This is a genomic window from Lentilactobacillus fungorum (assembly GCF_016860605.1).
Classification (GTDB): Bacteria; Bacillota; Bacilli; order Lactobacillales; family Lactobacillaceae; genus Lentilactobacillus; species Lentilactobacillus fungorum.
Window position 1 is genome coordinate 57,672 of record NZ_BNJR01000007.1, and the last position, 114,702, is coordinate 172,373.

The following is a 114,702-nucleotide window of genomic DNA, read 5'->3' on the forward strand; positions in this document are numbered from 1 at the left end:
CTAACCTGGTTTGCACCATTACTACTGTTGGTATTTATGATTTTAATCAGTGATTATCCATCTAACCGCTTATTGGCCATGATGACCTACGATTCTCCGGACGCCATTATGATCATTTTGGTGATCGTCGGTTCTACCATGTTTTCGATGGAATTTCAGAATAATGCGATTTTGACGTTGCTCTACAAGTCGCCTAGGACGTTGTCCGTCTATTTGGACAAATTCATTACAATTTTTATCTATAACTTGATCTTGCATGGCTTGGCAATTATCTTCACCTTTGCCTTAGCCGCAACGATCAATCCAGTTTCGTGGTTTGCGGCTTATCAGTATCATCAGCCGCTAATCGTGAACATGTTTTTGGCAACAGGTGTGGATATTCTAACAACAACGTTGATTATTAGCGTGGTATTTCTGATTTCCACTTTGATCAATTCAAACGCCGTGGTGGTAACTGTTGGCTTGGCAGTCATGTTCTTTGGTGAGGCAATCTCAAGTGATTTAACGCGGGGCTCTTCGGCGTTAACATCATTGGCTAAGTGGAACCCGTTTAATATGACGATGCTCACTCACCAATACGTTAATTATGCGGGGTATTACGATACGACATTATTATCAAATGCTCAATTGGCAACCGGTGCGTTGGCTTATATCCTGGTGTTCTTTGCCTGTGGGTACCTAATATTTAGGAAGAAGCGATTTTAGAAGTTGAAACGGAAACCGAATCGATAGTTTTTGATTAATCACAAACTAAAAACCGGGATTAGCGAATAATTACAAATTCAAGAATCTACAAAAGGGTTCAGCCAATTGCTGGGCTCTTTTTTGATCCTGCTAAACTACGGTATGATGAGTAAGAGAGCACTCATCAAATAAATTGTTAGCGATTCTCCCAAAATGGTGGTTAACTAAAATTGCAGCAGGACAAAGGAGCTGATGGCAATGGCAGCAACGATTGGTCAACGAATTAAACAAAAACGTGAAGCACTTGGATTGACCCAGAGCGAGGTGGCCGAGAAATTGTTTGTGACCCAGCAAACAGTTGCTCGCTGGGAAGGTGATAAGCACCTACCACCAATTACCGCACTGGAAGATCTTGCCAAGCTCTTCGACGTTGAACCAGCCTACTTCTTTGGAGGTGACAAGGTCGTGATGCATAAGTTTAACTTCTTTGCCTTCTTTGGCAGCATGGTATTTAACTTACTATTCTTCTGGATGGTTGCGATTTCTATTGTGACCTTCTTATTGACGAATTGGGGGATGATCTTCGGTGGCCTCATTGCGCCGGTTGCGATTATTTACCAAGCCGTTGAAGGCATCCGCCAATTTGAATGGTCGCGATTTGGGGTTGCCTGCTTGTTTACCGTCATTGCCATCGTGGTCCTGCCGATTTGGTGGAAGTTTAACACCTACATTTGGCGCACGCTGAAAGCCTACTATCGCTATAACGTTAATTCGTTTTTCTATGAAGTAACGCCAGCCGATAAGCACGCGAAAAAGTGATGCGTGATGGAAAAGAGTGAGGAACGTGAAGAAACAAGTAATTGATGTTAATCAGATAACAAAACAAGTGGCGGCCAATGGCAAGCACGCACCAGTAGAAATCTTGCACGGCATTTCGCTACAGGCAAACGCTGGTGAATTTCTAAGCATCGTTGGACCGTCTGGAGCGGGGAAATCTACCCTGCTGAATGCTATGTCGGGTTTGTCTAAGCCAACCAGCGGAGAAGTTCATTTGTTAGGGCAAGACCCTTACCGCCTGCGTGCTAGTCAAGCCGCCGAATTTCGGCGCAAACAAATTGGTTTTATTTTTCAGAACTATAATTTAATTCCGGCCCTGCCAGCTTTTGATAACATTGTTTTGCCCTTGCGGTTGGCCCACAAAAACGTGGACCGTCAAAAGGTTGCTGCACTGCTTAAGCAAATCAACTTTGCCGCCGACCCAAGTAATTTTGTCTCAAACCTCTCCGGTGGTGAGCAGCAGAAAGTCGCCATCGCCCGGGTCTTGGTGGCCAATAGCCGGATTATCTTTGCCGATGAACCAACCGGGGCGTTAGATAGCATTTCTCGCCAGATTATTTTCGGCCTGTTGCGTCATTTAACAAAGCAGGGGATTTGCATCGTCATGGTCACCCATGATATTGAAATGGCGGCCGCGACCGATAAGGCAATCACATTAAGAGATGGCCGATTAGAAAAAGTGATTAATCAGCCAACTGCCGAGGCGCTTTTTCAAGCCCTTAATGAAGAAGGAAGATGACTAGAATGCTACGAATCATTTGGCTGCAATTTAGACATTCCCTAAAGACGTGGCTACTAACGCTACTACTCTTCATTGTGACGGGTTTCCTAATTGGCACCTGTCTGAATGCAATTTTTACCATTCGCGACCATTTTCCCAACGTCCCCAAACCACTTAACCCGACTGACGTGTTTGCCTACCCCCTGATTTTTGGCTTGCTGACCGTTGCCATTGTGTCTAGTGGCGTCGTTAAACTAGTCATTGATGGAGCGAAAAAGGAATACACTTTGTGGACAATTTTAGGGGCAAACCCACGCCAATTGTCCGGATTGATTGGTGGCCAACTGGCTTTAATTGGTGCCCTTGGAAGCTTCGTTGGGTTCGTGTTGGCAGTGCCGTTGATGGTGCCGCTAGATACGTGGCTGATCGTTTCGTTTGGCCTTAAGGCATTCTTTCGAACCGGCTCGGTGTTTCCATTTGAATTTTCATTTTCGGCCTGCTTATTGACGGTGGGCTTTATGGCAATTGTTTCTGGAATAGCCGGTTATTTACACGCACATAAACGATTTGTCCATGGTCAAAATGAGATTTTAACAACGGAAAAGCCGCGCTCGCTGCTTCAACAGCTGACTTACTGGTCGGTGGTGGCTGTCAGTACCCTTGGGTTAGTCTTGGCGTATGGAGACTCCCTGATTATCACGCCTCAAGCCCAGCGTTATCTTCGGGTTGATAATTTTCACGAAGCTGGGAAGGCCTATATTCCTAATTTGTTGTTAATCATATTATGTTCAATCGTTTTATTTACGGCAGTTGCTCAATTGATATTGCCCTGGCTGATTAAGCTGTGGACCTTGATTTTACCGAAAAAGTCGTCTCTGGAAGTCAATACGGCCTTTTGGCACACGTTAGTTGATAAACCTTACTTAGCATCGTTGATTTCACCACTCGTTGCTGGTTCGTTTATGCTGACGGGCATTACCTACATCGCTTCAGATATTACGAACTTCGGGACTAATCAGGAAGCGGCAGCTAATACCGAGGCATCGATTATTGGCTTTGTGGGCACGCCATTACTCATTATTTTGGCCAACGTGTTGACGATTACCATTATGACCAGCGCTAGTAAACGGGCAACCTTAACGCAACTGGCAGTGTTGGGATTTGCGCCTCGCAATTTGATTGATGAAAAGATTCAAGAAGCGTTCATTTATTCGACAACGTTCTTGATTTCTGCGGTCATTATGAACATCCCGTTTCACCTAATTGTCACGCATTTGGTAATCGCGACGCATAATGCGGTCACGCTACCATGGACAGCCATTTTTATTTGGCCAGTTTGGCTGTGGTTGATGATGGTGATTTTTATTATCGCTGTGAACGCCTGGCAGGTCTGGCGATTTACCAAAAAGAATCAGCTAATGGTTGCCTAGCGGTTAGGAACTTTGTAAGATAGGAATATACAGAGAATCAAATTTGTGGCTTTCGAGGTGGCGTTGATGGGTAAAGAGATTGTAGTCTATCCGGTCATTTTGGCTAAAGTAGATGAACATTACTGTGTCACCATTCCAGGGATTGCCAGTGGCTTTACACATGGCAAGCAACGGCTGGATGCGATTAAGTTTGCAATGAATCTTATCGGCCGACTACTGAGCATCGAGACCAATTACCCTAGGCCGCCGGAGCAAAATCGAATTCAGCTTAAGGACAACGAACAATTGATCTACGTAGCGGTTAATCTGAACGATTATCGCCAAATGATTGACGTTGCGGTTGAGATTCCGGAAGCGTTGGACCACTTAGCCTCTGAGAAGGGGCTCGATTTGTCGGCAGTAATGGTGGCCGCTTTGAAAACGAAATTGAATCATTAATAAAAAGGTCTTTGAGCAGTGTCGCAATACTCAAAGACTTTTTGTTGGTGAATTGGATTGTTTGTGGTGTGAAAGAAATTTGCGGCAAGGTTGGTTATTGCCTGTTTAGATGGAAGGGTGACTGTTCCCACTCTGATCTTAAAATACCGTATTTAACTGAGTCATAGTACCGATGATGCCAAAATCTGACCTGGCGAATTTGGCCTTCGAGCTTCATACCAATTTTTTCACCAAGGGCCATCATGCGTTTGTTACCAGACCAGGTTGTAAAGCCGATGTGCGGTAACTGGGTAACGTCGGTGAATAGGTGGTCTAACCATTGTTGTAACGCGATTTGGCCGATGTGTTGGCCCCAGAGATCTGGTTGGTAGATCACAATTCCGACTTCTAGCCAATGCTTGAGGTGACCATCTTCAAAATAAGCCGAAACTGAGCCGACAAGTTCGTTATTTAATGTAATCACCCAGCGATCATCATTTTCAAGCCATTTTTGTGGCCCAACTTTAGTCATAAAAATGGCTTTTGAAGGAAGGACATCACGAAAATAAGGCCCATTCCATTTTGTCCATTCTGCGTTGGGATCGCTAAAGGCAATTTGCCAAAAGGGGCTTAAATCGTTTTGATGGAGCGGTCGAATATTAATTTGTGAGGTTACCATATGATTACACCAGCCTTTTCTACCAAAAATAGCATATGATTAAACAAACGGTAAAGTGGTAACCGGAAACCATGAAGTTTCTTGTACGCCAACCAATCCTGGTTTCATGCAGTGCAGAGAATCTTTGCTAGGCAGAAGCTTAATTTGGTTCTAAAGTAAACTCATCAGCAAGAAAAGAGGACATTCAAATGAGATTTGGCGCGCGATTAAAGCAAGCACGGATAAAACGACAACTAACGCAGCAAATCGTTGCGGACCATCTAAACGTTTCTCGGCAGACAATCTCCAGCTGGGAAACCGAAAATAGCTACCCTGATATTGATAGTTTAATCAAGCTCAGTAATTTTTACCAGCTCTCTTTGGATGTCCTTTTAAAGGAGGATGTTGGCATGAAAGAATATTTGAAGAAGCAAGAAGTATTAGACTGGATCCGGCCCATCAAGGGGTTTACGGTGGCCATCGACATCATTTTTGTCGGCAGCTTGGTCTTTATTAAGCACCAGGGACTAGCGGAGGCATTGTTACTTCTCATTGGACTGGGTAACTTATTGGTGATGATGCGAGTTGGGAGCCTAACTGAAGAATTGACTGGCAAGTCGAGAATTTCAAGACTGCCGGCTGAGCGGAAGTTTATTTGGCCGTTGGTGGTACTCGTTACGTTGATTGTTGGGATTGAATGGTACTTAAAGCTTCAGCCTTCTAGTGATGCCGTTTCGATTACCATTGGGCTTTGGCTGGGTGGATTGGTATGCGAAGCCATTTATCATTATCGAAAAAATAAGGGAACGTTGTAAGAGTATGATTGTTTAAGGTTAGGCAGCGCCAAAGTGACATCAATTGATGGCTTTGGCGCTGTTGTCTGTCAGTGGCCCTAAGGTTGCTCCTTACGGCTAAAAATTGATCCTTGACATAATGGCTGAACGTGGCATAATTATAAAACGTAACGATTACTATTTAAAATTAAACTAGCAAATAACGGAAGGAGTGGTTGATATGAGAAAAAATATTGTTTTGGAATGTGTTGAAACTGGCGAACGAATTTATTTGACCAGTAAGAATCTAACGAATAATCCAGACCGACTGGAACTCAAGAAGTATTCGCCAAAGCTCCGACGCAAGGCGATTTTTAGGGAAGTGAAATAATAGAACAGCACCGCAAAGCAGGAATCTGGAGGTAAGCACCGCCAGCAAAATGCGAAGTCCGTGGCTTTCCACTGGCAAAGACCCACGGCAACTGCTAACCGCTTTGCCTCGCTCACTAGGAGGAATAAACTGTGGCAAAAAAATCTAAAATTGCAAAAGCTGAAAAACAAAAGAAATTAATTGCGAAGTATGCTGTGTTACGACGGGAATTAAAAGCAAAGGGCGACTATGAAGCGCTGCGAAAGCTGCCGAAAGATTCCAATCCCAATCGGCTTCGAAACCGCGATCACTTGGATGGCCGGCCACGCGGTTATATGAGAAAGTTTGATATGTCGCGGCTGAATTTCCGCAAATATGCCCACCTTGGCCAAATTCCTGGGGTTCATAAGGCCAGCTGGTAAAATTCAATAGGAGGCTTCTCATGGAAAAACAAGATCTTGCAACTGCCTATCGACGATTAAAGAGTCCTAATATTAAGACTCGCAAGCGCGCCCTCAAGATTATTAAAGAGATGAAAACACAAAAGCGGCGTTCGAACTTGGGTTAGTCACGTGATAATTAAAGTTAAGGCCGGACCTCATCAATTACACTCGTTTAGTTGATGAGAGCCGGCCTTTTTATTTTAGATTAAGCTAAGCCATTCATAAATACCTTTGAAACAATTAATAATTCATTTGTTTGACTTTAGATAACAAAACTTATAGACTAACAGCAACTTATACTTATCGCAAACCTAGTTTCCGATTAACCTGAGGGGCGGTTAGTCAATGTAAACCACTGCGTTCTTGGCAAGCAGTCATTTTATGCTAGGGTAGATGTAAAGTGCGATATTCTTGATTGGGTTATCTTATCAGTTAATAACATTAATTACTTATCGCCAAGCATCCGGGGGAAAGGTGAGTACCATGAGTTTAAAGCGAATTTTGTTTTCAATTATATTTGGGGTTATCAATTTAATGGGCATTATTTTCTTACTAAATCCAATTATGGCGATTGTCAACCGTCAATTCCAAGAAAGTGACCTCCTGCAAATTATCTTAATTGTCGCGATCACCCTTGTATTAGACGTTGGCACTTTCCAAGAAATTCAAGACTAAGATTGTGCAAATAGCTAGAATGCGGTATCTTTAAGAATAATGAATTGAGATAGGAGGTGGCCGTGACGAATAAACTAATGATAGTGGCTACCACGTGCTTATTAACGATGTGTATCAGTATCCGGACTCACGCCGCTACTTATCGGGTTTCCCACGTCTCCGCGTTATCTTGGGAAGCCAAGTATGACGTGACAACTCACGGCAATACAATTACCAATGTTTCTCACGTTTCCGCTCACGGGCTGGTGGGTTCAATTGTTAAAAAATATGTTTCTCAACCGGCTTATAATAAAGTGACATTACATATGACGCGGAAAGTCGGCAGTGTTATTTATCGAACATCTTTAAAAACGCGGGTTGCTGACCATAAAATCCATGTAACCGCTAATTAATCCGATAAACCTTGGTGCCTGATGGATGCAGCCAGTTATCACTGACGATCACGTAAAGGCTTATCAAACTAATGAAGATGACAACAGCCGAGACCACGATAATTGTTTTGTGGAGGCTGTTGTATTTATTATTGCGCCAAAGAACGTAAATCGGCAAAAATACGCCGACAATGGGGACAAGGGCAGACACCAGGGATAGGATCAATAGAATAATGCCCTCGTCGTTATTTTGGTAAAGCGCCATGGTGACTTTCTGAGGCGAAACGTCGCCCATTGGGATGGTTTGGCGGTCCTTGGCTTCTTGAGCCAGTTGGTCATGGTGCTGCAACAATTGATCGGTCGAAATGCCATAAAGCTGGCTTAATGAAATTAAATTATCAATATCTGGATAACTACGACCGTTTTCCCACTTTGAAATTGATTGGCGGGAAATATGTAGGATCGTAGCGACTTCATTTTGAGAAAGCCCCTTATTAAGCCGGGCTTTTTTGAGTTGCTGGGATAAGTCGGCCATAGTACACCACCTTTCTATCGTTGTTCTATGTCCAATATAACATCTAAAAGTTGGTTTTCGAAGCAAAAATTAATTGCAAACGTAAACCGGGTGCAACCAGTGAGTTCTTTGTCAGGGTTTGCGGAGGTGATAAAGTCGACTTATTAATAATAACGAAATTGAGGCTTTCAAATGGTTTGGTTATATGGATTAGTTGCGGTTGGTTCAGCTTTATTAGTTACACTGATTAAAATACGGTTTGATTTGAAACGGTTTTCGATTAAAGGCTACTTTCCGTTCTTGATTGTGAGTTCGGCAATTTGTCTAACGGCTTACGTGATTGAGGAATTGCAACAAATGATGGGATGAAAAAGAGGTGTGGATGTTGATAAAAGTGAAATTAAGTCTGGTAATCTTGGCAATCGTCCAGTCAGCAGCGTTTGGCCTGATGCTTTACTTTCTCTCGCGGACGGCCAGTGTAATAATTGATCATAATAAATATCACAAAAGCAATTACTACTTAGTCCGCTGGGGTCAATCAATTAGCGGCGCCGTTCAGCAATTTTGGCAGCCATTGGTTGTTTGGACAGCAATTTGGTGGGTAATGGATGCCGTCATTCAGGTTAAGTAGGTCGACTAAAGTAACGACCAATGTAAGAAATTAATACCAATTAAAAGCGATAGGGCAGCCCCGATAATGGCCCCTAGCAAAGCGGCCAAAAGAATCATGACCAGCTGGTGTCGCCGGCTTCTGGGCTTAGCGTGGGAGATCTCGCCGGTCTTTAAATAAGTCAAAATTTGCCGATAAGTATAGAGTTTAAGCGAGTTGGTTCGATTGATCAGAATAACACTTAAAACAACACCTAACGTTGCAAACGAGGCGACTAGCATCATGGAAATACCAGCAGGTAGCCAGCGCATACTGGCTAAAGCGCCATAGGTGAATAAACCACACAGTAAAACGCCCACAATTAACCAGCGGATCTTTTTCTGCAGTAAGTTTCCCCGCATTGTTTGAAGATCACCGCTAATGAGGTCGTTGACGTCAACGTCATAAAGTTCGGCAAGCAGTAATAGGCTTTGGATGTCTGGATAGGTCCGGCCATTTTCCCAGTGTGACACTGTTTGACGTGAAACGTGGATTTTCTTTGCTAATTCGTTTTGGGTGAGCCCCTGTGATTTTCGTAATTGAATTAATTGACTGGTAACGTACACGCAAACAGCATCCCCTTAGTTTCTAGTTTGGTTTCCGTTGCGAACGGATAAAAATGTTGACATTTGAGAATTCAGCATGATTAACACTACTACAACCTATCTTACCATGCTAATCTGAGCGTGAATCAAGAAGATAGGAGTGGGATTATGCAACAAGATGAAGATTTCTTAACCCGACAAATTCGGTCAATTGGCCAAGGCCTAGGTGTCATGATTAGCGGTAAGAATGGCGGCCCAACGCAAATTGTATTTCCAAAAAAACAGGCTCAAAAGTTACCACACCAAGTGGACTTACAACGTTTAATCGATGAAGGCAAGTATGGCCAAGCCGCTGAACACTTAGTTCAACTTGAATTTGCGATTTCTCATCAGGACTATTTTGAGTTAAGTCTTTGGCTCTACAAGACACTCAATCAATTAAGTGATGAAACCCTTAGAAGTGGTCAATATTCAAAGACCCGGATTTTAGATCAGCTGCAGCGATTGAAAAATAAGCAGTAAAGGGGACTGACACAAGCTAAATTGGCTTGCTGCCAGCCCCCTTTTTGACCCAAACGTTTTCAAACTTTTCCTCGGTTTTAAATGCTTCGATTAGCTCGGTGGCCATTGTTTCAGCGGCTTCTTGCGGTAATTCTGGTTGAATACTCATTAACTCTTGGGATAACTCAAAGGACTCCACGGTTGATTCCAAGGAGTCTTTTAACGTTAGGTATTGGTACAAATCTCGAATTTGCTCGTTAGTAAACTGATAGTTTAGGAAGATTAAAGAACTGTCACGAATATTTAAGCGTTCGCAAATTTCATTTAAGACGTTAAGTAATAATGATTTTTGGTTATAGCTTGTCATGAATTGATCCTCCGTTAGTCATGAGTGCGATCAGCCGGCGGTCTCGAGAACGATGAACGCCAGCATACTTAATAAGACGCTGATGACCCCCAGCCGTGGCCAATTAGTTAGCGTTAGTGCAATTAGCAAAACCTAACAATGCCAAAAAATGATCAGGATAATCGATTTGGTTAAAAGAATCAAGGTAAGGATGGTCCCAATAATCAGCAAATGCCAGTAAAGGGTTACCAGCTTAAAGCAAAGACGGCCAATTTGACTGGTTTGCTGAGCAGCGATGGCGAGACGATATTGTTTTGATTGGGATTAAAAGGGATCGAAAAGTTTTCGAACCGCCTTCATGGTTTGCGGCTGGTTTCTGATTTTGCAGGCTGCTTCGCCCGATAATGAGTACGAAACTTCCGGGCGAGTGATTGGAAAATGCGCTTGCCAACGTAACCAGCACAGTTACCTTCAATCAGCGCTGAGCCGATAAAAAGTAGCCAGTTATGCTGCCAATATCGTCGACCATAATCACAAAAGAAGGCAATGAGCAGTAATGATATCAAGAATAATCCTGACCACAGTCGTTGGTGGCTGGCGATTAGTTTGGTGAACGAATTACTTTGAGTTTTGATTTTGCTGCGACCTCCAAAATTCGAAAATAATAAATAGCCAAAATACAACTGGCAGGCAAATGATGATCCAGCTAATAACTTTATTCGATGAAATAATCCAATTGAAGCCAGCAATGGCTGCGATTAAGAAAATAGTACTAATCGGATGGTTCTTGATATCGTTAAGGAACTGAATGATTTTCGTCATCATTAACCTCATTTGTGGAAATAGTCTCGTTTAGCGAGAGCTTGATTCAGCCAGACAAAGAAAAAGATGATTAAAAAGAGAATGAGCCAGCCGGCAGCCAACAATAGTACCATCAGACCCAATCCTGCTAGGCCGTAGTCTTGGATGACCTGGCCGGTGGCTTGAATCAAATCGACTAGGTTGTTTCGGCGGTGGAGTAGTAACTCAATTGGCAAAAAAATAATGTTGACCAAGATGGTAATGACAAACCACTGGTTAGTGATTTGAGTTGTCACTTTGGCAACGTGTTTCATCATCTGCTTATGACCTCCTGCGAGTATTCGATAGTGGCTTAAACAATCCCCCCGGTACTTGATCAATTGTTTTCCAATGTGTCAGTAATTTTGATTGCGATAAGTGAAAAGATAATAATGGTCGTTGCTGTCATCAACGACGCAACCTGTGGAAATAGTTGGATCCAAATTTGACTGAGCCCCCAGCTCATCATTGCAAATACTAGTGAAATTGCAACTATGATGCCAAATAGGTGCTTCTTCAAGATTAGATGCTCCTTTATTATAAAACGGACGTGTCAATTATAAGACTCCTGATAAATGATCATGAGCCTGTTTGCACCATATCATACATGGTGGTGGCCAACAAGAAACCATTAGTTTACATATTAAAAAATCGAAAACTCAATTAATTGGTTTCCGATTATAGTCTTTTAACATTTTCATCTTGAATGAGAAGCCCTTCATCATTGTTAAGTCGGATGACTGATTGATGATGGGTGTTCTCCCAATGGTTTATTTGATCTATAAGTCCCGGGTTTGTAATTGCGTGTTGGTCAAAATGGGGGTAGATTCTGGTGGTTGTTAGTTTTAGCCCGTTCAAGTCCTTATCTTGTAGCAGATTATCTTCCGGATATAGGTATTGGTAGAGCTGCAAATCAGGCCCAAGCACGATTGCCCCCGCACTAATGCCATAAATTGGACGATTATTTTGAGCTAAATCATTAATGACTTGATCAGCATTTGAGCTTTTTAGCGCATGGAGTAGATAAAATTCATACCCGCCATTCAATATAAGGGCATCAGATTGCTTAAGAATGTCAAGATTATCTTGGAAAACATCGAATAAGGTGACGTTCCGAAAACCCAACGCGTGAAGTTGAGTTTGTAATGCAATCATTTTGGGGTGAAGGCGGCCTTCTTTTACTGAGTTGACAATGATTGAAATTTCCGAATATTGATGATGATCAGGTAACATGTTGATAAAGGCTTGAGTAATGGCTGGCGTTTTAAAAGCCCGCGAAGATAACAGTAAAGTTGACAATTGAACCATCTCCACTTGAAAATTTGTAGAATCGTTTAGATAACGGAGCTTAAGCTAATTCGGACAAGAAGCGCCTAAAATGAAAAGCAACTGCTTTGGGTTGATCAAACGGTAAGTTATGCCCGGCGTGATTCAGTAAAATAAGCTCACCTTGAGGAGATTGGGTGGCGACTTGGAGTTGTTCTTGGTAACCAACCACCGAATCATGGTGGCCAACCAGCATTGTTAGGGGCATTTGGTAATGGGCGTTTTTGAGACTGTTTTCAAATGCCAATTGATAGTTTTGAAAATGGTTGCCGGTTAGTTGATCTAAAAATGGTTTATTGGCTGCTTGAATTGCGGGGATAACTTGCTGCTGATACGCGTGCCAGCTTTCTTGATTGATATTTACAGTCATGTTGAGATAGTCATCATAGAATTCTGAATGGGTCGTAGGACTAACCTTTTCTTGAATAATGTTTAACGGGCTGGCGGTCAATCGTTTTTGGGCATTGGCCGTAATAACCGGGCAGGTCAAAAAGAGCCCTTGGACAAGGTTTGACAATTGATTGGCAAGGCCAAGTGCTAAGTAGCCCCCATATGAATGGCCACAGAGAATGAAAGATTGGTTGCCAATAAGGTGTTGAATCGCTTGAATTAATGTCGTGAGCATGGCATCGCTGGTTGCAGTCGCTAAGCCCGAGCTGGCACCCATTCCAGGAAGGTCAAAGCCTTTTATAAGGCCGGCTAGCGAGGATGGGCTCATACGGTATTTGCATCGAATGATGATCCATCCCCATGCCATGGAGAAAAATAATTGGCTGGCCTTCGCCAAAAAGTTGATAGGCAATATTTGCGTGTTGTAAGTTAAGTTGCATGTGATAGCCCCTTTAGTAATCGTTAATTAATCACTAGCATACACGATTTCAGGGGTTTTGCAATTTGAAATCAGCCATTAGGGTATAATCAAGGTATGAACATGATTGGAGGCATCATGACCCAACTCACCCTTAAACAATTTAACGCCCACTACTATTACAAAACCGACCTCATTAAATTATGTCGCAGATACAATTTGCCAACATACGGCACCAAGGCCGAATTAACCCGTTATTTGCGAGCTTACTTATCGGGAATTCCTAAACAACAAATTTTGCCGGTTAGGCAACCCAAGCTGCCTCGTACGCGCCTAAGCCATAACGACATCTCGTTAAGTACCCCATTAGTTGATTCGGGATTTTCCTTTAATCGAGAGGCCCGGCAGTTCTTTGCCGATTATTTTGGTGTTCCTCAGTTTTCATTCAAAAAGAAAATGGCGGTTATCAAACGTAAGGCGGAAGCTGACCACGATTTGACCATGACGGTTGGCGATTTAATCCGGGCGTATCAGCAGCCAGATAATCTCGTTAAGCAGTCTCAAGAAGAAGCGACGTATCAGTGGAACCATTTTGTGAAAGCCTTTTGCGCCGATCCCGATAGTTCACGGTTTAATCAAAAAATAAAGGTAGCCGCGATTCTTTGGCATCACGTGAAGCGCTCATCAAAGTCGAAAAATTATCAGCATCGATTGCTGAAAAAATATGCAGTAGAGATCCAAACCTTTATTAAGTGAAGCGTGGTTTTCCTTGAGGTGGCTAACCGCGGATTTCAAGGGAATAGTGAGCAAACTAAAAATTCTTTAGTAACAACCGGTGGGGTTGTCGCTAAAGAATTTTTGAAAAGCATCGATGAATAATAAATCCAGCGCTAAGCGGGATCCTACAAAGCTAAGTCTGCTTGTTGCCAATATCGATAGTAATGCCACAAAAGGCCAATGCTAGGAACGGCCATCAGTAATAATGCCAAACTATTGACGATGAGTGGCGAATAAGTGTTCACCAAGAAGAAGTAAGCCACAATGAGGGCGATGCCAATCATGAGGGCGCCAAAGGTCACTAAACCGATTACCAAATTGCCGCCGCCACGGTTAAATAACTGGGTGACATTGGTCCACGTGAGGTCTAATAGGCGCCAATCACGGGTGTAATTGTAGGCACTGGCGACTAAGTTTCCCAAAAGAATCCCAATGCAAAGCGTCACCAGGTCGAACCACATCAGCTTAGCCAGGATGCCTAATATGACGGCGAGTACGATTAATGCCAGACTTTGGATTGCTAACACTAATTTGAATTTAAACCAGAGGTACTGTTTAAACCCAATTGGTAATGATTTGATGAACGCTAAGTTTTGGCGGTCCAGCGAAATAAATACGCCGGCAAGCGACCCTTGATTAATCGCCATCATTGCAATGGCTAACCCAGCTAGAAACGTCACCCCCGCATCGTTTGCGGTTAGGGTAGCGAGTGATAGGTTGTTTTGAAAGACCATGATGATTGTAAAAATGCAAACCGGAAATAAGGTTAGCGAAAATGATTGCATTAACAAGGTGGGATTCCATAGCAGCCCCAAGTTATAGCGAAGCAACTGGCGCGTAATGCCACCACCGCGATGCTTGTGAGGGGCTTTGGAAATCTGTTGAATGTTGAGGCCACCCAGCACCTTTGGCAGTAAGACCTTTTGCATAATAACGCCTAGGCTGGCAATCACGACTAGCATGATTGAGACGGTTACCAGACTTCCCATACTGAGTGGTTCGGCAACCACCTGGTGTAAAGCAGAAAAGCCTGGAATAATTGGTGCCCCCGCTGCGGCGGCTTCATCGCCGATATTCATAATAAAAATCGCCACAAACATGGCAATCATTGATAGGCCAGTCATCAAAAACGTCATGCCTTTTTGATGCTTTTGATAGATGGCCGTTTGCGCAAAGCTAAAAATGGCAACCGAACAAATTAGAAACAAGCAGGTGTAAAAAAGCACAAACATAATGGTTCCAACGACAAAGCTAATACCAATGAACCGGCCTGGATGAAGGCCTGCCAAGACAAAGACCACCCAAGCGGGGATTTCCATCGGTAGAATCGTTAGTACGACAACTGAAAACTTAGCGGTAAAAACCGCCCATTGATTGAGAGGTAGGGGGAGGTAGTCTTTGAGATCTTTGCTTTCAAAAAAGATGTTATCAATGGCGGCGACGGTTTGTGCCAAGCCGATAACGGTAAAGAGCGCAATTAGATTGGTGAAGATCCCAACATGTTGATTTAAGTTCGCAAGCGTCATCATGCCACCAAAAGCAACCCCAAAAATGATGCCAATAATGACATATTGACTGATGAGTGAGCGATAAAGAGCCGCGCCTGACTTACCCTTTTCGCGCTGACGGCGAGTGAGCTGAGGATTGGCGTAAAGGAGGTTGATCTTCATGAGTTGCAGAAATTGGCGATTAATCATTTCGGCTACTCCCCTCAAGCTCGTTGACGGTTTGTTGATCGGCGGCTCGGCCGGCCATCTTCAAGTAGATGGTTTCTAATGTCGCGTTGGGCATCGTATTAAGAAGCTGGTCAACCGACCCGTTATAAATTAAATTGCCGTGGCGTAAAATCGCCAAGTCGTCACACAACTCTTGGGCCGTTGCGAGAACGTGGGTCGAAAAAATGACCGTTTTGCCTTTGGCAGCGTGTTTTTTCATAAGCTGTTTCAGGTCGTAAATTGCTTGGGGATCCAGACCAGTCATCGGTTCATCCAACACCCAAATGTCAGGATCTGGAAGCAAAGCGCCAATCACAATTGCCTTTTGTCGCATCCCATGAGAAAAGTCGCCGATCGGTGAATCAGCGTGGGCAGCCATATCAAATAACTCGCTGAGCTCGGCCTGGCGCTTCTTTCGCAAATCGGCGGGGATTTGATAAGCCGAGGCAATCAAGTCCCAATAATCATTGGCGGTTAGTTCAAGAAAAATATCTGGTGAATCAGGGACGTAGCCAATTCGCTTTTTAATTGCCAATCGATGGTCGACTAAATTGTCACCATCCACGGTAATGGTTCCCGAAGTGGGTTCAATGACGCTGACTAAACTTTTGAGGGTGGTCGATTTGCCGGCGCCGTTATGGCCGAGAAAGCCGAAAATTTTACCGTTAGGGATGGTTAACGACAAGTCGCGTAAAGCAACCGTCGAATCGTAAACTTTTTGCAGGTGGTTAAATTCAATCATATAGACAAGCTCCTTATCCAAAAACTATTGAACTGCAGTGCAGAATGAACTCCCCGAAATAAAATTCATGTACCCTCGAAAATTGATGGTCATATAAGATGCCGAATAGTTGGTATCCATATGAGTAATTATCAATAAAGATACACCTATCATAAGTTGAAAACAATGTTTGGTTAGAGCTCACTTCTCAAAATAAGGGATAACACAAAATATGGAAGGATACTTCCATTTAGAGCAGATTATTCCGCATATGGAAGTATGTTGCCATTTTGCCAATATTTGTGCTTATTTGGAGAGGTAAGCACCGTATCAAATGACCGTGAACTATCTTCATGGTTATTTCTGTACATAAGGCCCATTCATATTTTTAGAAATTGATGGTCAACTTGCAGTGACTATCAATTTAGCGTATAAAATATTTAGAATGATCTTATTAGTGCCGGTTGGTTTCCGGTTTCCGCTTTTTATTCAAATACATAATGATCATGTTTTACGATAATTAATTGCTGAATCGTCGCAATTGCTAGAGAGAATAGCTTGCTGGCAGGCCCAGTTGTCAGTACATTGAGGAGGATCATGATGGTCGAAAATCAGTTTGGGAAACGACTCAAATTAAAAAGGAGTGAGGCTTCTTTCACACAACAGGAATTAGCCAATCAATTACATGTTTCACGGAAAACAATTTCAAGTTGGGAAACCGGGCGAAATCGACCGGATATTGACTCATTAACGCAATTAGCAGCCATTTATCAGATTTCACTTGATGAACTGACGGGTAATCTGAATGAATCGTCTCCAATTACTTTGGATAAGTCGGTTCCCTCGAAGCATCCTGCAACCATCATTAATATTATGATTGTGGTCATACTCGTAGAACGGATTACGCAACTTTCTACCTCAAGCGGGTTACTGTGGATAGACTTTCTTTTGGCAGGGGCGATTGGATTACGATTACTGGTATCTCGCTATGGTCGGCGGGTAATTAATTCTCCAGTCCCTTTTCTAAGTGGCGAGGTTATATTCGGTGGGGCAGCATTTGTTAGCGGCTGGTTTCGTTTATTCTATATGGGGGCTGGCCTCAACATTACGTGCTATGTCATTGGCCTGGTTGTGGTGGTTGATGCAGCGGTTCAGTTTAGGCGGCTGGTAAAAGCTCACCGTTAGTGTCGTCCTAGTCGATTAAGGTCTCCATGAGGGACTTATTTAATCTCGCGGGCTTTATTAAAAATCAGTTAGGATCCCAAGGGTTGCTGATTCAGCAATCTGGCTCATATTTTTGAAAGTCGTTCAAAAATGTTATTATAAGTGATTGTCGATTAGAACCAGCTATTATTTTGAAAGAAGGAATAATGACGTTGTTTTCCAAATTCAAACAAATTTCAACTACTCAATTGCAAAAGCAGCTGTCGATGAAGCCGACCATTGTGGATGTTCGCGAAGAAAATGAATTTCGTGATGGGCATATTCCAAGCGCTAAAAATTGGCCGTTGTCTCAAATAACCCACGGGATTAATGAGCCAGATTACCCCCAGCCGTGGTACCTGATTTGTCGATCTGGTCGGCGAAGTGAAATGGCCGCCAACATCTTGAGCGATGCTGGTCATAAGGTGATTGCGGTCAAAGGTGGCATGAATGCTTGGCAGGGACAGGTTACCACGGGAAAATAACGTGAAGCAATTTAAAAATGTCGTTGTTAGCACAAGATAACTTTGGTTGTCCCCGTAATTAAATCAGGAAAAGCGATTAGCAGCAGGACCCCTTCCATCTTCACGAATTGGTAAGCTGAAGGAGACTAAATTTGTGATGGTGATTAATGAATCGATAGAAGAGCTGGCCTTTAAAGTTTGGCTCAACCAACATGAGGTTCTACCACGTGATCAATTATAATTCGAAAGAACCGAGGGAATGCGCTTGAAAAAGGAATTGCTAGTTCTGGTCTTTAAGGTGGAGTGTCTGTTAATTGCCTTGATTGTGAGTACAATCTACTTACTAAAAATGAATTTTTTGATCATTCACGGCGGCATCCTCATTCCAATTGGGATTGATTTGTTAGCTGGTCTTTTGGTAACAACTAATCAGCGTAGCCGTCAGTTATTGACAATGGTGAATGGTTTTTTGAAACTGATCTTAGTTGGCCTATTTCCGTTTTCCCTGGGGTTGGCGTTATGCTTGCTTGGCGCGCCGTTGGTTGTCAAATTAGCCATTCCAAACTGGTTTGTGATGGCCATTGTCCTGATCTTGTTTAGTGTCATGCTGATCCCCTTTTTGAAGCTAGTGCTACTGCCACTTCAGGGGATTGGTTGGCAAGTTAGCGGTAGTGCGCTTTTGATGATGACCCTCTACTTGACTTCAATTAATTCGCAATTTTTGAACTTCTCGATCAGCCAATCAAATCCAATTTTATGGTTATCCTATCTGGGATCATTTGCCATCGTCATTTACGCGATGGACCAATGGGGTTACCAGCTGCCCAGGATTAAAATCAATTCAAGTGTTAATTATTGGTGGCTAATCCTAGCAATTGTGACGGGATTGTTGAACTTAGGGATGTCGGCTGGGAGTTGGACACGATTATTAACGAAATTTCAGCTTGAGTTAGGGACACATTCACTAGTAATGATTGCGACGACAATTGTTTGGGTCGGCATCAAAGAAGAGTTCATCTTTAGGTATTTATTTTTATGGCCGCTATTGACAGTGAAAGCTCAATCAGCTCAAAAGAAAATTGTCTGGGCAATGCTGATTAGTTCTAGTGTGTTTGGCTTGTCCCACGCTGATAATTTAGTTTCGGGGCAAGGATTCTTGCCAACCTTTCTGCAAATCTTTGCCGCATTTGGCGTTGGCATGTTATTCAGTGTGATCACTTTGTACACTGGGACGATTTGGATTGCCATCACCTTGCATGTCATGATTGATTTGATTGGCTATCCAATGGCTAGTGCCGGTGTGTTTGCCAACGGTATGTCAGCCTACATGGTTGAATTCATTATCTTGACGCGAATCATTGAACTGATTGTTGTCTTTCTTATTCTAAGGAGTCAAAAGGCTCAAGCGGCGTTTGCCCAAACGCTACGACGAATTCAAAAGTGATTAGATAAAATGATGTTGAAACAACTCTTCAAACACGTTAAATAGCGCGTCCCTCATCAAGTTGAAGGACGCGCTATCATTATCTATAAAGTCAATTTTCCGGCCGAGAGCTGGAATCTTGGCGCTCAATCTTTGTCATTTCGATTGGCTTCATCCAGTTGTCAAAATCAGTGGCTGATACGTAGCCCAGCTTTAAAGCGGCGGCCTTTAAATTAGTCCCTTCTCGATGGGCTAATTGGGCAATCTCGGCTGCCTTATGATAGCCAATATGCGGTGATAAGGCGGTTACGGTCATTAAGGAGTTATCGACAAGCGCTTGCATGCGGTCGGCGTTCACTGTGATGCCAGCCACAAGCTTGTCAGTAAAGTTGTGAAGAATGCCAGTAAGCAAACTAGTGGATTCTAGGAAACTAAAGATAATCACTGGTTTGTAAACGTTCATCTCAAAGTTTCCTTGACTAGCAGCAACCTCAATTGTCGTATCATTCCCCATCACGCGAGTAGCAGCCATCGTGATGGCCTCTGCTTGGGTGGGGTTGACCTTGCCCGGCATAATGGAAGAACCAGGTTCGTTAGCTGGAATTGATAGTTCACCATAACCAGCTCGGGGGCCACTAGCCAGAAACCGGATGTCGTTGGCGATTTTTAATAAATCAGCGGCCAACGTCCGGACTATACCGTGGGTTGCCGATAGGCCGGAATGACTGCTTAACCCGAAGAACTTATTTTGGGTGCGAAAGGCAAGTGAATACATTGAACTTAACGTTTTGATCATTTCATTATCGAATTCAGGCAATGTGTTCAAACCGGTGCCGACCGCGGTACCCCCGATTGGCAATTCCAGCAACGTCTGGCTGGTTTCTTGAAGGTAGTGCAAATCGTGTTCCAAGGTGCTCACCCAACCACTGATTTCTTGACCAAATGTCAATGGGGTGGCGTCTTGGAGATGGGTGCGGCCAATTTTGACGACCCGCCAGAATTCAGTTTGCTTTTGCTTGAGAATCGCAATCAGGTGTTTAATTTCAGTTTCCAGTTTAGTGAGCGATTGATAGGCGGCGATGTTCATCGCTGATGGGAAAGTATCGTTAGAACTTTGAGAATGGTTGACATCGTCGTTCGGTAGAATTTCAACGTTGGCATCAAGTTGCTGACAAAGGTTTGCGATTACTTCGTTAACGTTCATGTTGGTTTGCGTCCCAGATCCGGTTTGGAAAACCCGCAGGGGAAAATCTTTCATGAGATCGACGTCTGTCAGTGAAAGTAATTGCTGGCAGGCCTTTTTAATCAACTCTGCTTTGGAAGTTGCCAGACTTCCCTGCTGCTGGTTAACTTTAGCAGCGGCTAACTTGATATTGATGAGTGCTCTGATGAGTTGAACGGGCATGATTGGGCCAGTGGGGAAATTATTGCGGCTGCGTTCAGTTTGCGGCCCCCATAAAGCATCCTTTGGCACTTTTACCTTACCCAATGTATCTTCCTCAATTCGATAGTCAATCATGTTGTTCGCTCCTCGTCTTATTTGTATTTTGGTTCCCATTTTACCGCATTAATTGCCGCTTTAACCGACTGAATTGGTCGCTTATTCAATTTTTGATCAATGGCGCTTTGAGCAACGGCGCTAGCAACCGTATCTGAAAAATCACTGAGTTTCGTGACTGGGGGCAAAACGGCTGCACCATCTTTGGTGATGTCAACGATACCACCGAGAGAATGGGCAGCTGCAGAAATCATTTGATCGTTGAGAACGGATGCCGCACTGGCAATTGCGCCGAGGCCTAAGCCCGGATAAATCAGCGCGTTGTTGGCTTGCCCAATTTCGTAAGTCGTTCCCCGATAATGTACGTCATCTGACGGCACTCCGGTGGCAACGAGTGCCCGGCCGCCAGTCCACTTGATGAGATCGGCGGCAGTCGCTTCAATTAATTTTGTCGGGTTGGAAATTGGGAAGATGATTGGTCGATCGGTATGAGCCGCCATTTCTTTAACAACTGCTTCGGTAAATGCGCCGGGTTGAGTAGACGTACCAACCATAATGGTGGGGTGGACGGCTTTGACGACTGCAAGCAGGTCGGTGAGGGCAGCCGCGTTTGTAAATTCTTTGCGAGAACGAGCGAATGGTTTCTGCTCGGGCGTTAGGTCAGGCATATCGTCGAACAATAGTCCCTGCTTATCAACTAAGTAAAAGTGACTTTTAGCTTCCGCTGGCGATAATCCCGCGTCAATCATTTCACCATAGATCCGGCTGGTGATGCCAGCGCCAGCCGTTCCAGCCCCAAAACACAAGTATCTTTGATCGATCAGCTTTTGCTTTGAAATGTTGAGGGCGCCGATAATGCCGGCTAAAACAATAATTCCAGTCCCCTGAATGTCATCGTTGAAAACGAGTTGACGGTCTTTAAATTTATTCAAGATCTTGGCGGCATTTGAGCGGCCAAAGTCTTCAAAGTGCAAATAGACGCCTGGAAAGACCTTTTCAACGGCGGCAACAAATTGGTCGATGAAGTGATCGTAACGGTCACCACGAACCCGCTTGAATCGATTGCCCAAGTAAAGGGGGTCCGCTAAAAGCTGTTCGTTATTTGTGCCGGCATCGATGACAACTGGCAACACACTGGCCGGATCGATCCCAGCAGCTGCCGTGTAAACCATCAACTTGCCGACTGCAATGTCAACTCCTTGAGTGCCCCAATCACCAATTCCTAAAATTCCTTCGCCGTCAGTGACGCAAAGCAGCTGGATATTTCGGCCGCCAGCCGCGTTTTTAAGCGATGCCTCAATTGACTTAGGATCATCGATTGAAAGGAAGGCCGCATTTTGTGGCTGAACAAACAAATGGCTGTAGTTTTCAACGGTGGTGGCAATTGTCGGGTCATAAACAATCGGCATTAATTCGGCCACGTGCTGGCTGAATACCTTGAAGAACAAGACCCGGTTTTCGTTAAAAATAGTCATCAAGAAGAGACGTTTAGCCAAAGCGGTTGGCCGCTGCCGGTATTGTTTGTACACTTCGTTAGCCTGTTCAGCCAAGGTTTGAACGCGCGGCGGCAGCATGCCCGCCAAGCCTAATTGTTGGCGCTCTTCGTTAGTAAATGCAGTTCCTTTGTTAGTAAATGGGTTATCCAAACGGGCTTGAGTCATGGCCCAACCACCTTTCAAGTTGTTTTGACCAAGGGTAGTCTTTGAAAGTTAGTATAGTCAAAAGACAACATTTCTATTATGATAATTAATGATAGCCGGTAAAACGCTGATGAATGGGGAATACCAATGAATATTAAAGATTTGCAATATTATGTATCATTATCAGAAGAGAAAAATTTTTCGAAAGTAGCCCAGAATTACCGAGTCAGCCAGCCAACCATTTCGGCGGCGATTAAGCGACTGGAAATTACCTGTGGCAGCCAGTTGTTGGTAAGGGGCAATTCGCATCAGGCGATTACGCTGACGCATACGGGTGATCAATTGCTCGTTCACGCCCAAGAGATTTTGTACCATTATCAACTCGCAATGCGGGAAATCCACAACAGTGAGCAGCAGCAACTCATCGTTGGGATGCCGCCGATTATTGAAACTAATTATTTTCCAACAATCGCCAAGCAATTGTCCAAAACAGCACTGGATCAATTGAGAACGGTCGAGGAAGGGTCATTGTCCGCATTAAGTGATCTTAAAGCTGGTAAGTTGGACGTTTCGTTTTTAGGATACGTGGGTGAAATTGATGATCCAGAAATCGTAATCGATGAGTTTGATTGTCGACCATTTGTTATTTTGGTAGCAAGAGATCATCCATTAGCCAAGGCAGACAAGTTGGCATTCAAAGAGCTCAAAAATGAAGCGTTTATCTTATTCAAAAATAATTTTGTTCACGACCGAGTATTTCATGCGTTGGCTCACCAAAATCACATTCGCCCGCGGGTTGCTTTTCGGTCTAGTGAAACCCAGAGTATCATTAACATGGTGGCTAACAATATTGGCATTAGTTTGTTAACCAAAGCTGTTAGTATCAATGATCCAAACGTTTGTGCCATTCCACTGGCTGATGAACCCCAACCGTTGTTTCGAATTGGCTTGGCGTATCGGCGAACGATGCGCTTTAGTAAAGTCCAAGCTCAAATATTGGCGGCTATCCAGGATGAATTGGGAACAATTGATTTTGACAAGTAATTCTAAATGAGGTATATTATCAGCAAATTTTAATCATTTTATAACTAATTATAAGTGATTATCGATAGATTGGGTTGGTGGCATGATGAAAAAAATATTAGCGTTCAACATCTTGGATTACGAAAAAGAGTTTGTGGGTCAATGGGCAGCGGAACACCCAGATGTTCAAGTTGATTTCAATCAAATTGAACTGCATGATGATACGGTTGACTTAGCGAAGGGTTACGACGGGATTGATTACCGCCAGCGTAGTAAGCTCAGCACGACACCGGATTTGTACCGAAAACTGCACGACTATGGGATTAAACAACTAGCACTGCGATCGGCGGGGGTTGATTCCTGCCAACTGCATTGGGCCAAACAATGCGGGCTTACTATTACCAACGTGCCATCGTATTCGCCGGAAGCCGTCGCAGAAATGACGTTGACCCACGCGATGAATTTGGTTCGCCACATTCCGCAATTTCAATCCAGAATTCAACGCAACGATTACATCGTGGAAGGCCTGAGATCCCGTGAATTATCGGAATTAACGATTGGCATTATTGGCGTTGGCCGAATTGGTAGCACGGTTGCCCGAATTTTTAAGCGGTTTGGCGCCACGGTGCTTGGCAATGATTACAAAGAAAATCCGGCGTTAAAGGGCATTGTGACTTATACGTCCAAAGAAGCAATTTATCGAACGGCCGACATTGTAACCATGCATGTCTACATGAGCGAAGACAATTATCACATGGTTGGCAAGGATCAGTTTGCAATGATGAAGCCGTCCGCGTTTTTGATTAACTGTTCTAGAGGACCGGTAGTGGATACGGATGCGTTGATTGCTGCGCTTGAAAACAAGCAAATTGCCGGGGCTGGTATTGATGTGATTGAAGATGAAACCAAGATTTTCAATCAAACTTTTGAAGGCCAACCCGAGATTCCGTTGAAAGCTTATGAAAAGTTAAAATCATTTGATAATGTTTTCCTGACACCGCACGTCGCATTTTATACGGACATTGCCGTTGAAAATATGGTCAAGCAGTCATTGGATGATACGCTCAAGTTGATTAGTGGGCAGCAGAGTGATCATGTGATTAGGGCGGTTTAGCAGGCTGAACTGTTTTAGTGTGATCATAAAAAATGCGATAATGTAGTCCTCGCGATGCGGGGGCTTTTTTAGTTGTAATCTTTTGAACTCAGCTTTTGTTTATATGATTGGCTTTTCATACCGTGTGTAAAAGCGGTGTAAAAATCTTCTCAAGAGGCTAATTTTCACTTTCAAGAACTAAGATTTGTGTTATAGTGTAGTAGTTATATATAACACTAATATTAGTCCCCAAAGCTAATTGATAGGTTAGGGACTTCTTGTTAAGGGGAGTTTGGGGGAAACATCAGCTAAAGGAGTGCGAGTTCAATGAAACGTTGGGTTAGAAACGTTATATTACCGATTGTGGGGTTACTAGCGATTGGGATTAGCAATTGGGTTGTTGAAGCTAAAGCGCCAAATGCAATTGATAAGGCATATAGTGAGGTGACTTCGGCACCGTTAGTTAAGCCAGAACGGGTGACTGCTAATACGGTGACGACGTTTGATATTGTGTTGCAGCCTAAAAATAAATCTGGTTTTTTCAAACAAGCAATGGCTGTTAATACGCCAAAAAATTCTCAGTTTAAGCATTACCTGACCCCCTCAGATATTAGAAATAGCTACGGTCAGCCCAAACAGGTCACCAAGCAGTGGCAAACGTATTTAAAAAAGCGTCACTTAAAAACGTTTGTTTATGATAATGGCTTATTGCTGAGAGTTTCTGGCAAGGTCAAATACATCGACAAGTTATTTAAAGTCAACCTGAACCAAGCCACCTATCACAGGAACCCACTGCAATTTGGTAAAGTAAAGCCGCATATTCCTGATCGGTTGACGAAAACGGTCTGGACGGTTTTAGGAATGGGCGACCATAACAAGAAATTTGTTTTCCCAGAAGCGAGCGTTCAAATGATGAAGAAAGCCAATCGCGTTCCCAAAAATGTGGATTCGACCAAGCAGTTCGCAAAGGACTACCAGTCCAAATCGTTGTATGAACAAGGATTGACGGGAAAAGGCCAAACGGTAGGCATTATTAGCTTCGGTAACGTAGTTAAAGCAAATGCGTTTAAATTCTGGCAAAATCAAGGGGCCAGTACTAGGCGAAACCGATTAAAAGTGGAATCGGTGCCGGGTACCCTGTTAAGAAAAGATCTTGTTAGTCGGGATGAGGGCGAGACAACAATGGATGTTGAATATGCTGGCTCGGTGGCACCAAAGGCTAACGTTAAAGTTTATTGGGAACATAGTGTCGCACCAACTCTTATGAATACAGTCAACGCTTATTCGACTGCCTTTAATGAAAATCAAGTTGGCTCACTCTCAAATAGTTGGGGACTGGCACCTAATTCAATATCCAAATTATTGGTTCATCGAAAAGTACTTCCTGCCAACTACTTACAAGTATTGAATCTGATTATTGCGCAAGGCGCTTTGCAAGGGATCTCTTGTTTCACTGCCTCAGGGGATACAGGCGCGCTTATCAATTCAATGGCTGGCACGTCTGGCAATAAAGCTATCCTTAATCGAACCGTTAACGATTCAGATCCGGTTAGCGCCAACCCTTGGATCACCTCATGTGGCGGGACCATACCAGCGGAGACAAGTAACCATCTCTCGTCAAAGTCAATTAAATTAGGCAGCGCCTCAATCAAAAAGGAACGGTCCTGGGGAGCTGATTGGATGTGGCCTTATCTAAAACATCATTCAACTAGTCGGGTGACGTTAACGAGTGTCCATGGCTTAGCGGGAGGTGGTGGGGGCTTCAGTCATCTAAACCCAACGCCAGCTTACCAATTAGGGGTTCCCGGCGTTAATACATTTAATGCCCGCCAATATGTTTCGTATCTGGCTCAACCAATCTTTCATTCGCCGTTGATTCACGGGAAAGATTCTGGCCGAAATTACCCAGATGTTTCAGCAGACGCTGGTGGTTTAAAAGGCTACCTGATTTATCAAAAAGAAAAGAAGCAGTCTCCTTGGAATGAAGTAGAAGGTACTAGTATTGTGGCACCCCAATACGCAGCAATAACGGCAGTAATTAATAGCCAACCAGGCAGAAGCCGGATGGGCTTTTGGAACGCCCAAATCTACCAACTGGCGCAACAGTCGGATTCACCATTTCACCCGCTAAATGATACGACCAATAATTCAAATATGTACTATACCGGCCAGCCCGGAACGGTTTATAATCAAGCGAGCGGATTGGGAACAACTGATTTTGCAAAGTTAGCGGCCCTTTACAAATAAACAGGAACCGATGTATGTGAATTAAGCGCAAGTGATCCTTTACTTGAGCAATGTTTAAAAGAATAGTGTACTGATGAGTTAATTAAGTGTGTCTTTATATGAATGATGATAAAATGCTCCTATAAAACGTTACTAATTTACAGACAGCCATACGGTAAGCTGCGTGTCTGGGCCTTTAAGGAGGATTTTAAAGCAAACAGTTTTTCTTGAAGACCAGTTACATGTTGTTGACCAATTGTGCTGTTCGCTTTGAGGGGAATGGGGGATTATGATGAAAAAATGGCCGCATTTTTTAGAAATCACACTTTTGACGGCGTCAGTATTATTCTTAGCTGAGGGGCTAAGTCAGGTACGAGCGTCAAAGATTGGTGATGTGTATGGTAGTATGACTTCGGCTAGCCTGATACGGGCTTCCAAAGTCAGTCCAAACAGCCAAACAACTTTTGATATTTTGTTGAAGCCACGAAATCAGGCGGACATGTATCAAGAAGCCCTTGATGTTAATTCGCCAACATCTAGCTCATTTAAGCAATATCTAACGGCTAGTGGTTTTCGGGAAAAGTATGGCCAGCCAACGTCGGTGACAAAGGATTGGCAAAAATACTTAAAGAAGTATCACCTGCAAACATCCGTTTATGATAATGGCATCACGTTAGCCGTTTCTGGCAAAGTTAAAAACATGAATAAACTGTTCCAAGTTGATCTCAACAAGGCGACGTATCATCAAGATCCACTGCAGTTTGGAAAAAAGAAGCCAGCAGTACCCGCTCGTTTATCTAAGACGGTTTGGACGGTTTTGGGCGCAGCTGATCATAATCGAAACTATTTTTTCCCGAATACACAGGATCATTTTGCGCAGTCTTCCAATGCAGCAACCACTAAGGGATATACCAGCCGATTTACGGATCATTACCAAGTCAATAAGCTTTATGACCAGGGGATGTCTGGTCAAGGGCAAACGGTTGGTATTATTGCGTTCGCTGGCGTTAAACGTTCCAATATTAATCACTTTTGGAAGCACGAAAATGCGGGTACTTGGAAGAATCGATTGGTTATCAAATCGGTGAAGACAGACCATTTTGTTCCGGCTTACAATCGGGATGACGATGAAGCAACCATGGATACTGAGTATTCGGGTTCCGTTGCTAAGAATGCAAATATCCGATTATATGTGGCGAAAAGTGGGTTACCCACACTAGCTGGTTTAGTTAATGCCTATACAACAGCCTATGATGAAAATAAGGCGAGTGCGCTATCTACCAGCTGGGGCATGGGGCCTGCCAGCCTATTTGATACCTTAGTGAAGCGAAAAGTGATGACTCCGGATTATCTTAAGGTCTTTAACTTTGTATTTGCCCAAGGTGCTCTCCAAGGTATTTCAAATTTTATCGCTTCCGGTGATATGGGTGCTTACAAATATCGCATTAATGGGGTCTATAAAAATCGTGTCCTGCTTGATCGCTCGGTTCAAGATGCCGATCCAATCTCGACTAATCCGTGGGTGACTTCAGTTGGTGGGACAACATTACCGTTTAAGCAGCCGATGAAGACTCGAAACATCACGCTTGGAACCATCACCAATGAAAAGGAACGAGCCTGGGGAAGTGATTACATGTGGTCATTCTTCCAGCAATTCCCAGACTACTTTGCGGCAGCCCCTTCGGTATTAACCCAGGTTGCGGTTGGCAGTACGGGTGGCTTTAGTCACCTGTACAAGACGCCGCAATACCAAAAGAACGTTCCTGGTGTTAACACGTTTTATGCTCGTCCCGCTTTATCACAGCTAGGTCAGCCAATTTATGATGCGGCATTGACCCAGGGAACGGATTATGGGCGAAATTATCCAGACATTGCGGCCAATGCCGATCCGACAACGGGCTATCAAGTTTATCAAGTAAAGAAGAAGGGCAGCTCGTGGAAGAAATCGGGCGGTACTAGTGTTGCTTCGCCACAGCTTGCTGGAGTGGCTGCAATCATTAACAGTGGCCGGCAACAGCGAATGGGATTTTGGAACCCCCAAATTTATCAACTCGCAACTCAAAAGCAAACACCATTTACACCACTTAACGATACAGATAACAATTCTAATTTGTATTATACGGGGCAGCCAAACACAGATTATAATCAGGCCAGTGGGCTTGGAATTGTTAATTTTAATCAATTGGCTAGTGTTTATAAATAGGGCTATCGCCACTAATCTTTTAGCGAGATTGGTGGCTTTTTGTGAAATAAGCCACAGTCAATTTCCTTGAAACCGTTTCCAATGGTAGTAATATAAGTTTAAAGTTAATGTTCAATATTAACTTTCTTCAATGATAGGATAACTACTTTAAACGTGAGGGGGAAATCACGATGTCCGAATTTGATAAGCGAATTGTAGTCTATGGAGCCGGATCAATTGGCACCATTTCAGGAGCTTACTTAACCAAGGCTTACGGAAAGGAAAACGTGACCTTAGTTGATGCTTGGCAGGAAAATGTGGATACCTTAAATCAAAATGGGGCCCACATCACCGGTACCACTGATTTGACAGTGCCGGTAACGGCCGTAACGCCAGATAAACTCACTGGTCAATTTGATATTGTCCTACTCCATACGAAGCAGGGATTCAATAGTACGGTGATTCCGGCCATTAAACAGATTTTGAAGCCGGACGGAACGTTGGTGTCTCTTCAAAACGGGGTACCGGAACGCAATATCACCAAAATAATTCCACCCAAAAACGTAATTGCGGGAACCGTTGAATTCGGTGGAACTGGTGCGGGACCAGGTGTTTCGGAACTGACAACTGAGTATGAGGCTTTCAAGAAGAGCGCGTATGCAATTGGGGAAGTTGATGGCCGAATAACTGATCGAATCCAAATGATTCAAGAGGTCCTCTCAAATGTCGGTGGCGTGACCGTTTCTGATAACCTAATGGGAACGAAGTGGGTTAAATTATTGGTTAATGAGTCGTTTAGCGGGTTGTCAGCTGCCGCTGATGCCACTTTTGGTGAAGTAGCTGCAGATAGCGTCGGAATTAAAGCAGCTCTTCATTTGATCGATGAGGGTCTTAAAGTAGGCCACGCAGACGGGGTTCGATTTGCGCTCATGGTGGGAGTAGATATGAATCAGCAATTTGCACTTCGTGGAGATGATTTCACCGATCAGCAAATTCAGGATTTGCGGGTCTTTATCAAATCGAGTTCAAAACTAAAGGCAAGTATGTTGCAAGACCTCTATCATCACCGAAAGACAGAAATTAATGAAATTAATGGGTTGATTGCCGATACCGGTAAGGAGCATGGCATTCCAACCCCTTACAACGATTTAATTATCAAGATTGTCACCCAAGCCCAGGAGACCGACACGTTGCCGAAATTTGATGAGACAATGGCCGCATTTAAGAAGTTGTTGGGAAATCACCCGGTTGCTTCGTAAAGGAACGCTAACTGTTTGGGTGGTGGATCCTAGTGAATTTGTCATAATAGCTTTTGGCAGTATAAAAAATAGTGTGACTGTCCTTGAATTCAGAGCATCAGTTCAACTGAAAAAAGCTGAGACGAATTTCCCACTTTTGGAAAGTACGTCTCAGCCTTTTATTTGAGTCAATTAGGGCTTATGCCTTGGCCTCTTTAGATAATGATAGATACTTTCTACCAAAAAGGTGATCAGCCAAATTGCTGTATAGATATTTGCCAGAAGGCTTACAATCATGATAGCCACATTTTTGGTTATCATCACAAGAATGGTAGATATGATTCCAATAGTGACCACTAAAGAAAACCAAGTATTTAGAAACCTCAGCCACTTTGAATATTTTTTAAACTTTTCATTTTCAAACCGGTGATTTGCCATGTTGGTGGCTCCTATCTGTTGTGCATATATTGGTCAAATGGCTGGCTGAAATATTTCCCCAGATAAAGTATTATCAGCTTTTTATAAATAATCATCGATCGGGCCATTGCCACTTGTTAGGTTACGTACTAAATCAAAGTAAAAAAAGAAACCATTAGTTTACACGCTAACTTGTAAACCAATAGTTTCGTTTTTGGTGCTAGGAATAAAAAATAAACTGCAAACCATTAATTTTAACTCACCTCATAAATAATGAAGAACCCTTCTCGATCTGATTAAGCTCATTTCCGAGTCAAGGGGGGTAGCCTCATTTCTGCCCCTGAGTTTGGATGAGCTGAATCAAATCTCTAAACAACCCAGCCATCCGCTCATCGGTTTCAAACATAAATTCTGGGTGCCACTGGACGGCTAAGATCAGGTTGCCTTCTTCACTTTCCAGTCCTTCAATTAGCCAGTACGGACAGTTTGAAGCTGGGTGCGAGGGCCTTTACGCCTTGGTGATGATGGTCATTGACTAGCAAGTGGGAATCGTGAACAATTGTTGCCAGTTTGGTTTCCGGTGCGATTGGCACCGTGTGGGTTCCCTGACCCGTTGGGGCTTTTTGGTAATGCTGAAGGGTCTGGTGATCGCGTTGGCTTGCCAAATCTTGATACAGTGTGCCATCCATTGCCACGTTAATGATGCATGCCCCGGCAATATCCTAACATGGGGATTTGGTTATGAATGGCTAACTGAACGAGTTGAATTTCACTCTCGTCTAGTAGCGCGTCGGTATCGCCTAATTTGGGCAAGGGTTCTTCGCCGTAAAACCGCGGGGCGACGTCTGGGCCACCTTGCAAGATTAGACCATCACAAAAGTTGAGGTAGTTGGCCATCAATTCTGGGTGACGGGTGGGAATCGGTAATGCCAGGCCACCGGCAGCTGTAATTATGGTTGATGCTGTTTCGAAGAAGCCCATTGACGAGGCGAACTTCTACGGGGATACCGATGATTGGTTGAGTTGTCATGATAAGACCTCCAGTTTCTGCTTTGCGGAAGGATCCCAAATCTGATATTTATCAGTATCGTACAACAATTCCAGCTGGCTGGGTGTCAGTGAGCACTAAAAAGCAGCCGACTAAATTCTCGACCGCTCGGATAACTTTATTCAATTAATGCGTAATGCTAGTTATGAGATTTGTGTGAGAGAGCATATGTCTCTTGCATTGCTACTTATCCTGGTGACACCTATTATGTACTAAAGACAGCAACTGCGGAATTTATGGTTGCTGTCTTTATGAAATGCAGAAGAATCCTACATTTCTGTTATTTTTGCAATTAGCTACCTGTGAACAGATCCAAGATAACATAAACTACTACCCCAAGAAACATCAAGAAAATCACCGATAATAAAACACTAAGATACACATTCCAACCCTTTTTAGTAAGTCGAATTGCCGTTAAGTCAGCCCATCCAAACAATGAAATGTCCAAGAGTACTGATGCAAAATATCGAAGTGAGTCAACAAAATAGAGACCGAACGAAAGCAAAGTAACTAAGCCAAGTATCAGTGATAATCTTGCCATCGTCCTATCGTCAATTTGATTGATGATGTTTTTAGTTATTCTTTGTGTGATCTTCACATTAATAGCTCCAGTCAGAATAGCACCACCGGCAAATTAATTATTTAAGCTTACTCAATTCCTCATCATACCCATCCAAAAAGTTAGCGTACCTAGCCAGCATGAACAGATAGTCAGACAGCCGATTTAAGTAACTGAGGCTATCATCAGAAATTTCTTGTTCCTTGTCGTTTAGTTCGATGACTTGACGTTCAGCTTTCCGAGCAAGCGAGCGGGCATATTGAAGAGCAGCGCCGCTTTGGTTGCCACCGGGTAAAATAAACGCTTTGATTCGTGGAAATTTAGTTGAAATGTCGTCAATCTCATCTTCCAGCTGCTTGGTTGTATCTGCGGTGATGTTATGGTGACGTTTGACGGTAATGTCTGCTTGTAATTCATAGAGATTGCGTTGGAGCTGTTTTAATTTAGGGGCTAATTCTTGGGTCTTGGGGGATAGTACCGAAATGACATAGCCAATCCAAGATTCAAGTTCATCTAATGAGCCTAGCGCGCTGATTTGTAAGTCATATTTTGGGACCATTTTACCGGTGACCTGCTTGGTTTTGCCGTGGTCACCGACTTTTGTATAGATTTTAACCATTTTTATCTCCTCCGTTTTTCAAGTCCATTTTACCCAGAAAAAAGACCAAAGACAAAATTAATTTTGCTTTGGCCTTTGTAGTGACCGCCCTTGGTTAGCTGAATGTGAACTTTAACTAATGGGGCGGCTTTTGTTTGTTTTTTAATGGCTACAGAGCTAAATGACGCTCCGTTGGGCAATAACCTACCTATAAGCACCTCTAGCAAAAATCCCAACATCAGGGGTGTTGCTAGAGAAGACTTAGGCGCCGATTATTAACCGCCCAGCTCCGCATATTACTTAATTGGGCAAGCGCCACCCGCACAATCACTTTGGTCTACCAATTCAACGCCCTTCTTGTCATGATTATTATTTTGTTGGGCAAAGACCTTAGCGACGTCGCCTGAGATCTGGAGAACCCGTTTTTCGTATTCTTTTTGATCGATGGGTTCCTTAGGTGCTTGCTTGAAGCCGGCACCTGAGTATGGCAGCAACGAGGTTGATTTAGTGGTATGCCGATATTGTTTCATCAGTGGGGCAATTTGGTCGCCTTCTTCTGGTTGGAAGGTAACGGTACAACTAACCGCGTTATCTGACCAGTACGTCTGAAGGAATGCTTGGGTTGCAAATTGTTCTGCAATCGAAACGTTACCAGCTGAAGCAAAGTCTTTACTGTCGGCGTGAGCTGCTCTAACTGGGAATTCAACCACCATTGTGTTCTTGGTGTAAACATCCGGCTCAACGTTGTAACCAACGGCTTTAAGAGCTGGCAACAATGGGTCCGTGTCTTGGAAACGAATTCGTTGAATTAAGTAGCCGGCATAGTGGAAATGCATCCCTTCTGAAACCCCTGCCAATTTGGCAACGGTTCCTGAAGGTTTAACTGTCGTGTGCTTAATTGACGGATTGCACCCAAGCGTGGCTGAATAGTCTTTGTCGGCTTTAACAACAGCTTTGTACAAGCTATCAAATTCTTTAATGGCATTTTGATCGTAAATTGGTTTCTTGATTGCTTCGCCGGTTTCCGGATCGGTGGCATCTTCATAGCCGGTCACAACTCGGTTACCGAAACGTGATAAGATCCAATCTTGGATACCTGACATGGAGATTCCAATTCGACGATTCTTTTCAATGGCATTACGGGAAACTTCCCAATCATAATTACTGAAGGTCACGCGTTTTGAATAACGGGTTCCCAAGGTAAAGGCTTCATTAAGATCCCAGCCTTCTTGTTCAGCAACCGTTGGAAAGACTTCAAACAAGTTGCAAGGTTCACCGTTTGCTAATGAAATTTCACCACAGGGGTTGGTTCCCTCAACGCTGCCATCAATGTTTTCTTGACGGCCGTCAATCTTACGGCCATAGTTTCTTGAAAGTTCCAAGTTAACGATTCCAGGTTCACCATTATGACGGATCGAATCCGCAACCGGACCATAATCTGTAAATGAAGAATCAACGGCAACACTGTTGTTGGATGCCCAACGATGATGGTAGAGCTTGTCTTTATCCTGCTTCATCGTAATGAAGGCTTCATCATCGGCTGAACCTAATGCCAACTCAGCTGAACGACGGACGTTACCGGCAACCACCGTTTTCCCAATTAGGTTACCAATATCGGTACAGTCAACGGATGACAATTTCTGGCCAACGTGATCGTTCAAGAGGTTGTTAATATCGAACAACATTTCGATTAATGGCATTGGACCAGAAGCAGTACCACCGAAGCCCTTGATTTTAGCACCCTTTGGTCGGATGTCACTCATATCAAGCACCAGGTTTAACTGTTGGGTTGGGTTGGTCTGGTTAAAGTGCTGGTCAATCAAGTGGGCATTTGAAATAACCCAACCTTCACGAGTATCTGGTAGACGATAGTAACGCACATCTTTAATTGAGTGATGCTTTAGCCAGTCTTCACGATCAGTTGCGCCCATTTTGAGCGATTCGTCGTAAGAAGCACTACTCTTATCAATCAAAATGGTTAAATTGATGTTGAAGTCAACTTGGGGAATCTGTTCAACGTTATCTCTGGTGACAGAAAAGCCAACCCCGCCGCCCTTCATTAATTGATCAAACATAAATGAATAAGGCATTGAAACAGCCTTTTGCCGGCTGTTCAAGTATTCTGGGACAATATGGCTGTCACCATATGGTTGTGGACGAACGGCGATGAACCAACAGTTGTTCAAAGCATCACCGTTGCGGTCTTGATAGCTTGAACCAGAAATCCAAAGGTTTCGGCCAGACGGCGTGGCGCCGAGACCATAAATTAACTTGTAGAGCTTTTGCGCCTCATCAGTTAATTCGTCAACAACTTTAGGGTCAACATTATCCTCATGCAAACGGGGATCTAAGTTGATGTTACCTTCAACGACCCGCTTAACCGTTTCGTCCCAGTTCTCAGTTCGTTGCTTTTCTGGAATCCAACGGGCGTATGTACGTTTATAAGTAACCCAACCAAGTTCGCCCCAATGCGGTGTGACTTCATCTTTAATTTTGTTTATAAATTCGTCAGATAGTGAAACTGACGAAAGTTTCATAGCTTGCATATTACGTTCCTCCAGTACCGATTATCAATCATTTCGTGTGATCTAACACTATATATAGTATCTCCCTTGCCCTTAATAAGCAATATATAGTGTTTCAATCAAAAATGCTTGTAGCCAGCATAATGGCGAGCCGACACGGTTTTGGTGGGGTGAAATTTTTTTGGCTTTTGATTTTTGGATCATAAAAATCTCACTTTATGTTACATTCGAAGACGCAAAAAGACGCAGTAACCACAAGATCTAGTTATTGCGTCTTAAGTTAGAAGCTAACGTTCTGTTTGACTAACGAGTCGCGATTTTGCCCTTGATTTCGTGGGCCTTTGAGCGGATATACACTGCTGCGACGACATTGGCGAGCATTGCTGCCAGTAAAATGAATTGAACCCCCAAGCTAACCCGAAACGGTTCTGGGAGAACTTGGGGCGCAAACTCGTTGAGCGTCAAAAAGATAAATAGAATGGTACTACTCATTGTTGGCCCAAAAAATTGATACAAGCGATTCTTCGATAACGCTGCTAGCTGTTCCTTATCCTTATAATCATTCACGATACCAGATCCTTTCACTAATAAGTCGTCTAAAGAAAGGTGATAGAGTTGACTCAGATTGATTAAGCTTTCGATATCAGGAAACGTTTTGCCGCGCTCCCAATTCGAGATGGTTTTGGGAGAAACATAAATTCGTTCGGCGAGTTGTTCCTGGGTTAGGTGGGAAGCTAATCGTTTCTGTTTCAATAAATCATTTAATTTCATCTTTCTGCCTCTTACTTTATGATTTTAGGGATCTGATCACCACCCAATATACGTTGAATGGGGGAATTCGTCACTGGTAATCCGTTTCTAGTGATGGTGGTTTGCGTTAGTTTATCATATAGGGTTTGCCAAATACTGCCATTAAGAAACTAATGGTTAATGCAAGAATGGCGAATAGCGAACCTGCGGCGTGGCCCATTGTATAAGCGGAAATAGTCGGCATTTGGAATACTGCTAATATGACTAGTGCTGCCAGCAGAATGGTTCCAATAGTAATGAAGGTGACTTTACGCCACTTGATGCTGAAGAAACTGTGAAAATCAAAGTAGCTGATGAGCACAATTAAATTAATCATAAGCAGGATTGACGTATACTTCAATTCGGGGTGCAGCAGCTTGGTTTGGGCTAAGAAGGTAACCAGTAGTAGTAACACGTTCAAATAATAGCTGGCCTTACCTAATAAAATATCGTGCCGAGTGGCGGCATCCTGCTTGTCATAGTGTTTAATCATCGTTGAATCCTCCCGTAGTAGTTTGTCGAGGGATATTTGGTAAATGTCGCTAAGCTTGACTAAGGTCCCAATGTCCGGATAACTGCGGCCAGTTTCCCAACTAGAGATTGTTTTTCGGGAAACATGGAGTCGGTCGGCAATTTCTTTTTGGGTGAGCCCTTTGGCTTGTCTAGCTGATTGAATTTTACTGCCAAAATCCATTTACCATCACCTCGTTTTCAATATATGATCCACTGGGATATGAAGCAAGCTAAGAACTGTAGCCATCGCAAACTTATTCGGAAAGTTTGCGTTTTTTACGAGAACTAATTTGCTAAATGTTGATGCAACCATTAAGTGCTACTCATTTATCATATAATATGTTTATACTGAAATCATCACAAAGGAGGCATCATTTTGAAAATCGCGGCGCAGCTTCAAAAGCAACGGCAAATTCATGGATTATCCCAAGCAGACTTAGCTGAAGAATTACATATATCCCGGCAATCAATTTCTAAATGGGAGAACGGGACAACCCTACCGAGCTTTTCAAATGTGGTGGCAATTAGTGACTTGTTTGGAATTTCGCTTGATGACCTAATTAAAGGAGATGTCCAGTTAATGGAAAGATTAGAGAAGGCCAACAGGGTCAATAAGGTTTCAAAGATACTATTGTTTGGTATTGCGATTGCCATAGTGGGGGACACATTATATCAGGTGATTGGCATCAGTACGAACACACTGGAAAGTTGGTTAGTTATACCAGTTCTTGTTAGTTTCTTCTTCATGCTTAAGTCAGTTAAGTGGCGCGAGTTTAACAAAGCACTAACCAAGCCAACGATTGTTTGGGGTGCCATTTGGTTGGGATTGATATTGATTCCAGAAATCATTGATTTTGTGAGAGGATATACTCAAGGAATGAATGGATAGGATAAAGGAAATTCGAATGGCCGCTGGTTTTTCAAAAAATCAGCGGTTTTTCTATTGCATTATTAGTATATAAAATATATACTAACTTCACATTGGTATAAGAACTATATACTAATGAAATTAATATAAGAAGGTTTAACAAGGATGGAAAGAGAAGAAAACAAAGCAGTTCAGACAAATTCGGCTGGCACCAACCAGGCGGCAAAGACAACCCAAGCTCAAAGAATTATCCTTGGACTTGCCTTGATTGGCGCGTTTCTTGGAGTTTTAGACACTTCAATTGTGTATACAGGAACCGTTAGAATGGCGGCTCAGTTACAGCTCAATTCAAACGCATTATCTTGGGTGCAGGTTTCATACGCCTTAACCTATGCCGGCTTTATGCTGGTTGGGGGCAAGCTGGGCGACATTTATGGTCGCAAGCGATTATTTATTACGAGTTTAATTATTTTTGGAATAGGTAGTTTAGCTGTTGGTGCGGCTACTAATGCACTCACGATGATTAGTTTTCGGGCGCTTCAGGGAATTGGTGCGGCAATTTTGGCACCAAATTGTCTGGCATTACTAACGGATACTTTCACAGGCAAAGCCCGCCAGCAAGCAATTGGTTACTACGCTTCGGTGATTGGAGCTGGCGCAGCAGTCGGCCTGGTAATCGGTGGGTTCTTTGCGACCTTCACCTCTTGGCGGGTTGGCTTCTATGTCAATGGGCCGATTGCGCTAATCATGGTGATTATCGCCGGTAGGGTCTTGCCAACAGCTCACCAACAGGCTGGAAAAATTGATTGGTTGGGAACAATTTTGTCAATTTTGGCGATGACTTCAATTTCTTATGGCCTAGATGGCAGTCCCTGGCCAATTCCCACAATTTTGATTTCCCTGTTTCTTTGGGTGGCATTGGTCTTTAGTCAAGCCAAAGTTTCACTGCCAACGATGCCGTTGGAGATTTTTGCTGATCGAGAACGGATGGCTTCTTATATTAGTTCGCTGTTATTTAGCGCGGCTGGGATTGGTTTTTGGTTTTATACGCCCCAATTTATGCAAGGAGCGTTTGGCTTTAGTCCCTTTCTGACCGCATTAGGGATGTTGCCAATGGCGGTACTATTATTTATCGTTGCTGTTAAAGCGGGAAAATTGGTTGAACGTTGGAATAACTCAATTGTAATGATTCTTGGCTTTGCCGTGGTGGTACTATCACTTGTAGAATTAGCAATGGTGGCCCATACGACCAACTATTGGTTACTATTGATTGGAACACTAGGGTTTGCGGTTGGGTTTGCGCTGGCGTTTGCAACGTTGGCGACTTCTGGTTTAGCTCGAATTCGGCCAGCAGTCTCTGGAGCAGCTTCCGGTGTGTACAATACTGCCCGTCAATTTGGCGGGGCTTTGGGACTGGCAATCTTTGCGGCCGCAACAGCGCATTTAACTAATATTGCTGATGTTTTCGATCAAGCAATGCTGATTGGAGCCGGATTAACGTTTGCTGGACTCGTGTTAGTGGTTACTTTAATTGTGCCGGCAGAAAAACACTGATTATAATGAAGTAATTGGTATAATAGAATATATACAATGAATTAATCTAATCGGAGGTCTATTCAATGTCGTTTTCGGTTGCTTTCTCGCAAGCATTAGAAATCGTCGGGTATGTGAATGCTAAATCTAGGGATGAGCATTTCGACTATTTGGCGATCCAGAAAATATCTGAAATGCTCAATATTCCGGTTCCCAGTGTCAAAAAGATTTCGGCGACGCTTAAAAAAGCCGGAGTTCTTACCTCAAAGACGGGGGTTAATGGCGGTTTGCGGCTCGCCAAGGATGCCGAGGAAATTACGATTTATGATATCCTAGTTGCAATCGAAGGGCCAACGCCTTTATTCAGATTGCCGTTAGAAGTCGATAAGACGGCATTTGTGAATCAAGATAAAGTTGAGGATTGGTTAGAAAATAGTTCGAAAGTACTTAAGCGGGCGGAAACGGCAATGTTGACGACTTTGAAGCAGACAACGCTTGCTGATTTGGATAAGGATTGAAGATGGAAATGCATTCGATACACTAAAAAATAAGGATCGAAATCTGATTGTGTGAGATTTCGGCCCTTATTTTTTTCCGTAGCAAAAGTTTAGTGCGAGGTAGTACGTTTTGAATAGCTTACAATTCTTGATAATGCGATCTTACTTGGGCAATTTGGATCTCGTTATCAATTATTCGGTACACCAATCGATGTTCTTTTGAAATTCGCTTGCTGTACCAACCGGAAAGGTTACCATGAAGTTTTTCTTCGTTACCGATTCCATTATGACCGTTTCTATCAATATCTTTTATGAGCCGATTAATTCGCTGCATGGTTTTACGGTCGCTTTTTTGCCAATACAGGTAATCATCCCATGCAGTGTCTGACCATGATTTTCTCATTTGTCACCGTCGAGCAAATCATGCTGATTGCCTTTTCCGCTTTCTAGCTGATTGATTGACTGATGCAAGATCCGCTGATTTTCTGGAGAGTAAAATGGATCAGCTTTTATCTCAAAGGGAATCTTACCCTCATTAACGATCGCCTTTGAAAACATGGTGATGGCACTCGAGTAGGTTAATCCCATACTAGCCAGCATCTTTTCAGTTTCAGCTTTTAGTTGAGGATCTATTCTAATTGAAATGGTATCTTTTTTCTTTGTTGGCATTTGTATCACCTCTGTGCTTAATTGTATCACATAAGCGATACATAAATGAGATGTTAACACCGACAAAAGTATTTTTGCTACGTTGAAATGCCAGACGATCATTTATAAAGCAATATCCATTCTGATTCAGCCACAAGGTAACTGTATAGCATTAAAGAACCTCACTTTCTATTCAGGCGGAATGGTGGTAAATGCGTCTTTTGCGAAAAACGTAATGACAATTGCAATGGCTCCCGGCCAGTAGCTTTTTGGAATAGTGCCCAAAATTAAGTAAAAGGAAAGCAGAATTCCGGTTGCGGTTAAACCGGCACCTATCTTAGTGATTTGGTGGCGATTGGGATCGTAACTGGGATGTTTTTGATACCAATACTTAAAGCTGAAGTAGTGGACTGGCCAAATTATAATGGCAAGCCACAACAGGGTGTCGCTAATGTTATTTAAGATGGCGAGATTTTTGAGATCTTCGGCACTCTTGACACCATTAAATTGGTGGTTGACCCAGCCTTGGATGATTAACAAAATAAAGATCACAAAGATGGGGATATTGCGAAGAAGGCTGTATTTCCAAGTTACTCTCATGCACGTCCTTCCTTTCCGGCCGGTGCCTCAAACCCTTCCACGAAAATCATCATGATCGTGAAGGCCAAAAAGAAGCTCTCACCGTTTTGAAGCAATGAAAATGAAATAAGAACTGTCAAAACCATCACGCCAATGATTAGACTGATGTAGGAAGCCAATGTGAATGTTCGGTTGTATTCGGGATGTTGTTTGAAGTATTGCTGACCAAACGTTTTGATAATTATCAGTTGGACAACAGTGATAGCAACGCTCAAAATAATCAGGTTGATCAGATCATTGACCCCAAATAATTGAATAATTGGGTACAAAATTAAGACGATATATTCCAGGTAGTTCATGATTAAAGCATATTTTAAGTCGAATTTCATGACAGCGGCCTCTCTATTTCTATAAAATAGGATTTCCCCAATCCCCCCAGAATAGTTGTTAATAGCGTATCATGAGAAACTAGATTGTTGCAAACCGACAACCGTGGTACACTTTGGTTATTCAAATGAGACCACTAGGGGTGCTATATGCTGAGATGGCAAGCTGCCAATCCCTTTGAACCTGATTTGGTTAATACCAACGTAGGGAAGTGACAAAATTGAGAATAAGAAGTGCCAAGTCCGGTAACGGTTTATTTGAAAAATTTTGGAAGAGGAGTTTTACCCAATGAAATTTTCACAACAGTTACTGGAAGCCGGTCAGCCAATTTTGCAGGCGATCTATCAGCACCCATTTGTTGAAGGCATTGGTAATGGTGATTTGCCGAAAGAGGCGCTGACTTTTTACGTTGGCCAGGACTATAATTACTTAAATGCGTTCATCAAGGTGTACGCGGCAGCCATTCAAAAGTCGCAAACGCGTGCCGATATGGCGATCTTTGCGAAACAAATTGACTTTATCTTAAATAGTGAAATTCACCCGCACCATAATTTCTGTAACGTGGCGGGAGTGAAGTACGAAACTTTACAACATGAACCGCAGGCGCCGGGAACTTATCTCTATAATGAGCATATGTATCGGGCAGCTCGAACCGGTGACTTGATTGATATTGTGGCGGCGATGACCCCATGCCCCTGGACATATTTGGAAATCGCTAACCGGTTTGTGAAGCAGGGGAAAAATACGGACGATAATGTTTTTAAACCATGGATTGATTTTTATGCCGACATGAGTCATGACGAGGACAGCATTCTCCAACAAATGTATGATTTGATTGACCGTGAGGCGGAAAAGTATGACCAACACCGCTTGGATATTGTAAAAGAAGAATTCCTGAAGAGCTGTGAAATGGAGTGGAAATTCTGGGATCAGGCTTATAAGCAAACGGGTTGGCGGTTTGTGAAACCGATGAAACAGTATTATTAGAAATGACAAAAACTTCGAGAGTTTTCTCGAAGTTTTTTTGCTTTGAAAATAGTTTTCTGACTAGTTACGACGTTTTCGGAACTTTGCTAAACCAAGTAAACCTAGCATTGACAATCCGATAACTGCTAACCAGTTTGTGGCGTGGGTGTCACCGGTTTGCGGTAACATGGAGGCTGTTTTGAGTTCTTGATCTTTTTGAGTGGTGTTATGAGTGGCATTAGTAGAGGCAGATGCTGGTTTAACGGCATCATTGCTACTGTACTTGAATGTGTTGCCGCTCTTAGCATTCAGTGCTTGAAGACCAGTACCGGTTGATCCGGAACCATTTGCGCCAGAACCGGGGTTGCTCTTGAGATAGAGCACACCGTCTTTTTTATTAGTTGAAGTTTTGCCAGTCTTGTTGTTTGAACTGGATTCCTTTTTGTTATTGCCCTTTTTGTCATTACCTTTTTTGTCATCAGCTGGGAGCGCTTGTGGAAGCTCGATATCATCTTCGGGAGTGGTTGGAGTTTCTGAAATTGGCATTTCTGGCACTGGGGTCGTTTCCGTTGGGGACGGTGTTGCTGCTGGATCAGGGGTAGGATCTGGGTTCGGGGTTGATGGGCCGGGTCCGGGAGTTTCGGGTCCGCCGGGTCCCTCTGGTCCAGGAGGGGTTGTTTCAGTTACCTTTACACCGTAGCGTTCGTTCATGGCATACGTGAAGACGGGACTGTCTAGCTTGACGTAGTGCTCGTGTTCGCCGTAGATGTATAATGTTCCGCCTTTTTCAATGTAACCGTAATTGATATTAGCTGCATAGTAGTGGAGTGTATTCGTCCCAGTTCCTTGGTATGTTGCGAGACTACTTGGAAAGCCATGTTCGTTTCCCAGATCTTTTGTTGATCTGATCATATAAGTTGTTCCCTTTACCTCAATTATTTTCTTGTCATTTAGAACGGCCTCTTCAAGGATATCCTTTTCTGGATTACCGTTTGATTTTAATAAGTAGCTTGTGATATTATTACCGAGCACTTTTTCTGCTTCATTGTATTCATCTAAATCACCGCTATTGGGATTCATTAGGATTAGTTTTGATTCCCCACTAGGGTCGGTTACAAGTTTATATATGTCACCCTTATCATCCTTGAATAAGGTGACGATGTTTTCTTCTGGATTAGGAGATCCGTTCGGTTTGTAATAAGTTTTTTCAAGAGTTGTAGATGTGAAATGTGGGGTGTCTTCGGGTTGGGTACCTGACTTAATAATCTTGAAGTTTTTCCATTCGGTTGCATCAGGAAATTGATCCAAGTATGCTTCTAGTCCATCTATATCTTCCTGTGTTGTGCGGCCAACTTGAACAGCGTCTTCATTTTTTGCTTCCGCAACTTCTTCATTAGCCTTTTCGGTATTCCCATCTTCGTCAATCTTATAATATTGACCATCTTTTTCAATTACATAAGTGGGCTGGTTACCTCCACTGTTATTTTTACTATCATATTTGAGATAATGATTGATAATGTGTGCAATTGCAATCTCTTCTCCAGAGTTGACAGATGGTAATTTGGTTGCATGGAGAACGATCATATATGACATGGCGTTATTCTTATTGCCAGCGATTGCTTGTGTCAAAGCTTCGACATTTTCCTGGGTATTTGGTAGGTACTTTGTCTTTAGTACTTCCTCTTTTTCAGCTTGAGCAATTTGGGCAAGCAGACCAGGATAGTCATCTTCAGTGATCTTAACAAATTTCCCTTCTCCCTCTGGCTCCGTCGTATCTTTAGGTACAAACAGAAAGGCTTCATATGCTGGTTCTTCTGTTTGTGGGTCAACAGTAGGAACTCGGTAAATAATATAACGTTCGTCGTTTTGTCCAGTTGCTTCTTCCCAAGGGACAAGTTGCTTCTCGGTGTTTGTTTCCTTTGCTTGCTTGCTGTTCTTATCATTAGCTTCAGGGCTTTCCTTAGCTTGTTTCTGATTAGCAGGAGCAGGCGATGACTTACCCTGATCCCTAGCAACTGTTTTAGATTTTGCTGGGGCAACGTTATTAACTGTTCCTGCATTTTCTGATCCCTGCCCGCCATTATTTACAGGTGCCTGTGGAGTTGCGGTCGGTGTACTCTCCTGGACCGATGTTTGTGATGATTGTTGTGCAGGGGCTTCTTGAGTTGTTTGAGTTCTCTGATCTACTTGAACACCTGTCGTTGATCCAGCTCCTTGTTGCACTGCTTCAGTGGTTTGCCCGGCAGCTGTTTGAGTTGTATCAGCAGGCGTTGCAGTCGTTGAACTGGTTGGCTGACTGGTTTCAGTCGTCTGAGTAGTTGATGCTGGTGTGGTTGTTGTGTTCGCACTAGTAGTTGTCTCAGTTCCCTCGGCATTTCCATAAGCCTGTGGAGTTGATGTATCAGTAGCAGTCTGCTCTGCTGGCGGTGGTGATTGAAAAGTAGTCTGAGCAGGTTCCGCTGTTTCAGTATTAGTAGTGCTGACAGTCGGCTGGTCGGTCGTTGCCACTGCAGAATTAGCTGTAGTAGTTGTTGCGACTTTCTCGTCGGCAGTTACGTGAGTTTGGTCGAGCCCAGTGGCGGTTGTCATACCAACCAGAGCACCGGTCGCCAATAATAATTGTGTCTTTAGTCGTTTATTCATAAGATAAGTCCTCCAAAAATATGTGATTTTTTAATACATGTTATATATTAGCAAGGACTTATGAATATTATTTGAAAGAAATTAGAAATAAAATATTTAATTAAAATATCTTTAATTTGAATTAGAAACCTTGTTTGCAAAATAGGTGCACCGCCGCGTTAAAAAGTGCTCAATCTTTTGACATGTCCAATTTTGCGGCAAATTATTAAGAATAACCATTCTGTCATGGTATTATTAAGAAAACTTTAGGACAGCTGCGCAAAGCAGAAAGCTGCACCTAAGGCCACTTGACCAAAAATCCAAGCCCGGGATTTCCGGTCAAGTGGCCTTAGGCTCCGCTTTCTAACCGCTTTGCTCTGCTCACTTTCTTTTAGGAGGGATCACATGCTTGAGATTCAGCATCTCCACAAACAATTTGGGTCGGTGGTGGCACTCGATGACATTAGTTTTAACGTGCCAGCCGGCCAAATCACCGGCTTGATTGGTCAAAACGGCTCGGGTAAATCGACTACGTTTCATAGTATCTTGAATTTTCTAAAATATGATGGCACGATTCGCTGGCAAGGCAAACCAGTTGTCGAATCGGTTTTCGATGAAATTGGCTATCTACCAGAAGAACGCAGCTTAATGCCCAAGCTAACCGTTGAACAGCAAATTATCTATTTAGCCCGCTTGAAAAATAAATCAGCCAAAGAAATTCGGCCGCAAATCGATCACTGGTTGGCTAAGTTTGCGGTTAAGGGCAAAAAAACCGATCAAATCAAGAGCTTGTCAAAGGGAAACCAACAAAAAGTGCAGTTGATTGTTACCCTGATCCATCATCCCAAACTCATCATTTTGGATGAACCCTTTAGTGGATTGGATCCAGTAAACGCTGATTTACTCGAAACGGCCATCTTGGAAGCCAAACAGCAAGGGGCAGCTATTATTTTCTCCAGTCACAACATGGCCAACGTTGAAAGTGTCTGTGACCGCTTAGTCATGCTTCGAACCGGTGAATTGGTATTGAACGGAACGATTAGTGAAGTTCGCAATCAGTTTGGTAAATCAGAAATTTACGTTACCACGCCTTGGTCTGAGCAACGGCTGGCTGGCCTACCCCACGTTACTCAAGTGACCCATATTCGTGACCAACGCTATGTCTTGCGGTTAGACGATCCCAGTGCAGGTCCTGCGATTTTTCAACAACTGACCGACGGCAAGTACATCGAGGAATTTAGTCAGCAACCGCCAACCTTAGACGAGATTTTCAGACTGAAAGCGGGGATTGAACATGAATAAGACATGGATTGTAGCCGCCGAAACGTATCTGCGCCAAGTTAAATCATGGAGTTTTGTCATTTTAGTTCTCTCGCCATTTCTACTGTTAGGCATTTCACTGGGCGTGGGCTACATGAGTGCATCATCAAGTAGTGGTCAACAGCAAGTGGCCGTCATATCCGAGCAGCCAACCCTGCGAAAACAATTTATCAAACAAAACTCAGATGACGTTAATGGCAAAGTTCAAACGATTGCGGCGGCCAAAAAGCAAATCGCAAACAACAAACTTGCCGGTTATCTTGTTCTCTCAACGGATCGACAACGGGTTACAGCGGTCTATCACTCAGACGATACAATTTCATCATCGTTGAAAACACAAGTGAGTGCTTTTCTCGCAAAGACCCAGCAAACGATCAACGTCCAAAATGCCAAACTTAGTGCCAAGCAGCTAACGGCACTTTCCCAGCAGCCCACGTTTAAGCAGAAAATTGCTAAACAAGCGGGTGGCTCAAACATTGCTAAAATTGTTTCTTTCTGGATTATTGTTGTGATGATTTACATGATCTTAATCACTTACTCTTCTGTAACTGCTCAAGAGATTGCCTCTGAGAAGGGAACTAAAATTATGGAAATTATCTTCTCAAGCACAACGGCCGCCAAGTACTTTTACGGCAAGATTATTGGGGTTGTGATGGTGATTTTTACCCAAATCCTAGTTTACTTAGTTGGTGGTATTGCCTTCTTTGAAGCGGCCATGCAATTCGATAAGCTTAAGCGTTTGATTGACCAAAACCAGTCATTAGTCCAAGCAGTGATCACTAATTTGCTTAACGTAAACTTGTTGTTTGCATTTTTGGGCGTGGTGATTTACACAATTATTGCGGCCTTCAGCGGTGCGCTGGTTGCTAAAGCCGAAGACGCGGCTAAAGCAGCCCAACCCGTCACTTATCTTAGTATGCTGGCGTTTTTTGTGGCAATTCCCTTTGAGGGTAATTCAGACGCTTTGGTCGCTAAAATTCTGTCCTATATTCCCTTCTTTTCATCGTACTTCATGCCACTGCGAGTGATTAACGGCAATGCCAGCGGCTTAGAAATTAGTTTATCGATAATCGTCTTGATCGTTACGATAGGCTTGTTAATGGGTTACATTAGTCGAATCTATGAGGGCTTGATTTTACAGACGGACGATACCAGTTTTTATCAACGATTTAAACGAGGGTTGCGTTACCAGCAGTAATCAAGTTAGTTATTTCTGCACGAGCTGCAGCCAAAGTCACCAATAATGGGTGGCTTTTTAATTTATTATTGCATTTTTCTAATAATCCTTTAACATTATCAAAAAGGAATTGATTTTGTAACCTCATTTCACCACCCATTAGGTTGAATCGGCTACTCGAAAGGATTATCACATGATTAGAAAATTATCTGCCCTTAGCAAATTTGAAACGGAAATGGTTTTGAAAGATAAGGGGATTTTTGTATTCACCTTATTATTCCCGACGGTTTATTTTCTGGTGACGGCGTTCACGGGAAGTCGATCACTTTCGCCCGCTAATTTTGTTCAGAATGTACCAGGATTTTGGACGTACATGGTTTTGGTTGGCGTGATCAATCAAATCACTTCAGCGATTGTGACGATGCGAGAGAACAACTTCTTAAAAATGTTTACCTTTATCGCTGGTGACAAGCGGCTAATTTATTATGCCAATTTGATTCCGCAGGTCTTTGTCATTCAAGCGGAGATCTTAATTTTTGATGTAATTGCCGCAATTGTTTACCGGGCCGATTTTCGGACGTTGACATTAATGTTAATTTGCTGGTTAGCTAACTTTATCATCATTCCGATTATTGCCTTTTTTACCAGCTTAATTCTGATCGTACCAGTCAAAGTGCAAACAATGGGCGCGTTGATGACCGGATATCTTTTCTTGGGCTTGTTCTTAGCGTACGTTCAAACAAATTCGCTGGTGGTGAATACGCTAATGGCAGTGATTAATCCTGGCAGCTTCATTATTCGCGCTTATGAGCTTTTGCTGCCGGGGGCCAATAATGTTGTGGCATATCTTGGCATTCTGGCCGTGATTGCAATACTATACGCGATTGCTGGTAACGTTATTGTTACTAAAATGAGCTTAAATTCAGCAACTGCTAGGGCTTAAGGAGGGAAACAATGCAAATTACCCACTTTGATTTTACTTTACCAGATGAGCGCAAACTTTATGATGATCTCAACGCCAACTTTGCTGATCATAAGGTTAACGTGTTGTTGGGGCCAAATGGAGCAGGAAAAACAACGCTCTTAGACTTTATTTCAACCGTTGCCCCAAGGCCAGCTCAGTGTTTTACTGGCTTTCCAACTTTCAAACGGATTGCCTATCAGCTTCAAGGGGTACCGTTTTTACCCGAAGCGACGGTTTATCAAACTTTTAAATTGGTGATGGCGATCGAAAACCCTAAGAAACGGTTTGCGGTTGATGAGTTACCGACTGAATTAGCGGCACTGGCGAACACACAGTTTGGCAAACTTTCTGGTGGTCAAAAGCGATTGGTTATCATTGAGACAATTTCGCATCTAAACCGTGACCTGTATTTATTTGATGAACCAGAAAGCGGCCTTGATCCTCAAATGGCGAGACAAGTTGTTGCCAAAATTCACCAATTAACTAAACGAGGCAAGAAGGTCATTATGACAGCTCATCAATTTCAAAACATTAATAGTGATGACTATCAGCTGCACTTTTTAGAGAAGGGCAAGATTCGCTTCACGGGCACACCCACTGACTTCCTTAAGGCTCAGCAAACCGATGATTTGGTTGAGGCGTATATTAAACAGGCTAAGTTTGTGTCATAATAATGATTAGAAGTGGTCGAGTTATTTCGTTTGATTAAGATTGGAGGCTTTTGAATGATTAAATTGGGGATTGTGGGTGGTACCGGCCCTGAATCGACAATGGTGTACTATCAAAAGTTGAATTATGGCTATCAAAATAAGCGCCAGCGTCATGACGTTTTTCCTTCAATGACAATTGAGAGTATTAATATATATGAGATGCTTAATAGAATTGCACGAAAAGATTGGCAGGGAACCGTTGATTTACTCAATGGTGCGATTGAGAATCTTAAGAATGCTGGCGCTAGTTTGGCAACCCTATCCGCAATCACACCCCATATTGTTTTCCGTCAACTTCATGAGGTGTCGCCGCTACCTTTAGTGAATATGCTCGAATTGACTGCTAATTATTGTGTTGCCAATCATTACAAACACCCACTTCTTTTAGGGACGCGGTTTACGATGGATCATGATTTCTTCGTGACGACGCTTCAGCAGGCTGGAATTGAGGTTAGTTTACCAACTACTCAAGGGCGTGAGTTTGTGGGCAATAAAATAATGTCTGAACTTGAAAAGGGTTTATTTAAAGACGACACCAAACAAGCCTTTATTAAGTTGATTAATCAGTTCGATCAAATCGATAGTGTCATTTTGGGATGTACCGAATTGCCCATCCTCATTAAGCAAAGTGAGGTTGCCCTGCCGATGATCGATCCAATGCAAATCCATATTGATTACCTCATTAACCAAATGACCACTAAATAACAGCGAACAAAGGAGCTTACCGTGTTATCCAATCTCAAATTACATCGCTCGACGTACATATTTTTACTGGTTTGGACGCTTTTTTCAATCACTTTTTGTGTCGTGACGTATAAAATGCAGCCACTGACGGTGACGTTTATTAAAAATGACGATCGGATTTTGCAGGGGTTATTGCGAGGCGTTATTTTACTAGCGGTTTACGTGGCCTTTTCCTTTATTCCTTATCGTTTCGCCATCTTAATTCCTAATCTAGCTTATTTTGGCCTGTTAGTTGCTTGGATTTGGCAATTAATTTTTGTGGTGCTTGGCAGTGGCGTAGTGGGAATTGCGGCCGATGCGGTTTTCGTCTTGGTATACGGTTTGTTGGTTTACTGTGCGACGGTGACGGCTTTTCAGATTATTGAGCGGGTTCGGAGAAATCAAAGTGCCTACTACTTTCATAAGTGGCTAATGACAACCAAGCGGGTCTTAGTTGCCCACTGGTTACCGTTAGTTGTCCTGGTTTGCGCCTACGCGTTTTTGTGGGCAACGGTTAGTCCGCGATAATAATGAATTCTTTTCAAAGAAAAATGCCTTCCGGAGTCGAAGGCATTTTTTAGTGCTACCATATATTTAATTAATCATTTTCGGAGGGTTCATGATGAAAAGACTTGTAATGATCAGCGTAGCGGCTTTAAGTTTAATAATGGTCGGGTGCAGCTCCCAAAAAGCGAACAGTCAGCCAGGTGCTGCTGAGGTTGCCCAAAAGGCTGCGCAAAAAGTGACAACCATTAAGAGCGGGGAGGCTAATTTGGTCATCAAAACGCGACAGAAAAGTAAAGTCACAACGGGGCTAGTCAGTGGTCGATTCCATTTGGATCCAATGATTATGAAAGTAACGGTTGGTAACGGCAGCAAATTAGTCGATCATTACTATTTTGACCAAAACGAAATGTACATGAAATCCGAAAACCGCTGGTATAAGGGGAAGGTTAGCCAATCTAGTCAATTGACTAAGCAACTCAAGCGCCAGTTGACAGCGTCAGAGAATGCGAATATTCTCAAGCAGCTCAAGGATGAGTTGAAATTAAAGCGGTCAAAGACAACGGCTACTCTTTCATTTAAAGGGACTAACCCGATTGGCGTTAAAGCAGCCAAGCAAATTATCGTGTCAGAAGCTGGTAGTCAGGCAAAAAAGGCGCTTAAGCATGTTCGGATCACTCATTTTGATTATCAATATACTCTCGATAAGCAAACGTACCTGCCCAAAAAGGTTGTAATCTCAATGAAGTATCGTAACAGCCAGACCAAAAAGGCCATTAACGAAAAGGTGGTTGGTACCTATAAAAAGCTTAATCACGTCAAAAAATTCACCGTTCCAGAAAAGATCAAAAAGAACGTTGTCGCTTTTTAACGTGGGCATCATTAACGTCACATTAGGGCTGGTTTTGGCGGATGAATACAATGAGGCGACAGCCAAGCAGTCGTTTACAGTGCAATGTTGGCCCAATAGAGCGCCAACGCTCATCGAAATAACGTTAGATGCTATCAATACCAGATAAACGAGTGATTTAAATCGGCTGGAGTGGGGTTCAAGTTCAGTCGTCCGCCACAAAAGGCGGGCAACACTTGATTTTCACCCACAATTGCAACTTAGATCGCCACTCACATTTAGATTAAAGCTATAATAAACGGCTGAATCTGGCCATTTAACAGAAACCGCCAACCATTCCAGAACTGGAGATGATTGGCGGTTTCTGTTAAATCCTGGGATCAAGACACCTTTTACCCCAGTCGCTTGATTGTGAGTGACTTATTGCTGCCACTCAAATGCTTTTCGAGTGCCAACTAAAATAACGAGGACGGCAATTCCGATTAAGCCAAACGCCACTGAGAAGCTATTGACTTGAATCAGCCAACCTACCAGCGGAAAGGTGATGATCATTGTCAGTGAAAACAAGACATTCGCAACACTTAGCAAGGTTGCCCGCTGTTGAGAAGCAATCATCGTATTGTAGTAGTTACTAAAAATTGGCGTGATTAAGGCAGCCAATAATTGAGAAATTAAAAACAAACTAATTAATAGCGGCTGCCAGTTGACCCAGCTTAGTAGCAGCAACGCGACTAAGCTGCAACTAAGGCCAAATATCAAAAGACGCTTGGAAAAGGCTGCTTGGATTTTAGGGGTTAACCGAATTCCAGCAATGTTGACTAAGGCAGATAGAATCATTAAGGACGAAATCATCCAGCCAGAAAAGCGATTCGCTTCCATCAATGATTGAAAGTAGTAATAATAAGTAGTACAAATGGCGCCAAATAAGGCGTCAAACAGCATTAAATCTCTGAGTTGATGATTGTCCTTTAGCACGTGGTAGGCACTCACCGTGATTGATTTAATTGTTTGAGGCTGAGCGGTATCGGTTGGTTGTTTGACCCGTGGTTCCTTGAAAAGAATCACGGTTACAATGCCAAAAATGCCAACTAAAATGGCAATGACATAAGTTAATTCAAAATGCCAATGGACTAAGAAGCCAGCGATGACAACGCCGGCAGTATCTGCAAATTCAATGATGATGTCAACATTACTAGCAACTTTGGGGTAATGATTGACTAGGTTCGTTGTTATGAGTGAATCGTATAACAACGCGTCAATGGTGCCAGACTGCAGGTTATACGATAAGGCACTTAGGACAAATCCCAGGGCAAACAGCCAAAAGCTTTGGCCGAACAAGATGATTAAAGCCGACACGATGGCGGCTATTCGGCCCCAGAAGAGGTCAAAACGATATGAAAAACGATCGGCTAAAACGCCGGATGGGACTTCGAAAATGAAACTGGCTACGTGAAAGATACTCTCACAAAGGCCAATTTCAACTAAATTCAATCCCTTGGTTTGCAAGTACATCACCCACAGACCGGTGATCCCAAACCAAGAGAAGAAGCTATAGGCATACCCTTTGGCAATATTAGCCGGATAGGTAGTTTTCATTTAAATGCACTCCAGTTTCTATTTTGACAAAAGAACGGACAACTGAAGTGCTGCGATCTCTACGATGCTATGTTGCAAGCTTATCCAGGCGAGCATCGAAATCCCTCCCATATTAAAGATGATTAAAAGTAACTGGATTTAAGCAGTTGGCATGCGAAGCACAAGTCTTTGTCAGCGGAAATTTCTGAATTTGGAATTTTTACTGGTAGTGCTTAAAGGCGGGTTCCTACATGGCCTTATGCTACTAAAATACGTTAGTTAAAAGTTTACCTTTTAATTTAATTCCAATCAAGTAAGAAACAACTCATTTTAACGAAATGGGTTACCTAGCACTTGCGGACTTGTTTGGACTTGGTATACTTAATTTACGTTAAATTAGAAAATTAAGGTGACTATGTGTGGGTGATTAAATTTTATCGGCAAATGAAGTACAATAGTTGATAATAGTTTCTATGAAGGAGCGATGATTATTTTTGAGTCAAAAGTACTTATAGCGGAAGACTTTTCGGCAGTTGGGCGGCTATCGATGAGCGCAGCCGTTGCGACGTTTGCAGCGTTTGGCATCCAGACGGCGGCTGTTCCAACTGAACTTTTGTCTACACAGACGGAAGGGTTTGGAAAACCAGCGACACTTCAACTAACGGATTGGCTGCCCACTGCATTTGCCCACTGGCGGCAAATTGATGATTTGACTATCAGTTCCGCGGTGATTGGCTACATTGGTCAGACAAAGGCCTGCCGACAGTTGCAGACAGAGTTGGCCCACTTATCACTGCGGCACATATTAGTTGACCCGGTGATGGGCGATCGTGGCAAAATGTATGCGGGGTTTGATGCCGGCTATCTCAATGCAATCAAGCAATTGGTGAAGATAGCGACGGTGATTACGCCCAACGCCTTCGAACTTGGCCTTTTGAGCGGCATCCCTTTAACGGATCAATCGGTGGACGAACAACTCATTGCAGCAATCAAGAAATGCGAAACGTCGGCACGCGTTATCGTTACTGGAATAAAGCGTGATGGTGGAATTGGCAGCTGCTTTTTAGCTGGTGGCAAGCTTATCTGGATTAGCTCGCCTTTAATTCCCGGTCATTTTTATGGTACGGGTGATTTATTTGCGGCGTTGCTTTGCGGTTATCTTAATTTCGAAATGAATTTTGAAGCGGCCGTCAAACGCGCGGTGTTCGGGACGTACGAGGCGGTTGCCCGAACCAGCCATGCTTCAAAAGATCAGTGGAAATACGGGTTGGATTTAACCAAAACCCTGTATGATGTATCCCGATTTACCCTTGGGCAGAAGCGAGAAGAAGTTTAAGATAAAGCGGCGTTAAATAGTTCGCTGGTAAGCTTGATGGTGCAAGCAGTTATTTGGGGTTCAGATACATATCAATATTATTGGAGGTTTTTAGCATGGATCGAAAAAGTGTTGGCGGCAAGGTTAGCAACGATATATTTAAAGTGGTTTTAACCGCGATGTTTATTGCCGTTACGGTGGCCATTAGCCGGTTCTTCATTATCCCAGTGCCAATGACTCACGGCAATGTTAATTTGTGTGATGCTGGTATTTTTATTAGCGCCTTACTTTTGGGACCAAGAATTGGTGGCGTTGTTGGTGGTGCCAGTGGGTTCTTACTAGATTTGATTTCCGGGTACGGCCAGTACATGTGGTTCTCACTGATTGTCCACGGTGCCGAAGGGTTCATTGTTGGGATGATTGCTGGTAAGAATCAGGATAAGAAGTGGACTAAATTGATTGCGGTTGCGGTTGGAATTGTGATAATGGTAGCGGGCTACTTCGTGGCTGATTCGTTCCTATACACAATGTACGCAGGCTTTGTTGGCATTGGAACTAATTTGATTCAAGGACTGGTTGGGGCGGTGATCGCTTATTTGGTAACGCCCAAGCTACGGAAACGGATTTAAATTAAATAAAAGATTGAAAGCAGTCTATCTCGCAAAGGAGGTAGGCTGCTTTTTTTGAGCGGAAGACATCTTTAAGGAATATGTTTTTTGATTAGTTGCTTCATAAAACTAACTAGCGTATAATATCGACAAACGTTTGAAACCGCTCTCAACAATTGGCGGCGTTATTTTCACTATGTTGGAGTAGTTGTGCAAAGCAGAAGGGTGTGTAAGCACGTTGCTCCGCTCACTAGGAGGGAATATTTGATGGAAATTGAACCGTTGAACGTCGCGATTATCGGCTGCGGCGTGATTAGTGATATTTATATTCAATCATTACAAGATAAGTTTAAAATCGTTAATCCGGTGGCCTGCTACGACCGGAACGCCGACAAGATGAATGCTCAGGCTGAAAAATATCACCTCAAAGCATTAAGTTATGAAGATATTCTGGCCGATAGCAGTATCAAAATGGTTATTAATCTGACTAATCCCGCAGCCCATTATGCAGTTACCAAGCAGGCATTAGAAGCCAATAAGCACGTTTTTTCTGAAAAAATGATTGCCGTTGAGCTTGAGGAGGGACAAGAACTTTGTCGGCTGGCCAAACAACATCATGTTCGATTAGGGGTGGCACCAGATACATTTCTTGGCGCTGGGATTCAAACAGCTAAATACATTGTGGACAAAGGCTTAATCGGAACGCCGTTATCAGCAGTTGTGTCATTGAACCGAGACTTTGACGTTTACGCAGATATTTTCCCACATATGAATAAAAGAGGTGGCACCCTGCCGTTTGATACCGGTTGTTATTACATGACTGCACTGGCAAGTATTCTTGGACCAGCTAAACGAGTCACCAGTTTTGGCCGGCGTTTTCGCCCGGAGCGAATTGGTAAACGGGTGGACAAACCCTGGTTTGGTGAGAAGTCTGAAGTTGAAGACGATAACATCATGGCTGCTGCCGTTGAATACGTGAATGGCACTTTAGTAACGGTTCACTTCAATTCGGAAAATATTTTAACTGAAGTGCCGCAGTTAGATATTTATGGAACGGATGGCATCTTAAACATGGGTGATCCAAATAATTTTGACTCACTCAATTATCTGCAAAAATCGCAAAATGAAAAAACGGCATTTCCATTTACCCACGGATACCGAGAAAACTCTCGCGGCCTTGGTGCTGCCGAAATGGCTTGGTCAATTATGAAAAACCGGCCGCACCGAGCCAGCATGGAAATGGCTTATCACGTATTTGAGTTAATTCATGGAATGTATCTAAGTGCCAAATCGGGACAAATTTACGATTTGAAGTCAACGTTTGATCAACCGGCCACATTGCCAACCGGCTACGTCGATCGCGGCTTCTGGGGGCCGACTCAGGAAAGTTCGTTAGTTTATTAATTTAATATTTGAGGAGATTTTTATGATGACAATTAAAAGAATTGCTCACGCATCATTTAAAGTAGCGGATATGGACAAAGCGGTTGCATACTATTGCGACGGCTTAGGCTTTAAGGATAAGTTTGAACTAAAGGACGAAAATGGTAACCCTTGGATCAAGTACCTTGAGATTACGCCGGGTCAATTCCTGGAACTTTTCTATGACACTGATCAGCAAGAAAAGGCAACTCACGGGTATGATTTAGACGGATTCTTACATATCAGCCTTGAAGTTGATGACATCCAGCAAACAAAGCGAGATTTAGAAGCGAAGGGGTTAGCAATTGATAGTGAGATTAAGTATGGGCCTGATTATTCATATCAACTTTGGAGTTCTGATCCTGATGGTAACCAAATTGAGTTTATGCAGTACACTGACAAGTCATTGCAATTGAAAAAATAGTGGAGGTTAAACAATGCAAATGCCAACGATTGAAGAAGTTACGCAAGAAGAACGAACACTTCAATTTACAAAATTTGATAATCAAACCGCACTTGAATTAGGCTACCAACTTGTGCAGTTAGCTCAAAATCGGCGTGCAGCGGTTACCATTGATATAACGCGTAATCGCCAACAGCTCTTTCACGCGGCTTTGCCAGGGACGGCGATTGATAATGATGAGTGGTTGAAGCGCAAAATCAATACGGTGTACCAGTTTGGAGTCAGTAGCCTGCATAAACAATTAGAGATGGAAGAACAGGGACGAACGATTGAAGAAGCTAGTTTGGTCAATAAGTTCCAGTTTGCTGCTGCCGGCGGTTGTTTCCCGGTTATCCTAAAAGGCACCGGCTTGATTGGCACCATTGCCGTTTCGGGGATGGCTTCCGAGGAAGATCACCAATTGATTGTGGATTGTCTGACTGATTTTTTGAAACTTGCTTAATTAATGAAAAGCTGGACGTTTACTGTCATCCAAACTAAAATTGTTTCCTGCCCTAAAAAGCATTAAACTATGATTAATATACGTGAAAAGGGATGTTGTAAATGAGCAATCCAAATACGGCTTTAAGTAAGGATGACTTGGCCCAACTTCATGAAGCATTTAAACAAGCACCACAAAGCGATTTGTTGAGTCGGGTAGTCACCCAAAATGGGATTAATCAGGCAGCTCAAGACCCAGAAGCGGCGGTTCGACTCAATCCAGTCTTTTCAGTGGACCTCCAAACTGGTTCCGTGACGAATCAGAAACAAAGTGGCCGCTGTTGGTTATTTTCATTGGTGAATACCCTGCGTCACGGCTTTGCCAAGAAGTATCAAGTAAAGGATTTTAACCTCTCACAAAAATATCTATTTTTCTGGGACAAAATTGAAGAAGCTAACATCTTTTATGATCATATTCTCGCGACCGCTGGACGGCCAGCCGATGATCGTGAAGTGGCTTTTTATTTAAGCTTACCAGGTGGCGATGGCGGCCAGTGGGCCATGGCGGCCGCCCTCGTTCAAAAGTACGGGGTGATGCCGGCTAGCCAGTACCCTGAGACGACTAATGTTGAAAATACTGGCGCCTTTGATGCGGTGATGAACCGAAAACTGCGGCTTGATGGCATGAAGTTGCGGGACATGGTCGCGGCCAATAAAGATGACGATGATATTAAATCAGCTAGAAACCAAATGATCGAAGAAGTCTATCGCATCACAGCTTATTCGTTTGGCGAACCCCCAACCACTGTTGATTTTGAATATCAAGATGACAACCAAAAGTATCATCGAATTTCTGGATTAACCCCGCAGGAATTTTACGATCAGTACTTTGGGGTTGATTTAGATGATTACGTGGTCGCAACCAATTCGCCGGATAAGGCACTCAATAAGCTGTATTCACTGCCAAGTGAAGATAACGTCGTCGGCGGCAAACAAATTGAATTCTTGAACTTGCCGATGACTGCACTAAAACAGGGCGCCATCGCGCAACTCAAAGACGGCGAAACGGTTTGGTTTGGTAACGATGTGTTGGAACAAATGGACCGCAAAAGTGGTTATTTGGATAGCCATCTGTATCGTTATTCTGAGTTATTTGCCACGGATTTGGCAATGAGCAAGGCTAAACGGTTAGAATATCATCAAGCCGAAGTTTCACACGCGATGACCTTAGCCGGCGTTGATTTAGTTGACGACCAACCGACTAAATGGAAGGTTGAAAACTCATGGGGCGACAAAAACGGCACGAAGGGTTACTTCACGATGAGCGATGATTGGATGGATGACTATGTTTACGAAGTGGTTGTTCACAAGAAGTATCTCAGCGAAGATCAACAAGCAATACTCAGACAAGCGCCAATTGAATTGCCGGCATGGGATTCGCTGGCTTAGTGAACATTAGCAGAATGGCTTGAAATCAAAGTGTTGGTGGGATAACTGCCAGCACTTTTAGCATTTTTTGACTTGATGGTTTAAAAAATGAAACATTATTGTCAACTTTACCGCTGATGTCAGATTGTGATTGTAATCGGTTTCTATGCCCGTTAAACTAGCCATAGATTATCAAACTTACTAAGTAAAGAAGGAAACGAGCTATGCAAAAACCATTTGATCAGTTAACACTGCATTCTATTTCACAAACTGCCCAAGAGCAGATGCAAGCCAAGTTGGATAATTTGTCCAAACCAATCAAGGGATTGGGGCAATTGGAACGACTGGCCGATAAATTGGCGGGCATTCAGGGAACAACTGATTTGAAAACCACCAAACGCACCTGTTTAGTATATGTCGCCGATCATGGGATTGTTACCGAAGCGGTGTCAGCGACTTCTGAGCCGATTTCAAACGTGCTATCAGAAAACGTTGCGGAAGGCCATGCCTGTGTGAATGCCTTGGCGATGCGCAATAATTGTTCGGTTAAAGTTATTGACGTTGGGTTGGCGGGGGACTATCAGACGACCAAAATGGTTAATCGCAAAATTCAGCGGGGAACGCATAATATGTTAACTGAGGACGCGATGAGCCGAGAAGATGCCTTAAAGGCGATTCAAATCGGTTATGAGACTGGTCAACAGGCGATCAAAGCCGGTAATGACCTGATCTTGTTAGGTGAGGTGGGGCTTGGCAATACGACGGCTTGTTCGGCAATTGTCGCAACGATGTTGTCACTATCAGTTGACGAGGTTGCTGATAAGGGCTCTGACATTTCCACCAAACAGTTTGAACATAAAAAGCAGGTTATTAAGGACATCTTGGCGGCCCGACAGCCAGATAAAACCGATCCACTGGGTGTCTTAAGTCAAGTTGGTGGTTTTGAAATTGGCGCAACGGTTGGAACGATAATTGCCGGGGCAGAAGCTGGTGTTCCAGTTATTATGGACGGCTTTATTTCAGACGCTGCCGCCGTATTAGTTGAAGCATTTTATCCAGGAATCACTGCCCACTTAATTGCATCTCATTTATCGGGTGAAAAGGGTGCACAGCAGGTATTGAATTATTTGGGGCTAAGACCACTCTTACAGCTGGGCATGGCAGTCGGTGAAGGCTCGGGTGCAGTAGTTGCTTTGGCTTTAATTGATGATATCCAATCGGTTTTGATTAACATGAACACGTTGCAGGATTTGAACTTTGAGTATGAGAATTAAGTTGGCATTGTTATGGCTAATATTGGGCAATGATTATTCAACTGACTTTTGCGATTAACATTGGGCTATACGGCCTCGCAATGTTGCTGCTAAAACGGTTTGTTGTTCGCCCGACGCACTAGGCCTGAGGGAACTCCCCTTAAAACGTCATGCTCTGGATAGATGCCCCAATCAGTTAGGAATGATCCATAATTTGCGCAACCTTATGTACTTTCGCCGACTTTCGTTCTATCATGATGGTAGCGATTTCAGATTAAGCAAATTGAAAGAAGGTAAAGTTATGTTCTTTATCGATACGTCAAGGAACGGTCAACCAGTTTATGACCCAATTGTGAATCAATCGTTAGATAATTATTTAGTTAATGATCTCAAATTGCCGGGTCATGGTCTGATTATGTACGTTAACCAGCCAGCCGTTATTATTGGGGTTAATCAGAATGCTTACGCGGAAGTCAATCTACCTTACTTGAAAGATCACAATATCAAGTTAGTTCGGCGAACTTCTGGTGGTGGGGCTGTTTATCACGACTTTGGCAACATTATTTTTGAAAACATTGTGATTAACGATGATCAGCACTTTGGCGATTTTAAGTACTTTGCCCAACCCATTATCGACGCGCTTCATGATATGGGGGCAAAGGATGCGCAAATGCGTGGCCGCAATGATATGGTCATTGGCGACCAAAAGTTCTCTGGGATGACCATGTTTAAAGTCGGCCAATCTTATGCGGCCGGCGGAACATTAATGTTTGACCTGGATATGGACGTTGCCACAAAGGTTCTGACACCGGAAAAAGATAAGTTGGCTTCAAAAGGAGTTAAATCCGTCCATAGCCGAGTTACCAACGTTAAGCCTTATTTATTGCCAGAATATCAAAACTTAGACATCGAAGGCTTTAAGCAACAGCTGCTGCTGCGACTATTCAATGTTAAGTCAATGGCCGATATTAAGACTTACCACTTAAACGATCACGACTGGTCGATTATTGATGAACGGCTAAAGGGAAAATACGATACGGATGAATGGAACTATGGCAAGAACCCTGGCTTTGACTATTACGTTTCTAAACACTACGATATTGGAACGGTTAGTTTTAATTTTTCGTTGAAAGCTAATCGAATCGCCGAGATTAAAGTTTATGGTGATTTTATCACTGGTGGCAACGTTAATGTGATCGAAAATGTGTTGCGAGGCGTTGATTTTAACAAAGCTGCCTTGACTGATGCACTAAATCAGGTTGATATCAAAGGCAACCTAGGTAATATTGCGCCAGAAACGTTGGCAGATTTACTGCTGGAGAAAACCAAGATCAGCTAACAGTACAGTAAAAAGGCGATCATTCAATCGGGGTGCAATTGGGTGGTCGCCTTTTTAATAAACGATTAATTAGCTGGTGTGACTAAGACTTGTTTGGCGGGATCATCATCTAAATTACGGACGACTTGGTAGCCGCTTACTTTGAGGTTAGCGGCTTTGTAAGTCCCAGATACTTGATTCTTGACGGAAACCGTTTGGTCCATTGGAATGTCTGACAGCTTTCCCTTCATATAAATCACCGGTCGATCGTTTGAGTTGTTTTTGAAGGAATACTTGAGGGTTCCTTGTTTGTTCAAATCATTAGCTTTTTTAGCGGCGCTATACGATTTGTAGATCTTGTTAACGCTATAGATTGTAACGGTGTGGTTGCGTTGATTAAATTTGTAGGCATCGATGCCCGACTGGCTCTTATAATTGATAGTACCATTCATATACCAAAGGTTATTGCTGGCAACCAATGCCTCTTTGGCTGACTTGTTTTTTGTCGGGTTTTGCATACTGGCTTTACTACTATTGTTGGTAGCAGTGCCCTTCTTTGCGGATTGACCGCAGCCGACTAAAAAAAGGCTTAGGGTCGTAATAATTGCCAGAATGGCGGCTAATGACTTGTTCTTTTTCATATTCGTTATCACCTCATATGATGAAATTATCACACAATACTTGCAAAATCTAGTCGTATGGCTGAATATTAATAAAAGATACAAAGTTTTAATCCGAGTGAAATTTAAGCGGAGCGTATCCGCAGATAAGGGGTAAAAAACGATGGTGACCATTCGCGATATTGCCAAAAAGATGGGCTTGTCAATTTCTACTGTATCTCGAGCATTAAACGATAATCAACGAATTAGCGTGCGGACTCGCCGACAAGTAAAAGAAGTGGCTGATCAGCTGGGTTATCAGCCAAACTATAACGCTAGAAACTTGACTAACCAGGAAGCCAATTCGGTTGGCGTCATTTTTCCCGTTAATAATCGCGTCGTGGATAATATCTTTTATGTGGGCCTGCTGCGCGGGATTAATCAGCAATTGAATGCTCGAAATTACGTTTTGGCCGTCGCCGTTGGTGAATCCGCTGATCAAGTATTGGAAAACGTTAAATCAATGATTAATCGGGCACAGATTAAGCGATTTATTCTTTTATATTCTCATGCTGAAGACCCGATTATTGAGTTGTTAAAAGCCGCTTCGGTTGATTTTGTGACAATTGGGAAACCGGCGGCTGGTCAAAAGTGGCCCTACGTCGATAATGACAACGTCAATGCTGGTGCGGCGGCTACACGATATCTAATGAACCAGTATGGGGTTAAGCAGCCGGTATTTGTTGAGTCAACCAATGGCTGGCCTTATGAAGTCGATCGCAAGGCGGGATACCTGAAAGAAATGGCATTAGCCGACAAGCGGCCGATTGTCTTTTCGATCCCTGATGATGACGACGGCACATTGACTGATGCACTGATTAAAGCCCATCCTCAAATGGACGGAGTGGTTGCCATTGATGACTACACGGGCTTGAAGGTTTACCATCGTTTTAGGCAGCTACGACCCAAACAGAAAATTGAAGTAATTGGCTATAACAAATCACTACCAGATGAACTTGTCGACCAACATTTTCATTCAGTTGATTTGAATCCCCATGAAATGGGTCAGTCGGCGGTTCAGCTGCTGTTTCAAATGCAGACAGATCGCAAACAGTATACGATCGTTGACTATACCCTCTAATTAATTTTAGCTTGAATAGAAGGAAACGCTCATGAAGCAGCAAAACCAATGGATCCTTTTGATGTCAACGTCAATTGTGTCATTTATGTCGACGATTGATGCGAGTATTGTGAATATTGCGATCCCCAAAATTTCTCGGGATCTATCTGTTTTAAACAATCAGGCTGAGTGGATCGTTTCGATTTACTTAGTCCTGATTTGTATTTTGTTACTCTTTTTTGGTAAATTATCGGATCAAATCGGCCGGGTCAAGATTTTTCAAATTGGCACGCTGATTTTTGTTGGGGGCTCATTGCTTTGCGGCTTAAGTACTAACCTGCCGATGATTCTAGGAGCAAGGGCCGTTCAAGCTTTGGGAGCGTCAATGACAATGGCGACCAACTTTTCAATTATTACTGACATTTTTCCACCCAATCAACACGGCATTGCGCTGGGGTTTAACAGCTCGTTTGTTCAAGTCGGCAACATTGCCGGACCTGGGGTTGGTGGCTTGATTCTAACCTGGCTCAACTGGCACTTTATTTTTTTCGTGAACGTCCCCATTGGCATCGTTGCCTATTTGCTTGGGCATCATTTTTTTCCAAAAAGTAAGCCCCAATCAGGTCACTTTCGGGTGGACGTTCCGGGGTTTGCGAGTTATTCGGTCATGATTGCAACATTTTTTTTGACGATCTTTTGGGGCCAAGTTGTCGGCTTTGGCGATTTAAGGATCGTTGGACTTATGATACTGACGCTGGGGCTCATCAGCTTATTTGTTTGGATTGAACACCGAGTAGCAGAGCCATTGATTGATTTGCGAGTTTTTCACAATTTGGGATTTACGTTTGGCATCCTATCGGCAATGCTGGTTTATGCGTGTGGGTATTTTAATAACGTGATCATGCCGTTTTACTTGCAGGATCGGTTGTTATTATCATCGGCGACAGCCGGGCTTATTTTGATGGCAGTGCCAATGCTAAATATTTTTAGCGCGCCAACTGGCGGCTATATTGCTGATCGAATTGGAGCAGAGAAGGTTTCGTTTTATGCCTTGTTTATCTTTTTAGTACCAGAAATCATTTTTATTTTTGTTCAGCCAAAGTGGTCGCTGCTTTGGCTAGTTATTGGCTTGGCATTGTTTGGGACTGCTAATGGGGCCTTTCAAAACAACCCGATGATCATGGGAAATGCTGCTCCGGAGTTTCAAGGCGTTGCTGGCTCGATTGCGGCCCTTGGACGAAACTTGGGGATGGCCATTGGATTGGCATTAGCCACTTCCTTGCTTTACTTCGGCATCAGCTTACGGGGTGGCCAGAAAACAACAACGTATCCTGATGCTCATCCAGATTGGTTTGTCGCCGGGATGCATTTTGCCTATACAATTGCTTTGAGCATGATTTTAATTGCTATTGGATTGTTAGCCATTGTGCTGGTGAAAAAACGAATGGTCAAAAATAAGACGTTATAACGCCTGCCCAGGTGTTGTAACGCCTTACTTTTTCAATTCAAGCAAATTGGTTAATTGCTATTCTTTAACGAAATTTTCGAGAACCCGGCCATCTTGGACGGTTAGCAACGTTTGTTTTGTCGGAATTGGCGCGACGACCCTAAATTTGTAGCCCATTCCAGCCGTTTTTTGGATCACCGAGCTGGTTTTAAGGAACCCTTTAACACTTTCGGGCCAGCGAACGGTTTTGCCTTGATTCGGGTTACTTTTGAGATAAGTCATCGCTTTGATGTAATTTCGATCTGTAATGGTGAGAGTATAAACGCGAGCCTGTTTGTCAAACGTAACGGTTCCCAGCTTTTGATAGCTACTAGTCAATGTCTTTTTGACGTTGGCTTCGTTTAATTGTTGGCGAGCTGCTGCTTGCTTCTTTTGGCCGGCATCAAATACGCGATTATTATCACGACTGGTCATCGAAGACATTTGCATGCGCTTTTCGGTCGACGGTGTTTCCTTTGACTCGTGTTGGTCACGGATGGCGCCGGGTAGCATGATACCCCCAAACACCAGCATCACAACTGCAATCGCCATTAAAAAGACGATGAGTTTGCGATCTTCATTTTTATAAGTTGCTGTCATATACGAAAAGATACCAAGAAAGATCATAATGACACCGACGACACAAGAAAAGACTGATAAGTATAGCAAGTTATGTTCCTCCAAAAGCCATAATCGGTAATGAATTCTCAAACGAATCGCGACCATCACACTAGTATAAAAAGCATATAATAATTCGCAACGACTGTAAAGATTATTGATTGTAATCTGCTGTGGGGAAAGACTGGAAAATGGGTTTTGGTTAGTCGATGTCGACTGATTCAAAATAAGCACCGATCGGGAAATTAACGATCGGTGTTTATTTTGAATGGAATTGTTTGGTTATGACATGCATAAAATGAATGACATTAGGCAGGAGCTTTAGACGTCAACTTTTAACTGCCTTGTTCTCCACGCTACAAAATTTCACAAAACTCAATCGTCTCTTTGTTTGGCCCTAAAATATTAAAGAACTTAATGCCATTATTCCAGAATGACGGGATAGATTGAATTTCGTCGTTTACTAAGCGTAGACCTTGAGCCTTAGCATCCGCAAATGCTTTTTCCACGTCTGGGGTGTCCATTGAGATATGGTTAATTGCCCCAGCCTTTTTGGCGGTTGGGTCGCCTTCCCATGTTTCGATAGTGAGGTTGTTAAACCGCATAAAAGCGCAACGATTTTCGCCATTATAGAATAGGCCGGCTTGTTCGAAACCAAGTGATTTGTAAAAGTCGATCGTTTTATCTAAGTCAACTGAAGGGATCCCAACGTGTTGGAGTCCGGTTATCTCATCTTTAATTGCCATGATTAAAGCCTCTTTTTCATTTTTCTGTTGTTGGCGCCGGGCTACCCACGTCTAATGCTTGATGCTTAAGGTGAGGGAAGACGGCCTTATCTGCAATCCCCGTGATGCCGCCTTGAAATAAGAATGCAAAGATCGTCCCAATTCCAAAGTTTGTAAATTGATGCGTGATGATTAATGCCAAGATAGCCATCAATGTCGGTGGGATATACGATGCCCACATCGCCCAATTAGCGTTTCCTTTGAAGTACTTGAATCGCAAAATTTGCATCAAATCATCGGCTGGATGAAGGACCAAGTTAACCCGTTGGTAAATTGAAATGGCGGTTGCGATCATCGCAACGCCCACAAAATTTAGCAGGATATAAAATCCAACCATAAGCGGAGTTGTCGCATCCGGTAACCCCGCAAAAATTGGGTACTTACCAAGAAAGAAGTCTTCAAAAACTTGGATTAAGGCTGAAAAAGGTACCATGAAGATCAAATTGCCAAGGGCGCGTCCCCATTCCCAATGGCCGACTAGAATGGCATTGAGGACAGTGGTCAAAATGCCTAGAATTAAGAACGTCCAAAACAGGTTCCAGCCAAAGGCCACACTTAGGTTGGCTTCAGCGGCGGTCCAATAAGCGGAGCCCAAAAACGACGGATGAATCTTGGCACTGGTTACCAATGTCAACACGTTTCCAGCAGAGTTAATGATTAATGAAACGATAAAGAATGAAACTGAAGTTGTCATTGAAATGGTGCGGCCATTTAATCCTTGGCTGCTTGATTGATTTGAACTTGTCAAAATTTATTCACCTACTTTAACGACGGCTTTTGAAACACCTTTGATGTTTCCTTGCAAGAAGGATTCAACTTGTTCTAAAGGTAACTCGTGACTGATGATAGCTTCGACGTCTAATTTGCCGCTTTGAAGTAACGCAATTGAATCTTCAAAGGCATTTGGATTAATGAAAGAGCCTTGGATAGTTAATTGTTTTTGGTAAACTTCGTAAGTATTCATTGAGAAATGGGCGTCAGGTGCGCCGACGCCAAACATTAACACTTGGCCGCCCTTACGAGTTGCTTCGATGGCTTGTTCTTGGGTCTTGGGAGAACCGACAGCTTCAATAACGATATCGTAGTCATTAGTTGGCATGTCAACTTGATTGGTGTTAAAGGTGTTGGTGACACCTAACTTTTCACGGTTAAGGTCTAATTTCTTGTCTGAGTGACCGGTTAAGTCAACTTGGTGAATGCCGTAAGCTTGTAGTATTTGGGCAAACAATTGGCCTTCGAAGCCATCGCCAATGACTAATGCCCGTTGATAAGGGGTGACATTTAATAGCTGAACCCCATGAACAGCACACGAAATTGGTTCGATGGTTGCCGCCGCTTTAAATGAAATATCATCTGGAATGGGATAGACCGCTGAAGCCGGTGCCGTGAAGTATTGTTCCAAGCCGCCATTTCGAGTAACGCCAACTGCGGATAAGTTTTCACAAAGTTCTGGCCGATCAGTGTGACAATAGAAGCATTGGCCACAGTAAATGTTAGGGTCAACCGTTACGCGGTCACCAACCTTGAGATTGGTCACTGCAGAACCAATTTCGGCAACAACCCCTGAATTTTCGTGACCTAACACAATGGGCGGAACGGCATCAGCGGAGCCTGGCAGCCCATTATAAAGGGCGTGGTCGGTTCCACAAACCCCAGCGTACTTAGTTTCAACCAAGACTTCATTGGGGTGAACCGTTGGCTTGTCGATGTCTTGAATTTCCATGTTCTTTGTAGCGGTTAATACTAATGCTTTCATTATTATTCTCCTCGTAAAATAAAGTGAGCGGAGCAAAGCGGTTAGAAACTGGAGCATAAGGCAGCTTGGCCGGAAATCCCGGGCTTGGATTTTTGGCCAAGATGTTTTATGCGGAAGTTTCTGCTTTGCGCAGCTGTCCTAAAATAAGTGAGCAAAGCAAAGCGGTTAGAAAGCGGAGTGTAAGGCTCCTCAGCCGGAAATTCCTGGGCTTGGAATTTTTGGCTGAGGTGCTTACACGGAGCTTTCTGCTTTGCGTAGCTGTCCTAAAAATAAGTGAGCGAAGCCAGGCGGTTAGAAAGCGGAACATAAGGCTCCTCGAACGGAAATTCCCGGGCTTGGAATTTTTGTTCGAGGTGCTTATGTGTAGCTTTCTGCCTGGCGTAGCTGTCCTAATCTCCCACAAAAAGTGTGGAATTCCTAAAATGATCAACCTACTTATTGAATTCTTTAAGCGCAAGGGCAAAATTGCCGACGGTTGCCGAACCGTTATTTTTAACTAACGGCATGACGATGTAATTATTAAGATCGCCGACATCCACGTAATTGTTCATGAGGTCAGCGAATTGCGAGCGTACTTTTTGTAAGAAAGCTTCACTCACAACGCCGCCACCAAAAACAATTTTGGCCGGCCGCAGCATTAACGTGACTTGAATGGCTGCTTGGGCAACGTAATATGCCATGATGTCCCAAACGTGATCGGTCAATGGGACATCTTTGCCGCTTTTGTTTAAACGGGCTTTAAAGGTTGGCCCCGATACCAAACCTTCTAGGCAATCACCATGGTAGGGACAAATTCCCTTAAAATTGAGATCATCAGGATGGCGCTTTAATCGAACGTGGCCCATTTCTGGGTGCCCCATATCGCCGATAAAGTCGCCATTAACAATCGCACCGGCGCCGACACCAGTGCCGATTGTATAGTAGACCAGTGAATTAATCTTCTCATTAAAGAGCGTTGCCATCACATATTCGCCATATGCCGAACCATTGACGTCGGTCGTCCAGTGGATTGGTAAATCAAAAGCCTGTTTGAGCCGGCCAACAAAGTCAGTGTCTGCCCAACCAACTTTTGGCGTGTTCGTAATGTAGCCATACTTTGGCGAATTTTGCCGAAGTTCGATCGGCCCAAATGATGATACTGAAATTGCTTGGAGATCCTTAAATTGTTTGAAGTAATCGATCGTCTTTTTTAAAGTTTCTGCCGGTGTAGTCGTTGGAAAATTGGTGATGTCTAAAATGCGGTAATCTTCATTTCCAACGGCACAAACAAATTTTGTACCACCTGCTTCAACGCTGCCTAACAACATTTAACTGCCACCCCCTAAAGATTTATGCTGCAACATCTAGTTGTGAATTCTTGTACAATATACCACGTTTTAAAAATAATGCACTGTAAAAGCTTATGACATACGTTTGACATACTTTTCAAAAATAAGCGTGGTCTAGACCCTGAAAAGAATCAGGAGTGAAAAAAGCCGGTCAAAATTTTTTTAATTATTTTTGTAACGGGTTATGATTTAAGCGTAGTGAAGTATTACACATTACTTAGGAAATTGATACGCTTTCAATGATGATAAATTGAATCCGGCAAGTGAAAAAGAAAAGTGTGCAACCGGTTGCATTAATTTTTAAGTAGTGTCATAATACTCAATGTAAACGCTATTATTTTTTGAATGGAGGAGCAGAATATGGATGAACAAAGTAGTGCGGCGGCAACCAAAAAGTCGGGATTACCGAAGCTTTCCGCCAGTACAATTTGGATGATTAACTTTGGATTTCTTGGCGTGCAGATGGCCTTTACCTTACAAAGTTCGCAAATGAGCCGAATTTTTCAAACCATCGGCGCTGATCCAAACAAGTTGGGATGGTTCTTTATCTTGCCACCACTTGCCGGCTTAATCGTGCAACCTATCATTGGCTATTATTCAGATCGAACCTGGGCCCCTAAATTAGGTGGTCGACGGCTGCCATACCTGGCACTTGGAACGTTAATTGCGATTATTGTGATGTGTTTATTGCCGAATTCGGGTAGTTTTGGTTTTGGCTACGCGTCAATTACGGCGCTGCTATTCGGCGCAGTGACGGTGGCTTTGCTGGATGTTTCGTCAAATATTGCCATGCAGCCATTTAAGATGATGGTCGGTGACATGGTTAACGATGACCAAAAGAGTTACGCCTATGGGATTCAAAGCTTCTTATCCAACGGTGGTGCGGTGATTGCAGCGATTTTTCCGTTCATTTTTACCGCCATTGGTGTTGCCAACACCGCTAAAAAGGGCGTCGTTCCTCAGTCAGTGGTTATTTCATTCTACGTTGGCGCGGCAATTCTATTGATTACCAGTTTATTTACAATTTTTAAGGTTCACGAATATGACCCGGCAACTTACGCTAAGTACCATGGCATTTCAGAAGAAGCCAATACCACGGGTGGTAATTGGTGGACATTGCTTAAGAAGGCCCCCAAAGTCTTTTGGACGGTAACACTGGTTCAATTCTTTTGCTGGGTTGCCTTCCAATACCTGTGGACTTATTCTGCTGGCGCCATTGCCAGCAACGTTTGGCACACCACCGACGCAGCCTCTTCCGGGTATCAAGCTGCCGGTAACTGGTATGGTGTCTTAGCAGCCGTTCAGTCGATTGCGGCCGTTGTTTGGTCCTACGTCTTGGCAAAAGTGCCTAATAAGTATCATAAGTTAGGCTATTCATTGAGCTTGGCGCTTGGCGCAGTTGGTTTCTTGTCAGTATTCTTCGTTCACACCCAGTATGTATTAATCATCTCGTTTACGTTGGTTGGAATGTCTTGGGCCGCGATGAATACTTATCCACTAACCATGGTCACCAATGCTTTGTCTGGTGAACACATGGGAACTTATTTGGGCCTCTTCAATGGCTCAATCTGTCTACCACAAATCGTGGCATCACTGGCCAGTTTTGCACTGTTCCCACTCCTAGGCAATGCTCAGCCAAATATGTTCCTGCTTGCTGGAATCGTGATGGCATTAGGGGCCGTTTCAGTTGGATTTATCAAAGAAACTTTTAAAGCTTAGAAAGGACATTAGACTATGAAGAGAACGTTTGAAATAGCGCCATGGCATATTGTAACCCACGACTTTAACCCTAAGGACAAGCGATTACAAGAATCGATGACGAGCATTGGTAACGGCTATATGGGGATGCGAGGCTTTTTTGAAGAAGATTATAGCGGTGATAGTTTAGCTGGCCTCTACCTTGGTGGCGTGTGGTATCCGGATAAAACCCGGGTTGGCTGGTGGAAAAACGGCTATCCCGAATATTTCGGTAAAGTTGTTAACGCGGTTAATTTCATCAAAATGAACGTCAAAATTAATAACCAAAAAATCGATCTGGCTAAGGATACCTTTAGTGACTTCAAGTTGGACCTTGATATGAAAAAGGCAATCTTAACGCGATCATTTGTGATCACTAAGGGCGAGGCCAAAGTAGCCGTTTCCTTTGAGCGCTTTGTGAGTGTTGCCCAACCGGAACTGTCTGTTCAACGATTGACACTCCGTAACGTTGGTTCTAGCAGAGTGAGCATCGTTGTGGATTCAGCGATTGATGCCGATGTCAAGAATGAAGATGCTAATTATGACGAGCGCTTTTGGGAAGTGGTTTCAACTGACCAAAATGCCAAAGCTGGCAGCGTAGTCGCCGAAACCACGCCCAACCCCTTTGGCACACCAAGGTTTACTTCGGCCATGGAAATGAATCACGTAACGGATTTAGATAGTGTGAAAGTTGACCAGCCAAACGATAAGGAAGTTGTGAATCAATTCACCGGTGAGTTGGCCCCTCAAGCGACAGCGACTTTAGAAAAACGGGTCATTGTGGTAACGTCACGCGATTATGATTCAAATGAAGCGCTCGTTAAAGCGATGGATGAATTGAGCGATCAAGTGGCCGTTCAAAGTTATGATGAGTTGTTTGCTGCCCACACTAAGATTTGGGCCGATCGGTGGAATAAGTCGGATATCCAAATCGATGGCGATACGGAAGCCCAGCAAGGCATTCGCTTTAATCTGTTCCAATTGTTCGCCACTTATTATGGCGAAGACGCCCGTTTAAATATTGGGCCAAAAGGCTTTACCGGTGAAAAGTACGGTGGCGCCACTTATTGGGATACCGAGGCCTTTGCGGTACCGGTTTATCTAGGAATTACTGATCCGAAAGTCACCCGCAATTTGTTAATGTATCGCTACAAGCAATTGGCCGGGGCTTACCATAACGCTAAGCAACAAGGCTTAAAGGGCGCCCTTTTCCCAATGGTGACCTTTGATGGGATTGAATGTCATAATGAATGGGAGATCACCTTTGAAGAGATTCACCGAAATGGTGACATTGCTTTTGCAATCTACAATTACACGCGCTATACCGGTGATGAGTCCTATGTCCTTCACGAAGGGTCAAAAGTCCTTACCGAAATTTCGCGCTTTTGGGCTGATCGGGTTCACTTCAGCCAGCGGAAACAACAGTATATGATCCATGGGGTTACCGGACCGGATGAATATGAAAATAACGTTGATAATAACTGGTATACGAATATCTTAGCTCAGTGGACGTTGAAGTATACTTTGGAAATTCTCGCTAAAGTGTCGCCAGAACAGGCGAAGAAGTTAAACGTAAGCGAAGCCGAAAAGAAGCAGTGGCAAGATATTGTTGATAAGATGTATCTGCCATATGATAAAGAGCTGAATATTTTTGTTCAACACGATGGCTTTTTGGATAAGGACCTAAAGCCAGTGTCAGAAATTCCAGCCGATGAGCTGCCAATTAACCAGCATTGGTCATGGGATAAGATCTTGCGCTCGCCCTATATCAAACAAGGTGACGTGTTGCAAGGTATCTGGGACTTCATCGATGACTTCACGCCGGAACAGAAGAAAGCTAATTTTGATTTCTACGAACAATACACCGTCCATGAATCTAGTTTGTCACCAGCAATTTATTCAGTGCTGGCGGCTGACTTGGGTTATGAAGATAAAGCGGTTGCCTTATACGAACGAACCGCTCGGCTAGATCTTGATAACTATAACAACGATACGGTTGATGGGCTGCACATCACGGCAATGACCGGTGGCTGGATCGCGGTTGTCCAGGGCTTTGCCGGGATGCGGATTCGAGATGGCAAGCTGCACTACGCGCCATTTTTACCAAAGAAATGGACCCACTATTCCTTCCGCCAAGTTTTCCGTGGCCGCTTGATCGAAGTCGATGTTGACCAAGCTGGTGCCCACTTTAAATTGGTGAGCGGCGACCCAATTACGATTGATGTTGCTGGTAAAGATGTTGCGCTTACTCAATAATGCGGCGTTCACATGAGGATTTAACTAAAACAAGCTTTGATTGGTGATGACCCAATCAAGGCTTGTTTTAGTTAAATATTGTTCCTAAAGTTGCAAAGGCCAATTCACTTAGTAATTCCCCCTTGGCTGGCCTAAATCGTTGCGCATCGTGTATAAATATCAGATACTAAATGTAATAAGGGTAATGAAAGGTTTTATCATAGGCAGAATGGAGGAATGAATCTTGACAGTATCAATTGGAATCATTGGCGCAACTGGTCGAGCGGGCAGCGCCATTACAGACGAAGCGCTTAAGCGGGGGTTAAGTGTTGTGGCGTTTGTCAGAAGCGCGGATAAGGCCAAGGAAATGTTTGGCGATCAGGTGACCATCAAAGAGAAGGATGCCTTTGAAATTCAGAAAAAAGATATTGAGAATTTAGACGTTGTTGTGGACGCGTTTGCGATTCGTGATGCCACCAAAGCTTATCAACACGTTGACTTGGCGGCTAAGTTAGTGGAACTAGCTAAAAATCAAGAAAGGCCGCGGCTATTCTTCATTCTAGGGGCCGCTAGTTTGGAAATCGGCGGTGGCCACCGCTTGATTGATCGACTGGAAAAGATGCCAAATAACGAATCATTTATTTCGACTCCTCGTGAACAATTCAAAGAATATCAGCTATTGATGAATACCAAAGACGTGAACTGGGTGGCCATTTCACCTAGTGCCAACTTTATTCCCGGTGCGTTGGCAGATTATGAGCTTGGGGAAAACGAACTCATGCGAAATTCAGCCGGCAAGTCAGAAGTGACCACGGGAACCGTCGCTAAGGTAATTGTGGATGAAATTTTAGCCCCTCAGCATCGAAACGAACGATTTACCGTTGTGAACCAATAGGGCAGCTCTGACGATGGCTTGACAAATGGCAATAAGACTCGGCAAATGTTTCAAATGTCATCAATCTGTAATGGCGTTGACATAATTAATCAAAAAGTGTACCCTCACAATAGTTTCTGTCCATTAGACGATAATCAATATAGATAGTCTAATGGACATTCTGGTGTGGGGTTTTGAATGACTGTTGGGGTAAATTCAGTTAAGGGAAGAAGTTGTTGAAATTGAAAATTGCGAAGAAATGGCTCATTGGGATTGCGAGCTTTGCGTTATTGCTAGCGCTGGTTCCCAATGTACAAGCTGCTACCAAAAAGAAGGCTGCTGGAAAAGTCCCGGTTAGTGTGAATAAGGTTTTAAAGCAGCTCACCCAAAAGAAGAAGGTTTCCCCAAATAAGTACATTTACTTAGACGTCGTGTTGAAGCCGAAGAACGAGGGGCAATTAAGTGACAAAGTGATGGCCGTTAACACACCCGGTAATTCGGCGTTTAAGCAGTTTTATACGCCCAGTCAATTTCAAGGGGAATTTGGTCAACCGGCTTCGGTCGTAGGTCAGTACAAACCATTCTTTAACAAATACCATTTGAAATCTCAAAGTTTCCAAAATGGTCTGATCATCAAGGTTTCAGGAAAGGCCAAAAATGTCAACAAGGCCTTTTCAACCAACCTTCAAACTGCTAAATACCATTCGAACCCAGTTCAATTTTCTAGTAAAAAGCCGGTGATGCCGGCTAATTTGGCGGCTAATGTGCTGACAGTTCTGGGAATTACGACGGTTCAGCAAAGTTCAGGAACGCTTGCTAAAAAACAAAGTGACAGCTCGAAGGTTAAGGCAAAATATGCGCCAAGTAAATTTACAAGTCGTTATCAACTCCAGCCGCTATACGACAAGGGTTACAAAGGCCAAGGACAGACACTGGGGATTGTAACGTTTGCTGATGTAACCAAAAAGGATGCGGAACATTATTGGCAAGCCGAAAAGATTTCGACCAAGCCTAATCGAATTAGTGTCAAAAAAATTGGGAGTCAGGCTTCCGTGGCAACCAATGATGCAATCGGTCGAACCGAGACGGACATGGATATTGAAATGTCTGGCGCAATTGCCCCTCAGGCAAATATTCGGGTCTATCAGGCCAACTTCAGTGATGTGGGGCTTGTGAACGCTTATGCGACGGCCTTCGATGAGAACCAAGCCAGTTCGCTATCAATGAGTTGGGGGATTAGCGAATACTTGACGCATTATCTTAAAAGCCAGCGCCTGTTAACGCCAGTTTATGCGAAAGTGCTAAATTTGGTGATGGCGCAAGGTGCTTTGCAGGGCGTTTCAACGTTTGTCTCCGCTGGTGATACGGGTGCTTATAACTATGGAATCGGTGGCAAAATTGGCCCGTTTAGCTTACCTAATTACAGCACCTATGGGACATTTCCAGCGGATAATCCATGGGTGACCACAGCTGGTGGGACAACGCTACCATTCAAACGAACTTTAGGAAATTATCAGATTTCCGTAAACAAAGAGCGGGCTTGGGGCAGTGATTACTTATTTGATATGTATGCCAATAATCGTAAGCTATTCTTATCAAACTTCTCAGCCTATCGGCAACTGCTTGCTGGTGGCGGTGGCGGCATCAGCCATATCTATGGCACACCGAAATATCAAGAGGGCGTTTCCGGGGTTAATACGTTTAATGCCCGCGAGTATGTTTCCAATCTCATGCAGCCACGGCTAAACCCAGTATTGCTAAGCGGGACGGACTATGGTCGCAATTACCCTGATCTTTCTGCAGATGCTGATCCGATGACCGGTTATCAGATTTATGCGGCTGGTAAGTGGCAAGTTGCGGGTGGTACCAGTGTCGTCGCCCCACAATTTAACGGAGCAACGGCAGTCATTAATAGTGGCAAGGGAACCCGAATGGGATTTTGGAACCCACAAATTTATCAATTAGCGCAAGATAAGGATAAGACGCCGTTTACCGTCTTGGACAGTGATACCAATAATTCAAATTTGTATTACACCGGTCAGCCAGGTAAGGTTTATAACCAAGCGACAGGTCTTGGAACGGTTAATTTTGAGAAATTATATGATGCTTATCAATAGTATGCAACGCTAAGCGGTTAGAAAAAGTTTTTTTCTGACCGTTTTTTTGACCCAATTGGGTATTTTGACAGTTAATTTCGTGTAAACTAGTTATAAATATGCAAGGATGGAAGATGATTATATGGCTAAACAAGAAAAAACAAACGCTGCTTGTGCTTGGCAGCCAAAGGAAACGACTTCATCACCATTTTCAAAGCGGTTTTCAACCGGTGAACTACCAGTCGAACCCAATCGTTACCGGTTAATTTGGGGACGCTTTTGTCCATGGGCAACCCCCATTGCCACGATGATCGATTACGTGGGATTGGATCAAGTGATTTCCAAGGGTGTCATTTATTCACTCAGGCATGCCGGCGTTGACGACAATTGGTTCTTTGGCAAGGGAGACGAGAAGGACCCGGTTTTGCAGACCACCAGTTTGCGGGAGAACTTTGAAAAAGCGGACCCGAATTTTACAGATCGGCCGACAATTCCAGCGCTAGTGGATGTGAAATCTGGCAAAGTCGTCAATAATTCATCGCAAACAATTATGAACGAACTCGCCGAGAATTGGAAAGCATACTTTAGAACTGACGTGGCCGACATTCTGCCCGAAGCTGACAAAGCTGCTATTTTGCGGATGGCTGACACGATCGTTAAAGATATTACCTCGATTCCCGGCAAGATTGCGGGCGTTTCTTCACAGGAAGCCTACCAACAGCTTGCCAACCAATACTTTGACCGCTTAACGTGGTTAGACCAGCATTTAGCTGACCGGCCATTTTTGATGGGCGATCACGTCACGGTGCCTGATTTCTGGCTGACAACTAGCTTGATTCGCTTTGACACGGTTTTTTATTTCCAAAGCAAACTAAATCTCAAGCCACTGACTGCCTTCCCTAATTTGTGGCAATATGCTAAAAGGTGCTACCAAATTCCCGCGTTTAAGCAGAATACTGATTTTCAAGCGATTAAAGAACACTTCTTTATGGTCAGTGATGCACCGGTTGAATCAATTGACCGAGTGCTGCCAATTGGTCCTGACGAAAGTAAATGGATGGACTAAAATTTTGAGCAGGCTTTATGATAAAATGGCACTTGGAGATTTTATAATGATTAATGAATGTGAGGCAAAGGGTTGATGGTTGATGGGGCGCAGGCAGCGAATAAAGGGTCAGTTGGGTCACGGCTGATGCTATTTATCAAAAAATATTGGGTAGCGGCAATTGTGTTTTTGGCTTTTAGTGTCCTTAACGTGATTGGGTTATTCCGTTATCATTGGTTATTTGGCGGCCAGGATCTACAATTTCACCTTCAGCGAATCGATGAGATGTATCAGAATTTGATTAATGGCAGCTTGAATCCCTACTTGGCGACCTTTGATTTGAATCAGTTGGGGTCAGCGGTGATGAGCTTGTACCCTAAGCTGCCGCTGTACTTGTTTGCTGGCATTCGGCTTTTGGTTGGCAACCCCATCACCAGTTTTTATCTTGGCATTATCCTGACAACGTTTTTGGGCCTATGGATAAGTTACGCCGCTTATCACTCAGTTCGAAAGGATGATTCGGTTGGGGCTTACGTTTTTGCGATTGCCTACGCCTTGTCAGGGCTAAACGTTACTTATAACTTTTTGATGGTCGATATTGGCATCAGCTTTACGATTATGATTTTACCATTGGTTTTTGCCGGTTATTACCATTGGGTAACTGCTGGGAAATACCGCATGCTGGCGGCTTCGATGACGGTGGTCTGCCTCAGTCACGTTTTGAATATTCTGATAGCGTTAATGGCTTTGGTCATTTTTCTACTAATTGACATTAGAAAAATTAATCGCCAAAAATGGCTGAATTTGGGTAAAGCGATTGGCATAGCGGTCCTACTCAGTAGTAGTTTTTGGCTTCCGGCACTGCATTTTGGCACCAGCGTTGAGATGACCAAGCCGTATACATTTCCGCTAAATGGCATTTCGTTATGGAAATACACAACGGCAGCTTTGAGTAACAATATTGCTTATGGTTTTACAATGATTGCTTTACTGGGATTCGGGTTGGCAATTATCAGGTACCGTCACTTGACCCATTTTAGCAAGGCAATCTTTTGGGTGGGACTTGGTTTCGTCATTTTAAGCAGTAATTTGTTTCCATGGCGTTTATTTCAAAACACGCCAATCGTTTTGCTGCAATTTCCGTGGCGGTTTTTGATTTTGCCCCAATTAGGATTTACGTATTTATTTAGCGTGATTGGGTCCGATTTATTGCGCCGAGTCCCTCAGCGAACTTATCGTTTGGGGATTCTTGGGATCTTGACACTAGTGGTGCTGGGACTTTGCTTGAACTCTCAGGCCGGGCGGGTGAATTTTGAAATGAAGTCACCAGAAATCAAGGCCGACCTTTATCCAAATAGCAATCAAATTCCCTTTGTTCAGGGAATAGTGTGGTATCGAGTGACCAACTTGCAGCAGTATCGTCATTTGATGACCTATATTGATACGGCGGATTATTTGCCAAAGATGACTGATGATACTTTTCATACTTTGTCGATGCAACGGGCTATCCAAGATAATAACCCAGCCGTTAATATCCCAGTTGACGAAAAGAGCCAACCGGCTGGCAAAACTATGACGGTCGACATTGGCGCGCCACTCAAGGAGCTGGCCCTCCCGTTTGTTATTTATGATCATCATTACACGGTCAAGGTGGATGGCAAGCAGGTGCCACTAGCTTCGAATAGCAGCCATATCTTGACGGTTACTAATCTGACGACCGGCAAACATACCATTCAAGTGAGTTACCATAATGGCCTGCTGACGGCGTTAATCTTGATATTGACCCTTGGCGGGCTGGTGGCAATTGCGTGGCCAAAGCAGATGGCGTTTTAATAAAAAGAAAATAGTAGCCTCTAATTGAGGAGATTCGTGCAATACTTTTGCCAAATAGCCCGCTAGGTTAACGTGATTATGTTAACTTAGCGGGCTATTTGGTGGGCTATCTTTACTAATTGCCTTCGCATCGTTGTTGTGTGACGATCAAAGGATGTTTCAGCTGAAAACAAAGCAATAACGTTCAGCCTTTCAATCCCCGTGCTTGCCGGTCCATATCTTCAACCACAATATCGAAAATTTCGCCAAGAGTTGAACAATATTCCAAGATTTTCCATGGATAGTTAGTATGAAAATGAACTTTCATTAAGGATTCATCGCCAACGGCTAAGAGGGAGTCACCTTCAAATTTGGCGAGAATCTGGTCGTTCAGTTCATCTTCGCTGATTTTGCATCCCTCAATGAGAAGCTGCGTGTCGTATTTGTATTTAATCATGGTCGTCTTCCTTTCGGTTGGTAGGGTTGGTAAGAGAATGGGGGGCACCTTCAATTTGAAGCACGTGGGCAACGCTTGGAAGTTGCCGCATATTAATGTCAAATTGGGCAAGCTTTGGCAACTGGTCGAATGAATAACCAAGCCGCTTCATCCAATTTGTCATGACGAATAAGTAGGGGTCCGCGAATGTGAATTGGCTGCCCATTAGCCAGGGAGTGACCAGATGGGTTTCCACAAATTGCAATCGGGGACGCACGCGCTGCCAGACTAATTGCTTGGACTCAGCCGTGTTTGGCAGCCAGTTGCCCTTGCGAAACGGAGAAATGAAGTTCTTATGCAGCTCAGTGGCAATGTAGTTGGCCCAGCTCCTGAGTTGCCAGTATTCAGCGGTATGATGATCAAACGAATAACGCTGATCGGCTTGCTCACTGATATATTCCAAAATAACGGCACATTCCGTTAGGTAAGTAGTGGAACTGATCTGTAAAGTTGGAACGTAAGAATTTTCGTTAATCTGATTATAGTTACCAGCTGCCCAAGTCTTTTTATCTAAGTTAACCTTTTCAACCGTAAATGGCAAGCCACTATCTTGCAATAAAATATGGGGTGCCATGGCACTTGTCCCGGATGCATAAAATAAGTTCAACACGTTACTGTCTCCTTGTTCGATTGTTATCGAAATACAAAGCTAAAAAGAAAAGACTATAAGGAATCCAGAAACGAAGGCAAATATTCCCTGAAAGTCTTTTCGTTAATCGACAAGTACTTTGTTTGAGCAACTTGTCGAGTATTTGTGAGGCCCGCCTGACGAAGTGCTTTAAAATGATAAGAAACGGTGGACTTACTGATGTTTAAGTGTTCGCTAATTTCTGAACAGGTCAGTTCCCGATCTGAATGGTGTAAAATACGCACAATTCTGATCCGGTTGGGTTCACTTAACGTTTTAAAAATTTCCGATAGCCGGCGATCCTTTTTGCTTTGTTCGATATTCATAGAACTAGCGTATGCCGAAGGGTTCATTTTGTCAAGGGCACTTAAATTAATCGTTTGAAATCCCAACTTTGCCGATCATATGATTTGTTTCAACCAACCGGTGGGCTTCTTTTAGGTTGACATCATTGATTGGTTTGAGCGATTTGGTCAAAGTTGAATGAAGGTCGCCACTGTCTAACAGTTGGGCGATGCGATCGAGAATTTCGTGTTGGCTAATCATGTCATCTGTGTGGTAATAGGATTTAGTGTACATCCATTCCCAATTGAACGAAGCAGCTTTCTTGGTTAGTTTTTGCAAATCAATACCGCGTTTGTTTTCGGTAATTGCGCAAACCGCACCCTCTGGCTTGATGAGTTCGGCAATCTCGTTCCAGTGGCCATCCAAGTCGTTGAGGTTTAAAATATAATCGACATAGTGGAAACCAAGTTTGCGAACTTCAGTCACCAAGTTTGCGTGGTGGTTAACGGTCCAATCGGCGCCGTTTTGTTTGACCCATTTAATGGTTTGAGGCCTCGAAGCGCTAGCGATCACTTGAAGACCGGCCAAATGGGCAAGCTGAGTGGCAACCGAGCCGACTCCGCCAGAACCATTAATGATCAGTAAAGTTTTTTGGGCGTTTTCAGCTTTAGCGTTTCGGTTAATCCGCAATCGTTCAAACAGCGCTTCCCAAGCGGTTAGGCTAGTAAGCGGCATGACGCCAATTTCGACTGGCGTTAGCGTCATTGGCGCATGGCCGACTATTCGTTCGTCAACGAGTTGATACTCGCTGTCCGAACCGGATCGGATGAAGGAGCCGGCATAAAAGACCCGATCGTTTTTCTTAAACAATGACACCTTATTACCAACTTGGGTAACGATTCCATAGGCGTCCCAGCCAATGACCTTAGGCTGTTTCAAGGCTCCTCGACCGTGACCGCGCACCCCAATATCGACAGGGTTAACAGAAGTAGCGATGACTTTGACCAATAAGTCGTGGTTCTTTGGTGTGGGAATTTCTTCGGTAAACGTTTGAAAACTGTTTGGGTCACTAATGGGTAGGTGCTGGGTAAAACCAATTGCTTTCATTTGTGGCATTTCAATTCTCTCCTTTCAATTACATTTCAAGTGTAGGCCATCGATTTTCAGAAACAAGAAGTGAATTTTAAATGACTAAGTTACAATTTTTTCACTACATAAGATAATTGAAACGGGGATTTGGATGGATTACAATTGAATAAATCGTAATTAAAGAGGACCTGATGCAGATGAAACGACATATTTATGATTGTCAGAGTGGCTGTCCAGTTGAAAGCACTTTGCAAATTATTGCCGGCAAATGGAAAAGCGTGATTATTTATCATTTAATGGCTGGCACTGAGCGTTTTAACGACTTACAAAAGCAGATGCCGGACTGCTCGCGCCGGATGTTAGCATTGCAGCTACATGAGCTTCAAGTAGACGGCGTCATTCAAAAGCGGGTTTATCCCGTTGTGCCGGTCAAGACCGAATATTCGTTGACTGATTTTGGGCAGACGCTCCGTCCGGTCATTACCGCGATGGAAACTTGGGGTGACCGTTACAATAAGCGGGCGCTTAGTAATATGGTGACAAGCCAATTGGAAGAGGGATAATTGATGACTTTAAAACAGCACCAAAACTGGTTAGTGGATTTTTACAAACAGCGTCAATGGTACCAGTATTCGTCATTTATCAGGCTGAATTTTTTGACTGAGGAAGTTGGCGAACTTTCCCGGGCAATTCGAGCGATTGAAATTGGTCGGGATCATCCCGGCGAACACGAAACGGCAGTTGAACGTTTTGACAATCTTCACGAAGAACTCGCCGATGTTATGGACCAAGTATTGATTTTGTGCAGCCAGTACGATGTTGATCCGGATAGCCTGATGGCGTTTAGTGAGAAGAAGTTGAAGAAACGCTTTGAGGAAACCTAAACAATTGCTATAATCTGGGGCTTACGTATGTATGGGGAAGCTTGGAATGACTCATATTTCCTTTGAAGAATCAAAACCTAACCATCGATTACCGTCTTCAATAAAGAGTCATGACTATGTCCAATTCAATGGTCCTAAAAAGGATTAGATTGGCTAAACAACGATTAACTAAAAGCCAGTAAAGTCACCATTTTCATCTTTAAATGGTGATTCTACTGGCTTAAATTCTGGAAACAAGACGCTTGGGTTATTGGCATTTTCTCAGCAAGTTGACTCAAAAAATATTTTTAGCGCGTTCGATTAGTTCATTTAGAAGTGTAGCACTCACTTGGCCCACCACTTCGCCGTGACGAGCTTTATAATCATAGTTAGGAATCTGAAAGGTGATTACCGAACCCTGAATACCGCTTTTGTGGTCTGCAATGGGGAGGTAGATTCGATGATCCGTTTTAGTTTTCGAAGTGATGGGCATACAAACTACCATGTTTAGCTCGTGATTATAACCATCATTTGAAATAACAACCATTGGTCGACGGATGTTGCCATTGATTGGGTCGTGCCCGCCTTCTTCATGCCCAACATGAGGTTCAGCATCAATGAAGATAAGGTCGCCTTGTTTAGGAGTCACTAGTTAACACGCTCCTTACCAATTGGAGGCTCTTGACCATAGTTGCCAACGTCATTTAATTCTGCTTTAAAGTCAATATCTGCATATTCACCATCTAGCCATGGGTTATCTTTGGCAGCCCGATATTCGAGAGTGCCATCTTCTTTAATGATTAAAACAAAGCGCTTTCCGGCAGGGATGCCAGCGCTTTTGGGGACTGTTAAAGTCAATGAATTACCAGTTCGGCGGGTAGCGAATTCACCTAGTACCCGCTCGGTGCTTTTCTTTTCCATAGCAGTCAGCTCCTTTCATTTCACTGATAGAATAACTGGAAAATGACGTAATTACAAGTAATTATACTGACTGTGATTACTTTCTTGGAAAAAATTTAAATCAAAAATTAATATTAAACTGTGAAGGTAACGAGCTTTTAGGCCTGCTTCAATTCCAACTCAATCCGCTCCAAATCAGCCAGCGTGCCAATCGTGCATTCGTTGATTTGGGCGCTTTTTTTGATGTGGGCCATTAAGTCAAACAAATCACCGGGCATCTCCCAATGCTGGCCGGTGTGGTCAACGTAGACGGTTACGGCCCCATTTCGATTAGCAACCTGATAGGTAGCCTGGGATTGCTTGGCGGTCACTTGGTTATAGTCTTCAAAAGCTGCTCGCAATTGTCGCATTAATTCGTTGTGGTCAATCATGTTTAAACCTTCTTTCATTGACTATTATAGTAAATGGCTTGAAGGCTTTACAAGCAAAGAAAATGTTAAAAACCGTTATCAGCAATTAACCTGCCAACAACGGTTTTTAAAGACTTGGATGGTTTCAAATAAGACCTGAATGTGGCTTAACCAGTCGGTTTGTCACTGAAGATAGTCGCTCAGTTAATCAAAGTATTGGCTTGGGATTGGATATCGTCAAATCACTAGTGACATCCTTAGGGGGGCAATTCAACGTTAGCGATGGGGCTGGCTATTTTGCGGCAGTGATGACGTTTAGGTATCGAAAATTGGAAGCAAAAAAAGCCTGAATCGACAAGTTGGCTTTCAGGCTTTCACTTGTTTCTAAGTGACTCTAAAGGGATAATCTGAGCATCACGATAGTAGTCAAGCCCTTTTGAAATGTATTAATCAAAGAAGAAGGTATTTAAATTGACCAATTGGCAAAAAAATCGGATTCAATCAGCCTTAGACGGGACCAATCCCATGGTAATGATGACACTTCCGGGCGGGGTTGCGGTATACGGTGACACCCAGTTTTTGCCTGGGTATTCGGTATTGTTACCTAAGCGGCAAGTGTCGTCGTTAAATGATCTGACAATTCCGGAACGAGTAGCTTTTTTAAAGGATATGAGTCTTTTAGGTGACGCCGTTCTTCAAGCGACCCACGCGTTACGAATCAACTATGACATTTTAGGCAACACCGATCAATTTTTGCATGCACACGTGTTTCCGCGCTATCAAACAGAACCGGCTGAACGGCTTCAAAAGCCAGTGTGGTTGTACAGTCCGGAGCATTGGTCTAATAACAAATACTTGTATCAACCAGGTCGGGATGACAAATTACGCGCCAAAATCACGGCTCTTTTGAATCGACAAAAGTAACTTGACATTTTGATTTAAACAGGATAGATTAGATTCACATTAAAAAGCAAAGATTAGTCTAAGTAGTTTCTAATACCAGAGATCATTCAGATGGCTGAGAGAATGAATACGGAAACGAATCACAGCTAATGGCAGGCAAGCGGAACGATACTTATCTAGTAGGTTTGCACGGATTATTCCGTTATCATGTTGAGTTATTTAACTTACTGAGGCAGTAATTGTGAGATTACTGTAAATCAGAGGTGGAACAGCGTTTTTTGTCGCCCTCTCAAAGCATTGTGCTTTGAGAGGGATTTTTTTATCATAGGAGATTATTTGAAAACGGGGCGGGTATAAATGAAATTAAGATTAGCAATTACCGCAATTGTTATAGGGATATTAGGGATGTTCTTAACGGGCTGCTCAAATGGCGTGGCCAAAGAAAAGCCAAAGGTGGCGACGATTATGGAACAAGCCGATATTTCATCGCTTGATCCATCGATGATTACCGATGTTGGTGCCTTAGAGACCGTTAACAATTCTCAAGAGGGACTGTATCGGATGAAGGACAGTACGCACGTTAAACCGGGATTAGCCAAAAAGATTGTTAAACCAACCAGGCAAGGCACGGTTTATACGTTCAAATTACGCCAGAACCTCAAATGGAGTAATGGTGACCCAATTACCGCAGCAGATTTTGTTTATGCATGGCGGCGAACGGTCAATCCAGCCACGAAGGCTGCCGATTCTTATATGTTTTTACCAATTAAGAACGCTCAGAAAATTGAAAATGGTCAGTTACCTGTTAGCAAGTTGGGAGTTAAAGCGGTTGATTCAACGACTTTCCAAGTGACTTTGGCAGAGCCAACCCCGTATTTTAAATACCTCTGTGCACTGGTGCCGTTTTTACCCCAGAATCAAAAAACGGTGGCCAAATACGGGAAAGCATATGGGACCTCTTCGGCCAAGACGGTTTATGATGGGCCGTTTATTGTCACCGGTTGGTCGGCTTCAAAAGGAAATTGGACACTCAAGAAAAATCCACATTATTGGGATAAGCAAGCTGTTAAGTTGGATCAAGTTAAATTTGTGACGACCAAAAATGCGCAGACAGCGTTATCACTTTACCAGTCAGGTAAACTGGATAACATTACGTTAGCCGGCCAGCAAGCCGCTCATGAAAAGGACAGTCAGGGCTACTTAAGCTATCCAAGTGGTGAGACGGATTATATTGCCTATAATTTTAAGAACAAAGCGCTGCGAAACATTAATGTCCGCAAAGCCATTTCGCTGACGATTAACCGGCAGGCACTTGTCAATAACGTCCTCAAAAATGGCGCTAAAGCTCCAGAAGGACTAGCGCCCGAAGAAATTGCCAAGAATCCGCAGACTGGCAAAGATTTCGCTAAGGATTCCAAAGTACCTCAAAGTGTTGCTTATAACCCGACGCTGGCCAAAAAATATTGGCGCAAGGGACTTGCTGAACTTGGAATTAAGAAATTGAACTTGAGCTTAGTTTGCTACGACGTGGATGCTTTTAGAAATTCAGCGGAGTTTGTGCAGTCATCAGCTGAGAAAAATCTTTCGGGTCTAACGATCAACATCGACGTTCAGCCAAAGGTCCAAGCAATTACGACGATGCAGAAGAAGACTGGTTATGACTTAGGATTTAGCAACTGGATTGCCTCTTATCCGGATCTCAACGAATTCTTTCAGTTGTTAAATACAAATAACGCCAATAATGCCGGCAATTACAGTAATCGGCAGTACGATCGATATTACACGCGGGCAAACGGCGTGGATTCCAGAAACCCGCAAAAACGTTATGCAGATTTCCAAAAGGCCCAACAAATTGCCATGAAGGATCAAGCAATCTTGGCGGTTAATCAAGGGCAAATTGCCCGCTTAAACAATCCAAAATTAAAGGGCGTCACGTATGCGGCAGCCCAGGGGATTACGCTAAAGACGGCTTATAAAACAAAGTGAGCGGAGCAAAGCGGTTAGAAAGCGGAGCCTAAGTTAACTTGGCCGGAAATCCCGGGTTTGGATTTTTGTCCAAGTTGACTTAGGTGCAGCTTTTTGCTTTGCGGAGCTGTCCTAAAATAGTGAGCGGAGCAAAGCGGTTAAAAGTCGGAGCATAAGTCTCCTTTAACGGAAATTCCCGGGCTTGGAATTTTTGTTAAAGGTGCTTATGCGCAGACTTTTGCTTTGCACAGCTGTCCTAATCCAGGCAAAAGAATGTCCCCAAAGTAGCGTGAAACTTTTACTGGAAGGGCGTAGGTGGAGTTTCTACCTAATGCGCCTGTCCTAAAAATAAGAAAAGAGGATTTAATATGCAAACAACTATTCCATTATCGGATGAACAGATTTATCAAGACTTTAATTATTTACATGAGCATGGTGAGACCGCCTTTAACGAGGTAGTGACCACCGAGTATTTGGCTAAGCGGCTAGCTGAGATGGGAGTGGCCTATGAGCGGTTTGCCGACATGCCGGGGCTGATTGCAACGTTAGGCAATGGCACGCCAATCATTGGAATGCGCAGTGATATTGATGCTTTGAAGCAAACCTATCAAGGCAAAGCGGGCGTCTTTCACTCCTGCGGCCACGATGCCCACATGGCGATTGTTCTGGCGGTAGCCCAGTATTATGTTGATCATCCAGAAGAACTGTCAGGAACCTTGAAACTGATTTTTCAACCGGCTGAAGAAACCGTCACCGGCGCCGAAAAGGTGATTAGAAGCGGCCAACTGCCTCATTTGAACTACCTGTATGGCTTGCATGTTTGCCCGGAATCAGAAGTTAAAGCCAAACAGGCAGAGCCAATTATCCCAGATGCCGCGACTCGGACATACTGGGTGATGATTAACGGCAAAACGGCCCATGCTGGCAAACCAGAGCTTGGGGCTAACGTGATTGATGCCTTTAGTGAATTAAACGAAGCGTTTCGTCGGATTAAACTGGCAACAGACTTACCATATTCAATCACGACGACGATGTTTCAAGCTGGTAAATCTTCGAATATTATTCCAGACTATGGCACTTTTGCCGTTGACTTACGGGCCCGAACCAATGAGTTAATGGTGGAGCTGCAAAACCGTGCTTTTGCGGCAATGGATCGAATTCAGCGCGGCGACATTAAGCTAAATCTAGATGGAAATGATTTTTCACCAGCGGCCATTCCAAGTGATAAAGCAATGAACGTGATGAAGCGGGCAATTACTAATGTATTGGGTGAAAAGGGCCTGATCGAGCCGGTCGAAACTGCTGGTGGCGATGATTTTCACTTTTATGCTTATGATGGTTTGGCTGATGAAACCACTATGCTGGGTCTTGGCTGTAACTTAAAGCCGGGGCTGCACATTCCAGGGATGTCCTTTGATCGGGCCGCAATCTTAGATGGTGCCCGAATGATGATTGACGCGGTGAGGTTGACGAAGGCCTAATAAGCGACTAGGCTAGTCTTTAATTGAAGCGATTGGAGGCTAACCTGTGACGATTTCGACTAGAATCAATGAGCCAATTAAGCTTAATCAGTTTTTGAACTTGTATCGGCAAGCCAACTTTGTTCAGGATAAATGGCAGGATGATCCAAAACGATTACAAACAATGCTTGATAATACCCAGTTGATGGTCAGTCTTTGGGATGAGGCTAAGCTAATTGGCGTGGCCCGTTGCCTAACAGACTTTGAGGATAGCTGTTATTTAAGTGAAATTGTGATTCACCCGGATTACCGGGGTCAGCATTTAGGTGAACAGTTAATTAAAACAATTCGCTCATATCTTGGTGATCGCGTCTCACTCATTTTACGGGCGGATCATGCAGCCATCGGCTTTTATAAGCGGATTGGGTTGCCACGAGTAGACGATTTGTATCGACTTAATCGAAAGGTCGGCGGACAATGATTAATTATTCAGCGACTAAAATAATTTCTGGTAATCAGTTAGCAGTCCTTCTTAAGATGGTAGGGCGCCGGCCAATTCAAGATAACCGTCGGCTGCAACGAATGATTGCCAATGCCAATCTTCTATATACTGCTTGGGATGACGATCAGCTGGTTGGGCTTGTTCGGGGAATAACGGATAAGGCTTATTGCTGCTATATTTCAGATGTTGTTGTTCGACCAGATTATCAGAAGCAAAAAATAAGGCAGCACTTAATTGAACGCACCCATCAATATTTGGGAAGGGGCGTTTCACTTGTGATGGCGGCCAATGGTTTGACAGCTAACGATAGGCAACGGCTTGGCTTTGAGAAAATTGATTCAGGGTTTGAGTTAAAACGGCAATTCTAATTAATGAGTTACTACTAATTAAATGGTACACCAGTGGTGAGACCGTTATTTCATCGATAATCATTGCTAAAAGATCCCGCAAAATCAACACGAGCTGATTTTGCGGGATCTTTATCGTAATATCTGATAATTGAAATGTACTGATTATCTTTTACCACAATTTGTTAAATGAATCATAATTGGGACTATCAGAATACTGATTTTTCAAGCTGATAACTTTCACCTATATTACAGTCAGAATCGTAAACAAATGATCCTAACAGAAAGGTGATAGCAATTATGAAAGCAATTATTCAACGGTCTTATAACGGAAATGATGACTTGATTATTGACAACCTCGCGACTCCCAAAGTCGCACCGATGTCTGCTCTGGTTCGTACGCAATATACGCCAGTGTTACCATACGATTGGCTAACTGAAGAAGGTAAACTAATTGGGATGCGGCCAACCCAATTACCGATGGTGATCAGCTATGGCTTTGTGGGTGTCGTCGAGCAGGTTGGTATGTTGCGAAATCATCGATTAGTCGGGAAACCGGTAATTGGCGCCCAAATGACTGGGGCAGCGGCTGAGTTTATTAATTCACAAATCCCACCACTATTGTTTGAAATCCCTCAATCAGTCAATTTGGCCGACGCCGCAACACTAATCGGTGGGGCCGATGCGGCCCAGCTTGCCGTCAATGACATAAAAGCCACCAAAAATGAAGTTATCTTGATTACCGGTGCTTCTGGGGGTGTTGGCACGTATCTGATTCAACTGTTGAAGCATGAGCACGTGACGGTCATTGCTTTGGCGAATCGACATAACGTTTCATTCCTAAGGGAACTAGGTGCTGATTATGTTGTGGATTATAACGATGATTTGGCCAAACAATTGGCTGACGTACCAAGGGCAACTAAAGTGATTGATACGGTTGGCACCACGGCTTTGCTGGATCAATTATCCGGGTATTATGATGAGCTGGCGATTTTTTCGTTGTCGCGGCCGACTTATACCCCGCAAAAGCCAGTTCAGACTTTTCGGTTTGGCAACGGTAATATTGGTATTGCGGGTTATCACAAACTCATTTCACTGCTTGCCGCGGGTGAAATTTCTGGCGTTGTTCAACAGACTTTTGATTTTGAAGTTGTTAAGCAAGCCCAACACGTATCAAAGGAACAGCACGCACGGGGTAGAATTCTATTGAAATATCATTAGGTAATGGCCAGCAGTCAGTGATTGAATGCTGACTTTTGGCAACCTAACTTTCAGCTTGCTTTGAGGTCAATGATAATTCCATCTCAAAGCCCAATCCTTGAGCGTAGCGTTCAATCGTGGCTAGAGATGGCGCTGAGTCTAATCGCTCGATCCTTGCTAATTGGGGCTGCTTCATACCAATTTGATTAGCAAGTTCTGTTTGGGAAATGCCTCGTTTGATTCGTTCTGAACGCAAAGCACTTAGAATCTTAATCACTTTGGCTTCAATGGTAGGTAAATTGGCAGGGTTACTTTTATATTGATTCAACGTAGGCATACGATTTTCTCCTTAACTGAATTGGATGTCGAATTTTTGTGTTCGACATATATTATACGCAACGTAAGTGAACGGCACAATTCCTTATTGGCGTTTCACTCCAGCAATATTCATTTCATGTTATACTCGCTATTATAACATTAGTGAATCGGAAAGTGGGGGTTCGGATGAAGGCATCGCTTGGCGCAATTCTAAAAATAACGCGTAAACAACAGCAGTTAACACAAAAGCAATTAGCGGCAGGAATTTGCTCGCAGTCGATGTTATCGGCAATCGAAAAGGATCAATATACACCAAATGCGCAGATACTGATTGCACTTTGCAAACGGCTTGATATCAGCCTTGAGACAATTAGTTTGTCGCAAAACTATGCAGTTAGCGATCACAACCGCTTTAACGAAACGGTTGATCGGTTGTGTAATCAGCACGAATACCAACAGCTTAACGATTTCTTGCAAACCGATGAGGTCTTAGCCCATATCGAATCCGACCAGCAGATGCAAGCTTACTACTATTATTTAGGAGTCTCAACGCTGCACACCAGTAATGATCCGGCCGCCGCGGTTGCGATGCTCAAACTATCACTGGCGAGTGTAAGTGATACTAATCGGTCGACGTTAACTAGATTGGGGCAGGCTTCCTTGGCATTTATTGAGGCAAAACTGGGGCATTCTCAAGCTGCCCAGCGGTTGGTTGAAAAAGCATTAACAGCCATGCCAACAACTAAATACGAAGAAAACTGTAACATCCTTTTTTATCTGGCGGCTTTGGCTAATTTTGAATTAAAGCAATACCAGTTAACGGCTCGATGGCTGATTAAGGGAATCTCATTTGCAGCCGATCATAACTCTCATTATATGCTAGCTAACATGTACCACCTCTTAGCACGAACGGCTGAAGTTGAAGAAAAGCTTGACTTGAAAGATGAAGCGACTCAACGAGAAAAAATCTTTGCGGAGTTATTCCACGAAATACCATACGACTTATTCTAAAATATCAGAATGCTGATTTTTGTTTGGAAAGCTAAGTTGGTAAAGTGAAACCATTCTAATGAAGGACAGCAGTGCAAAGCAGAAGTCTGCACGTAAGCACCTTGGCGAAAAATTCCAGGCCCGGGAATTTCCCGCCAAGGAGACTTATACTCCGACTTCTAACCGCTTTGTTCCGCTCATTTTTTAGGACAGTTACGCAAAGCAGAAAGCTGCACCTAAGTCAACTTGACCAAAAATCCAAGGCCAGGATTTCCGGTCAAGTAATCTTACACTCCGCTTTCTAATCGCTTTGCGCCACTCACTTTTTTAGGACAGCTGCGCAAAGCAGAAAGCTGCACCTAAGTCAACTTGGCCAAAAATCCAAGCCCGGGATTTCCGACCAAGTCAACTTAGGCTCCGCTTTCTAGGCGCTTTGCGCCACTCACTTTTTTAGGACAGCTGCGCAAAGCAGAAAGCTGCACCTAAGTCAACTTGGCCAAAAATAAAGCCCGGGATTTCCGACCAAGTCAACTTAGGCTCCGCTTTCTAGGCGCTTTGCTCCGCTCACTTTTTAGGAGGCTTTACAATGACTCAAACTAAACTATTCACCAACCTAATCACGCTCAATGCACCCCAGACTCAGGCCCATGACTTAATTGCGAACCCCACTCAGTTACTAAAATGGGTGCCAGAAATTACTCAGGTTAACCCACAGGAAAAGACATTTGTCGTCAATCGAAGCGAAGGGGCGCTCAATCACTATGAAGAAATTACGGTTGAAGACGATGATTCCCAAGTGGTTTATCACAGCCGAAAGGGGCGGCTGGCCTATGATCTGGTGTTTGAACTCAAATCAGTTGCGACCCAAGTTCAAATTCAAGAATCCCTTATGGTTGACGAGCAGTCAACTCAACTGCCAATTAAGTTATTGGCACCAATTGCCAAGCATGCGTTTAATCTAAATTTAGCGAATCTCGGCCGTCTGATTGAAGGCTCGGTGATGAACAGTTAACTAAGTGACCCGGTTGATGATTCTGATGAATATGAATCGACCGGGTCATTTTTTGATGCTTTTTTCGCTTATCAGAACGTTTGAATTTCACCCCAGCTTCTATGACCCCGCTAATTGCTGGTAGTGGTACGATGAACGCGTAAAATAAACTAGCTTGAGGGAGTGATAAGTGTGAAAAAATGGGGGAAATTATTAACGGGTAGCTTGCTGGTCGCCCTTGCAGTTTTTATTTGGGGCCGAGCGAGTATAAGGGTTCAAGCTGATCCAATTAGCCAAGCCTATTCGGGCATGGTTGAAGCCGGCCAGCTGAAGCCACAAAAGGTTAAGCCCAAGTCAACAATCACGTTTGATATTATTTTGCGGCCACGAAATTTTGCTGAAATGCAATCTGATGCCTTTGCCGTAAATACACCAGGAAGTCAACAGTTTAAACAGTATCTCTCGCCGGTCCAAATTAGGGATAAATTTGGCCAGCCAACGGCGGTAACCAGCGAATGGACAAGATATTTAAAGAAGTTTCAGTTAAAAGCGCGTTCTTTTAGTAGTGGATTAGCGATGACGGTAACTGGCAAAGTTCGAAATGTTGATAAAGCATTCAAAGTTGATGTTAATCAAGCGAGGTATCATGCGAACCCCGTCCAATTTGGCAGTCGTAAGCCGGCGATTCCCAACAGCTTAGTCAATTCGGTTGAAACGATAACAGGATTAGCCGATCACAATCAAAAATACATCTTTCCAGACACCAATTTACAATTTGCTGAACCGATTAAAGGTAATGATAATTCCCAAACTGGTTACACCAGTCGATTTACAACTCAGTACGACGTAACGCCACTGTACCAACAAGGACTTACTGGAAAGGGCCAAACTATTGGCATCATCACATTTGGTGGCGTGCAAAGCGAACCGATCACGCATTTTTGGCAGCATGAAAATGCCAGTACGGCTGCCGGGCGTTTGTCGATTAAGGTGGTTCAAGACAATATTTTTAACTCTGATGAGACTGATTTAAACAACAATGAAGCTACGATGGACGTTGAATACGCCGGATCAGTGGCCCCTGAAGCTAATATTCGGTTGTACCAAAACAAAAGTGCGTTTCCAACGCTTGAAAATGTTGTCAACGCATACTCGACTGCCTATGACGAAAATCGAGCGTCAGCCCTTTCTTGCAGCTGGTCGACCGGGCCTAATCAGTATTATGACTTTTTAATTGATCGTAAAGTGATGACGCCAAAATACGTGGATGTCTTTAATTTATTAATGGCTCAAGGCGCCCTACAGGGGATCTCTAGTTTTATTGGTTCCGGTGATACCGGTGCGCCGCGCTACTCTGTCCGGGGGATTTCTCAGGGCAAAGTGATGTTAGATCGCACGGTAAGCGTTTCTGATCCGTTTGGGACGAGCCCTTATGTTACTTCAGTCGGTGGCACAACGTTACCATTTACAAGTCCGGTTGCGCCGGGTCAGGCAATATCAGTTACTAAGGAACGCAGCTGGGGCGCCGACTACCATTGGCCAACGCTTCAAAATAATCCCAGCTTATTGACCGAAACGCCGGGAATGCTGACAGTGATTGGTACTGGCGGTGGCGGCGGATTTGGGCATTTGTACCCAACGCCTGCATACCAGCAAAATGTTCCGGGGATTAATACGTTCAATGCACGCCAATACCTATCATTTCTTGGCCAGCCAATTTTTGACCAACCGCTTATTTCCGGCAATGACTCTGGGCGTAACTATCCAGATATTTCGGCCGATGCGGATCCGGCAACTGGCCATGCCGTCTACTTTGGCCAGGGGAAATCAGGCCGTTGGTTGACAGCTGGTGGGACTAGTATTGTAGGGCCGCAAATGGCTGGGGTGGCTGCATTGATTAACAGCCAAGCCGGTCGCCAGCGAATGGGACTCTGGAATCCCCAGCTATATGAATTGGCACAACAAGCAGATTCCCCAATGACGCCGCTTAATGACACAATGGATAATTCGAACCTTTATTATACCGGCCAGCCCAACACGGTTTATAACCAGGCAAGTGGCCTTGGAACCGTTGATTTTGCGAAGTTGGCGAGTTTGTATAAGTGAAGATAGTTGAAGTGGTTAGAAAAAGTTGAGGTTAGTTGATGATTAGTGTTGGGTTCTGACATGGACTCTGTGGTAAAAGTCGTAACCAGCACTGAACAAAAAGTAGCTTTTAACCTTATATAAACAGGATCGCCAAATAATCAAACCTGGAATATCTGGCGATCCTGTTTATATTTTGGGAGTTAACCACTTTTGGTTTCGCTGGCGTTTTATTAGGACAGCTGCGCAAAGCAGAAAGCTCCGTGTAAGCACCTTTGGGAAAAATTCCAAGCCCGGGAATTTCCCCCAGAGGAGCCTTACACTCCGCTTTCTAAGCGCCTGGCTCCGCTCACTTTCTTAAGACATTCTAACAATTCTTATAATTAGGTGCATGTTGATAGCATTTACATCAATTTTTGTTAATATAGACCTGCTTTGAAATGTGACAAAAATATTTCAAGATTGTGACAAATTGTTTTTGGGGGTGGTTGGATGCGAGGCAAACGTTGGCTGGTTTTATTACCATTATTACTACTATTAATTGGTTGTAGTTCAAAGGCCAAGCCAAATCAAAATAATCATTCAACGGCATCAGGGAAGTTTAATGGGGTGACACTTGACGTATCCAGAAGACATTATCAAGTGGCAACGTTGCGTAAATTTATCAATCTAGTTGCTGCTAATCACGGCCAGTTTATCCAACTTCACTTAACCGATGATCGGGATTTTGCAATTGAGAATCAGACGGTGGGGCAGACACTTAATAACGCGACTAAAAAGAATGGGGTTTGGCGAAACAAGAAAACCCATCAGGCATTTTACAGTAAGGGCCAGATTCGCGACTTGCTCGCAATCGCCAAAAAGAAGGGCGTTACCTTGATTCCAGAGATTGATACGCCGGCTCACGTGAATGGGTTGATCAATACAATGAAAGCCAATGGAAAGTCAAAATTAGCTAAGCAACTCAGTTGGCAGTCCCAAAGCTATGGGGACGAATTACATTTAAATCAGGCTAGTATTAGTTTCATTGAAAAAGTTGACAATGAAGTTGGCAAAGAATTCGTGGATCAAACCAACGCACGGTTTCATCTTGGTGGCGATGAGTTTACTGATAGACTCAGTAAAAACCCAGCTTATGTCACTTACCTAAATGCGACTAGTCAAAACGTTGAAAAAATGGGATTTATTCCCGAAGCTTGGAACGACGGCTTTTTAAACAGTGAACTTGGTGAGATTAATCGGCATATTCAAGTGACTTATTGGAACTGGACTGCCGATCAAGCCGGCGAATTGGGAGCACAACGCAAAAAGGCTTGGGCTTCCATGCCGAAGCTAATTAGTCATCATTTTAAGGTGTTTAACTACAATGATTACTATTTATATTTCAATATTAATCGGGATAATCTGAAGCCCCGAAATGTCCGTTACATGGTTAAAGATATGAAACAATATTGGAAGCCGACCCTTTGGCATACGGATCATGTGACTAAATTAAAGTCGCTTCATGGGATTGTTGGCAGTAGCGCTTCTATTTGGGGGGATTCGACGGCCAGCTTTTCGGATCAAAAGATCTATCAATCAAGTGTTCAGTTTATTAAAGCATTTATGGTATTAGCGAGAAAGCCGGCGTAGTTGGAGGGATGCTTCGACGGCCGTGAAGCGCTTTGCGCCGCTCACTTTAGTAGGACAGCTGCGCAAAGCAGAAAGCTGCACCTAAGTCAACTTGTCCCAAAATCCAAGCCCGGGATTTTCGGCCAAGCCAACTTAGGTTTCGCTTTCTAAGCGCTTTGCGCCGCTCACTGGGGGGATATTAATGAACACACTAACTTCATTCGTCATTTTATATCCGGTAATTGTATCGACGGTGTGGATTATCGGGTCAATCTTTTTTTCGATTCAACAGAAACGGGTTCCGTTAAATAATTCGCACCAAGGGCAGGTGCCCGATTTAGTTTCGGTGTTAATTCCGGCTCATAACGAAGCTGAAACATTGGGAGAAGTGGTTGAATCAGTCGCAAAGATCGATTATGCCAAGTTGGAATTAATTTTAATTAACGATGGCAGCAGTGACCACACGCTTCAAGTGATGCATCAAATTGCCAATCAGTATGCATCCCAATTTCCGGTTAAGGTTGTCAATATTGAGAAAAATCAGGGCAAAGCCAACGCCTTAAATAATGGTGCACAGTTGGCAGAAGGCCAATTCCTATTGTGCCTTGATGCTGACTGTTATGTTGATAGAAAGGTACTTAAACCGATGCTAGCGCAATTTTACAACGATCCCAAGGTTGGCGCAGTTGCTGGCAAACCAGTCGTTCGTAATCGAACGAGCATTTTAGGCCGATTGGAGTTACTAGAATACGTTGGCGTGATCGATATTATTAAGCGTGGCCAGGCATTTGTGACCGGACATATTACCACCGTTTCCGGCGTGGTTGTGGCTTATCGAAAAGCCGCTCTGGCAGATGTAGGCTGGTGGAATGCCGATGCGATTACTGAAGATATCGATATGACCTGGCGACTGTACCACCATGGCTGGCAGGTGGCTTACTGTCCCCAATCAGTCGCTTGGATTCTGGTGCCAGAACATGTCAAAGATCTGGTTCACCAACGGCGACGCTGGGCCCGCGGTGGCTTTGAGGTGTTATTTCGAAACCGGGGAATGTTTGTAACTGGTCGGTTGAGTGAACAGTGGTTATTAATGGATATGATTTTGAGTGACCTTTGGGCCATTAGTTGTTCATTTGTAACTTTATTTTATTTAATTACCGTGTTGTTTACGGGTGATTTGATTATGGATGGCGTCATTTTATTTTTGCTGTTGCTAATTAGTTTAGCGCAATTTTTAATTGGTTTTGCTGATTCGAGAAAGTCTGACTTTATTAATTGGCATGACCTCTTATTATTGCCGCTATACGTTATTTTTTACTGGTTTATCAACTTGATTAGCTGTCTCACCGCGCTTGGCTCCTTCTTTTTGGACCCCCAACACGTTGGCAGTTGGCAGAGTCCGGATAGGGGGCTTTGAAAATGAAAAAGCGTAAACGACCAGCCAGTTTAATTATTCGAAAACGATCACCATTCTTAACGATGATTCGTCGAGGGGTCATTCTGATGATGCTATGGTTGATCACCGGGTATGTTATTTATATCAACGTGTGTTTTTTGTTGAATGTTTATTCGGATTCACTAGTGGCTGATTATTTGGTTTTAAACCTGTCATTTCGGGCGTATGCGTCATTTGCCTTGTTAGTGTTGGTTGTCGCGATTCTAATGATTATGTTTGGTTGGTGGCGGATTAAGCGGTTAGAAAGAAAGGCGAAAGATCATGAACAAAACAAAGCGTAAGTGGCTATTAGCGGGGATTGTGACACTGTTTTTGGCATTATTGGCATTTACAACGCACCGCAATATTGCATATGAACTGGGAAATCGGCCCAGCTACGCCATTTCGGCTCATGACCAGCGAATTAAAAACGGCGTGATGGTTTTTTGCTATCACCGGATTTTAGCTGATAATCAGATTGTTAAATTTGATGAAGACGTTTCGCCAAACAGCCAATTTCACGACTTTAATGTTAATCAGCCGCAGTTTAAGCAGCAGATGGCATATTTACATACCCATCACATTCGGGTGCTTTCAATGCCGGATTTAATTAATACGGTTAATCACCGTAAGCCAATTCGCGGTAAATCCGTTGTGATTACGTTTGATGATATCGATCGGACGATGATTGAAAATGCCCTGCCAACTTTGATGAGGTATCACTATCCATTTACCGTGTCGATTATCACTGGCAATACCGGTTGGTACAAGCAAGGAACCAAATTAGCAACTTGGCCGGCACTGCTGCAGATGAAGAAGAAAGCCGGTAAATTGGTGACGTTTGGCGTTCATACTAACCGGATGCATTATTTAGTTGATAACGGCACGCCAGTATTTAACTTGCCGCATAACTTTACTCGGTTTAAACACGACTATGCAGTTAGCCAAGAGGTCCTCAAAGAAAAGGTGGGTTATCGCTCCCCAATCTTTACTTATCCATATGGGAGTGGGACACCTCAAGTTGAAAAATTCTTGAGTGAACGGCCTGGTTTAAAGGTTATTATGACGTTAAATGACGGGATTGTGACTGACCGAAGTAATTTGAAAGAGACGCCGCGAATTATTATTAACTCAAATAGTTGGCCAAGCGTTAGAAAATGGGTTGGTTAAGCTGGTTAACTGATGATGGTAGTAAAAATTGCAAATTAGCTATTTATTATCGGGAATCAGATTTTATGGTATATTTTTGCGAAGTTAGTAGTGAAGAGCTACTGGCTTTTTCTTTTGGCCTTGTCGATTAGTTAATTAGTGTCTTTTTGTACGACATTTTTGACCGATTTCAGTGACTATGTTGAACCCTTCACAATTCATGTTATGATTTTCTTGGTGTTAAAATCAAACGATTGATAGGAAGCTGATGTGATGACTGATTCAAATCGACTAAAGCGACTGGTGCTGGCGGCCATGCTGCTGGCTTTATGTGTTATTGGTGCCAACATTAAGATAATGGGGTCGGTGGCCTTTGACTCAGCCCCTGCTTTTTTGGGCGCTATTTTGCTTGGACCGGTGTTTGGCGCATTCTTAGGTGTATTTGGTCACTTGACGTCGGCTGCATTGGCGGGATTCCCGCTAACGTTGCCGATTCACTTAATTATTGCTGCGGCGATGGGCGTTTGCATGTTTGTTTTCGGCTGGATTCGCCAGCGGCTTGGTAAGCAGAAAATTGCTGGCGTTGTGACTTCAGATGTTGTTGGTTACGCAATTAACGTGCCGATCGAACTGGTCTTCATGTACCCGCTTTTAAAACAGGCGGTATACGTCTACTTCATTCCGCTGACAATTGCGACAATTCTCAATTTGATCGTGTGTGAAGTAATTTACGCGGCGTTACCTAAACGGATTAAAGAAGTCGCTTTTTTGAGGTGGCATTCGTAAGGGAGGTAAGTAGTCTATGACCACTAATCGGTTTCGCGACCTTTCTCTAGTTCAATTGGCTGGAGGGCAAACGTTGGTGATTGCCTGTGATTGCAGCGCTGGCATTGGTGAGAAGAAACTTGACACGGTTTTAATTGATCCGGCAATCACTGCGGCTTATTCGTTGCGGGTGCCATTGATGGAACTGATTTGTTTTGGAGCTAAGCCGATTGCCGTTAATGATACGATTGGCAATGAAATGGCCCCTACTGGTCGACGGGGCATCTTCGGAATTCAACAGGAACTCCAAAAAGCTGGCTTGGCGGATATTCCCCTTAATGGCAGTACGGAAGATAATATGGCAACTCAAACCACCTCGATTGGGGTCACCGTGATTGGCGTTGCTAACTCAGATAACGTCTTAGAAAAGCAAGTGACTGATGAGTTGCTGGTTTACCAACTTGGGGCGCCTTATGTTGGCGAAGAGGTTAAACGTCACTTGGACAGAATCTTTTCGTATGATGTTGTTAGAAGAATTCGCAAGCAATCGACAGTTGTAGATATGTTGCCAGTAGGGTCGCGGGGCGTACGTTACGAGCTGGTTCAAATGGCCGAGACGCACCATGCTAAGATTGAACCAATCGCGGATTTGGGCGCTGAAGAAAAGAATCAATCGGCCGGCCCAGCGACGGTTATTTTAGTCGCAATTGCTGCCAAGGACCAAGCCACTTTTGAAGAAATGGCGCCTCAACTGGCGCTAATTGCTAAATTGAAAGTTTGACCTTTGTAAATCTTAACTGTTAAGGATGATTGTTGATGATTAAGTCGTTAGTACTGTTAACTCAGTTTTTTACCAGAATCCCTGTTCCAATTGAAATTAAGGATGCTACTAGTCAATTCAAACGAAGCATCCAATACTTTACGTTATTTGGTTTTTTAATTGGTTGTATTGAAGCACTCTTTTTTTGGTTAATGAGCCTGATTTTTCCAATTTGGTTTGCCTGGATTTTATATTGGATTTTCGATGGTCTCCTCACCGGTGGGTTTCACTTAGACTCGTTGGCTGATACGGCTGATGGTCTGTACTCTTCTCGAACGGTCGATCGCATCAAGGAGATTATGAAAGATAGCCGGATTGGAACCATGGGCAGCTTGGCTTTGACCTATTTTTATGCCATTGTCATGGGCGCGGGGATTGTTGTCGCTCCGCATTTATCCCTATGGCAAGTGGTTGGTTTGGCTGCGGTTACGACGATGGTGGCCAAGACGGGCATGGTCCTCTTGTTTTACAAAATGGTATATGCAGGTAAAACCAAAGGCTTGGGGGCCTTGTGGACAGGCGTTCAACCATGGCGGATTATTATTTCCCAGTTATTTGCAATCATTGTTATCGGGCTTATTTTGGGGATCGCTGGGTTGATTGCTTATGTCGCACTTATTTTAGCGGCGTTTGCCTATCGCCACTACATTAACCGAAAATTGGGCGGCTTTACCGGGGACACAATCGGTGCTTATGGTGAGTTGGGCCAAATCGTCTTTTTGTTGGTATTAGCAGCTCTAGTGAGGGTGATCTAATGAAATTACTTTTAAGCCGGCATGGTGAAACCGAATACAATCGTGAGAAAAAATATTATGGTAAGGCAAATGTCGAATTAGATAACGTGGGACTAGAACAGGCTGATCAATTAGCAGAGAAGTTAAACGCAACGGGGATTGATTACGCAATCAGAAGTGACTTAAAGCGAACTGAGCAAACCCTTAGTGCCGTTGAAAAAAATCAGTCAACGATGAAGGTCATTGTTGACAAGGCATTTGATGAAATGCCATTTGGAAATTGGGAGGGTAAGAACGCCAACGAGGTTGAAGCGGCTTATCCAGATGTTTGGCAACGTTGGCTTAAAGCTCCGTTTGACGTGACCCCTAAAGGAGCAGAACCCTTTCATGATTTTGAAAAGCGCGTTATCAAAGCAATGGATCACTACTTATTAACGTTACCCAATACAAGTACGGTTTTATTGATTGCACACTTGGGAGTTTTACGGACGTTACATCACCACTGGTATCCAGAAGTTGATTGGTGGTCAGTTAATTTTAAGGCGGGCTGTTATTCATTGTATGAAACTAGTGGAACTAAGGCCAAGCTACTTAAGTTAAATATTTGATAACGTTTTCAGAATAACTGCAACTTTGCCCAATTGATTTACAAACCGAATTATGACAATTTTGATTTTGGAATCGAATAAGGGGTACCTTCTTGGCTAAAATCAAGAAATATCAATTATAATGGTCAGCCTTGGCAAGCTTTTAACTAAGATTTTTTTGATAACATTTTGACCAATTGTATTATTTTGCACCTAACGATAAATTTGATGTCAATCTTAAAACAAAGTAGGTGAATATTTTCACTTGAAGATATGCTATCCTTAGTGCGTCGATTATGGCTTATCAAATACAAGGGTAGGTGTGTATTATGGATGGTTTTATAGGTGAATTTTTTGGCACGATGATTTTGATTATGCTGGGGGCCGGGACTGGTGCCGGTTTTAACTTGAATAAGGCATATGCAAAAGGTGCTAATTGGACGTTTGTCTGCCTGTCATGGGGGATGGCCGTTGCAATGGGCGTTTATGTTGCTGGATCATTGGGATCAATGGGCCACTTAAATCCCGCTGTAACAATCGGTTTTGCCTGCTTTGGGTTTTTCCCATGGAGTCAAGTTCTCCCATACCTTGCAGGTCAATTTTTAGGAGCTTTTGTAGGGGCTGCGCTGGTTATTATACAATTTGCGCCACACTTCAAAGCAACGCCTGATGAAGCTTCTGGAAACCAAGTTGGCATTTTTGCAACCCGACCAGCGATTAAATCGCCATTATTTAATTTTATTTCAGAATTATTTGCAACATTTGCATTTATTTTCATTTTATTGAATTTAGGTAATTTTACATTAGGCTTGAAACCGTTTATCGTAGGTTTTTTAATCTTTGTCATCGGTACTGGACTAGGAACGACCACTGGATTTGCGATCAACCCAGCCCGGGATTGGGGACCAAGGTTTGCTTATACGATTTTGCCGGTACCTAATAAGGGTAATGCTTATTGGGGCTATGCGTGGGTACCGATGTTTGGCCCACTGGCAGGCGGCATTTTGGCGGCTGCGATTCAGTTTATGTTAAAGGGTTAGAGAGTGCGAAACCAAGCGTTTAGAAAGCGGAGCATAAACACCGTCAGCAGAAATCCCCGGTTCTGGGATTTTTGCTGGCGGTGTTTGTGTGCAGCTTTCTGCTTGGTTTCGCACGTTTCGGCATGGTTGCCAAGACATTTCCCCGGTTCTGGGATTTTTGCTGGCGGTGTTTGCGTGCAGCTTTCTGCTTGGTTTCGCACGTTTCGACACGGTTGCCAAGACGTTTCCCCGGTTCTGGGATTTTTGCCGGCGGTGCTTGTGTGCAGCTTTCTGCCTGGCAGAATGCTATTGGTTCCGATGACCATCAAGTTCCGCGCAAAGAATAATAAACGGATCCAGTTACCTTAAAAGAGGTCTATCCCTAAAATCTAATCAGACTTTTAGGGATAGACCTCTTTTAAGGTACACCAGTTTTTAGCATTCTTAATCAGATATTGGCATAACGTCAATCACTTGGATACTCTGTATAAATCCATTGAATGACTGATTTGCCCGCTACCGGTACCAACATTGACGATGCATTTGGCTGCTTACAGTCAACGGTGAAGATCCACCCGCGTTGGCCGGATGAATCCGCTAAACCAGCAATGCTGTTGATATAAGGGAAACCGTTGACCGGCTGTGAATAATAGCTAATGTGATTGTCTTGAAAATAGCGTTTAGAAATATCATAAACACTGTCACTTTCGTTCCAAGTTAAATCGCGGTGGATCGTAACTATCTTTTGGATTGACGCATTCCGCTGCCTAAACTCTGAAGGAGTGAGACCGGTATGTTGCTTGAATATCTTGGTGAAATAACTGGTTTGAGCAAATCCAATTTGTTTGGCAATGTGGCTAACGGGAGATGCTGTTAGACAAAGCTTTTCACCTGCAATCGCAATTTTTTGATTATTGATATAGTCGATAAAATTAACGTGCATTGTTTTCTTAAAGATTCGGCTTAAATATGATGGCGATAAAAAGACGTGTTGAGCGACTTCATCTAAAGAAATGGTTTGATCGATATTGGCCTTAATATACTTAAGACAGGCTTGTAAGCTATGGTAAATATTGCCAGAAGCCTCGTCGTTAAAGGGATCTGAAGAGGTACTGCCGCCATTGATTGTCGGCATCGACTCAACTGGTGTAGCGGAAATCTTTTTGCTAGTTTCGTTTCGTAGATACGTGTCAAAATTGCGGATAGCCGATAAGGCTTCGCTGCCAAGCGCATCCCATACCGTAATCTTGATATCACTATCCGCTTCAAATATTTGACCAATAATATTTTCTAAGTAGTTCCTTGATAATGAAATTCGTTGTTGCGAGACATTGACTGAATTACAAATGACAAGCCCCCATAGTTTGTAATTCATAGTTACCGGAAAGATCGAAAAAATTTCGTCAGAATAAACATTCAGGCTTCGTTGGACGTCTTCTTGTTTTTGATAAACACTCCCGTTCTTTAAGAGTTGCCCGTCTAAAGTATAGAATGCCGTGTCGATTTGGGTGATGCCAGAAAAGGTATTCACGGCCTCTGCTAACGTCTGATAGTCTTTCAGTTCGAGGGAATAGGTGATCATTACCGTGCCTCCAGTCGTTTATGAAGCTTCTTACATTTATATAGTGGAACCGCTTCCACCATAAGTTAATTCTATGATAATAAAATCATGATTACAAGATAATTTAGTGAAAAAGTTAGTAATATTTTGCTATTTTATCTTTTGTTGTGTAATCGTTTTCAAATATTGCGATTTAAAAATGAACTTGTTTAAGATAGCATAATGCAAATTCTTTATACTGAAAGTGTTTTCAAAAACAATTGAATTAGTCCGTTTGTTCACAATTTTGCGGGCCGAGGGATTGATTCAACACACTTAGGAGGAATTTCACATGGAACAAGAAGCTTTAGGTTTAATTGAGACTCAAGGTCTTGTAGCATCTATTGAAGCTGCCGATGCAATGGTTAAAGCAGCAAATGTGAACTTAGTTGGTCAAGAAAAAATCGGTCACGGATTGGTAACAGTTATGGTTCGTGGAGATGTTGGTGCCGTTAAAGCTGCTGTTGACGCAGGTGTTTCAGCTGCCGAAAACATTGGCGAAGTTGTTTCCAACTATGTCATTCCACGTCCACATACGGATGTTGAGAAGATTCTCCCAAATCCAGATGATTTAAAGAACGCTGCCTCAAAGTAAGCTGATAATTTAGAAAAAATTTGATGATTATGTAGGTAATAATTATGAATAAAGATAATGATGCGTTAGTTGAGAAAGTCCTTAACGAAATGATGAAAAAAGGCATTTCAATTAAGGGTGAGGATCAGTCAAAGTCATCGGGAGGATTACAAATGAATGATTTCTTAAACTCTACTAGTGCCGTTCCTGAATTAGTCGGGACTCGAAAAATTGGTGACACGATTGGAATGTGTATCCCTAGTGTTGATGCTTTGCTTTTGGATCAACTTCATGTAACTAAGAGATACTCAGTATTAGGGGTATTAAGCGCTCGGTCTGGAGCTGGGCCACACATTATGGCTATGGACGAAGCGGTTAAGGCAACCAATACAGAAGTAATCGATATCGAGCTCCCTCGTGATACTAAGGGCGGCGCCGGACACGGTTCCTTGATTTTAATTGGTGGGTATGACCCATCGGATGTACGCTCAGCAATTAACGTTGCACTGGATACTTTGAGTACAACGTTTGGCGATGTTTACAATTCCGCTGCTGGCCATTTGGAATTACAATTCACTGCTCGTGCAGCAGGTGCTTGTCATGCAGCATTTGGTGCTCCGGAAGGTAAGGCATACGGATTAATTTGTGGTGCTCCTGCCGGAATTGGTGTTGTTATGGCCGATACGGCAATTAAAACGGCTAGTGTTAATGTCTTGTCGTTTGCATCACCTGCTCATGGAACCAGCTTTTCAAACGAAGGGATGGTTCACATTAGCGGCGATTCTGGTGCTGTTAGACAAGCCGTCAAGGCCGGTCGAGAAGTTGGACTGAAGTTACTTGGCGATATGGGTGAGAAACCGGTTAACGATTTTCCATCATACATTAAGTAGTCGGAAGGAGGAACACAATTGAAACGTCAAAAGAGATTTGAAAAACTGGAAAAGCGTCCAGTTCATCAAGATGGTTTTGTTCAAGAGTGGGACGACGAAGGCTTAGTTGCGATGCACAGCAAAAATGACCCAGAACCAAGCATTAAGATTGAAAATGGGGAAATTACTGAACTCGATGGCAAGCAAAAAGCTGATTTTGATTTAATTGATCAATATATTGCAGAATACGGAATTAACATTGATAATGCCGAAAAAGCCAATGCAATGGATTCCAATGCAATCGCTAAAATGTTGATTGACCCAAACGTTCCACGCTCAGAAGTTGTTAAAGTAACAACTGCATTAACACCGATGAAAGCTTCAGATGTTATCAATAAATTAAACTTTGGTGAAATGATCCAAGCCGTTCAAAAGATGCGGCCACGACGGACCCCATTTACGCAAGCTCATGTTACCAATACACTTGATAATCCAGTTGAAATTGCCGCTGATGCTGCTGAAGCGGCATTACGTGGATTCCCTGAATTGGAAACAACGACTGCCGTTGCACGTTACGCACCGTTGAATGCTATTTCAATCATGGTTGGTTCTCAATCAGGTCGGCCAGGTGTGATTACCCAGTGTTCAGTTGAAGAAGCTGTTGAGTTGGGACTTGGGATGAGAGGTTTTACCGCTTATGCTGAAACCATTTCGGTTTACGGGACTGATAAAGTCTTTACCGATGGTGATGATACGCCTTGGTCTAAAGGGTTCTTGGCATCTTGCTATGCTTCTCGTGGTTTGAAGATGCGGTTCAGTTCAGGCTCTGGCTCTGAGGTCTTAATGGGCTACACCGAAGGCAAGTCAATGCTTTATTTGGAATCACGGTGTATTTACATTACGAAGGCATCCGGTGTTCAAGGCTTACAAAATGGGTCTGTAAGTTGTATCGGTATCCCAGGGGCTGTTCCAAGTGGTATTCGTGAGGTTCTTGGTGAGAACTTAATGTGTATGATGATGGATCTTGAATGTGCATCAAGCAACGACCAAACATTCTCTCATTCAGATATTCGGCGAACTGCTCGGATGCTCGGCCAGTTTATTGCTGGGACTGATTACATTTCATCTGGATACGCTGCCGAAGAAAACTCAGATAACACATTTGCCGGATCTAACATGGATGTTTTGGATTACGACGATTACGAGACAATGGAACGTGACCTTTGTGTCAACGGTAGTATTTTACCAATCACAGAAGAACAATCGATTAAGATTCGGAACAAAGGTGCTAAAGCCATTCAAGCTGTCTTTGATGGGTTAGGGTTACCAGCTATTACTGATGAAGAAGTTGAAGCTGCTACTTATGGTAGTACTTCAGGTGATATGCCAAAACGTGACATGACCGGTGATATTAAAGCTGCACAAGATTTGATGGATCGTGGTGTCACTGTTTCTGATGTTATTCGTGCGCTTGCTAACCACGGATTCGACGATGTTGCCCAAGCTGTCTTCAAGCTGGCTCAACAAAAGATTTGTGGCGATTATCTACAAACTTCAGCTATCTTTGATAAGGATTGGAACTGCATTTCAGCTATTAATGATCGAAACGATTATCAAGGCCCAGGTACCGGTTACCGTCTATGGGAAGATAAGGATCAATGGAATAAGATCAAGAATATCCCATGGGCTTTGGATCCTCAAAAGGTAGAATTCTAGTCAATAGAAGGAGGTAAGCGCAGTGAGTCAAGAAATAGATGAAACGTTACTTAAAAGTATTATTCGTGACGTTTTAAATGAAGTTCAAGGTGCCGAAAAACCAATTTCGTTTAAAGGCGGCAGTTCAACTGCTACTGCAACGCCATCATCTCAGCAAGCTGACCAAGTTCATCCGGTTGATTGGTTTAAACATGTTGGTGTTGCCAAGCCTGGCACTTCGAAAGATGAAGTTGTGGTGGCGGTCGGTCCGGCATTTGCAGAGATTATGACCCAAACGATTGTTAAACTTTCTCACAAAGATGTTTTACGACAAATCATTGCTGGCATTGAAGAGGAAGGGCTAAAAGCCCGAGTTGTTAAGGTATACCGGACTTCAGATGTCTCATTCATGTCGGCAGAAGCTGATAAATTATCTGGATCTGGCATTGCAGTTGCCATTCAATCTAAAGGAACAACCATTATTCACCAAAAGGATCAAGATCCATTGAATAACTTGGAATTGTTCCCACAAGCACCTGTTTTGACACTTGACACGTATCGAGCAATCGGAAAGAACGCTGCTCAATATGCTAAGGGCATGTCCCCTAATCCGGTTCCAACAGTCAATGATCAGATGTCTCGACCAACCTATCAAGCTCTTGCAGCTTTGATGCACATTAAGGAAACTAAGCAGGTTGTTGTTGGTAAGCCAGCTGACCAAATTGAAGTTAACTTTAATTAATTAGAAAGATAGGAGGCATTACTGATGAGCGAAGTAGATGATTTAGTTGCTAAGATCATGTCACAGTTGAAAAACGGTGATAACGGCAGTACGTCAAGTACTAGTACAGCCACAGCTTCCAATTCAAGCAGCTCTGATCCTGATTTAACAGCTAAAGATTTTCCGTTATTTAAAAATCATCCTGAAATGATTAAGTCACCAGGCGGAAAGCCCGTTAAAGACATTACATTTCAAGATATTGTTGATAATAAAATTGACTCTAAGGAATTGCGAATTGCCCCTTCAACCCTTCGTTTGCAAGGCAAACTTGCTGCCGAAGCTGGTCGAACTCAAATTCAAAAAAACTTCCAGCGAGCTGCTGAATTAACCCAAGTGCCTGATGACCGAGTTCTAGAAATGTATGGTGCTTTGCGACCATTCCGTTCAAGTAAACAAGATCTACTAAATATTTCGGAAGAGCTTAAAACCAAGTATAACGCTCCAATTTGTGCGAACTGGTTTAAAGAAGCCGCTGAAAATTACGAGAAGCACAAGAAGTTAAAGGGCGATAATTAATAGCTAGTTAGGGGTTTTAACATGACACGTGTGATTGGTGTTGATATTGGTAATTCCTCAACCGAGGTCGCTTTAGCTGACGTCTTTGATAATGGTGAAGTGAAGTTCCTGGGATCAGGAATTGCAGCAACAACTGGAATCAAAGGAACCAAGCAAAACTTGATTGGGGTTAAGGATTCAATTAATTCTGTCTTACAATCTACCCACACCGACCTGTCGTCAGTTGATTTAATCCGGATCAATGAAGCAACGCCTGTCATTGGTGATGTTGCGATGGAAACAATTACCGAAACGATTATTACTGAATCAACTATGATCGGTCATAATCCAGGAACTCCAGGCGGTGTTGGTACAGGCACTGGCTACACGGTCGGACTAGTTGACCTTCTTCATCAAAGTGATCATTCTCGTAATTACATTGTCTTGATTCCAAAGGAAGTTGATTTTGCTGATGCAGCTAAATTGATTGATGCTTATGTTGAATCGGGTTTTCATATCACTGCTGCAATTATGCAAAGTGATGATGGCGTTTTGGTTGATAACCGGTTGAAACATAAAATCCCGATTGTTGATGAGGTGGCTGGCATTGATAAAGTGCCGATTAATATGCTAGCGGCTGTTGAAGTGGCTCCGCAAGGCCGAGTGATTTCTCAGTTATCTAATCCGTATGGAATTGCAACTTTGTTTGGATTGTCTTCAGACGAAACCAAAAATATCGTGCCGGTTGCTCGAGCATTAATTGGGAACCGTTCTGCGGTTGTTATCAAGACACCTAAGGGAGATGTTAAGGCGCGTGTGATCCCTGCCGGAACAATTTATATTCAAGGCAATAAGGGAAAAGCACAGGTTGACGTTGCCGCCGGTGCCGAAGCAATCATGAAGACGGTCAATGAGTTTGATTCGATCGATGATATTACGGGCAAATCAGGTACCAATGTTGGCGGAATGCTTGAAAAGGTTCGCCAGACAATGGCAAGTTTAACTGACAAGCAGAACAAGGATATTGCGATTCAGGATTTATTAGCGGTTAATACATCCGTTCCGGTCAAAGTAACTGGTGGTCTTGCAGGTGAATTTTCAATGGAGCAAGCAGTGGGAATTGCGGCAATGGTTAAATCAGATCACTTGCAAATGCAAATCATTGCCAACTTGATTGAAGATGAACTGCATGTCCCAGTGGAAATTGGTGGTGCTGAAGCCGAAGCAGCTATCTTAGGTGCTTTGACAACTCCAGGAACTAACAAGCCAATGGCGATTTTAGATTTAGGGGCTGGCTCAACGGACGCCTCAATTATCAACAGGGAAGATAAGAAGGTGGCCATTCATTTAGCCGGTGCCGGAGACATGGTTTCAATGATCATCAACTCTGAGCTTGGCTTAGATGATCTCTACCTTGCAGAAGATATTAAACGATATCCGCTTGCAAAAGTTGAAAATCTTTTCCAGTTGCGACATGAAGATGGTTCGGTTCAATTCTTTGAGAAGCCACTACCAGCTAACTTGTTTGCAAGAGTGGTTGCGATTAAGCCCAATGGCTATGAACCGCTTCCAGGTAATCTTGGCATTGAAAAAGTGAAATTAGTCCGACAAACTGCGAAGAGGCGAGTTTTCGTGACAAATGCGATTAGAGCTTTGAAACACGTTAGCCCAACAGGCAATATTCGCGATATTCCATTCGTTGTCTTAGTTGGCGGCTCTGCTTTGGATTTTGAAATTCCCCAGTTGGTAACTGATGCTTTATCGCATTACAACTTGGTTGCTGGTCGAGGAAATGTTCGAGGTGTTGAAGGACCACGTAATGCCGTTGCAACCGGACTAATTCTTTCATATGCAAACGAGAAAAGAGGATAACGCATGGCAATCGATAACGATAGACCTGCAATTTTCATAGCTTTGCCCAATCAATTGAATAACAAGGTCCCTGACGAGTTAAAGCCAATGCTGCATGGAATTGAAGAAGAACAAATTCCCTTTCAAACCATGCAAGTAGAAGATGCGAATTCGGCAGTGGCCAGAGCTTATCAAGCGGCAGTGGCCTCACGGTTATCGGTTGGCATCTCGTTTGACGATCAACAAATTGTGGTTCATTACAAAAATTTAAAACCAAATGAGCCACTTTTTGTGGTTCCTATCGACAACCCAACGAACATTCGAAAGGTTGGGGCCAACGCTGCAAGATTGGTCAAAGGAGTGCCATTTAAGAAATAAAGACAGGACAGGTGAGTGATTTATGGAATCAATTGGATATCTTGAAGTCGAGGGTCTGTCTGGTGCGATCGTTGCTGCTGATAGAATGCTTAAAACTGCTCAAGTTCAATTGAAGTTTCTTGAGAATACAAAAGGAAATGGTTGGATTACCGTCTCAGTAACCGGTGATGTTGCCGCCGTCGAAGCCGCAATTGATGCTGGGAAAGGTGAGATGGGTGATCGAGTTGCCGGTTCAATGGTAATCGCTAACCCAGCCCCTGGGATCAGCGAGTTGGGCAAAAACGATGCCATTAAGAGCAAGTTTGATGCCGCAACTGAATACGATGATTCAGATGACGACGGCCCAGACGATGATGGTCCAGATGGTGGCGGTGCTGCTAGTGGGCCAAAACCTAACGGGCCAAAAGACAGTGGCAACGGTGGCTCGGGTGCCAAGCCAAGTGGTAGTCAATCGACCAGCACGAGCGCAACGTCTAAAAAAGACGAAGCTAAATCAGCTGCCAAACCAGCTGAAAAAGCCGCTCCAAAGCCGACTGAAAACTCAACCACAAAGGCGACTACGACCAAAGCAGCAACGACTAAGTCAAGTGCTTCCAAAGCACCAAGTAAGGCTGCTAGTCAAGTTAGCCGGTCTAAGCGTTCGACTGCAAGGCGAACAACAAGAAAACAGACTAAGAAATAATAAACAAAAACGATGCCACGCAACTGGTCAGTTTAATAGCTGATTGTAGATTGGCAATAAAAGACAGCTCCGCAAAGCAACAATCTGTGCGTAAGTACCGCTGAGAAAAATGCCAGAATTGGGAATTTTTCTCAGCGAAGACTTAAACCCCGGTTGTTAACCGCTTTGCTCCGCTCACTAAAAAATGGAGGAATTTATTATGAATAACGCACTTGGAATGATTGAAACAAAAGGATTAGTTGGCTCAATTGAAGCTGCCGATGCAATGGTTAAAGCAGCTAACGTTGTCTTGATTGGTCAAGAAAAGATTGGTAGTGGATTAGTAACTGTCATGGTTCGTGGCGATGTTGGTGCCGTTAAAGCTGCCGTTGATGCTGGGGTTTCTGCCGCAGAAAACGTTGGTGAAGTTTTAACCTCGTTTGTAATTCCTCGTCCACACTCAGAAGTTGAAGGGATCTTGCCAAATATTGACAAAAAGTAATTCAAATTCAATATAAGGACGGTTAGCAATTTATGGAAATTACTGAAGATAAAATTCGACAACTAATCCGGCAAGTGATTAGTGAACAAAACGACCCATATCGAGTACCAATCGGTGTTTCAAATCATCATATTCATTTAAGCCAAGCGGATTTTGATAAGCTTTTCCCTGGTCAACAAATGAAGATTAAAAAGCAACTAAAGCAGCCAGGCGAATTTGCGACTGAACAAACGGCCGACATTATCGGCCCAACAGGAACCATTGAGCACGTCCGGGTTCTTGGACCGGTACGGTCACATTCACAAGTTGAAATTGCACGTTCAGAATGTTTTGGTCTGGGAATTGATGCCCCAATTCGTTTGTCAGGTCATCTTGATGGGACGCCTTCGGTTAAAGTTCGAACAAAAGATGCTGAAATCACCATTCAAGGTGTGATTGTAGCCAAACGGCACATTCATATGAGTTTGGAAGATGCTAAACGATTCGGCGTAAAAATGGGAGATATTGTTTCCGTTCAAATTGAATCTCAGGACCGTCGAACAACTTATGATGACGTTGTTTGCCGACCACGAAAAGATTTTGTCCTGGAAATGCACCTAGATACGGACGAAGCCAGTGCGGCTAATGTTCGGGATGACACGGTTGGTCATATTGTTCTCCCAAAGGAAAATTAAGGTTTTGAACAAACAATGAAGGTTGGTGGCCAAAATGGATCATATTGTTGAGCAAGTACTGGCTAAAATCAGGCAGCGCGAACACCAATCTTACGAAGTTGATTATTCCAGTGAAGGATCTGTCCCTAACAACGGAATTTATACCGATTATGCCAACGTCACGATTGATAATGTCACGATTCCATTATTAGCGAACGTTTACCGGCTTAATTTGGATGATCCTTGGACAAAGTGGATATTACAGGGAATAAGTTTCCAAGTAGACTTTACTTTTCAGATTAGTTCATCAATGGTCAACTTTATTCCGAAAAAGATGTTGTTAGATTGGCCCGTTTCATTTGTTGTTGATCAAAAACGGGTTGTCAAAGCATTTTATCAAAAGGCAATCAGTCGTTTAGATCTTGCTACGCTGCCGGATAATTCAATTGTAGTTGTAACCCCAAATCAAAAACTGACAAGTGAGGCTGAGCAAATTAGTCAGCTTAAGCAAATGATAATAAAGATGAGGACTGATGAAAATTGTATATGGCACGAGTAATGGGAAGCGTTGTTGCAACCCAAAAAGATCGTTCATTGATCGGCCGAAAGCTCATGATTGTTCAGCCAGTAGATTCTGAAGGCCACCCAACACGGTCTGAAGAAGTCGCTGCTGACACAGTTGGTGCGGGGATTGGCGAATATGTATTATTGGTACGTGGTGCTGGTGCCCGAAGAGCAACGGTCAGTCAAGTTCAAAACGATGTCAACGATTGTTCAATTGTCGGGATTATTGATCGATTTGATAAATGATAAAGAAGGGATTTTAAATGGCCATTTACACAAAGGGCGGCGATAAAGGAAAGACAAGCCTTTTTGATGGTGAGCGGGTGTCAAAAGATTCGTTGCGGGTATCAACTTATGGTACTTTCGACGAACTAAACGCTAATATTTCACTCGCTGATAAATTCTGTATTAGTAAGCGAAATAAGGAAATTTTGCAGCGGGTTGAGTATCGGATGTTCTTTCTTCAAGGAGAGATTGCGACTCAAGATGCTGAAAAATTCCGCTCCCAAAGCAGAATCATAACGGATGACGACGTTCACTATCTTGAATCGATAATTGACAACTATACAGCTCAATTACCGAAAGTTACCAGTTTTATTTTGCCAGGCTCAAGTCTTGCCGGCGCTCAACTTCATGTCTGCCGCACGGTATGTCGAAGAGCCGAACGACAACTGGTATCGTTTATGAAGGTAAACCCTGTGAGACCAGAAATTGAAAGATACGTCAATCGACTTTCAGACTTTCTCTACATCATGGCACGTTCAGAAGACCATGAGGATTATCTTGAAAAGGTTATCGGAGAGGTTGTTCAACGGTACTATAAAGCGATAGGAAGGTTAAATGACCATGGATAAAGAACAAATTAACCAAATCGTAAAAGAAGTTTTAGCTAAAGAATCAGATGCGCCAAGCACAACCAATGTGTTTGACCGACATAAAATGGAAAAAGTAATTGACGCAGCCGTTGCTAAGGCAGACGAATTACACGTTGGGGTCACAATTTGTATTATGGACATTACAACAACGGTACAAATGTTGTACCATATGCCGAATGCAAACTTAGTGAGTTCAACATTAGCACCAAAAAAAGCATGGTCTGCTATTGCGATGAAAGAACCAACCAAGGATATTAGTAAAGATATTCAACCTGGTGGCCCGCTCTACCAGATGGAAACGATGCTTGATGGGAAGCTTGTCTCATTTCCAGGTGGTATCCCATTAATCGAAAATGGACAGATAATTGGTGCTATTGGTTGCAGCGGTGGCTTAATCGAAGAAGATCAAGCCATTTGTGAAGCAGCCGTTCAAGAATTTTCTAAGGAGCGTATGTGAGATATGCAAGAACAGAATATTGAAGAAGCAATCAGAAGAATTCTCAAAGAAGAATTAAGCGGTCAATCACAATCTGGTGCTGATAATAATGCAGCCCAACCGACAGGACTTGGGAACGGGATCTTTGAAACTGTTGATGAAGCAATTGCAGCTGCTAAACAAGCCCAAGAAATTTATGCCGATAAGCCAATGGCATTTCGTAAGAAAGTGATCAAAGCGATTCAAGATGGTTTTGGACCAAAGATCCATTACATTGCCCAAGCTACGCGTGATGAAACCGGTATGGGAACTGTTGAAGCAAAGGAAACAAAGTTGAAGAATGCTTTGTATAACACTGCTGGTCCCGATAGTTTGAAGCCAGATGTTGAGACCGGTGATGGCGGCATGGTGATGTACGAATACACGCCATTTGGTGTTATTGGTGGAGTTGGCCCAAGCACGAACCCTGGTGAAACGGTTATTAACAATTCCATCATGATGTTGGCTGGCGGCAACGCCTTATTCTTTGGTGCTCATCCGGGTGCTAAAAATATTACTCGTTGGATGATTGAGCATCTGAATGAATTTGTATACAAGGCTACTGGACTTCGTAACTTAGTGGTCTCACTAGCAACCCCTTCAATCGAATCGGTTCAACAGATGATGCATCATCCAGATATTGCAATGCTTGCCGTAACTGGCGGTCCAGCTGTTGTTCATCAGGCATTGATTAGTGGTAAAAAAGCTGTTGGTGCTGGTGCTGGTAACCCACCTGCAATGGTTGACGATACAGCCAATATTGATTTAGCTGCCCATGATATTGTCACTTCTTGTGGCTTTGATAACAATATTTTATGTACTGCTGAAAAGGAAGTTGTTGTTCAAGACGACGTTAAGGATCAATTGATTGAAAAAATGCAGCAGGATGGTGCCTTCTTATTGAAGGATCAGGATAAGATTGATGAAATTGCTCATATGACTATCCAAGAAAATGGTACCCCAGATCGTAAATTTG

Annotated in this window: 125 protein-coding genes, 1 pseudogene, 1 riboswitch and 1 other annotated feature (2 of these 128 running past the window's edge); of the genes and pseudogenes, 85 read left to right on the forward strand and 41 right to left on the reverse strand. The window is 43.3% G+C overall.

Annotated features, from left to right (window positions below; all coding sequences use genetic code 11):
* From YK48G_RS03150 to YK48G_RS03170, 5 genes are all read left to right on the forward strand, one after another.
* Window positions 1-705: the 3' portion of an ABC-2 transporter permease gene (locus YK48G_RS03150; RefSeq protein WP_203629261.1), read on the forward strand. It extends 48 nt beyond the left edge of the window; only the last 705 of its 753 coding nucleotides appear in the window; the start codon falls outside the window, past its left edge; it ends in the stop codon at window positions 703-705.
* A gap of 237 nt (window positions 706-942) precedes the next feature.
* Window positions 943-1,503 carry a helix-turn-helix domain-containing protein gene (locus YK48G_RS03155; RefSeq protein ID WP_203629262.1) on the forward strand — a complete coding sequence of 187 codons (561 nt, stop codon included), beginning with the start codon at window positions 943-945 and terminating at the stop codon, window positions 1,501-1,503.
* A gap of 25 nt (window positions 1,504-1,528) precedes the next feature.
* A complete protein-coding gene (locus YK48G_RS03160) occupies window positions 1,529-2,260 on the forward strand; it encodes an ABC transporter ATP-binding protein (protein WP_203629263.1) in 732 nt (243 codons plus the stop codon).
* Window positions 2,261-2,265: 5 nt separating this feature from the next.
* Window positions 2,266-3,672: an ABC transporter permease family protein gene (locus tag YK48G_RS03165; RefSeq protein WP_203629264.1), complete on the forward strand. Its 1,407-nt coding sequence runs from the start codon at window positions 2,266-2,268 to the stop codon at window positions 3,670-3,672.
* Window positions 3,673-3,738: 66 nt separating this feature from the next.
* Entirely contained in the window at window positions 3,739-4,110 is a 372-nt protein-coding gene (locus YK48G_RS03170) for an antitoxin HicB (protein WP_203629265.1), read from the forward strand.
* 94 nt (window positions 4,111-4,204) lie between these two features.
* Here YK48G_RS03170 and YK48G_RS03175 read toward each other — a convergent pair whose 3' ends face one another.
* Window positions 4,205-4,768, reverse strand: coding sequence for a GNAT family N-acetyltransferase (locus YK48G_RS03175; RefSeq protein ID WP_203629266.1), 564 nt, complete (start codon window positions 4,766-4,768; stop codon window positions 4,205-4,207).
* Between the two features lie 188 nt (window positions 4,769-4,956).
* Between YK48G_RS03175 and YK48G_RS03180 the strand changes: the two genes are divergently transcribed.
* From YK48G_RS03180 to YK48G_RS03205, 6 genes are all read left to right on the forward strand, one after another.
* Window positions 4,957-5,562 (forward strand): helix-turn-helix domain-containing protein, encoded by a 606-nt coding sequence (locus tag YK48G_RS03180; protein ID WP_203629267.1) that lies wholly within the window; start codon window positions 4,957-4,959, stop codon window positions 5,560-5,562.
* Window positions 5,563-5,761: 199 nt separating this feature from the next.
* Window positions 5,762-5,911 (forward strand): 50S ribosomal protein L33, encoded by a 150-nt coding sequence (gene rpmG / locus YK48G_RS03185; RefSeq protein ID WP_203629268.1) that lies wholly within the window; start codon window positions 5,762-5,764, stop codon window positions 5,909-5,911.
* Window positions 5,912-6,042: 131 nt separating this feature from the next.
* Window positions 6,043-6,312 carry a 30S ribosomal protein S14 gene (gene rpsN, locus YK48G_RS03190; protein WP_203629269.1) on the forward strand — a complete coding sequence of 90 codons (270 nt, stop codon included), beginning with the start codon at window positions 6,043-6,045 and terminating at the stop codon, window positions 6,310-6,312.
* Window positions 6,313-6,332: 20 nt separating this feature from the next.
* Window positions 6,333-6,458, forward strand: a complete 126-nt coding sequence (locus YK48G_RS03195; RefSeq protein WP_203629270.1) for a putative metal homeostasis protein — start codon at window positions 6,333-6,335, stop codon at window positions 6,456-6,458.
* Between the two features lie 358 nt (window positions 6,459-6,816).
* Window positions 6,817-7,008: a hypothetical protein gene (locus YK48G_RS03200; protein WP_203629271.1), complete on the forward strand. Its 192-nt coding sequence runs from the start codon at window positions 6,817-6,819 to the stop codon at window positions 7,006-7,008.
* Between the two features lie 62 nt (window positions 7,009-7,070).
* Window positions 7,071-7,400, forward strand: coding sequence for a DUF5626 family protein (locus YK48G_RS03205; RefSeq protein ID WP_203629272.1), 330 nt, complete (start codon window positions 7,071-7,073; stop codon window positions 7,398-7,400).
* On the opposite strand, the gene YK48G_RS03210 is transcribed toward YK48G_RS03205, so the two are convergent.
* Entirely contained in the window at window positions 7,393-7,914 is a 522-nt protein-coding gene (locus tag YK48G_RS03210) for a helix-turn-helix domain-containing protein (RefSeq protein WP_203629273.1), read from the reverse strand. The genes YK48G_RS03205 and YK48G_RS03210 overlap by 8 nt on opposite strands.
* Before the next feature lie 171 nt (window positions 7,915-8,085).
* On the opposite strand from YK48G_RS03210, the gene YK48G_RS03215 reads away from it, so the two are divergent.
* Together YK48G_RS03215 and YK48G_RS03220 are read left to right on the forward strand one after the other, a co-directional pair.
* Window positions 8,086-8,262 carry a hypothetical protein gene (locus tag YK48G_RS03215; protein WP_203629274.1) on the forward strand — a complete coding sequence of 59 codons (177 nt, stop codon included), beginning with the start codon at window positions 8,086-8,088 and terminating at the stop codon, window positions 8,260-8,262.
* A gap of 13 nt (window positions 8,263-8,275) precedes the next feature.
* Window positions 8,276-8,524 (forward strand): hypothetical protein, encoded by a 249-nt coding sequence (locus YK48G_RS03220; RefSeq protein WP_203629275.1) that lies wholly within the window; start codon window positions 8,276-8,278, stop codon window positions 8,522-8,524.
* Window positions 8,525-8,529: 5 nt separating this feature from the next.
* Here YK48G_RS03220 and YK48G_RS03225 read toward each other — a convergent pair whose 3' ends face one another.
* Entirely contained in the window at window positions 8,530-9,108 is a 579-nt protein-coding gene (locus tag YK48G_RS03225; RefSeq protein WP_203629276.1) for a helix-turn-helix transcriptional regulator, read from the reverse strand.
* A gap of 147 nt (window positions 9,109-9,255) precedes the next feature.
* Between YK48G_RS03225 and YK48G_RS03230 the strand changes: the two genes are divergently transcribed.
* Window positions 9,256-9,609, forward strand: coding sequence for a DUF6483 family protein (locus tag YK48G_RS03230; protein WP_203629277.1), 354 nt, complete (start codon window positions 9,256-9,258; stop codon window positions 9,607-9,609).
* Window positions 9,610-9,625: 16 nt separating this feature from the next.
* On the opposite strand, the gene YK48G_RS03235 is transcribed toward YK48G_RS03230, so the two are convergent.
* The 7 genes from YK48G_RS03235 to YK48G_RS03265 all read right to left on the reverse strand — a co-directional run bounded on the left by YK48G_RS03235 (window position 9,626) and on the right by YK48G_RS03265 (window position 12,930).
* A complete protein-coding gene (locus YK48G_RS03235; RefSeq protein WP_203629278.1) occupies window positions 9,626-9,955 on the reverse strand; it encodes a hypothetical protein in 330 nt (109 codons plus the stop codon).
* Between the two features lie 335 nt (window positions 9,956-10,290).
* Window positions 10,291-10,500 carry a hypothetical protein gene (locus YK48G_RS03240; RefSeq protein WP_203629279.1) on the reverse strand — a complete coding sequence of 70 codons (210 nt, stop codon included), beginning with the start codon at window positions 10,498-10,500 and terminating at the stop codon, window positions 10,291-10,293.
* Window positions 10,501-10,764: 264 nt separating this feature from the next.
* Window positions 10,765-11,052 carry a hypothetical protein gene (locus tag YK48G_RS03245; RefSeq protein WP_203629280.1) on the reverse strand — a complete coding sequence of 96 codons (288 nt, stop codon included), beginning with the start codon at window positions 11,050-11,052 and terminating at the stop codon, window positions 10,765-10,767.
* Between the two features lie 59 nt (window positions 11,053-11,111).
* A complete protein-coding gene (locus YK48G_RS03250; RefSeq protein WP_203629281.1) occupies window positions 11,112-11,294 on the reverse strand; it encodes a hypothetical protein in 183 nt (60 codons plus the stop codon).
* 158 nt (window positions 11,295-11,452) lie between these two features.
* Window positions 11,453-12,082, reverse strand: coding sequence for a Type 1 glutamine amidotransferase-like domain-containing protein (locus tag YK48G_RS03255; RefSeq protein WP_203629282.1), 630 nt, complete (start codon window positions 12,080-12,082; stop codon window positions 11,453-11,455).
* Between the two features lie 40 nt (window positions 12,083-12,122).
* Window positions 12,123-12,767, reverse strand: a complete 645-nt coding sequence (locus YK48G_RS03260) for an alpha/beta fold hydrolase (RefSeq protein WP_203629283.1) — start codon at window positions 12,765-12,767, stop codon at window positions 12,123-12,125.
* 10 nt (window positions 12,768-12,777) lie between these two features.
* Window positions 12,778-12,930, reverse strand: coding sequence for a hypothetical protein (locus YK48G_RS03265; RefSeq protein WP_203629284.1), 153 nt, complete (start codon window positions 12,928-12,930; stop codon window positions 12,778-12,780).
* Window positions 12,931-13,025: 95 nt separating this feature from the next.
* Here YK48G_RS03265 and YK48G_RS03270 point away from each other — a divergent pair, with 95 nt between their 5' ends.
* Window positions 13,026-13,664 (forward strand): SAP domain-containing protein, encoded by a 639-nt coding sequence (locus tag YK48G_RS03270; RefSeq protein WP_232365263.1) that lies wholly within the window; start codon window positions 13,026-13,028, stop codon window positions 13,662-13,664.
* A 146-nt stretch (window positions 13,665-13,810) separates the two neighbouring features.
* Here YK48G_RS03270 and YK48G_RS03275 read toward each other — a convergent pair whose 3' ends face one another.
* Window positions 13,811-15,382 (reverse strand): ABC transporter permease, encoded by a 1,572-nt coding sequence (locus YK48G_RS03275; RefSeq protein WP_203629285.1) that lies wholly within the window; start codon window positions 15,380-15,382, stop codon window positions 13,811-13,813.
* The gene (locus tag YK48G_RS03280) at window positions 15,375-16,142 is read right to left on the reverse strand and encodes an ABC transporter ATP-binding protein (protein ID WP_203629286.1); all 768 of its coding nucleotides are present in this window, start codon (window positions 16,140-16,142) and stop codon (window positions 15,375-15,377) included. Before YK48G_RS03280 ends, YK48G_RS03275 begins: the two co-directional genes overlap by 8 nt.
* Window positions 16,143-16,721: 579 nt before the next feature.
* Between YK48G_RS03280 and YK48G_RS03285 the strand changes: the two genes are divergently transcribed.
* The 3 genes from YK48G_RS03285 (at window position 16,722) to YK48G_RS03295 (ending at window position 19,232) form a co-directional block, all read left to right on the forward strand.
* Window positions 16,722-17,306 (forward strand): helix-turn-helix domain-containing protein, encoded by a 585-nt coding sequence (locus tag YK48G_RS03285; RefSeq protein WP_203629287.1) that lies wholly within the window; start codon window positions 16,722-16,724, stop codon window positions 17,304-17,306.
* 185 nt (window positions 17,307-17,491) lie between these two features.
* On the forward strand, window positions 17,492-17,809 hold the full coding sequence (locus YK48G_RS03290; protein WP_203629288.1) for a rhodanese-like domain-containing protein: 318 nt from the start codon (window positions 17,492-17,494) through the stop codon (window positions 17,807-17,809).
* A gap of 244 nt (window positions 17,810-18,053) precedes the next feature.
* Complete coding sequence (locus tag YK48G_RS03295; protein WP_232365264.1) at window positions 18,054-19,232, forward strand: CPBP family intramembrane glutamic endopeptidase; 1,179 nt, start codon at window positions 18,054-18,056, stop codon at window positions 19,230-19,232.
* A gap of 91 nt (window positions 19,233-19,323) precedes the next feature.
* Here YK48G_RS03295 and YK48G_RS03300 read toward each other — a convergent pair whose 3' ends face one another.
* A complete protein-coding gene (locus YK48G_RS03300) occupies window positions 19,324-20,730 on the reverse strand; it encodes a class II fumarate hydratase (RefSeq protein ID WP_203629289.1) in 1,407 nt (468 codons plus the stop codon).
* Window positions 20,731-20,747: 17 nt separating this feature from the next.
* Window positions 20,748-22,370 carry a malolactic enzyme gene (locus YK48G_RS03305; RefSeq protein WP_203629290.1) on the reverse strand — a complete coding sequence of 541 codons (1,623 nt, stop codon included), beginning with the start codon at window positions 22,368-22,370 and terminating at the stop codon, window positions 20,748-20,750.
* Between the two features lie 126 nt (window positions 22,371-22,496).
* Between YK48G_RS03305 and YK48G_RS03310 the strand changes: the two genes are divergently transcribed.
* From YK48G_RS03310 to YK48G_RS03330, 5 genes are all read left to right on the forward strand, one after another.
* Window positions 22,497-23,393 carry a LysR family transcriptional regulator gene (locus tag YK48G_RS03310; protein WP_203629291.1) on the forward strand — a complete coding sequence of 299 codons (897 nt, stop codon included), beginning with the start codon at window positions 22,497-22,499 and terminating at the stop codon, window positions 23,391-23,393.
* Between the two features lie 85 nt (window positions 23,394-23,478).
* A complete protein-coding gene (locus tag YK48G_RS03315) occupies window positions 23,479-24,486 on the forward strand; it encodes a D-2-hydroxyacid dehydrogenase (RefSeq protein ID WP_203629444.1) in 1,008 nt (335 codons plus the stop codon).
* Window positions 24,487-24,792: 306 nt separating this feature from the next.
* Window positions 24,793-26,712 carry a S53 family peptidase gene (locus YK48G_RS03320; RefSeq protein ID WP_203629292.1) on the forward strand — a complete coding sequence of 640 codons (1,920 nt, stop codon included), beginning with the start codon at window positions 24,793-24,795 and terminating at the stop codon, window positions 26,710-26,712.
* A 268-nt stretch (window positions 26,713-26,980) separates the two neighbouring features.
* Window positions 26,981-28,894, forward strand: coding sequence for a S53 family peptidase (locus tag YK48G_RS03325; RefSeq protein ID WP_232365265.1), 1,914 nt, complete (start codon window positions 26,981-26,983; stop codon window positions 28,892-28,894).
* Window positions 28,895-29,064: 170 nt separating this feature from the next.
* A complete protein-coding gene (locus YK48G_RS03330) occupies window positions 29,065-30,132 on the forward strand; it encodes a ketopantoate reductase family protein (RefSeq protein WP_203629293.1) in 1,068 nt (355 codons plus the stop codon).
* A gap of 860 nt (window positions 30,133-30,992) precedes the next feature.
* Here YK48G_RS03330 and YK48G_RS13645 read toward each other — a convergent pair.
* The 6 genes and pseudogenes from YK48G_RS13645 to YK48G_RS03360 form a co-directional block, all read right to left on the reverse strand.
* A pseudogene (locus YK48G_RS13645) lies at window positions 30,993-31,509 on the reverse strand (gamma-glutamyl-gamma-aminobutyrate hydrolase family protein).
* Window positions 31,510-31,868: 359 nt separating this feature from the next.
* Window positions 31,869-32,174, reverse strand: coding sequence for a hypothetical protein (locus YK48G_RS03340; protein WP_203629294.1), 306 nt, complete (start codon window positions 32,172-32,174; stop codon window positions 31,869-31,871).
* Between the two features lie 40 nt (window positions 32,175-32,214).
* Window positions 32,215-32,754: a cob(I)yrinic acid a,c-diamide adenosyltransferase gene (locus YK48G_RS03345; protein ID WP_203629295.1), complete on the reverse strand. Its 540-nt coding sequence runs from the start codon at window positions 32,752-32,754 to the stop codon at window positions 32,215-32,217.
* A 275-nt stretch (window positions 32,755-33,029) separates the two neighbouring features.
* Complete coding sequence (gene nrdJ / locus YK48G_RS03350) at window positions 33,030-35,279, reverse strand: ribonucleoside-triphosphate reductase, adenosylcobalamin-dependent (protein WP_203629296.1); 2,250 nt, start codon at window positions 35,277-35,279, stop codon at window positions 33,030-33,032.
* 282 nt (window positions 35,280-35,561) lie between these two features.
* Window positions 35,562-36,029: a helix-turn-helix transcriptional regulator gene (locus YK48G_RS03355; RefSeq protein WP_203629297.1), complete on the reverse strand. Its 468-nt coding sequence runs from the start codon at window positions 36,027-36,029 to the stop codon at window positions 35,562-35,564.
* 106 nt (window positions 36,030-36,135) lie between these two features.
* On the reverse strand, window positions 36,136-36,741 hold the full coding sequence (locus YK48G_RS03360) for a helix-turn-helix domain-containing protein (RefSeq protein WP_203629298.1): 606 nt from the start codon (window positions 36,739-36,741) through the stop codon (window positions 36,136-36,138).
* Window positions 36,742-36,936: 195 nt separating this feature from the next.
* Between YK48G_RS03360 and YK48G_RS03365 the strand changes: the two genes are divergently transcribed.
* From YK48G_RS03365 to YK48G_RS03375, 3 genes are all read left to right on the forward strand, one after another.
* Window positions 36,937-37,449, forward strand: a complete 513-nt coding sequence (locus YK48G_RS03365; RefSeq protein ID WP_203629299.1) for a helix-turn-helix domain-containing protein — start codon at window positions 36,937-36,939, stop codon at window positions 37,447-37,449.
* 144 nt (window positions 37,450-37,593) lie between these two features.
* Window positions 37,594-38,982, forward strand: coding sequence for an MFS transporter (locus YK48G_RS03370; RefSeq protein ID WP_203629300.1), 1,389 nt, complete (start codon window positions 37,594-37,596; stop codon window positions 38,980-38,982).
* A 65-nt stretch (window positions 38,983-39,047) separates the two neighbouring features.
* Window positions 39,048-39,479, forward strand: coding sequence for an RrF2 family transcriptional regulator (locus tag YK48G_RS03375; RefSeq protein ID WP_203629301.1), 432 nt, complete (start codon window positions 39,048-39,050; stop codon window positions 39,477-39,479).
* A gap of 118 nt (window positions 39,480-39,597) precedes the next feature.
* Here YK48G_RS03375 and YK48G_RS03380 read toward each other — a convergent pair whose 3' ends face one another.
* The 4 genes from YK48G_RS03380 to YK48G_RS03395 form a co-directional block, all read right to left on the reverse strand.
* The gene (locus tag YK48G_RS03380) at window positions 39,598-39,861 is read right to left on the reverse strand and encodes a Txe/YoeB family addiction module toxin (RefSeq protein WP_203629302.1); all 264 of its coding nucleotides are present in this window, start codon (window positions 39,859-39,861) and stop codon (window positions 39,598-39,600) included.
* Window positions 39,858-40,127: a type II toxin-antitoxin system RelB/DinJ family antitoxin gene (locus tag YK48G_RS03385; protein ID WP_203629303.1), complete on the reverse strand. Its 270-nt coding sequence runs from the start codon at window positions 40,125-40,127 to the stop codon at window positions 39,858-39,860. The genes YK48G_RS03380 and YK48G_RS03385 overlap by 4 nt, the downstream gene beginning before the upstream one ends.
* Before the next feature lie 168 nt (window positions 40,128-40,295).
* Window positions 40,296-40,706, reverse strand: coding sequence for a hypothetical protein (locus tag YK48G_RS03390; protein ID WP_203629304.1), 411 nt, complete (start codon window positions 40,704-40,706; stop codon window positions 40,296-40,298).
* The gene (locus YK48G_RS03395; protein ID WP_203629305.1) at window positions 40,703-41,074 is read right to left on the reverse strand and encodes a hypothetical protein; all 372 of its coding nucleotides are present in this window, start codon (window positions 41,072-41,074) and stop codon (window positions 40,703-40,705) included. The genes YK48G_RS03390 and YK48G_RS03395 overlap by 4 nt, the downstream gene beginning before the upstream one ends.
* A 126-nt stretch (window positions 41,075-41,200) precedes the next feature.
* Window positions 41,201-41,299, forward strand: a riboswitch (TPP riboswitch).
* Window positions 41,300-41,360: 61 nt separating this feature from the next.
* Here YK48G_RS03395 and tenA point away from each other — a divergent pair.
* Window positions 41,361-42,059 (forward strand): thiaminase II, encoded by a 699-nt coding sequence (gene tenA / locus YK48G_RS03400; RefSeq protein ID WP_203629306.1) that lies wholly within the window; start codon window positions 41,361-41,363, stop codon window positions 42,057-42,059.
* Between the two features lie 60 nt (window positions 42,060-42,119).
* Here the strand turns inward: tenA and YK48G_RS03405 are convergent, their stop codons facing one another.
* Window positions 42,120-44,681, reverse strand: a complete 2,562-nt coding sequence (locus tag YK48G_RS03405; protein WP_203629307.1) for an LPXTG cell wall anchor domain-containing protein — start codon at window positions 44,679-44,681, stop codon at window positions 42,120-42,122.
* A gap of 384 nt (window positions 44,682-45,065) precedes the next feature.
* Between YK48G_RS03405 and YK48G_RS03410 the strand changes: the two genes are divergently transcribed.
* The 7 genes from YK48G_RS03410 to YK48G_RS03440 all read left to right on the forward strand — a co-directional run bounded on the left by YK48G_RS03410 (window position 45,066) and on the right by YK48G_RS03440 (window position 50,929).
* Window positions 45,066-45,962 carry an ABC transporter ATP-binding protein gene (locus YK48G_RS03410; protein WP_203629308.1) on the forward strand — a complete coding sequence of 299 codons (897 nt, stop codon included), beginning with the start codon at window positions 45,066-45,068 and terminating at the stop codon, window positions 45,960-45,962.
* Window positions 45,955-47,178, forward strand: coding sequence for an ABC transporter permease (locus YK48G_RS03415; RefSeq protein ID WP_203629309.1), 1,224 nt, complete (start codon window positions 45,955-45,957; stop codon window positions 47,176-47,178). Before YK48G_RS03410 ends, YK48G_RS03415 begins: the two co-directional genes overlap by 8 nt.
* Before the next feature lie 172 nt (window positions 47,179-47,350).
* Window positions 47,351-48,100 carry a hypothetical protein gene (locus YK48G_RS03420; protein ID WP_203629310.1) on the forward strand — a complete coding sequence of 250 codons (750 nt, stop codon included), beginning with the start codon at window positions 47,351-47,353 and terminating at the stop codon, window positions 48,098-48,100.
* 11 nt (window positions 48,101-48,111) lie between these two features.
* A complete protein-coding gene (locus YK48G_RS03425; RefSeq protein WP_203629311.1) occupies window positions 48,112-48,792 on the forward strand; it encodes an AAA family ATPase in 681 nt (226 codons plus the stop codon).
* A 54-nt stretch (window positions 48,793-48,846) separates the two neighbouring features.
* Window positions 48,847-49,536, forward strand: a complete 690-nt coding sequence (locus tag YK48G_RS03430; RefSeq protein WP_203629312.1) for an aspartate/glutamate racemase family protein — start codon at window positions 48,847-48,849, stop codon at window positions 49,534-49,536.
* Between the two features lie 21 nt (window positions 49,537-49,557).
* On the forward strand, window positions 49,558-50,082 hold the full coding sequence (locus tag YK48G_RS03435) for a hypothetical protein (RefSeq protein WP_203629313.1): 525 nt from the start codon (window positions 49,558-49,560) through the stop codon (window positions 50,080-50,082).
* A 94-nt stretch (window positions 50,083-50,176) separates the two neighbouring features.
* Window positions 50,177-50,929 carry a DUF6612 family protein gene (locus tag YK48G_RS03440; protein WP_203629314.1) on the forward strand — a complete coding sequence of 251 codons (753 nt, stop codon included), beginning with the start codon at window positions 50,177-50,179 and terminating at the stop codon, window positions 50,927-50,929.
* 399 nt (window positions 50,930-51,328) lie between these two features.
* On the opposite strand, the gene YK48G_RS03445 is transcribed toward YK48G_RS03440, so the two are convergent.
* Entirely contained in the window at window positions 51,329-52,504 is a 1,176-nt protein-coding gene (locus YK48G_RS03445) for an MFS transporter (RefSeq protein ID WP_203629315.1), read from the reverse strand.
* A 526-nt stretch (window positions 52,505-53,030) separates the two neighbouring features.
* On the opposite strand from YK48G_RS03445, the gene YK48G_RS03450 reads away from it, so the two are divergent.
* The 8 genes from YK48G_RS03450 to lplA all read left to right on the forward strand — a co-directional run bounded on the left by YK48G_RS03450 (window position 53,031) and on the right by lplA (window position 60,731).
* The gene (locus tag YK48G_RS03450; protein WP_232365268.1) at window positions 53,031-53,819 is read left to right on the forward strand and encodes a PfkB family carbohydrate kinase; all 789 of its coding nucleotides are present in this window, start codon (window positions 53,031-53,033) and stop codon (window positions 53,817-53,819) included.
* A gap of 95 nt (window positions 53,820-53,914) precedes the next feature.
* Window positions 53,915-54,427, forward strand: a complete 513-nt coding sequence (locus YK48G_RS03455; protein WP_203629317.1) for an ECF transporter S component — start codon at window positions 53,915-53,917, stop codon at window positions 54,425-54,427.
* A 246-nt stretch (window positions 54,428-54,673) separates the two neighbouring features.
* Window positions 54,674-55,810 carry a Gfo/Idh/MocA family protein gene (locus YK48G_RS03460; protein ID WP_203629318.1) on the forward strand — a complete coding sequence of 379 codons (1,137 nt, stop codon included), beginning with the start codon at window positions 54,674-54,676 and terminating at the stop codon, window positions 55,808-55,810.
* Window positions 55,811-55,832: 22 nt separating this feature from the next.
* Window positions 55,833-56,252 carry a VOC family protein gene (locus tag YK48G_RS03465; RefSeq protein WP_232365269.1) on the forward strand — a complete coding sequence of 140 codons (420 nt, stop codon included), beginning with the start codon at window positions 55,833-55,835 and terminating at the stop codon, window positions 56,250-56,252.
* Window positions 56,253-56,265: 13 nt separating this feature from the next.
* Complete coding sequence (locus YK48G_RS03470; RefSeq protein ID WP_203629319.1) at window positions 56,266-56,733, forward strand: heme-degrading domain-containing protein; 468 nt, start codon at window positions 56,266-56,268, stop codon at window positions 56,731-56,733.
* Between the two features lie 101 nt (window positions 56,734-56,834).
* Entirely contained in the window at window positions 56,835-58,160 is a 1,326-nt protein-coding gene (locus YK48G_RS03475; protein ID WP_203629320.1) for a C1 family peptidase, read from the forward strand.
* Between the two features lie 203 nt (window positions 58,161-58,363).
* A complete protein-coding gene (cobT, locus tag YK48G_RS03480; RefSeq protein WP_203629321.1) occupies window positions 58,364-59,413 on the forward strand; it encodes a nicotinate-nucleotide--dimethylbenzimidazole phosphoribosyltransferase in 1,050 nt (349 codons plus the stop codon).
* Window positions 59,414-59,693: 280 nt separating this feature from the next.
* Entirely contained in the window at window positions 59,694-60,731 is a 1,038-nt protein-coding gene (lplA, locus tag YK48G_RS03485; RefSeq protein WP_203629322.1) for a lipoate--protein ligase, read from the forward strand.
* Between the two features lie 65 nt (window positions 60,732-60,796).
* Here the strand turns inward: lplA and YK48G_RS03490 are convergent, their stop codons facing one another.
* Window positions 60,797-61,351: a hypothetical protein gene (locus tag YK48G_RS03490; RefSeq protein WP_203629323.1), complete on the reverse strand. Its 555-nt coding sequence runs from the start codon at window positions 61,349-61,351 to the stop codon at window positions 60,797-60,799.
* A 142-nt stretch (window positions 61,352-61,493) separates the two neighbouring features.
* Here YK48G_RS03490 and YK48G_RS03495 point away from each other — a divergent pair, with 142 nt between their 5' ends.
* A complete protein-coding gene (locus tag YK48G_RS03495) occupies window positions 61,494-62,450 on the forward strand; it encodes a LacI family DNA-binding transcriptional regulator (protein WP_203629324.1) in 957 nt (318 codons plus the stop codon).
* A gap of 31 nt (window positions 62,451-62,481) precedes the next feature.
* Window positions 62,482-63,897, forward strand: a complete 1,416-nt coding sequence (locus YK48G_RS03500) for an MFS transporter (RefSeq protein WP_203629325.1) — start codon at window positions 62,482-62,484, stop codon at window positions 63,895-63,897.
* Between the two features lie 57 nt (window positions 63,898-63,954).
* On the opposite strand, the gene YK48G_RS03505 is transcribed toward YK48G_RS03500, so the two are convergent.
* From YK48G_RS03505 to scrK, 5 genes are all read right to left on the reverse strand, one after another.
* Window positions 63,955-64,584, reverse strand: a complete 630-nt coding sequence (locus YK48G_RS03505) for a DUF308 domain-containing protein (protein ID WP_203629326.1) — start codon at window positions 64,582-64,584, stop codon at window positions 63,955-63,957.
* A gap of 305 nt (window positions 64,585-64,889) precedes the next feature.
* Window positions 64,890-65,279 (reverse strand): VOC family protein, encoded by a 390-nt coding sequence (locus tag YK48G_RS03510; RefSeq protein ID WP_203629327.1) that lies wholly within the window; start codon window positions 65,277-65,279, stop codon window positions 64,890-64,892.
* 16 nt (window positions 65,280-65,295) lie between these two features.
* Window positions 65,296-66,012, reverse strand: a complete 717-nt coding sequence (locus tag YK48G_RS03515; RefSeq protein ID WP_373300157.1) for a DUF6198 family protein — start codon at window positions 66,010-66,012, stop codon at window positions 65,296-65,298.
* A gap of 57 nt (window positions 66,013-66,069) precedes the next feature.
* Window positions 66,070-67,074 (reverse strand): zinc-dependent alcohol dehydrogenase family protein, encoded by a 1,005-nt coding sequence (locus tag YK48G_RS03520; protein WP_203629329.1) that lies wholly within the window; start codon window positions 67,072-67,074, stop codon window positions 66,070-66,072.
* A gap of 431 nt (window positions 67,075-67,505) precedes the next feature.
* Complete coding sequence (scrK, locus tag YK48G_RS03525) at window positions 67,506-68,381, reverse strand: fructokinase ScrK (protein ID WP_203629330.1); 876 nt, start codon at window positions 68,379-68,381, stop codon at window positions 67,506-67,508.
* 381 nt (window positions 68,382-68,762) lie between these two features.
* Here scrK and YK48G_RS03530 point away from each other — a divergent pair, with 381 nt between their 5' ends.
* From YK48G_RS03530 to YK48G_RS03555, 6 genes are all read left to right on the forward strand, one after another.
* The gene (locus tag YK48G_RS03530; RefSeq protein ID WP_203629331.1) at window positions 68,763-70,121 is read left to right on the forward strand and encodes an SLC45 family MFS transporter; all 1,359 of its coding nucleotides are present in this window, start codon (window positions 68,763-68,765) and stop codon (window positions 70,119-70,121) included.
* 15 nt (window positions 70,122-70,136) lie between these two features.
* Window positions 70,137-72,395 (forward strand): glycoside hydrolase family 65 protein, encoded by a 2,259-nt coding sequence (locus YK48G_RS03535; protein ID WP_203629332.1) that lies wholly within the window; start codon window positions 70,137-70,139, stop codon window positions 72,393-72,395.
* A 223-nt stretch (window positions 72,396-72,618) separates the two neighbouring features.
* Window positions 72,619-73,269: an NAD(P)-dependent oxidoreductase gene (locus YK48G_RS03540; RefSeq protein ID WP_203629333.1), complete on the forward strand. Its 651-nt coding sequence runs from the start codon at window positions 72,619-72,621 to the stop codon at window positions 73,267-73,269.
* A gap of 221 nt (window positions 73,270-73,490) precedes the next feature.
* Window positions 73,491-75,365: a S53 family peptidase gene (locus YK48G_RS03545; protein ID WP_203629447.1), complete on the forward strand. Its 1,875-nt coding sequence runs from the start codon at window positions 73,491-73,493 to the stop codon at window positions 75,363-75,365.
* Window positions 75,366-75,486: 121 nt separating this feature from the next.
* Window positions 75,487-76,410, forward strand: coding sequence for a glutathione S-transferase C-terminal domain-containing protein (locus YK48G_RS03550; protein WP_203629334.1), 924 nt, complete (start codon window positions 75,487-75,489; stop codon window positions 76,408-76,410).
* 75 nt (window positions 76,411-76,485) lie between these two features.
* Window positions 76,486-78,222 carry a 6-pyruvoyl-tetrahydropterin synthase-related protein gene (locus YK48G_RS03555; protein WP_232365274.1) on the forward strand — a complete coding sequence of 579 codons (1,737 nt, stop codon included), beginning with the start codon at window positions 76,486-76,488 and terminating at the stop codon, window positions 78,220-78,222.
* A gap of 184 nt (window positions 78,223-78,406) precedes the next feature.
* Here YK48G_RS03555 and YK48G_RS03560 read toward each other — a convergent pair whose 3' ends face one another.
* The 4 genes from YK48G_RS03560 to YK48G_RS03575 are packed head-to-tail and all read right to left on the reverse strand — an operon-like array spanning window position 78,407 to window position 80,717.
* Window positions 78,407-78,658, reverse strand: coding sequence for a fatty acid kinase subunit FakA-related protein (locus tag YK48G_RS03560; RefSeq protein ID WP_203629336.1), 252 nt, complete (start codon window positions 78,656-78,658; stop codon window positions 78,407-78,409).
* Entirely contained in the window at window positions 78,651-79,307 is a 657-nt protein-coding gene (locus YK48G_RS03565) for a glutathione binding-like protein (protein WP_203629337.1), read from the reverse strand. Before YK48G_RS03565 ends, YK48G_RS03560 begins: the two co-directional genes overlap by 8 nt.
* A gap of 53 nt (window positions 79,308-79,360) precedes the next feature.
* The gene (locus tag YK48G_RS03570; protein ID WP_203629448.1) at window positions 79,361-79,651 is read right to left on the reverse strand and encodes an ArsR/SmtB family transcription factor; all 291 of its coding nucleotides are present in this window, start codon (window positions 79,649-79,651) and stop codon (window positions 79,361-79,363) included.
* Window positions 79,652-79,697: 46 nt separating this feature from the next.
* A complete protein-coding gene (locus YK48G_RS03575; protein WP_203629449.1) occupies window positions 79,698-80,717 on the reverse strand; it encodes a zinc-binding alcohol dehydrogenase family protein in 1,020 nt (339 codons plus the stop codon).
* A 179-nt stretch (window positions 80,718-80,896) separates the two neighbouring features.
* On the opposite strand from YK48G_RS03575, the gene YK48G_RS03580 reads away from it, so the two are divergent.
* Window positions 80,897-81,262 carry a winged helix-turn-helix transcriptional regulator gene (locus YK48G_RS03580; protein ID WP_203629450.1) on the forward strand — a complete coding sequence of 122 codons (366 nt, stop codon included), beginning with the start codon at window positions 80,897-80,899 and terminating at the stop codon, window positions 81,260-81,262.
* Window positions 81,263-81,265: 3 nt separating this feature from the next.
* Window positions 81,266-81,583 (forward strand): MazG nucleotide pyrophosphohydrolase domain-containing protein, encoded by a 318-nt coding sequence (locus YK48G_RS03585; RefSeq protein WP_203629338.1) that lies wholly within the window; start codon window positions 81,266-81,268, stop codon window positions 81,581-81,583.
* A gap of 274 nt (window positions 81,584-81,857) precedes the next feature.
* Here YK48G_RS03585 and YK48G_RS03590 read toward each other — a convergent pair whose 3' ends face one another.
* The 3 genes from YK48G_RS03590 to YK48G_RS03600 form a co-directional block, all read right to left on the reverse strand.
* A complete protein-coding gene (locus tag YK48G_RS03590; RefSeq protein ID WP_203629339.1) occupies window positions 81,858-82,211 on the reverse strand; it encodes a type II toxin-antitoxin system PemK/MazF family toxin in 354 nt (117 codons plus the stop codon).
* The gene (locus YK48G_RS03595; protein WP_203629340.1) at window positions 82,211-82,483 is read right to left on the reverse strand and encodes a hypothetical protein; all 273 of its coding nucleotides are present in this window, start codon (window positions 82,481-82,483) and stop codon (window positions 82,211-82,213) included. The genes YK48G_RS03590 and YK48G_RS03595 overlap by 1 nt, the downstream gene beginning before the upstream one ends.
* 137 nt (window positions 82,484-82,620) lie before the next feature.
* Window positions 82,621-82,893: a hypothetical protein gene (locus tag YK48G_RS03600; protein ID WP_203629341.1), complete on the reverse strand. Its 273-nt coding sequence runs from the start codon at window positions 82,891-82,893 to the stop codon at window positions 82,621-82,623.
* A gap of 504 nt (window positions 82,894-83,397) precedes the next feature.
* On the opposite strand from YK48G_RS03600, the gene YK48G_RS03605 reads away from it, so the two are divergent.
* From YK48G_RS03605 to YK48G_RS03630, 6 genes are all read left to right on the forward strand, one after another.
* Entirely contained in the window at window positions 83,398-83,796 is a 399-nt protein-coding gene (locus YK48G_RS03605; RefSeq protein ID WP_203629451.1) for an HIT family protein, read from the forward strand.
* Window positions 83,797-83,836: 40 nt separating this feature from the next.
* Window positions 83,837-84,067, forward strand: a binding site (T-box leader).
* 65 nt (window positions 84,068-84,132) lie between these two features.
* Window positions 84,133-85,761, forward strand: a complete 1,629-nt coding sequence (locus YK48G_RS03610) for a peptide ABC transporter substrate-binding protein (protein ID WP_203629342.1) — start codon at window positions 84,133-84,135, stop codon at window positions 85,759-85,761.
* A 347-nt stretch (window positions 85,762-86,108) separates the two neighbouring features.
* Complete coding sequence (locus YK48G_RS03615) at window positions 86,109-87,221, forward strand: amidohydrolase (RefSeq protein ID WP_203629343.1); 1,113 nt, start codon at window positions 86,109-86,111, stop codon at window positions 87,219-87,221.
* A 46-nt stretch (window positions 87,222-87,267) separates the two neighbouring features.
* Window positions 87,268-87,681 carry a GNAT family N-acetyltransferase gene (locus YK48G_RS03620; protein WP_203629344.1) on the forward strand — a complete coding sequence of 138 codons (414 nt, stop codon included), beginning with the start codon at window positions 87,268-87,270 and terminating at the stop codon, window positions 87,679-87,681.
* Window positions 87,678-88,070 (forward strand): GNAT family N-acetyltransferase, encoded by a 393-nt coding sequence (locus YK48G_RS03625; RefSeq protein ID WP_203629345.1) that lies wholly within the window; start codon window positions 87,678-87,680, stop codon window positions 88,068-88,070. Before YK48G_RS03620 ends, YK48G_RS03625 begins: the two co-directional genes overlap by 4 nt.
* A 279-nt stretch (window positions 88,071-88,349) precedes the next feature.
* On the forward strand, window positions 88,350-89,270 hold the full coding sequence (locus tag YK48G_RS03630) for a zinc-binding dehydrogenase (protein WP_203629346.1): 921 nt from the start codon (window positions 88,350-88,352) through the stop codon (window positions 89,268-89,270).
* Window positions 89,271-89,313: 43 nt separating this feature from the next.
* Here the strand turns inward: YK48G_RS03630 and YK48G_RS03635 are convergent, their stop codons facing one another.
* Window positions 89,314-89,586 (reverse strand): helix-turn-helix domain-containing protein, encoded by a 273-nt coding sequence (locus tag YK48G_RS03635; RefSeq protein ID WP_203629347.1) that lies wholly within the window; start codon window positions 89,584-89,586, stop codon window positions 89,314-89,316.
* Window positions 89,587-89,753: 167 nt separating this feature from the next.
* Here YK48G_RS03635 and YK48G_RS03640 point away from each other — a divergent pair, with 167 nt between their 5' ends.
* From YK48G_RS03640 to YK48G_RS03695, 12 genes are all read left to right on the forward strand, one after another.
* Window positions 89,754-90,578 carry a helix-turn-helix domain-containing protein gene (locus YK48G_RS03640; RefSeq protein WP_203629348.1) on the forward strand — a complete coding sequence of 275 codons (825 nt, stop codon included), beginning with the start codon at window positions 89,754-89,756 and terminating at the stop codon, window positions 90,576-90,578.
* Window positions 90,579-91,143: 565 nt separating this feature from the next.
* Complete coding sequence (locus YK48G_RS03645; RefSeq protein WP_203629349.1) at window positions 91,144-91,569, forward strand: hypothetical protein; 426 nt, start codon at window positions 91,144-91,146, stop codon at window positions 91,567-91,569.
* Window positions 91,570-91,740: 171 nt separating this feature from the next.
* The gene (locus YK48G_RS03650) at window positions 91,741-93,654 is read left to right on the forward strand and encodes a S53 family peptidase (RefSeq protein WP_203629350.1); all 1,914 of its coding nucleotides are present in this window, start codon (window positions 91,741-91,743) and stop codon (window positions 93,652-93,654) included.
* A gap of 471 nt (window positions 93,655-94,125) precedes the next feature.
* Entirely contained in the window at window positions 94,126-95,265 is a 1,140-nt protein-coding gene (locus YK48G_RS03655; protein ID WP_203629351.1) for a family 20 glycosylhydrolase, read from the forward strand.
* 181 nt (window positions 95,266-95,446) lie between these two features.
* The gene (locus tag YK48G_RS03660) at window positions 95,447-96,661 is read left to right on the forward strand and encodes a glycosyltransferase family 2 protein (protein WP_203629352.1); all 1,215 of its coding nucleotides are present in this window, start codon (window positions 95,447-95,449) and stop codon (window positions 96,659-96,661) included.
* 2 nt (window positions 96,662-96,663) lie between these two features.
* The gene (locus YK48G_RS03665) at window positions 96,664-96,981 is read left to right on the forward strand and encodes a hypothetical protein (RefSeq protein ID WP_203629353.1); all 318 of its coding nucleotides are present in this window, start codon (window positions 96,664-96,666) and stop codon (window positions 96,979-96,981) included.
* Window positions 96,962-97,849 carry a polysaccharide deacetylase family protein gene (locus YK48G_RS03670; protein ID WP_203629354.1) on the forward strand — a complete coding sequence of 296 codons (888 nt, stop codon included), beginning with the start codon at window positions 96,962-96,964 and terminating at the stop codon, window positions 97,847-97,849. The genes YK48G_RS03665 and YK48G_RS03670 overlap by 20 nt, the downstream gene beginning before the upstream one ends.
* A 252-nt stretch (window positions 97,850-98,101) precedes the next feature.
* Window positions 98,102-98,614 (forward strand): ECF transporter S component, encoded by a 513-nt coding sequence (locus tag YK48G_RS03675; RefSeq protein ID WP_203629355.1) that lies wholly within the window; start codon window positions 98,102-98,104, stop codon window positions 98,612-98,614.
* Between the two features lie 16 nt (window positions 98,615-98,630).
* Window positions 98,631-99,374, forward strand: coding sequence for a hypothetical protein (locus tag YK48G_RS03680; protein ID WP_203629356.1), 744 nt, complete (start codon window positions 98,631-98,633; stop codon window positions 99,372-99,374).
* A gap of 35 nt (window positions 99,375-99,409) precedes the next feature.
* On the forward strand, window positions 99,410-100,168 hold the full coding sequence (gene cobS, locus YK48G_RS03685) for an adenosylcobinamide-GDP ribazoletransferase (RefSeq protein WP_203629357.1): 759 nt from the start codon (window positions 99,410-99,412) through the stop codon (window positions 100,166-100,168).
* On the forward strand, window positions 100,168-100,755 hold the full coding sequence (locus tag YK48G_RS03690) for a histidine phosphatase family protein (RefSeq protein WP_203629358.1): 588 nt from the start codon (window positions 100,168-100,170) through the stop codon (window positions 100,753-100,755). The genes cobS and YK48G_RS03690 overlap by 1 nt, the downstream gene beginning before the upstream one ends.
* A 308-nt stretch (window positions 100,756-101,063) precedes the next feature.
* A complete protein-coding gene (locus YK48G_RS03695) occupies window positions 101,064-101,774 on the forward strand; it encodes an MIP/aquaporin family protein (protein ID WP_203629359.1) in 711 nt (236 codons plus the stop codon).
* Between the two features lie 445 nt (window positions 101,775-102,219).
* Here YK48G_RS03695 and YK48G_RS03700 read toward each other — a convergent pair whose 3' ends face one another.
* Entirely contained in the window at window positions 102,220-103,335 is a 1,116-nt protein-coding gene (locus YK48G_RS03700; protein ID WP_203629360.1) for a helix-turn-helix domain-containing protein, read from the reverse strand.
* 310 nt (window positions 103,336-103,645) lie between these two features.
* Here YK48G_RS03700 and YK48G_RS03705 point away from each other — a divergent pair, with 310 nt between their 5' ends.
* The 15 genes from YK48G_RS03705 to YK48G_RS03775 form a co-directional block, all read left to right on the forward strand.
* Entirely contained in the window at window positions 103,646-103,948 is a 303-nt protein-coding gene (locus YK48G_RS03705) for a BMC domain-containing protein (protein WP_203629361.1), read from the forward strand.
* Window positions 103,949-103,992: 44 nt separating this feature from the next.
* On the forward strand, window positions 103,993-104,817 hold the full coding sequence (gene pduB / locus YK48G_RS03710; protein ID WP_203629362.1) for a propanediol utilization microcompartment protein PduB: 825 nt from the start codon (window positions 103,993-103,995) through the stop codon (window positions 104,815-104,817).
* Window positions 104,818-104,835: 18 nt separating this feature from the next.
* A complete protein-coding gene (locus tag YK48G_RS03715; RefSeq protein WP_203629363.1) occupies window positions 104,836-106,512 on the forward strand; it encodes a propanediol/glycerol family dehydratase large subunit in 1,677 nt (558 codons plus the stop codon).
* A 22-nt stretch (window positions 106,513-106,534) separates the two neighbouring features.
* Window positions 106,535-107,233, forward strand: a complete 699-nt coding sequence (locus YK48G_RS03720) for a propanediol/glycerol family dehydratase medium subunit (RefSeq protein WP_203629364.1) — start codon at window positions 106,535-106,537, stop codon at window positions 107,231-107,233.
* Between the two features lie 24 nt (window positions 107,234-107,257).
* Window positions 107,258-107,788 carry a diol dehydratase small subunit gene (locus YK48G_RS03725; protein WP_203629365.1) on the forward strand — a complete coding sequence of 177 codons (531 nt, stop codon included), beginning with the start codon at window positions 107,258-107,260 and terminating at the stop codon, window positions 107,786-107,788.
* 21 nt (window positions 107,789-107,809) lie between these two features.
* Window positions 107,810-109,639: a diol dehydratase reactivase subunit alpha gene (locus tag YK48G_RS03730; RefSeq protein WP_203629366.1), complete on the forward strand. Its 1,830-nt coding sequence runs from the start codon at window positions 107,810-107,812 to the stop codon at window positions 109,637-109,639.
* Window positions 109,640-109,642: 3 nt separating this feature from the next.
* Window positions 109,643-109,996: a glycerol dehydratase reactivase beta/small subunit family protein gene (locus YK48G_RS03735; protein ID WP_203629367.1), complete on the forward strand. Its 354-nt coding sequence runs from the start codon at window positions 109,643-109,645 to the stop codon at window positions 109,994-109,996.
* 22 nt (window positions 109,997-110,018) lie between these two features.
* Complete coding sequence (locus YK48G_RS03740) at window positions 110,019-110,678, forward strand: BMC domain-containing protein (protein ID WP_203629368.1); 660 nt, start codon at window positions 110,019-110,021, stop codon at window positions 110,676-110,678.
* 196 nt (window positions 110,679-110,874) lie between these two features.
* Window positions 110,875-111,159, forward strand: a complete 285-nt coding sequence (locus YK48G_RS03745; protein ID WP_275453022.1) for a BMC domain-containing protein — start codon at window positions 110,875-110,877, stop codon at window positions 111,157-111,159.
* Between the two features lie 38 nt (window positions 111,160-111,197).
* A complete protein-coding gene (locus tag YK48G_RS03750) occupies window positions 111,198-111,833 on the forward strand; it encodes a phosphate propanoyltransferase (RefSeq protein ID WP_203629452.1) in 636 nt (211 codons plus the stop codon).
* A gap of 34 nt (window positions 111,834-111,867) precedes the next feature.
* The gene (gene pduM, locus YK48G_RS03755) at window positions 111,868-112,371 is read left to right on the forward strand and encodes a PduM family microcompartment protein (protein WP_203629369.1); all 504 of its coding nucleotides are present in this window, start codon (window positions 111,868-111,870) and stop codon (window positions 112,369-112,371) included.
* Window positions 112,353-112,622, forward strand: a complete 270-nt coding sequence (locus tag YK48G_RS03760) for a EutN/CcmL family microcompartment protein (protein WP_203629370.1) — start codon at window positions 112,353-112,355, stop codon at window positions 112,620-112,622. Before pduM ends, YK48G_RS03760 begins: the two co-directional genes overlap by 19 nt.
* Before the next feature lie 17 nt (window positions 112,623-112,639).
* Window positions 112,640-113,230 (forward strand): cob(I)yrinic acid a,c-diamide adenosyltransferase, encoded by a 591-nt coding sequence (locus tag YK48G_RS03765; protein WP_203629371.1) that lies wholly within the window; start codon window positions 112,640-112,642, stop codon window positions 113,228-113,230.
* On the forward strand, window positions 113,223-113,708 hold the full coding sequence (locus YK48G_RS03770) for a GlcG/HbpS family heme-binding protein (protein ID WP_203629372.1): 486 nt from the start codon (window positions 113,223-113,225) through the stop codon (window positions 113,706-113,708). The genes YK48G_RS03765 and YK48G_RS03770 overlap by 8 nt, the downstream gene beginning before the upstream one ends.
* Before the next feature lie 3 nt (window positions 113,709-113,711).
* A protein-coding gene (locus tag YK48G_RS03775; protein ID WP_203629373.1) for an aldehyde dehydrogenase family protein crosses the window boundary here: on the forward strand, window positions 113,712-114,702 show its 5' portion. The gene runs 452 nt beyond the window's last position; only the first 991 of its 1,443 coding nucleotides appear in the window; the start codon lies at window positions 113,712-113,714; the stop codon falls past the right edge of the window.

Coding starts and splice junctions, on each gene's coding strand:
- YK48G_RS03155 (WP_203629262.1), top strand. CDS start 943: ATGGCAGCAACGATTGGTCAACGAATTAAACAAAAACGTGAAGCACTT.
- YK48G_RS03165 (WP_203629264.1), top strand. CDS start 2,266: ATGCTACGAATCATTTGGCTGCAATTTAGACATTCCCTAAAGACGTGG.
- YK48G_RS03170 (WP_203629265.1), top strand. CDS start 3,739: ATGGGTAAAGAGATTGTAGTCTATCCGGTCATTTTGGCTAAAGTAGAT.
- YK48G_RS03175 (WP_203629266.1), bottom strand. CDS start 4,768: ATGGTAACCTCACAAATTAATATTCGACCGCTCCATCAAAACGATTTA.
- YK48G_RS03180 (WP_203629267.1), top strand. CDS start 4,957: ATGAGATTTGGCGCGCGATTAAAGCAAGCACGGATAAAACGACAACTA.
- rpmG (WP_203629268.1), top strand. CDS start 5,762: ATGAGAAAAAATATTGTTTTGGAATGTGTTGAAACTGGCGAACGAATT.
- YK48G_RS03195 (WP_203629270.1), top strand. CDS start 6,333: ATGGAAAAACAAGATCTTGCAACTGCCTATCGACGATTAAAGAGTCCT.
- YK48G_RS03200 (WP_203629271.1), top strand. CDS start 6,817: ATGAGTTTAAAGCGAATTTTGTTTTCAATTATATTTGGGGTTATCAAT.
- YK48G_RS03210 (WP_203629273.1), bottom strand. CDS start 7,914: ATGGCCGACTTATCCCAGCAACTCAAAAAAGCCCGGCTTAATAAGGGG.
- YK48G_RS03215 (WP_203629274.1), top strand. CDS start 8,086: ATGGTTTGGTTATATGGATTAGTTGCGGTTGGTTCAGCTTTATTAGTT.
- YK48G_RS03220 (WP_203629275.1), top strand. CDS start 8,276: ATGTTGATAAAAGTGAAATTAAGTCTGGTAATCTTGGCAATCGTCCAG.
- YK48G_RS03230 (WP_203629277.1), top strand. CDS start 9,256: ATGCAACAAGATGAAGATTTCTTAACCCGACAAATTCGGTCAATTGGC.
- YK48G_RS03235 (WP_203629278.1), bottom strand. CDS start 9,955: ATGACAAGCTATAACCAAAAATCATTATTACTTAACGTCTTAAATGAA.
- YK48G_RS03245 (WP_203629280.1), bottom strand. CDS start 11,052: ATGATGAAACACGTTGCCAAAGTGACAACTCAAATCACTAACCAGTGG.
- YK48G_RS03255 (WP_203629282.1), bottom strand. CDS start 12,082: ATGGTTCAATTGTCAACTTTACTGTTATCTTCGCGGGCTTTTAAAACG.
- YK48G_RS03260 (WP_203629283.1), bottom strand. CDS start 12,767: ATGGGTGCCAGCTCGGGCTTAGCGACTGCAACCAGCGATGCCATGCTC.
- YK48G_RS03265 (WP_203629284.1), bottom strand. CDS start 12,930: ATGCAACTTAACTTACAACACGCAAATATTGCCTATCAACTTTTTGGC.
- YK48G_RS03270 (WP_232365263.1), top strand. CDS start 13,026: ATGAACATGATTGGAGGCATCATGACCCAACTCACCCTTAAACAATTT.
- YK48G_RS03275 (WP_203629285.1), bottom strand. CDS start 15,382: ATGATTAATCGCCAATTTCTGCAACTCATGAAGATCAACCTCCTTTAC.
- YK48G_RS03280 (WP_203629286.1), bottom strand. CDS start 16,142: ATGATTGAATTTAACCACCTGCAAAAAGTTTACGATTCGACGGTTGCT.
- YK48G_RS03285 (WP_203629287.1), top strand. CDS start 16,722: ATGGTCGAAAATCAGTTTGGGAAACGACTCAAATTAAAAAGGAGTGAG.
- YK48G_RS03290 (WP_203629288.1), top strand. CDS start 17,492: ATGACGTTGTTTTCCAAATTCAAACAAATTTCAACTACTCAATTGCAA.
- YK48G_RS03300 (WP_203629289.1), bottom strand. CDS start 20,730: ATGATTGACTATCGAATTGAGGAAGATACATTGGGTAAGGTAAAAGTG.
- YK48G_RS03305 (WP_203629290.1), bottom strand. CDS start 22,370: ATGACTCAAGCCCGTTTGGATAACCCATTTACTAACAAAGGAACTGCA.
- YK48G_RS03310 (WP_203629291.1), top strand. CDS start 22,497: ATGAATATTAAAGATTTGCAATATTATGTATCATTATCAGAAGAGAAA.
- YK48G_RS03315 (WP_203629444.1), top strand. CDS start 23,479: ATGAAAAAAATATTAGCGTTCAACATCTTGGATTACGAAAAAGAGTTT.
- YK48G_RS03320 (WP_203629292.1), top strand. CDS start 24,793: ATGAAACGTTGGGTTAGAAACGTTATATTACCGATTGTGGGGTTACTA.
- YK48G_RS03325 (WP_232365265.1), top strand. CDS start 26,981: ATGATGAAAAAATGGCCGCATTTTTTAGAAATCACACTTTTGACGGCG.
- YK48G_RS03330 (WP_203629293.1), top strand. CDS start 29,065: ATGTCCGAATTTGATAAGCGAATTGTAGTCTATGGAGCCGGATCAATT.
- YK48G_RS03345 (WP_203629295.1), bottom strand. CDS start 32,754: ATGGTTAAAATCTATACAAAAGTCGGTGACCACGGCAAAACCAAGCAG.
- nrdJ (WP_203629296.1), bottom strand. CDS start 35,279: ATGCAAGCTATGAAACTTTCGTCAGTTTCACTATCTGACGAATTTATA.
- YK48G_RS03355 (WP_203629297.1), bottom strand. CDS start 36,029: ATGAAATTAAATGATTTATTGAAACAGAAACGATTAGCTTCCCACCTA.
- YK48G_RS03360 (WP_203629298.1), bottom strand. CDS start 36,741: ATGGATTTTGGCAGTAAAATTCAATCAGCTAGACAAGCCAAAGGGCTC.
- YK48G_RS03370 (WP_203629300.1), top strand. CDS start 37,594: ATGGAAAGAGAAGAAAACAAAGCAGTTCAGACAAATTCGGCTGGCACC.
- YK48G_RS03375 (WP_203629301.1), top strand. CDS start 39,048: ATGTCGTTTTCGGTTGCTTTCTCGCAAGCATTAGAAATCGTCGGGTAT.
- YK48G_RS03380 (WP_203629302.1), bottom strand. CDS start 39,861: ATGAGAAAATCATGGTCAGACACTGCATGGGATGATTACCTGTATTGG.
- YK48G_RS03385 (WP_203629303.1), bottom strand. CDS start 40,127: ATGCCAACAAAGAAAAAAGATACCATTTCAATTAGAATAGATCCTCAA.
- YK48G_RS03390 (WP_203629304.1), bottom strand. CDS start 40,706: ATGAGAGTAACTTGGAAATACAGCCTTCTTCGCAATATCCCCATCTTT.
- YK48G_RS03395 (WP_203629305.1), bottom strand. CDS start 41,074: ATGAAATTCGACTTAAAATATGCTTTAATCATGAACTACCTGGAATAT.
- tenA (WP_203629306.1), top strand. CDS start 41,361: ATGAAATTTTCACAACAGTTACTGGAAGCCGGTCAGCCAATTTTGCAG.
- YK48G_RS03405 (WP_203629307.1), bottom strand. CDS start 44,681: ATGAATAAACGACTAAAGACACAATTATTATTGGCGACCGGTGCTCTG.
- YK48G_RS03410 (WP_203629308.1), top strand. CDS start 45,066: ATGCTTGAGATTCAGCATCTCCACAAACAATTTGGGTCGGTGGTGGCA.
- YK48G_RS03415 (WP_203629309.1), top strand. CDS start 45,955: ATGAATAAGACATGGATTGTAGCCGCCGAAACGTATCTGCGCCAAGTT.
- YK48G_RS03420 (WP_203629310.1), top strand. CDS start 47,351: ATGATTAGAAAATTATCTGCCCTTAGCAAATTTGAAACGGAAATGGTT.
- YK48G_RS03425 (WP_203629311.1), top strand. CDS start 48,112: ATGCAAATTACCCACTTTGATTTTACTTTACCAGATGAGCGCAAACTT.
- YK48G_RS03430 (WP_203629312.1), top strand. CDS start 48,847: ATGATTAAATTGGGGATTGTGGGTGGTACCGGCCCTGAATCGACAATG.
- YK48G_RS03440 (WP_203629314.1), top strand. CDS start 50,177: ATGAAAAGACTTGTAATGATCAGCGTAGCGGCTTTAAGTTTAATAATG.
- YK48G_RS03445 (WP_203629315.1), bottom strand. CDS start 52,504: ATGAAAACTACCTATCCGGCTAATATTGCCAAAGGGTATGCCTATAGC.
- YK48G_RS03450 (WP_232365268.1), top strand. CDS start 53,031: ATGAGCGCAGCCGTTGCGACGTTTGCAGCGTTTGGCATCCAGACGGCG.
- YK48G_RS03455 (WP_203629317.1), top strand. CDS start 53,915: ATGGATCGAAAAAGTGTTGGCGGCAAGGTTAGCAACGATATATTTAAA.
- YK48G_RS03460 (WP_203629318.1), top strand. CDS start 54,674: ATGGAAATTGAACCGTTGAACGTCGCGATTATCGGCTGCGGCGTGATT.
- YK48G_RS03465 (WP_232365269.1), top strand. CDS start 55,833: ATGATGACAATTAAAAGAATTGCTCACGCATCATTTAAAGTAGCGGAT.
- YK48G_RS03470 (WP_203629319.1), top strand. CDS start 56,266: ATGCAAATGCCAACGATTGAAGAAGTTACGCAAGAAGAACGAACACTT.
- YK48G_RS03475 (WP_203629320.1), top strand. CDS start 56,835: ATGAGCAATCCAAATACGGCTTTAAGTAAGGATGACTTGGCCCAACTT.
- cobT (WP_203629321.1), top strand. CDS start 58,364: ATGCAAAAACCATTTGATCAGTTAACACTGCATTCTATTTCACAAACT.
- lplA (WP_203629322.1), top strand. CDS start 59,694: ATGTTCTTTATCGATACGTCAAGGAACGGTCAACCAGTTTATGACCCA.
- YK48G_RS03490 (WP_203629323.1), bottom strand. CDS start 61,351: ATGAAAAAGAACAAGTCATTAGCCGCCATTCTGGCAATTATTACGACC.
- YK48G_RS03495 (WP_203629324.1), top strand. CDS start 61,494: ATGGTGACCATTCGCGATATTGCCAAAAAGATGGGCTTGTCAATTTCT.
- YK48G_RS03500 (WP_203629325.1), top strand. CDS start 62,482: ATGAAGCAGCAAAACCAATGGATCCTTTTGATGTCAACGTCAATTGTG.
- YK48G_RS03510 (WP_203629327.1), bottom strand. CDS start 65,279: ATGGCAATTAAAGATGAGATAACCGGACTCCAACACGTTGGGATCCCT.
- YK48G_RS03515 (WP_373300157.1), bottom strand. CDS start 66,012: ATGACAACTTCAGTTTCATTCTTTATCGTTTCATTAATCATTAACTCT.
- YK48G_RS03520 (WP_203629329.1), bottom strand. CDS start 67,074: ATGAAAGCATTAGTATTAACCGCTACAAAGAACATGGAAATTCAAGAC.
- scrK (WP_203629330.1), bottom strand. CDS start 68,381: ATGTTGTTAGGCAGCGTTGAAGCAGGTGGTACAAAATTTGTTTGTGCC.
- YK48G_RS03530 (WP_203629331.1), top strand. CDS start 68,763: ATGGATGAACAAAGTAGTGCGGCGGCAACCAAAAAGTCGGGATTACCG.
- YK48G_RS03535 (WP_203629332.1), top strand. CDS start 70,137: ATGAAGAGAACGTTTGAAATAGCGCCATGGCATATTGTAACCCACGAC.
- YK48G_RS03550 (WP_203629334.1), top strand. CDS start 75,487: ATGGCTAAACAAGAAAAAACAAACGCTGCTTGTGCTTGGCAGCCAAAG.
- YK48G_RS03555 (WP_232365274.1), top strand. CDS start 76,486: ATGGTTGATGGGGCGCAGGCAGCGAATAAAGGGTCAGTTGGGTCACGG.
- YK48G_RS03560 (WP_203629336.1), bottom strand. CDS start 78,658: ATGATTAAATACAAATACGACACGCAGCTTCTCATTGAGGGATGCAAA.
- YK48G_RS03570 (WP_203629448.1), bottom strand. CDS start 79,651: ATGAATATCGAACAAAGCAAAAAGGATCGCCGGCTATCGGAAATTTTT.
- YK48G_RS03575 (WP_203629449.1), bottom strand. CDS start 80,717: ATGAAAGCAATTGGTTTTACCCAGCACCTACCCATTAGTGACCCAAAC.
- YK48G_RS03580 (WP_203629450.1), top strand. CDS start 80,897: ATGAAACGACATATTTATGATTGTCAGAGTGGCTGTCCAGTTGAAAGC.
- YK48G_RS03585 (WP_203629338.1), top strand. CDS start 81,266: ATGACTTTAAAACAGCACCAAAACTGGTTAGTGGATTTTTACAAACAG.
- YK48G_RS03595 (WP_203629340.1), bottom strand. CDS start 82,483: ATGGAAAAGAAAAGCACCGAGCGGGTACTAGGTGAATTCGCTACCCGC.
- YK48G_RS03600 (WP_203629341.1), bottom strand. CDS start 82,893: ATGATTGACCACAACGAATTAATGCGACAATTGCGAGCAGCTTTTGAA.
- YK48G_RS03605 (WP_203629451.1), top strand. CDS start 83,398: ATGGTAATGATGACACTTCCGGGCGGGGTTGCGGTATACGGTGACACC.
- YK48G_RS03610 (WP_203629342.1), top strand. CDS start 84,133: ATGAAATTAAGATTAGCAATTACCGCAATTGTTATAGGGATATTAGGG.
- YK48G_RS03615 (WP_203629343.1), top strand. CDS start 86,109: ATGCAAACAACTATTCCATTATCGGATGAACAGATTTATCAAGACTTT.
- YK48G_RS03625 (WP_203629345.1), top strand. CDS start 87,678: ATGATTAATTATTCAGCGACTAAAATAATTTCTGGTAATCAGTTAGCA.
- YK48G_RS03630 (WP_203629346.1), top strand. CDS start 88,350: ATGAAAGCAATTATTCAACGGTCTTATAACGGAAATGATGACTTGATT.
- YK48G_RS03635 (WP_203629347.1), bottom strand. CDS start 89,586: ATGCCTACGTTGAATCAATATAAAAGTAACCCTGCCAATTTACCTACC.
- YK48G_RS03640 (WP_203629348.1), top strand. CDS start 89,754: ATGAAGGCATCGCTTGGCGCAATTCTAAAAATAACGCGTAAACAACAG.
- YK48G_RS03645 (WP_203629349.1), top strand. CDS start 91,144: ATGACTCAAACTAAACTATTCACCAACCTAATCACGCTCAATGCACCC.
- YK48G_RS03655 (WP_203629351.1), top strand. CDS start 94,126: ATGCGAGGCAAACGTTGGCTGGTTTTATTACCATTATTACTACTATTA.
- YK48G_RS03660 (WP_203629352.1), top strand. CDS start 95,447: ATGAACACACTAACTTCATTCGTCATTTTATATCCGGTAATTGTATCG.
- YK48G_RS03665 (WP_203629353.1), top strand. CDS start 96,664: ATGAAAAAGCGTAAACGACCAGCCAGTTTAATTATTCGAAAACGATCA.
- YK48G_RS03670 (WP_203629354.1), top strand. CDS start 96,962: ATGAACAAAACAAAGCGTAAGTGGCTATTAGCGGGGATTGTGACACTG.
- YK48G_RS03675 (WP_203629355.1), top strand. CDS start 98,102: ATGACTGATTCAAATCGACTAAAGCGACTGGTGCTGGCGGCCATGCTG.
- YK48G_RS03680 (WP_203629356.1), top strand. CDS start 98,631: ATGACCACTAATCGGTTTCGCGACCTTTCTCTAGTTCAATTGGCTGGA.
- cobS (WP_203629357.1), top strand. CDS start 99,410: ATGATTAAGTCGTTAGTACTGTTAACTCAGTTTTTTACCAGAATCCCT.
- YK48G_RS03690 (WP_203629358.1), top strand. CDS start 100,168: ATGAAATTACTTTTAAGCCGGCATGGTGAAACCGAATACAATCGTGAG.
- YK48G_RS03695 (WP_203629359.1), top strand. CDS start 101,064: ATGGATGGTTTTATAGGTGAATTTTTTGGCACGATGATTTTGATTATG.
- YK48G_RS03700 (WP_203629360.1), bottom strand. CDS start 103,335: ATGATCACCTATTCCCTCGAACTGAAAGACTATCAGACGTTAGCAGAG.
- YK48G_RS03705 (WP_203629361.1), top strand. CDS start 103,646: ATGGAACAAGAAGCTTTAGGTTTAATTGAGACTCAAGGTCTTGTAGCA.
- pduB (WP_203629362.1), top strand. CDS start 103,993: ATGAATAAAGATAATGATGCGTTAGTTGAGAAAGTCCTTAACGAAATG.
- YK48G_RS03725 (WP_203629365.1), top strand. CDS start 107,258: ATGAGCGAAGTAGATGATTTAGTTGCTAAGATCATGTCACAGTTGAAA.
- YK48G_RS03730 (WP_203629366.1), top strand. CDS start 107,810: ATGACACGTGTGATTGGTGTTGATATTGGTAATTCCTCAACCGAGGTC.
- YK48G_RS03735 (WP_203629367.1), top strand. CDS start 109,643: ATGGCAATCGATAACGATAGACCTGCAATTTTCATAGCTTTGCCCAAT.
- YK48G_RS03740 (WP_203629368.1), top strand. CDS start 110,019: ATGGAATCAATTGGATATCTTGAAGTCGAGGGTCTGTCTGGTGCGATC.
- pduM (WP_203629369.1), top strand. CDS start 111,868: ATGGATCATATTGTTGAGCAAGTACTGGCTAAAATCAGGCAGCGCGAA.
- YK48G_RS03765 (WP_203629371.1), top strand. CDS start 112,640: ATGGCCATTTACACAAAGGGCGGCGATAAAGGAAAGACAAGCCTTTTT.
- YK48G_RS03770 (WP_203629372.1), top strand. CDS start 113,223: ATGGATAAAGAACAAATTAACCAAATCGTAAAAGAAGTTTTAGCTAAA.